Below are 87,102 nucleotides of genomic sequence, written 5' to 3' on the forward strand. Positions count from 1 at the left end.
CAGTCTTAGGATATGCTGATGTCTCCTCTCTGTAACGACCGGAAACTGTGTTGTTCTTAAAGTATCCGTTTTCGTCAAGAGGTGTATTAGCCTGAGCTACATGATAATTATCTTCTTCATCTGCTGTAAGGTATTCAACCTCGTCAGTTACTCTGGGATTTTCAGGATCTGACTGGTCTACTTTACGGTATGGAGCCTCAACGAAACCATAATCATTAACTCTTGCATAACTTGCGAGTGAGTTGATAAGACCGATGTTAGGTCCTTCAGGTGTCTCGATAGGGCACATACGTCCATAGTGTGTATAGTGTACGTCTCGAACCTCGAATCCGGCTCTGTCTCTTGAAAGACCACCGGGTCCCAAAGCTGAAAGACGTCTCTTATGTGTAAGCTCACCAAGAGGGTTGTTCTGGTCCATGAACTGTGAAAGCTGTGATGAACCAAAGAATTCCTTAACAGCTGCCTGTACAGGCTTAATGTTGATAAGGATCTGAGGAGAAACTTCCTCTGTATCATGAGTTGTCATTCTCTCACGAACAACTCTCTCAAGTCTTGAAAGACCGATACGATACTGATTCTGAAGAAGCTCACCTACGCAGCGGATACGTCTGTTGCCCAAGTGATCGATATCATCGTCATTACCGATACCGTATTCAAGGTTGATGTTATAGTTGATAGAAGCAATGATGTCTTCTCTTGTAATGTGCTTGGGAACAAGCTCATGCACACGCTTCTTGATTGTCTCAGCAAGGCCCTCGGGATCGTTCTTTGCTGTATACTCATCAAGAATTTCTTTAAGAACAGGATAATAAACATCCTCATTGATTCCGAGTTCAGCGGGGTCGCACTCAATGAAGTGTGTAATATCAACCATCATGTTTGAAAGAACCTTAACATTGCGCTCTTCCTCCTGAAGGTATACATAAGGAATAGCACAGTTCTGGATCTCTGTTGCAAGTGCGCGGTCAACCTTAGTACCTGCAGATGCGATCATCTCACCTGTAAGCTCGTCAACTACGTCCTGTGCAAGCACATGATCATTAATTCTGTTCTTGAAATGAAGTTTCTTATTAAACTTATATCTTCCTACCTTAGCAAGGTCATATCTTCTTGAATCGAAGAACATTGCATTGATAAGACTCTCTGCACTCTCTACTGAAAGAGGCTCGCCGGGACGGATTTTTCTGTACAGTTCAAGAAGGCCGCTCTGATAATCTGATGAAGCGTCCTTAGAAAAGCTTCCCTGAATCTTGGGCTCATCACCAAAGAGTTCGAGAATTTCTTCATTTGTACCTATTCCGAGAGCTCTGATAAGAACTGTTACGGGAACCTTTCTGGTTCTGTCAACTCTCGCGTAGAATACGTCGTTGGAGTCTGTTTCATACTCAAGCCATGCACCTCTGTTAGGAATAACAGTACATGCTATAAGTTCCTTTCCAACCTTATCGTATGTGATATCGTAGTAGATACCGGGGGAACGTACCAACTGACTGACTATAACTCGCTCGGCTCCGTTGATAACGAACGTGCCCGTCGCAGTCATAAGAGGAAGGTCGCCCATAAATATTTCATGTTCCGTAAATTCGTTCTTTTCCTTGTTGTGAAGGCGAACCTTTACCTTTAAAGGTGCAGCAAATGTTGCATCTCTCTCCTTGCACTTCTCAATCGTATTCTTATTTTTGTCAATCTCATCCTCACAAAGCTTGAAATCAACAAATTCCAGACTGAGTTTGCCACTGTAGTCCTCAATAGGAGAGATATCGTCAAAGACTTCTTTCAAGCCTTCGTCGAGAAACCACTGATAGGAATTCTTCTGAACTTCAATCAGGTTTGGCATCTCCAGGACTTCCTTCTGGCGCTGGAAGCTCATTCGGATGTTCTTACCAGAGCCGGTAGGATGTAATCTGTTTTTTTCCATTGACATTCACCCCGTTCTTTAAGTTTTTTTGATATTGATAAAGACTCTTACCTGCAAGACAGTATAAAAATGCACAGTAAGACACACTACACCATAATAGTGCATCATCCATTGTACTTCTATAGAAACTTCATGTCAAGCAAAATTTAATATTTGCTTTCAGAAATTTTAGAAAATTTAGATTTTATGAAGCCTAAAGATTATCAGCTTCAGTAACAGAACCCTGAAAGAGCTGATTTAAAGAAAGTAAAAGACGGACTGCTTATAGCAATCCGCCTTTGAATTTGCATAAAAATCAAATTACTTAAGAGTAACCTTAGCGCCTTCAGCCTCAACCTTAGCCTTGATCTCATCAGCCTCAGCCTTTGAAGCGTTCTCCTTGATTACCTTAGGAGCGCCCTCTACGAGATCCTTTGCTTCCTTAAGTCCAAGACCTGTGATCTCACGAACAACCTTGATAACCTTAACCTTGTTAGCACCAACCTCTGTAAGCTCAACGTTGAACTCAGTCTTCTCTTCAGCACCTGCTGCGCCAGCGCCTGCTGCTGCAACTACTACTCCAGCTGCTGCAGATACACCGAACTCTTCCTCGCAAGCCTTTACAAGATCATTTAATTCAAGAACTGTTAACTCTTTGATAGCATCAATAATTTCTGCTGTAGACAACTTTGCCATTTTTATACCTCCGTATAGTTTTATTCATAAATATTATATGTTTCGTTTTTTACGAAGCCTTGCACAGATTACTCTGCTGCAGGTGCTTCAGATGCAGCTTCCTCAGCTGCGGGTGCTTCAGCTGTTTCAGCCGGAGCAGCTTCCTCTGTTGCAGGAGCTTCCTCGCCACCCTTCTCTGCGATCTGCTTGATAACGCGAGCGAAGTTTGTGATAGGTGACTGCATAGAGCCAAGCAACTTTGAAAGAAGAACATCCTTTGAAGGGATCTCAGCGATTTCTGTCATTGCTGCTGCGTCATAGAATTTACCTTCTATAACACCACCCTTAATCTCAAGGGCCTTAGCCTGCTTAGCGAAATCATAAAGGACACGTGCAGGTGCTGCAGGATCTGTTGTAGATACAGCCATTGCACTAGGTCCGTTGAGGAGATCTCCAAGCTGCTCGAAATCTGTTCCCTTGAACGCGAAGTTCATCATTGTGTTCTTATAAACCTTGTAAGTTACGCCTTCTTCACGAAGTTTCTTACGAAGTTCTGTATCCTGCGCAACAGTAAGTCCGCGGTGATCTACAAGAACAACTGCCTGAGCATCTTTGATCTTCTCTGAAATCTCTTCAACTACAGGCTTTTTAAGTTCAACCTTTGCCATTTTTTTACCTCCTTTTAGAATAAATTCCGAAAAAAAACTCTCGAAGACATCGAGAGTTGAAAAGTCTGAAACTTTAACTTTTCCTCGGCAGGCGCTTGATAAACATTATGTTCTATAAATAGAACACCTGCTGTCTTCGGCTTAGTTCTGCGTTTCTACACAAAACCTCATATAATTTAACACAGATAAGCCGTATTGTCAACACTTATTTGGGACTTATATTACCTTTTGCATCCATATTTATTCCGGGCGACATCGAACACATCGAATCCATGATACGTCTCTTCTCCTCTCCGCTTGCCGCAAAGACCGTACACCCCTGCTGAATTCCGGGGATAAACTGAAGATTGACGTTTCCGTCATTATGAATTGTGGCCTTCACCATGCATGTATCCTGCGTTTTGGAAGTAAAAATGTAATTTCCCAAACTGTACACAACCGGAACACCGTTTACATAGTCGATCGGTTGAAGTATATGGGGGTGAGATCCGATTATAAGATTAGCTCCCGCATCTGCAATCTCTATTGCCTGATCTCTCTGAAGATAGTCTATTTCCGTTGTGCTCTCCGTTCCCCAATGTATAAACACGACAACAAATGCATTCTTCTCTCTTGCTTCTCTGATTCTTTCAAGTAAAAGAGAATCATCAAGACATCTGAAAACTCCGGGAGACTCCCCCGTTGCACCCTTCGTATCGGGATTAGAAAGTCTCTCGATCTGCGTTGCGCAGATAATTGCTATCTTCATTCCGTTCTCAGTCAGATAATATATGGGATGCGAAGCTTCATCAATATTTTTTCCCGCTCCGCCATAGATAACTCCCGCGTCATGAAGCGCTGTAAAAGAGTCCAAAAGAGCCTGCTCGCCATAATCATATGCATGATTATTTGCAAGTGATACCATATCAACGCCCATCTCATTCAAAACTTTTGTTGTCTCAGGCCTTGCCCTGAATGTATAAGTTTTTCCCTGAAGCGGCTCGCCGCCGTACGAATAAGGGAACTCATTATTGACGAGCATAAGATCAACATTTCTCATCTCGGAAAGAAGCTTTTTTCCAAAAACACCTCTCACAGAATCCCCATGTTTCTTGAAAGCTTCTCCGACTGCGTAATTGTCGTCAAAGAGAATATCTCCCGCAAAGCCGATAGTCACAGCATCCTTGTCTTTTGTCTTTATAGAATACGAGTATGCTTCATCGCCTTCGTATACTTCTGCAGCATTTCCTGCATTTTCATCTCCGGCAATTGCAGCATTTTTTGCCTGACCTGCTTCGGGTATAACATCCCATACCGAAAGAATACTCTCGGTATCACTCGACGATCCGTCGAATAAAGCAACTATTCCGATTACAAAAATCCCACTAAATACCACAATCAGGAATGTTGCCGCAAATGCGAACGATGCATTTCTTAAAGTTTTTGTGTTTTTAGCAAAATGTTGTTTCATAACAAAGAGTATACCACAATATATTGTTAGAGCAAAATATCGAAAAGTCTGGGATTCTCACTAAGCTCGCCATGGCTCGCTAAGTGCTCTGCTCAAAAAAAGAACGAGTCCTCAGACTCGTTCTTTAATGTATTCAGTATGTTTATCAATACTTGTTTGCTACAACCTTTACGCCGGGGCCCATTGTTGTTGCAAGAGTGATGCTCTTGAGGTACTGACCCTTTACGGATGAAGGCTTAGCCTTTGCGATTGCATCCATAAGTGCGTTGAAGTTCTGCTCAAGCTGTTCCTCTGAGAAAGAAGCCTTTCCAACAGGAACATGAATGATGTTAGCCTTATCAAGTCTGTACTCGATCTTACCGGCTTTGATATCATTAACAGCCTTAGTTACATCCATAGTAACTGTGCCTGCCTTAGGGTTAGGCATGAGACCCTTAGGTCCGAGAACCTTACCGAGACGTCCTACAACACCCATCATATCAGGTGTAGCAACTACAACGTCGAAATCAAGCCATCCTTCGTTCTGGATCTTAGGAATAAGTTCCTCTCCACCAACGAAATCTGCTCCGGCAGCCTGAGCCTCGTCAAGCTTTGTTCCCTTAGCAAATACAAGAACCTTAACAGTCTTACCTGTTCCGTTAGGAAGAACAACAGCGCCTCTGATCTGCTGATCAGCGTGACGGCTGTCACAACCTGTCTTGATATGAACTTCTACAGTTTCATCAAATTTAGCAGTTGCTGATTTCTTAACAAGAGCTATTGCATCAGCGGCTTCATACTGCTGTGTCTTATCAATAAGCTTAGCAGCTTCTAAGTATTTCTTTCCGTGTTTCATCTCTCATCCTCCATCAGTCTTCTACTACGATTCCCATACTACGTGCTGTTCCAGCGATCATGCTCATAGCAGCCTCGATATCAACAGCATTAAGGTCAGGCATCTTTGTCTCTGCAATCTTTCTAACTTCTTCCTTAGAAATAGTTGCAACCTTAGTCTTGTTAGGAACTCCTGAACCCTTCTGGATCTTAGCAGCTTTCTTAAGAAGAACTGCTGCAGGTGGAGTCTTTGTGATGAATGTGAAACTTCTGTCTGCATATACAGTGATAACTACAGGGATGATAACGTCACCCTTGTCTGCTGTACGTGCGTTAAACTGCTTTGTGAATTCACCGATGTTTACACCGTGCTGACCAAGTGCGGGTCCAACCGGTGGTGCTGGTGTTGCTTTACCAGCCTGGATCTGTAACTTAATGTATCCTTCGACTTTCTTTGCCATTTTGGCACCTCCTGAAAATATGTGGTCGGCGCATCATCTCCTGGAAACGATGCTCCCACTCCAGTGACATGCCCCAAACAGGGCTATATATCCAAGCGCTCTCGCACTTAAATATCAAAAAATAAATGATCTGCTATACAAATCAGCTGTCAATTCTTCTTACTTCAGCGAAACTGATTTCTACAGGTGTCTCACGTCCAAAGAGATCTACGTTAATGGTAGCTGTCTGCTTACCAAAATCCATTCTCTGAACAACACCCGCTGTATCCTTCCAAACTCCGGCTACAACTGCAATCTCATCACCAACACCGAAATCAACAGAAACTGTATCTGTCTTGATTCCGAGAGGCTTGATCTCAGCATCTGTAAGAGGAACCGGCTTGCTTCCGGGACCTACGAAACCGGTAACACCACGTGTGTTACGCACTACATACCATGTCTCATCGTTCATATCCATGTTCACAAGGACATAGCCGGGGAACATCTTTCTCTGAACGTTCTTGCGAACGCCATTCTTAACTTCAACTACATCCTGAAGAGGGATCCTTACTTCAAAGATCTGATTCTCAAGATGTCTGTTAATGATGGCACTCTCAAGGTTATCCTTAACCTTCTTCTCGTATCCGGAATATGTGTGCACAACATACCAATGAGCGTTTTCGTTCGTATCAGTACTCTGTGTTTCAGCCGCTGCCTCATTGTCTGCGGAAGCGGTTGAATCTGATAATACCTCATCAGATTCAAAAGACTTTTCCATCTCTTCTGACATATTATCTCCTTATTATTTAGAAACAGACATTAAAAGATTAATGCCTTCTTCAAACGCATAGTCCAATACAGCTATCAAGATACAGCAAACAATAGAAGCAACCACAACTGCGGTTGTCTGCTTAACAACATCATCTTTTGTAAGCCAGATAATCTTGCCAATTTCCGCTTTTACGCCTTCAAAAAATCCTCTAATCTTGTCAATGAATGACTTGCCGGATTTATTTGAAGTTTTGGACTTGTTCTCTACTACCTTGGTCTCTTCCATACCCGCAGTCTACCTCCTATACAAGGATGAAAATTACTTTGTCTCTTTATGTAAAGTATGAGCTTTGCAGAAAGGGCAATACTTCTTCATCTCAACACGATCAGGATGTGTCTTCTTATCCTTTGTTGTGTCATAGTTACGATTTTTGCACTCTGTGCAAGCCAATGTAATTCTTGTACGCATTATCTCACCTCCGGGCGTAATAGTCGTTTAATAAACAATACTTAAATAACTTATTTTTAAGCATAAAAAAAAGACATAAATCTTTTGTCGCCTACTCAATATATCATACAGGCATACCTTCGTCAACGAATTTTTTCATTTATAGACAAACTCTCTCTGCACATAGAAGCTGATAAGAAAAAGCATGCCATCGACAGCGATCTTTATGCACACTTCGGGGATCATAGGCATGATACTGTGTCCGAGTGTAACAAAAAATCCGCTAAGCAGCATGATTGCTACTGCCAGCGCAAAATAAGAAATCGCGGCTTTCGATTTTTCTTTTTCTCCCGAAAAAACAATTTCATAATTAATGAAGAAATTATATGTCGCCGAGATTATTCTCGCCAATATCGTAGAAAGCATGATATACCCCATCTTCACAGGCGCATTCACAAGCACCGTGCAGAAGAATCCAAAAAGCACCATGTCCAGAAGGCATGATGAAACGGACGAAAGCAGGAACTTAAAGAAAACCGCATAAATCCTGAGCGAATCAAGCAACGGATTAAAGTGGCTGGACTTATTCTCCTCAAGATATATTGTATCCACGGGAACTTCAATTATGCTGATATCCTTTTCTTTTGTGGCTATGAGCATATTTGTCTCAAACTCAAAGCGCTCCCCTTTTTCGGTCAAAAGATATTTCATAAAATCCACGCCGATTCCGCGAAGTCCGGTCTGCGTATCGCTTATCTTAAGTCCAAGAAGAAGATTCATGACACGGCTTGTTGTCTTATTTCCAAACACACTTCTTGCAGGAATTCCGGGCTTTCCGAAATCTCTCACACCGAGAATGAGCGACTTGATGTTATCCGCCAGTACTTCACCGCACTTGCAGATATCTTTTACAGAGTGCTGCCCGTCGGAATCCGCGGTAACAACACCGACAAGATTGTCATACTCATTGATGCAATGATTAAATGCCTCCTTGAGTGCCCTTCCCTTTCCCATATTAACGGCATTTCTCAAGGTCACAGCGCCGAGCTTTCTGACCTCATCAAAAGTGTGCCCGTATTTTGCGGGATCTGAGCCGTCATCAACCACGATCACAGGCTCTGTCGTTGTTTCGACAAGCTCTTTTACCAATCTGATAAGTTCTTCTCCCGGCTCATATGCCGGAATGACAATAGGAACAGCACCTTTACTCAAGAGTTACTCCCCTTCCACTGTTTATTATTTTGTATATTTTACAACTTTCGAACTTACTTCCTTCTTTTAAAAGAGGTAAGAAAAGATCTTTTGAGATTTCATCATCATCTTCAATGTATAAATATGAAGCATGACTCGCAAGCAGTTTATCACCAATCGACGCCGTATCATCGGATTCAGTCATAAAACCGTCATAGACAAGGGCGACAGGTGATGCCTCCTTGTTAATATATGCATTGTGGACCCAGTACGAAGAATGTCCGTCGCGCATAACCAGAATTCTCTTGCCCTGCAATTCCTTATCCGCCGTCACGTTATCCACAAGGAGTTTTCCTTTTTCACCGATCATGTCCTCTATATAAACCCTGTTTTCCTCCGCCACATCTCTGTAGCCGTTTATATAAAAGAGAAATCCCTTGTAGTCCGCTGTCACAAAGACAAACACAAGAAATGCAAGCGCAAATATCTTTGATTTTTTAAATTTACCCGCACCATTATACAATACCCCGGCCAAAAGATACACCCCGCCAAGCATAAAAGGACAGCCGTATCTGGCAATCGAAAGCGACATCGCATAGGCATCAAGGTACTGATCTTCAGTCTGAAAGATTGATATATGTGCCAAAAAGATGATCCCGTAAGCCAAAAGTGCCGTAGTCGCGGTAAAAATCGCAAGCTTCACAATATCTTTTTTATCCGCTGCTTTTTTATAAAAAAGAAATGTCAAAAACAATCCCATCAAAATCAGCATTGCGCCCGCCGAAACATCTATCGTAAGATTGCTGTCTCCATGCATCGGAAGAAGCCAGAAGCCCTTCATAAAAAAGCCTGCTTTGTCCATAGTATTCGCAGGAGCCACGTAATCGCCGGAAGTTGCAAGGCGTATTCCCGCTCCTGTCAACTTGGCAACTCTTCTGTTGATGAAACAAAATCCAAGCCAGGAGCCGTAGACTATAAAACTTGCGACTCCGGAAGCAATGTACTTTCGCATATTCTTTTGCCCAAAAACAATTCCGAACACGAATGCAAATGCCGCCCACTCTGCTCCGACCGATTTTGTCAAAAGAAGAACCGATGCGTACAAAAAAATCTTTATATAATAAAATTCTTCATTATTCAAATTCTCATTTCCGCGTCTGCCGCTCCAAAGTGTCAGAAGAAGCGCCCCGTAAATGATTCCCATCGTCACATCCGCAGGAGTTCCGTAGTAGATTATTCCGTTGAAGATTCCGGGAAAAAGAACCATCGCCGCAAAACAGAACACCGTAAGCACATTCTTTTTTGCCCCAGAGAACTTATCCGCCGCTTTCTTCACAACTCCGAAAAGAGGCATCATGAATATTGTATTGGTCACGAAATATCCGAGAAACTGCAGGTTTTCTCTGTACTTACCAAGTCCCATAAAAAGAAACAAGCACTTATACAATGAGCCCGCGGGCGGATAATCACCAAACTCAGGCGATACATTGCCATACTTTCCCGCAAATCCGTTCAGATAAAAAATCTGCTTGGCATCCTGCGACCAGAAATTAATGTCATCCCACCACGAAAAAGCAAGTCCCGACGTAAGAAAGCCCATTATCACAGAGGTCACGATAAGCCCGATAACTTCGGGAGATAAGATACTTTTCCCAAGTGCCTCAAGTCTTTTGCTCTCAGCATTTTTCTTTTTATCCATAAAAAAAGAAATAACGCTCAGCACTATATACAGAGAAGCCTCAACAAACACGCCGCGCAGCGCGCCAATGATGGCAAGAACATACATGGTAAGCCCCAGAGCCGCATATGCTACAGGAAGCGTACTTGCCATATTCTCCTTATATCTGTATGAAAAATTTGCAGCCATTAGAATTACTGCGGCCGCGCACAGAATGAATCCGATAAGATCGACAGTCCACATACTATGTTTCCTATTCCCAAATTAGTATTTTCAGATAAAAAGAAAAACAAAATTATTATAGTATTAATATTCCATTAAATCATCGCTTTTCACTATTTTTTCACTAAAAAACGATTGACATTTGCACAATAATATATAAAATGTAAGTAACTAAAGGTGGCTAAGTATGCCCTCGTGCGTCTGATGTCAATGGAATGACAGAATCATTATACCGCACGTATATCAAGGAAGAAAGGAGGGGCATCGAATGGCAGGAATATCTCTAAATGGTGTTTATAACCATTTCATACAGGACTACGTGTCAAAAGATGTTACACAGGCCGACGCACATCGTAAGGATGAGCTTAGGGATGTGTATAAGTCGATTGCAAAAATAAACAAAAACTCCCCTCTTTATTTACTTTCAAATGATGACGATGTGCGTATTGACGCAATAGATATAAAAGAGCGTGCAAGACAGCTTCAGAACAGTATCTTTAACCTTAGCGATCAGGAAGATAAATCTTCCCTGAATCACACTTCCGCTTTCTCGACAGATTCGGATACGGTAGTTGCTTCATACATCGGCAAAACTCCGAACGAAGATGTCGGAACGGCAGGTTTTGATATCGAAGTATCACAGCTCGCTTCGCAGCAGGTAAATACGGGACTTATGCTTTCAACGGATTCATCAAGCGTACTTCCTCCCGACAATTATTCATTTGATGTAAAAGTCGGCGAGCAGGAATTTGAATTCCAGTTCAGCATTTACGGTGCCGACAAGAATATAGATGTACTACAGAAACTTGAAAAGCTGATAAATAAGGCCGACATAGGTCTTTCAGCCGAAATATTAGAGGGAACCAATAACCGCTCTGCGCTTCAGATCTCATCCAAACACACCGGTCTCCACCCCGGAGAACTCAGCCAGTTTGAGATATATGAGACTGACGGAGAACTCAAAAGTGGTGCTGTTGCCGCTCTCGGACTTGATATGGTTTCCGCTCCCGCTTCCAATGCGCACTTTGCGTTAAACGGCGACGAGAAAACAGCCATTTCAAATCACTTCACAGTCGGCTCCAAGTTTGACATCCACTTAAACGGTGTCACAGAGCCCGGAGATTCGATACATGTCGGTGTCAAAAAAGATAACGAGGCGCTTGTAAACCATATAACCGCCCTCATCGACAACTACAACAGTTTTGTAAACGACGCTGCACAGGAACACGACGTCAAGTACAAAGGCGACAAGCTCAGGTCTGAAGCAATATCGATTGCGCGCCAGCACATAAAAGATACCGAAGCACTCGGAATCAAGCTCGAAGGAGACGGTGTAATATCGATAGATACGGACACACTCAAGGAAGCTGTCACAACAAGCAATAACACCGACGCACTTGAGCCCATCAAGAAATTCTCGGAATCACTTCTTTCGATGGCAAAAGAGATCTCGGTAAATCCTATGAAGTACGTTGACAGGCCTGTCGTTAATTATAAGAACCCCGACAACAAAGAAAACGTGGCTTCACCGTACATCACAAGTGAGTATTCAGGCATGATGTTCAACAATTATTGTTGAAGCCTGTTTAATATAGAGAAGCAGCTCGCCAAACGGCGGGCTGCTTCTGCTTTACGCATTATTTATGCATTCTCTGCACTAAGGTTAAGCGCTTCCCTTATTACCTGATCCATATTGTAATACTTATACTGGCCAAGCCTTCCTCCAAAGAGGATATTGGGAAACTCTTTTGAAAGCTCGGTATATTTCTTAAAGAGCTCATTATTCTTATCATCATTCATCGGATAGTAAGGCTCATCGCCGTGCTTCCATTCTGCCGGATACTCCCTTGTGATAACCGTTCCTTTTCCCGTTCCGTATTCAAAATGCTTGTGCTCGATTATTCTGGTAAAAGGAATCTCACGCTCAGTATAGTTTACAACAGCATTTCCCTGATAGTTATCAACATCGGGAAGTTCCTCTGTCTCAAATCTGAGCGACCTATACTCAAGAGTTCCAAGCTTGTATCCAAAGAATTCGTCTATCATTCCGGTAAAGAGGATCTTATCAAAGCTGTCGCCTGTTACTGAAGCGTAAGGCTCAGCAGGAACATTTCCGCTCATATTCACAAAATCATAGTAATCAACGGATGTCTTTACCGTTATGGTTCCGGAAACCTTCTCAGAATCTGCGCTGAGAAGAAGGAGTTTGGAAACAAGTTCCGTATATCCGCCGATAGGAATACCCTGATATCTGTCATTAAAATAATTATTGTCGTAAATAAATCTCATTGGAAGTCGTCTTATAATGAACGCAGGAAGTTCCTTACAGTCTCTTCCCCACTGCTTCTCGGTATAGCCCTTAACAAGTTTCTCATAGATATCTCTTCCCGCAAGGCTGAGCGCCTGCTCTTCGAGATTGTCGGCAGAAAAAGAATCTGTTCCCTTTTCCTTATTTATCCTTGCAATCTCTTCTTTTGCCTGCTTATCTATGATCTCTTTAGCTTCATCAGGAGTCTTTATCCCCCACATTTTGCTGAAAGTATTCATGTTAAAGGGAAGATTGTAGAGCTCATCTCCGTAAACAGCGACAGGACTGTTGATATAGTTATTGAACTCCGCAAATCTGTTCACATATTCCCAAACCTCTTTGTCCGATGTGTGGAAAATATGCGCTCCGTATTTATGCACATTTATTCCAAGTTTATTCTCTGTATAGATATTTCCACCGATATGCTCTCTTCTATCTATCACAAGCACATCTTTGCCCTTAGTCGCCATCTCATGTGCGAAAACCGCACCAAAAAGTCCGGCCCCAACTACCAAATAATCGTATTTCATATCCCCGATTGCATGATATTCACTTAGCTCATGCTTTTCCTTTCTCTGATATTCCCCTATTATACCCTCTATCGGCTTTTGGCACAAATAAAGAGTTGATCTTCAACTCTTTTCTTTGAAAATGAAAAACGAGACAAAGAAGATTTTGTCTTCTCTGTCCCGCTTATTAATTTTTTGTTTAAGTCCATATCAGTCAGCCTGATATTTGTCTAACTGTGAAAAATCACCCATCATATCAAGAATCTTCTTACGTCCCGCTTTGTTAAGCTTAACATACTGCTGCATTACACGGTTCTCAACGATCTTCTTTCCAAGATCTGCACCCTGCTCAAGTGTTGAAAAATCAACAGGGTTAAGATTCAAACGATCGCACATTTTGATAACTGTTCCGTAAGCCATTCCCTCAATTCCTCTATCAAGTGCTGTAACCAATGTGCTGTATGGTATAGACATATCTATAGCAAACTGTCTTACGCTCTTATACTGCAGAAGAATTTCCTTCTTCAAAATTTCAGCTTTTGTCATGTTGCATAACCTCCTAAATCTTTTCTCTTTTGCGTCTCTTTTCTTTTGCATCCCCTAGTCTATCACATAGACGTTATTTCGTCATTCCTTTTTAAGAAAATTACCTGCTAAAATTTTCTTAAGAATAACGACACTTTTTCGGCAATTTAACGAAATTGTAGGAGGAAACATTTTTTTGCGAAAGTGTTCACACATTTATCACATTTTATTGTTAAAATATGAGACTTTTTCCCGTTCACCCCCTCCAAAATCTTCCGATATTGCCTAGGATTTCTATATATTATTATACGAAAAAACAAATAGTACGCAAGTACTATTTGTCGTAAATTTTTTAATGTTTTTCTGTTGTATAAAATAGCCGGAACCCTATATTCCACGCACATCTTCAATTCTATTGTTTAAAAATGACATAACCTCGTTGTATATATCTTTCGGAATGCTGTATATTTTGTGAATATTTCCGTCACACAAAATATCAATCGTACCCATTTTCTTTTTCACCGAGACTATATTTTTAAAATCAATGACCTCCTTGGCCATATCATTATTCCCCTTGAATTCAAGGCGTTCCGAGTAGATACTGAGTATGCCTTCTTTAAAGCCTTCAGTAGCCTTTACCTCATATTCCGGGTCATCAACCCCAAGAACCGAATCAAAGCCGCGTGCGCCCGTCTCAGACTCCATAACAGGCGCCGTAAGATCGGCTTCTCTGATCCTTCTCTCGGATGTTTCCTCGTCATCGTCGTCAAATTTAACGACATTGGTCTCAATAAGCCCCGATACCGTATTGTAGGCCGCTTTTATCGCATATCCCGAGTTAACCAAAAGCGTGATATTCTTGCTCCTTATCTTTTGTCTGAACTTAAGCGCATGGAATCCCGCCTTAACCGCAAAACATATTGTTTCTCCCGCTTTCACCTCATACAGCTGTTTCTCGTCAAGAAAGACCATCATTACATTTCCGTCCGTGCTCCTGTGTCCAACGCACGCAATCTGTATCAGATAGTCCTTTCCGTCTTCAAAAAGCTTCTTTCCGCACATCGGGCAGAAATTTATTCTCAGGTTAATATTATCCGGCAAAACTCTTTTACAATTAGGGCAATTCATGCACACTCACCTCATAATCTTTTTTTATCATAAAAGCCTGAACATCACTCGCTGAGCAATTTATCCAGACGTTCTGAATCAAATCCCGCATCCGCATTGGACTTTATAATATCCATCATCTCGTCGTTCCCGTTATTTATCTTCTCACTGAGGAAAAGACCGTCAGCCTTAAGGTATCTCATGATCTGACCGATGCAAACATGCTTTCTCTCGGCTATTACTATGTCAAAGGACCTTTCTGCCCACGGAAGCCTCATGGTATTCACATCTCCGAACGCAACGTCATCGGCGATAAGTCCCGCTATTCCGGCCTCAAATGAGTTAGCGCACACACCGGCTATAAAAGTATCGGGACAGCTGCTCTTTATGTATGATGCATTTGCTCCAAAACCGCAGGTAAAATCAAGAATTCTAAGCCCCTCTTTTTGCTTTGAATAAAGATCTATAACACTATCTGCTGCCTCAAACCACGGAAGCGAATAGCCCCAGATATCAAATCCCCATTTATCTATAAACTTGTTCCTGCTCTCGGTCATGGCATTCTCATTCTGGGCAAAACCGGTTCCGCCATTGTGATAAATAAAAGCATTCTTGCAGACATACTGTATAAAACCTGCCCTGGCAAGTCTGATTCCAAGATCGTCGTCTTCGAAATATCCCGGAGAAAAACGCTCGTCAAAAACTTTATAGTCCTCCGCAACGCACCTTACAGCCTCTCTTGACAGCATCATCGCAAATCCCGTAAGCCTGAACCTCTTGATATATGCCCTCTTCACGGGATAAGAATGCGCAGCGGCATAGCTTTCAAATATCTTGACACTTCTGTCAACTCCAAGTTTCCTGTGCCAGAGCTCGCCAAGTTCCTCTCCCGCATATCCGGACAGTTCCTCAGGCGTTACTTCCTGAAGTGACGCACTGTTTGAAAGTGCACTGACAGCACCGACATTTCTGTTGTCATAAAGCCCCATTCTCATGAAAAGCACTGCATTCTGTGTAAGGATAGCATCGTTATTAAGATAGAAAATGTCATTGTTCCTGTCACAACACACACTACCTATGTTGCAGCCTTTTGGGAATCCCGCGTTCTCATCGTTGAGAATAAGCTTGAACCTGTAACTTACGCTCTTTGCCTTTTCTTTGAGATACTCCTTTACTCCGTCTTCCGTAGATGCGTTATCCACAACCACGATCTCATATGCCCCCTTAGGCACATATTTTTCAATCGAGTCAATACATCTTTTCAAAAGATCCAGGTCATTGTGCGACAATATCATAAAGCTGAGCTTCCTGACTCTGAGCGTACGGCTCTGCTCAAGCCCCCTCATTGCCTCCTTAATGACTTCACTGTCATTTTCATCATCGCAGTACATCAAAGCCGTTTCCAGAGTAAGGTACGACAGGTTGACATTGATGTCTGCATAATATAATCCGAGCATATAAAAAAGCTCGTAGTTGCCCCCGTCATAGGCAATTCCTCGAGCTATTGCATCATATTCAGCCGTTGAGTCTGCGAGCGCTTCCCATAAAGAAGCCTCCAAAAGACACAGCTTAGCTGCGTCCTTCGGCTCTTTTTCACCAATATGTAAATATTCTTCCTGAAATTCGTATAACGCTTCCTTATAGTCGCCTGTCGCTATAAGTTCCGTCAGCTTTTCATACATTTTATTCCCCACCCCTGCTACTTTTTGCGAACACCGCGGATCACCTTATACTTACATTTATGGTATCTTTTGCAAAAAATAATGTCAAGCGCGATGACGTTATAAAGTGTTTTGTCTATCGATAATATTTTATTGACTCTTCAAAGCTGACTTTAGGCTCCCAGCCCGTGTCTTTTTTTATCTTTTCACCTGAGACTTCAAGTGAAACAAAAGGATTGGCTCTGTTGCCGTAGCTAATTAGGCTTTCATCCGCTCCGACACACTTTGCGGCTCTTTTTACGAAATTCATTAATCTGTCACAGTCACCGTTTGCGATATTATAGACCTCTCCGGTCACTCCTTTTTCAAAAAGAGCTATTATCGCATCCGCGGCATCTCCCGCATCGAGATAATCCCAGTACTGCTCGCAGGAACTGAGACTTACTCCCTCTCCCGCCGCAAGTTTCCTTACAACATCGGGAAGCATTCTGCCTGAGGGCTCATATTTTCCTATAAGGCTGAATATTCTTCCCCAGATAAAGTCGATTCCAAGGATCCTTGCTTTTGACTCAGTCAGATAATAAGCTGCTGCCTTGCAACTTCCGTAGGCTGTAAACGGCTCAAGAGGAAGATCTTCCGTTATGGGTCCGCTCTTAACTCCGTACTCAGCCTGTGACCCTATGCCGATTACCCTTATCGAAACGTCCATATTTTTGCTTTTAAGGCATTTATCTTTAATATCGCGGACAGAATCAAGCAAAAGCAGAGATGCGTCTATATTCCGCCTCTGAGTATCAAAATCATCTCTTGCCCCTCCCCATGACAGATGGAAAAGAGCTATCGCTTCCGCACCGCTTATATCATCGTCATCGATATAACCGCATATTTTGTCGTAGTCTTCCATATCGATGAGCACTTTTTTCAAAGACTCGCACTCAGAAAACCTGTCATTGTGAGATGAGCCTTTTCTTCCTATCGCATAAACTTTATACCCATAATCTAACAGGTGCTCTGTCAGATTAGCTCCCGCAAATCCAAAGGCACCTGTCACTATGGCAATCTTACCATTATTTTTCATATTTATTACGCTTTCCCGCAAGCTTTCTTTATCACGTTTGCCATGAACTCGATCTTGCCATCGTTAAGCCCCGGATATACTCCGATCCAGAACGCATTGTTCATAACATAATCTGTCACGGACAGATCTCCAACAACTCTGTAATCACCGGCATCATCCACACTCTTCTTGCAAACGAACTCATCGAAGCAAGGATGCTTTGTGACATTTCCGCTAAAGAGAAGTCTTGTCTGAATGTTGTTATCCTCAAGAGCCTTGGTAATGGCATTTCTTGTAAGTTCGTTGCCGTTTCCGTCCTTAGCTCCCTCTTTTACGCCCATGATAAATCCAAACCATGAAGGATTGCTGTTCTCAGCGGGCTCGGGAAGAATAAGAACGTCTTTAAGACACTCAAGCTTCTCATAAAGGCTCTTCCAGTTCTTTCTTCTGGCATCGGCAAAACCGATGAGTTTATCAAGCTGCGCGCATCCGACTGCCGCCTGCATATCCGTAGCCTTAAGGTTATATCCGAGATGGCTGTAAACATACTTGTGATCGTATCCGACGGGAAGTTCACCAAACTTACCATCAAATCTGTGACCGCAGAAATTATCTTTTCCGGGAGGACAGATACAATCGCGCCCCCAATCCCTGTAACTTCTAACAAGTCTGTGAAGAAGAGCATTGTCCGTATATACACATCCGCCTTCACCCATCGTGATGTGGTGCGGAGGATAGAAACTTGATGTTCCTATATCGCCCCATGTTCCCGTAAATGCTGTCTTTCCGTCAATAGTATACTCAGAACCGAGCGCATCACAGTTATCCTCAACAAGCCAGAGTCCGTGCTTATCGCAGAACTCTCTTACTGCCTTGAGATCAAACGGATTACCAAGTGTATGTGCGATCATTACTGCTTTTGTCTTAGGACTGAGCGCCTCTTCAAGCATCGTAACGTCAATATTGTACTGAGGAACGGTAACATCAACAAATACAGGTACTGCGCCGTACTGCATGATAGGTGCGACCGTTGTGGGGAATCCACAGGCAACGGTAATCACTTCGTCGCCTCTCTTTATCTGTCTGTCACCGAGTTCAGGTGCCGTAAGTGCCATAAAAGCAATAAGATTGGCTGAAGATCCGCTGTTTACAAGGCTTGCAAATCTTACATTCAAAAGCTCCGCAAATCTCTTTTCAAATTCATCGGTGTATCTTCCTGCGGTAAGCCAAAAATCAAGTGAAGAATCCACAAGATTTATAACTTCCTTCTCATCAAAAACCCTTCCCGAATAAGGAATTCTGTCTCCCTCGGTGAAACTGTCGTTATCTTTTTTCAAAAAGCGGTTATAATAATCCGCAACAAGGTTCAAAATCTGCTCCCTTGCCTGCTGCTCGCTGTTACTCATCTTTTACTCTTTTCTCCTATACCTGTTTATAATACTCTTTTATCTGGTCTGTCATGCACTCTACGGCTTCGCCCTTAAAATAAGCGCATGTCCACTCTGCTGTCTTTGCCACTGCGTCGTCAATATTCCATTTTGGCGACCACTTAAGTCTACTCTTTATCTTGGAACAGTCAAGTTTTAAGAAACTTGCTTCGTGAGGACCGCCGTCAGGCCTTATCACGATCTTTATGCCATGTCCCTTAAACGCCTTATTACCCGCATTTTCAGAAACAAGTTTGTTCCAGGAATCCACAAAAGCTCCCGCAAGTCTGCCCGCAGTCACCGCATCGTCATCGTTTGGTCCGACATTGTAGTAGCCCGCATAGAACTTATCTTCATACTGCTTCTGTGCAAGAAGGATATACGCCGAAAGCGCCTCGAGCACATGCTGGAAAGGTCTTGTGGAGTCGGGATTTCTGAGCACTATATCATCACCCTTCTCCGCTGCTCTCACACAATCCGGAATAAGTCTGTCGTTGGCAAAATCACCTCCGCCTATGACATTTCCGGCTCTTGCGGTAGATACCGCTATTCCAAGCTCGTTAAAAAATGAATTTATATAAGAATGTGTTACCAGCTCAGAACACGACTTACTGTTCGAATACGGGTCGAATCCGTCGAGTTTCTCATCCTCTCTGTACCCCCATACCCACTCATTGTTCTCGTAAACCTTATCCGTGGTAACATTCAAAAAAGACTTAACGCTCGGGCAGTTCCTTACGCATTCACACACGTTTACGGTGCCCATCACGTTTGTTTCATATGTATATCGCGGATCCTTGTAGGAATCCCTTACAATCGGCTGAGCCGCAAGATGAAAAACAATCTCAGGCTTTGCTTTATCAAAATACTCTTTTAATTCATCAAAATTCCTAATATCGCCGATATGCGAGTCCATCTCATTCGCAATACCGGAAATCTCATACAGATTCTCTTTTCCCTCAGAAGGTGCAAGAGAATATCCGTATACATCGGCCCCGGCCATTATCATGATCTTGGAAAGCCAGCTTCCCTTAAATCCCGTGTGGCCCGTTATGAGCACTCTTTTCCCTTTGTAAAAATCTAACATCATTCACCTTTCTCTATCTCGGCAGCCTCTTTCTCATAATCAGCCGCCTGTTCTTCGTTGCCAAGCGCCTTGTAGCACTTTGCAAGCGCAAGCCTCGGAATTTCCTTGCCGGTCTTGATATCAATTATGCTCGCGCACTCATACGCCGCGTTGTAGAACCAGACTATAGCTTCGTCATAGTCCTCTTTTCCGTAATAATATTCTCCGAGTTCGCAGCACATTTCACTGCACATCTCGGTTGCGGCATCCTTAAGCGAATACTTAAGAAGCGCTTCGGCGTCTTTTTGAAGAACGGCCACATGCGCAAGTACGCAGCTCGCCTCCTTTATTTCATCAACGCTTCTCGTACTGTCTTTTACAGCTTCCACAAAAAAATCTTTTGCCAAAATAAAATCTTCATCTTTCCCCGCCATAAAAAGCTCTCTGGCGTACATTCCGTGAAGTCTTTTGGAGATGCGTCTTCCGCCGGCAACAGCCTTCCTGAACGAAGAAAGGTCGCGCTCCGCATGGTTTTCTTTTGGCCGATGTATTATCTCAACCTCGCTGTTACAGATAACGGGATCGATGACCACCTGCTCGTGGATTGGATCCTCCCACCTGAAATTCCGCACTCTCTTAAAGAGCTTCGGGCGAAGTTCCCTGTCATAATTGTAGACCGTCCGAAATGACAACTGATTGCAATAATACATCTGAACAATATCTATATCAAGTTCTTCAATATCTTTCTTTAGCCTGATGAACCTCTGCCTGTTGTCCTCATCGAGCTCCTCATCTGCATCCGCAGAATAAATGTAATCGCAAGTTGCAAGTGAAAAAGAATAATTTCTGGCCTCGCTAAAATCTCCCGTCCACTTAAAATCATAAACCTTTGCGCCGAACTCTTTGGCAATATCAACAGTCCTATCCTCGGAGCCTGTATCCACAACAATCATCTCGTCAACAATTCCCTGAAGGCTCTTAAGGCATTTCCCAAGATTCTCTTCTTCATTCTTAACTATCATGCAAAGACTGACTGTTATCATATTCTCCTCCGCTTTTTATCCCCTTTTAAAAAGATACCTCTTGCTCCACTTAATAATTTTACCTTAAAAACATATGTCTTTCTATATTTTATTGCCCGCAAAAGTGTATTAATGTACAATTTAAGTTAATGGCTGCATGCAGGTATGTTGACTTTAGATCAATTATTTCGCAGATAATTTATCCGACCGTCACCGTTCCGGCACAGCGGATTTGGTGGAAGGATCGATGATACAAAAAAGTTTTTGCAAAAAAATGATCTATATATTTATTCTGGTATTTGCAGTTATGCCGGCGTCTTTTGGCTGTTCAAAACCAACAGAATCCGCAGAGGTAAGCGCGCAAAAAGCATTGGAAAATCCTGTGCCCGCGCCTACTCCCTATAACAGCGAAAGTTTCATCGAAGAATCCTCTCTTACAAGTGACGGCGAAGATCCAATCGCCGCTGCATCAGAATATACTCCCGGAAAAAATTACGATTCAAAACTAAGCGTTCCGACATACGTAACGAACATCGATGGCACATGGTTTATTGTTGATTGTTACCACAACAGGGTGATCTATTCGGATTCGCTCGAAACACCTCTCAACGAGTGGAATATAATGACATCCGATGCCACAAGGCCTCATACGATCGCAAGTGACGGAAAAGTCTACATGATCGACGATACTGACAATAACAGAATTCTTATCTTTGAAAAAGTAGACGGTAAATTCATTCACACCCAGAGCTTCTACGACATAGGAATACGCCCGCACTACACAGTTTACGACGAAGCTACGGATACATTTTATGTGTGGAGTTCAATGACGGGTGAGCTCTTTTGCTTTAGGACCGACTCATCCACAGGCAGAGTTTATCTGACGGATAAAAGAAAGATTGATTCCCTTGACGGTATCTACATCCGCTCATTTTCTGTAATAGACGGCGATATCTACCTTGTATCGGGCGTCTCAGAAGAAGGAGCCGAGGCAACCATTCTTCAATGCGATCTTGCAACATTTGAGGTTAAGCAGATTTACGCCGTTCCCGACGAGCTTGCAGGAATGGTTCAGATAACCAAAATACAGGACTTCTACTACATCTCTGTTTCAACAGACAAGACCGGCAATCAGGATGTTGCGACTATCGTGCGCACCAAGTCTCTTGACGATCTTGCCACAGGTGAATATGAAGATATCTACTCAAAATATTTTATCGGAGGAGGCACTCCATACTATATTTCTTCAGTAGGTGATACATATTTTCTTACAGAACACCGCCTTAAAGATCATTCTGTCTGGTCTTTCAAAGTTGAAGACAACGAAATCGCAGATGTACAGCCGATTTTCTAATGTACCTTTAAAATGTCATCAATTTTTATAAAAATTTAATTTTTTTCTTTATCTCTGAACAATTTCCTAGTAAAATTGAATTAGGAGATATGAAAATGAGAATATTCGCAAACGTCAAAACGTCAATCAATCGATACAAAGACTATCGCACTATGACCAAAGACGATTTAGCGGACTTCTATCAGTCAAAGTGCGACTACTACCAGGAATATGTATGGGTATGCCTGGTAGTCGGAACTATTCTTTCAGTCTTTTACATAGTTCCGGATTATATGCTTAACGGCAGTATTATCCCCACGCTCATACCAAGACTCACGGTATTGGGTATTCTTTTGTTGTTTCTTATAGTCCTTCATTTCTCACACAGCAGGGCTGCCATAGTAACAGCGGACTATTTCCTTGTTCATTCCATAATTGTCACCACAATATGCGCAGCACACTTTCTGGGGCATAAGACTCTTGCAAGTGAATTTTTCCTGATAATGAATCTCATCTTTCTTATTGCCGGCTTTGTTGCAAGGATTAGGGAAATAACCGTTTCATATATCATTTTCTTCCTCGAGATCCTAATATCGCATTTCATCATCCGCTATGAGAATTTTCCAATCATTATGATACTTATAATCCCATGTGGTCTTGCAGTCATCTTCTCTCACGTTATCCTGACATTCTTATATCTTGACCATTACAGGCTAAGCCAAAAACTTGAACTTGCAATGATCACAGACCCTCTGACTCAGGTTTACAACAGACATCTTTTGGAAAAAATAGTTACCAAAAATGCTCTTATGAACATGGAAGAACCCATTGCGATCGCAATGCTCGACATAGACAATTTTAAAAAGATAAACGACGAACACGGTCACTACACAGGTGATCTGACTCTCCTTTACATAGGACAGAAACTTTCAAAAGAAACTCATTCGGACGACTACGTTATACGCTTCGGCGGCGAAGAGTTCATCGTAATTTTTAAAAAGTGTGATATAAACAATGCTTGCGCCCGCATGGAGCAGTTCAGACAAGACGTAGAAAAAGCGGAAGATTCACCGGTTCCGTTTACAATATCAGTCGGCGTCTCCAAATACACCGGCGACTTCTCCAAAACAATCCAGAACGTAAATCACGCACTTACCAAAGCCAAAGATTCAGGCCGCAACAGTGTGGTTGTGGTGTAGTGAAGATGTGACGTAACCAAACAGGCAGATGTATATAATCTTTTGCTCAGGTTGTGCTAAACACTCCAATGAGCCCAAAACAGTAATCGATTCGTGCAATGGCACTCACGATTACTTGGTCTCATTTCCGTAGCACAAATTCGCAAAAGATTATATACATCTGCCTGTTTGGTTACTGCATATTCTCACACTGTACTTAACTACATACCAGATCATTTATTCATTTCACAACACTTTAAAATATATTCTTGCATCACTTTACCACTAAATCCTTAGCTAATATGGTTTTCTATATTTCTTCCTATAATATTCCCAAAAAGTCTGCAGTAAATTCAGATTCCCACAGTATTATCTAACGGATACACTCCTTAAGCGTCATAGAGGATGTAATATTTCCCTCTTCTACAACGTAAAAAATCATAGTATATAAGAGTTGAATGGGCCTCTGAGCTCGTCGGTACTTATGCCACGTCTTTTGTGGCATTAGTACCGCTACGAAGCGAGGGGAGCGAAAGCGTCCCTGAAACTCTTATATACTATGATTTTGTATTCTATAGATGTGTAAATTCTTACTCCTCAGATGTATCCCCCACAGGCTTTCCGCCGGTTGCAAGCCACTTGAGGTATGCATTGATGAACGGATCGAGTTCTCCGTCAAGTACGCCGTCTGCGTTTGATGCCTTAAAGCCTGTACGTGTGTCATTTACCATTGTGTAAGGCTGAAGCACGTAAGAACGGATCTGGCTTCCCCAAGCATTGTCTTTTACCTCTCCACGGATTCCGTCAAGCTTAGCCTGATTCTCCTCCTGCTTCATGATAAAGAGCTTTGCTTTAAGCATCTGCATAGCCTTGTCCTTGTTTTGGAACTGTGAACGCTCATTCTGGCAGGCAACTACAACACCTGTAGGAATATGTGTGATACGAACAGCGGATGAAGTCTTGTTGATGTGCTGTCCGCCGGCACCACTTGAACGATATGTGTCAATCCTGAGGTCATCAGGGTTAATCTCGATATCAACATCTTCCTCAATATCAGGCATTACATCACATGATACGAAAGAAGTCTGTCTCTTAGCCTGTGCATTGAAAGGACTGATACGAACAAGTCTGTGAACACCGTGCTCAGACTTAAGAAGTCCATACGCATTTGTTCCCGAAATCTGGAATGTAACAGATTTGATACCTGCTTCGTCTCCGTCAAGAAGATCGAGAACTTCGGTTGTGAAGCCTTTTCTTTCTGCCCATCTTGTATACATACGATAGAGCATGCTTGCCCAGTCGCAAGCCTCTGTTCCGCCTGCACCGGCGTTAAGTCTGAGAATTACATCATATTTGTCATAAGGCTGGTTAAGAAGATTGCTGATTCTGATATTCTCGAGAGTATTCTCAAAATCATCAAGCTCAGATCTGATCTCTGCAGCCATATCATCATCGTCAACGCCCTCTGCGTTCTGCATATCGATGAGGTCGATTATATCTCCGTACTGCTTGTTGAGCTGATCGATCCCTGCAACAAGGTCCTGCATATTCTTAAGATCTTTTGTCTTCTTGTTTGCCTTCTCGGCATTATCCCAAAATCCGGGCTCCTCCATCTCACGGCTGAGCTCTTCTATTATCTTTTTCTTATTATCCAGATCAAGAGACGCTGTCACTTCTTCAAGAGTGCCTCTGAGATTCTGAATTTCAACTTTCATCTGATCAAGTATTACCATTATGTTCTCCTATGTCCTATTCGCGATACGTTAGATTATTCGGTATTTCTTTTGCCAAAACGTATCACTTATACCCTGCCGCAACAATTCTTGTATTTCTTGCCGCTTCCGCAAGGGCAGGGATCATTTGGATAAACTTTGGCTTCAACTCTCTTAACGGGAGCTTTCTGAGCTGTATCATCCTTATTTGTGCCTGTAACTTTGGCAACCTGCTCACGCTCTACCTTCTCTTCGATATGAACATGGAAAAGAAGTCTCACTGCATCTTCCTTAATTCCCTTTGTCATATCATCGAACATCTCATAACCGGCAAGCTTATACTCAAGCTTAGGATCTCTCTGTCCGTATGCCTGAAGACCGATTCCCTGACGAAGCTGATCCATATCGTCAATGTGATCCATCCACTTTCTGTCGATTACTTTCAAAAGAATTACTCGCTCAATCTCTCTTATTGTCTCGGGCTCAGGGAATTCTGCTTCCTTAGCCTCATAGAGTTTAACGGCCTCTTCCTTGAGCTGCTGGATAAGACCTGACTTTGTAAGATTATCAATACGTCCTCTGTTGATCTTCTTAAGAGGAATTGTAGGAAGCAGGATCTCATTGAGCTCGTTGAAATCCCAGTTATCCGAATCAGTCTCTTCACCTACAACAGTCTCAACAGACGATTCAACAATATCTGTGATCATCTTGTAGATGGCATCTCTCATTGATTCTCCGTTAAGAACTTTCTTACGCTCAGCATAAATAATCTCTCTCTGCTCATTGTTTACCTGATCGTACTCAAGAAGATTCTTTCGGATTCCGTAGTTGTTGGACTCAATCTTCTTCTGTGCGGTCTCAATGGCTTTAGAGAGTGATGAATGCTCGATTTCCTGACCATCGGGAATTTTGAGCGCATTAAACATAGCAATAAGTCTCTCTGAACCAAAGAGTCTCATGAGGTTATCTTCAAGTGAAAGATAGAACTTAGACTCACCGGGATCTCCCTGACGTCCTGAACGTCCGCGGAGCTGATTATCGATACGTCTGCTCTCATGTCTCTCTGTTCCGATTATCTTAAGTCCGCCTGCTGCCTTTGCTTCTTCATCAAGCTTAATATCGGTACCACGGCCGGCCATGTTTGTTGCGATTGTTACAGCGCCGTGCTTACCTGCCTCAGCGACAATCTCAGCTTCCATCTCATGGAACTTCGCATTAAGTACCTGATGCTGGATTCCTCTCTTTTTAAGGAGCTTGCTGAGTTCCTCAGATGCCTCGATCGTGATCGTACCTACAAGAACAGGCTGTCCTTTCTTGTGAGCCTCTTCTACAGCATCACAGATAGCCTTAAGCTTTTCTTTCTTGGTCTTGTACATTGCATCCTGAAGGTCCTTACGGATAACAGGCTCATTTGTAGGGATCTCTATAACGTCCATTCCGTAAATATCACGGAATTCTCTTTCTTCTGTGAGAGCAGTACCTGTCATACCACATTTCTTTTCAAACTTATTAAAGAAGTTCTGGAATGTGATTGTTGCAAGAGTCTTGGACTCTCTCTTAACTTTAACGTGCTCTTTTGCCTCTATTGCCTGGTGAAGTCCGTCTGAATAACGACGTCCCGGCATAACACGACCTGTGAATTCATCAACGATAAGAACTTCGTCATTCTGAACGATATAGTCGTGATCTCTCTGCATTAAGTTATTTGCTCTGAGAGCAAGGATAATGTTGTGCTGGATCTCAAGATTCTCGGGATCTGCAAGGTTTTCGATGTGGAAGAATTTCTCAACTTTGGCAACACCCTGCTCGGTAAGATTAACGATCTTATCCTTCTCATTTACGATGAAGTCACCGGTTTCTTCTCTCTCAATGCCCATGATGGCATCCATCTTGGAGAGTTCTTCCATGTCTTCACCTCTTGTCATCTGCTTTGCAAGGATATCGCATGCCTCGTAAAGCTTTGTAGACTTATCAGACTGACCTGAAATAATAAGAGGGGTTCTTGCTTCGTCGATAAGAATTGAGTCGATCTCATCGATAATCGCGTAATTAAGTCCGCGAAGAACGCACTGCTCTTTATAAATAGCCATGTTGTCACGAAGATAATCAAAACCGAGCTCATTGTTTGTAACATATGTGATATCACAAGCATAAGCAGCTCTTCTCTCCTCAGAATTCATGCTGTTAAGTACAACACCTACCGTAAGTCCGAGGAATTCATGTATCTTACCCATCCATTCAGCATCACGCTTTGCAAGGTAATCATTTACTGTAACAACGTTTACACCCTTTCCTTCAAGTGCATCCAGATAAGAAGGAAGTGTGGCAACAAGTGTCTTACCTTCACCTGTTCTCATCTCTGCAATACGACCCTGATGCAAGATAACACCACCAATGAGCTGTACTCTGAAGTGCTCCATTCCAAGCACTCGCTTACCGGCTTCACGAACTACCGCATATGCCTCAGGCATGATATCATCAAGTGTTGCGCCATCGGCAAGTCTCTTTTTGAATTCTTCAGTCTTTCCTCTAAGTTCCTCGTCTGACAAAGACTGCATTATAGGCCTCATAGCCTCTATAGAGTCAACCGTGCTACGGATTCTCTTAAGCTCCCTCTCACTATGTGTTCCTATTATTTTGTTAATAATACTCATCTCTTTATTTCTCCCTAAAAAAGGGTATACTGACCCCTTTTATTTAGCAAAAGTCCGTTGTACATTGTAACAGATTTGCATAAACTATTCAACTTTCTACATATAAAAAGCAGCTACAGGAGTTCTGTAGCTGCATATCAACTAATTATCACTTATCCGTGGAAATTTGAGTTACTGTACAAAATGCTTTTTACCTGACCGCCTTTTATTGTGAAGCTAAAGCTATAACCGTCGCATTTGTATGCATATATTTCTTCTTTTTTAAGCTTAGTCCTCTCATTAGGATTGCCATAAGCTGCCTCTACCTCTTCTGCCTTGCTTCCTATACCGATTCCTTTTGAAGTCTTAAATTCGCCGCCGTTAACAAGCATTGAACCAATAATTTCATTTCCTTCATCGGCAGATGTCGATATAGACAAGTTATAGTTTTCTCCGTTTTTATCGAAATCATAAGTTTTTCCGCTTGACTCTGTGCCATCTACTTCATCAGCCAATTCCGCAACAGACTTTATAGCCTCCACAACAGTCTGCGGATCATCCGTAAATGAAACGGTCTTTCCGTTATATTCAAAAGACGGATCTGCCTGCGTTATTTCTGTCGATATTGCTCCTGCTGAGCCGTTTCCGCATCCCATAAGTGCAAGCACCATTGCCGAAGCCATAATAATTGTTGTAATTCTTTTCTGTCTCATTTCTCTTTCCTCACTTAAAAATATATTTCGCCATAGGCGTTTTTTGAACTGTACTAATCATTCTAATACACTTATACACCCTCTTCTTATTTCTGTCAACAACCTGAATATTGTGGAGCGTTCTTTTTCCTGCGACGATGGATTTGCTTGTATGCTACTTCTAATGCCTATGGCTACGCTTATTTGCTTTTTTCAATGCTTCCGGATTCACCTATGACCTGTTAGCTGCTTTTTGCTCAAATGGGTCATACATACTCTTGGTTCTGCATTTAATTTTCCACGGGACAAAAGAAAAAAGATGCTGAACTATAGAAAACATGCAAAAAACGGCCCGAAAGCCGTTTTGTATTATCCGTATTTAATGGTATTACCCTTATTTTTTATAAATCAAGTAGTATGTTCAAGTTCATATTTGAAGTCAGCTTCCGCAATGGCTTCCTGCTCGTGGGAGCTTATGATAACGGTACTTCCCTGCGTGCTGAAACGCTTTAGGAGTTGAAGAACCGCCCTGACGTTTTTGCGGTCAAGATTTGCGGTTGGCTCATCCATGATTATGAGATCAGGCTTTGTAATAAGCGTTCTGGCGATCGCGGCGCGTTTTATCTCGCCGCTCGAAAGACTTGATGGATACTCGTTCCGGAGCTGACTTAACCCAAGGGCGTCAAGAAGCTCCGCCGAAAAGCTTGCCAGTTCTTCCGCGAGCGGCTCCTTGCCATTGCCATCACTACTGCTATTGTTATTGCTACTGCTATTCTTATTTTTTTCACTTTTGCCACTTATATCATATGCAAGTTTTAGATTTTCAATGAGAGTAAGATAAGGAATAAGCTCGCAGTTCTGCGTCATAACGCCCATAAAGTCGGTCCTTAACTCCGCAAGTTCTTCATCGCCAAGCGAAGTTATTTCTTTTTCTCCGTAATACACCTTGCCCTCCGTAGGTTTACTGAGACCTGCAACTATATTAAGGAGCGTGCTCTTCCCAACGCCGCTGTCTCCGCTTATAACCGTGAATTTACCCTGCGGCAATGTTACGTTGATATTATCGAGAACCGTAAATTCACGCTTATCTCTCTTATACTTTTTAATTATCGCATCCAATCTGATATCCATACTTATTTCTCCGAAACGATATTATTATCAGTGCACATCACAAATAGACATTCTCCGGGCACAGCTTCTTTATGCTAAACAACGCACTCAGCGGCCCAAGCACCGTGGTAAGCAAAAATGACACAGCCACAACCGCAACTTCTTCACCGATATACGGCGCGGTAAAAGGAATCTTCGTAGCCGCCTCAATAAGCTGCAGCATCACAACAAATGAAAGGAATCCAAACGCTGTACCTATAAGCGCGCTGGGAAATGCCGTCCACCATACTTCGCGCATAAGGAACTCAGCTATCTTCTTCCTGCTGATCCCGATCGTTCTAAGTATCTCAACTTCTTTTTTCCTGTCATTTAATGTGATGTAATGAATTATGAACAGTAAAAATATACTGATAATTACCATGAGCACGATCACAACCGCGTAGACAATGTATGTGTCCTTAAGGCCCGAAAAAAGCTTTGAAGACACGCTCTCCGCAGTGACAATATCCACATCATCTATCCTTGAAAGTCCCGCAACAACCCTTGAAACCTTATCTTTGTCCGCAACTTTCACACAGACCGCAGATACGTCTTTGGAATTGACTTCAGCGATAACGCCCTGCCCCGCATTTTGCGCATTTTCCATAATCTCGCCGATAAGATTTCTGCTCACAAAAACAGTCGCATCCATGGAAGATCCGCTCTCATCAAGCGTTGCCGCAACAGGGTACTCTTTTCCAAACATCTTAAATGTCCCGCTTGTCACATTCACCTTGCTTCCGGCAATAAGCGCACCTTCTTCAAGCGACCTTATATACTTCCTGTCGATCCACGGTGTCACGACAAAATCCGAATCCATATCGATTCCGATTATCTGAACAGGCTGATCGCAGCAAGATGACTCAAGTGTCATAAGAAATGTCTGCGGCGACGCCGTTTCTACGCCTTCAACCTCTCTGATGCCGTCAATGACAGAACTGTCCATATAGAAAAAACTCTTTTTCGTGGTCAAAAGAATCCCCTCCATATCATCGCCGTGTCCTTTGGGTGTCACGATTATATCCGCTCCCATGCGCTGTGCGGCATTCTGACTTCCGTGAGCCATACCGAACGCGGTAAGAGAAATAATCACCATTGCAAAGGACAGCACCAGCCCGATAAGAATCAGGCCGATGCTGCGATATAGTTTTGAGGATATGCTCTTGAAAACCAACTTATCTAATTTATCAAATCTTTGAAGGGTTCCCATTCTTTTTTCCCCTTATAATAAAATCAACAACCGCTACTCCGGCAAGTACAATGCCGACAATCACAAGAAAAGGTCTTGTGTAAACGTAGCAGTGCATGCTCTTCATATCGCACACAGGTGCTATAACTCCGGGAAGGAGTGCAATAAAGATTCCGCCCACAATCTGGATTACTGATATAACTTTTTCCACAAGCAGTTTCTTGGCAAAAATCTGTACCGCCGCCAGAATCGCAAGAACTATACTCGCCGCAATGGCGAGAGCTCTAGTCTTATGACACTTTGCTTCCATATCTCCCATATCACCGCAAACATGTGCAAACGTAAATAAACCAACTATCACAAATGCAAGAATAAGCACTCTTAAAATATTTACAATCACTTTTGATTTCATAGTAATCATCTCCCAGTCAATTTTTTTGAGTAAAACACTTAGCTGTTTTCAGTAAATTTCTTGCTTGAAGGGTCATAAGTAAATGACTCAGGAACTCCCTCAAGATCTGGGAAAACAGTCTTTGTAAATTCATCCGCATTGAGCGAAGCGTCAAGATCGCCCGTCTTCTGAAGATCGTCGAATGATGCCTTAAATGTCTCTCTTCCAAGCTTTACAGAAGGCTCATAGTTAAGGCTTGCAAGGATCTCGCCGTATCTTGCGATGTCCTCTTCGCTCTCTGAAGGCATATATCCGTTCTCAACCTGAAGTCTTGCCGCTTCCTCAGGAAGTGCCTGAACGAAAGCTGCTGCCTTCTGGATTGCTCTTGCATACGCAGTCGCACCCTTTGGATTCTTTGCTATAAGCTCCTGTGATACATAAGCCTGGCAGCAATATTCCTTTGAAAAGACCTCGTCCTCACCGATATCAAGTATCTTGATAAAGTCATAGTTCTTCTCTGCGTTGTATGCCACGGGATCGTGAATTCCGATCGCATCTACGGCACCGTTATCAAGCGCTGTCGGAAGGTCTGTCATCGCATATGTCACAAACTGGATATCAGCATCGCTTCCGTTTACCTTAAATCCAAGACTGAACAGCTTTCTCTTAAGCTGAATCGGCGCAGAATCCGACAATGACGCAACGCCTATTGTCTTGCCCTTAAGATTTTCAAGGGAATTTACTCCGGAGCCGTTCTTTGAATAGAACTTTGTACATCCTCTGTGAAGTCCTGTCACAAAAGAGATTGAAAGTCCGTTTGATATAGGCTGCATGAGCGTACCGGTAAGTCCGTAGCCTGCATTGATCTCACCACTTGTTATCTGCTCCGTGATCGTATCTATATTGGAAGTTACAACTTCATACTTCTGCCCGATTGCTTCGAATTCCTCGTCAAAATAGCCGTTTATGATAGCTATATGAACCGGTGCAAGACACAAGCTTTCTTTGTTATTAAGAATCTTTACGGTAAGTTCTTCTCCTCCTTCGCTCTTTTCTGATTTAGCACCGCAGCCTACAAGCAGTGCCGCTGTCATGGTCAAAGCCAAAACACTTGCAATTACCTTTTTCATTTCTTTTCTCCTTAAAAAATTACAAATAATACTCCGGCTCTTTGTTCTCTCCGGCATAGTTCAGAATTTCCAGAATCTTCGTTCTGTATTTGATAAAGTCCGTTCCTCCTCTCGCTCTTGGTCTTCCAAGTTCTATATCAAGCACCTGCTCGATCTTCGCAGGTCTTGGCGTCATTATGACAACTTTGTCAGACAGATAAACAGCCTCGTCAACATCGTGTGTCACCATGATCATCGTCATCTTCTGATCCTTCCATATCTTTAAGATCTCATCCTGCATATTCATTCTTGTGAATGCATCCAGCGCACCGAGCGGCTCATCAAGCAAAAGAACTTTCGGATGTCCCACAAGCGCTCTTGCAAGCGACGCTCTCTGGTTCATTCCACCCGACAGCTGGTGCGGATAGGAATTTTCAAAGCCCGTAAGCCCGACCATTTCTATATATTCTTTTACATCTTCTTTTTTCTCTTTATATATTCCTCTCGCCCTCAGGCCAAAAGCGATATTGTTTTCAATAGAAAGCCACGGATAAAGATTTGCCTGCTGAAAAGCAAATCCTCTCTCATGCCCCGGTGCCGTAACAGGCTCTCCGTCAAGAAATACCGTTCCTTCATCTGCAAGTCCAAGTCCCGCAATAGCTCGCAGGAGTGTTGTCTTTCCGCATCCCGACGGGCCTATAAGCGATATAAAAGATCCGGGTTCAATATCAAGGTTTACTCCGTTCAGAGCATTTACAACACTTCCGTCAGGATTTGTAAAACTCTTGGATACGTTTTCAATTTTTATCTCTCCTACCATTTAATTACTCCCTTCTGCCATCCAAGCAGTCTGTCCTTGATCCTGAATAAAAGAGTGATTATCAGGTTACACAATACCGCAAGAAGTATCAGTCCCGCGTAAACGTTGGCATACAGCATCATGCTCTTTTGCCAGTTAAGATACCAGCCGATTCCCGATTTACAACCGAACATCTCGGCTGTCACAAGTGTTACAAACGAGCCTGTCGTCGCATAAAAAAAGCCGAGGAACACGTTGGGAAGCGCCGCAGGAATTCCGACTTTGAAGATTTTATATAACTTATTTGCTCCCAAAGTATCCGCAACCTCAAAATAAGTCTGCTGAACATTCTGTATTCCGTTACTTGTCATGACAGTTATCGGAAACCACACCGACAGTGCTATCATGAATACCGCCGCCTGATAAGATGTGCTAAAAAGTGAAAGCACGAGCGGTGACCATGATGTTGCAGGAATAGGTCCGATTATCTTGGTCAAAGGATTGATCCAATAAGCAACATTCTTGTTGAATCCTATAAGTATTCCCGTTGTAAATCCAAGCGCCGCTCCGACCGCAAATCCTATTATCAACAGCTTTCCGGATGATACTATGCATTCAAGCATGAGCGCTCTGTCATTTACGAATACCGCAAACACCCTGTCCAGAGACGGGAAAAAGAGAACCGGAAGAAGCGCAAATTTACTGCATATAAGATTTATGAAGTTTAGCAGCTGTGCTCCTCCTGCGAGTAGCGGCCCGCTTTTTAAAAGATATTCGTCTGTCTTTTTATTAAAGAAGGAAGCTACATATAAACCTATGAATAATGCTCCTACTATATAAAGAAAGTATGTAAAGAACGGTCCTTTTGCATCAGGCTGTTTTGCCGAGTTCGGCACCGCCACCTGGATCAGCAACGTAAATATCACCGATATGATGGGGCTGATCTTCTTTAGTTGTTTTGTAACCAATTACTTTTTCCTCCTCAACTATTAATTGTTGTGCTCCCGTTATAGACAACGAAAGCCGGAGGCTTCATTTTATTGAAACCTCCGGCTTTCCGGTCAGCTCAGTGCTTTATGATGTTCAAATCTTATCATACAAAGCACAAGCTGCATAATTCATGAATGTTATCGTTTGCAATCAGTTATTGTTATCACTAAAGAAGTAATCCAATCCCCCGCTTGCATCGCCGCTTCCGATTATTCCGAACTCGGTGCTCTGTCCGGGATTTAAAACAGCATTCCAGGAGAGAGGCGTAAATACGTAGTATTCATCGTCTTCATCCACATTTGTACACCAGCTCTGAGCGACGTTTATATATTTCTTTTTAATCTTTAATGTCCATCCCGAAGACTGCTCTTCAGATATATTGGTAATCTTGAAATTTATCTGATAACCGCCGTCCCAGATATCTCTTGAATATTTAAGTTCAAGCTTGCAGTCGCCCTGAATATCCGGCTGTTCGGGTTCTTCGGGAATTTTAGGCTCCTCGGGTTGCTTCGGCTCTTCCGGATGTTCAGGCTTATCCGGTTCCTCAGGTAATTCAGGTTTGTCTGGGATCTCCGGCAACTCAGGCTGCTCTTTTCCTGGATCGTCATTTTCTTCTCCGCCCGATATAGGCTCATTGCCCGGAACCGGCATCATCTTACTCATGACTGTCCATTTATCGATCATACAACTTCCGACTTTGCAAACAAAATAAAGGTCATGTATTCCCTCTATATTAGGAGCTTTGGTTCTATAATGCAGATATTCACCGTCTGTATTCTCAACCTTTATAACGCCGAGAAGTTCTCCGTCAACGCTTCCTTCTCTTACCTCAACGGCTGCCGGCTTTTCACTCTTTGCAACAATAACAACCGATGTAAGGCCATATCTAAAGTTTACTTTTTGGGCTGAGATATATCCGTTTTCCTTGATTGATACAACCTTGTTCCAGTTATCTTCAACTATCTCGGCATTTTCTCTCGGGAAATCAATCTCTGCTTCGACATAGCCGTACGGACTAATCTTTTCACCGGGTGTCGGAAGCGGCCTGTCGGTGTTTCTCGGAGCCGCGCACCAATTATCAATGTTGCATTTTCCTTTTTTCCCAACAAAATAAATCTTCTGCATTCCTTCAATATTCGCCATTTCTCCCTCAAATGGCTTGTAGGAATCATCCGTGTCGCGAAATTCTATCGTGCCGATAAGTTCACCCGCAGGAGAATCTTTTCTAACCTCGATTATTCCGTCATCTTCAGCTCTTGCCTCAATCGTAATGCTCTTAAGTCCCTTTTCGAAGTTGACATCCTTCATAAGGAAAAAATCATTTTCAGAAAAATCGGCTAAAACAATACGTCTTTTATCCTTAACTACCCCTACTCCCGATGTGCCGAAGTTAACTTCCGCCTCATTATCCTTGTACGGATCGATCTGCGGAACATCGCCGCTTTCGTAGATCTTGCCCGGAAGTGCCTTCCATGTCGCAATATCTATTGGATTGTTCGCCTCAAAATATATATCATGAACTCCCGAAACGTTCACTTTCGGAATCCCGGTACTTTGATTAAACGAATAAGCTCTGATAAGTATCCTTGCGATAGGCTCGCTCTTCGGATCATCTATATATACATAAATTTCTGAACCGCCCCATCTTGTCCTTGCCGTCACTTCTATGCCGGTAAGCCCCTTTGAAAAATCCACATTCTCCGCTTTAAGTATCTTTGATCCGGAGATCGGCGAATATTGAATACCGTCCTCATAGAAACCGCCTCCGTTTTCCATTATCTCCGTCTGTACTAATTCATACGGGTTTAAAAGAGCTTTCTCATTATTGGGTTCTGCTGCCTTTATTGCCATGCCCTGCAAAATCAACATGACTGCTACCGCCAAAAAACTTATTGCTACTCTCACTTTCCTTTTCATATTTTTTACCCCCGATACACTTTAACGACTCTGCTACATAATTTGTAGTCCGAACAGCTAGATTACAGATAACTCATCTTGTTTTCTATTTTCTGATCTGTGTTTTCTCACCTATTTTTCCCACGATGCATCTCTAAATACAGATAACTCATCTTATTTTCTCTCTTCTTATCTGTGTTTTTCATCAATTTATACCTCTAAATCACAGATAATCGCTTCGTTTTCGCATTTCTTATCTGTGTTTTTATCAATTTTCTCCTTTTAAACCTCCGAAAATCACAGATAATCGCCTTATTTTCACTTTTTTTATCTGTATAAAGAAAACCCGGTGACCGTCAAAAGACAGCCACCGGATTTCTTACCTTCTTTTAAAGAAGGTCATTAACCGCCCCTTTCTCTCTTTTTATCTTTTTTTACTCAAATACATAATCAATCTGGCTCGGCTCTCCACTTCCGATAATTCCGAATGTGGTAGACTGTCCGTTTCCAAGCGTAGAATTCCATGACATAGGAGTAATTACATAGTAATCGCCCTGCTGCTGGATATTTACGCACCAGCTCTGAGTAATGTTGATACCGTTTCTCTTAATCTTGAGCTTCCACGTGTTCACTGTATTACCTGAGCTGTTGGTAACGGTGAAGTTTGTCTGATAACCACCCTGCCATTTGCTTGTATTTTGAGTAAGCTTCATGCCTGTCTCAACTACAGGAGGCTCTACAACTTCCTTATAAGGATTTACCTTCCAGGAATCAAGTGTTACAGCACTTCCACCACTCGGAACTACGAAGTAGATATCCTTCTTTCCTGTGATGTTCTTTGAAGCTGTGATCTTAAACTCACGTGCGCTTCCGCTTACAGTTGCATATCCGATAAGGTCTCCGCTTGCTGAGCCAACTCTTACCTCAAATCTTGTAGAATTGGTTGCTCCGGCATTTACGATAAATTCTGAAATACCATCAGAGAATACAACATTCTTTGCTACTGCATATCCGCCCGCACCAATGCTTACGCCCTGCTTATTAGGTGTAAGTCTTGCGTTGCTGAGATCTGTAGATGCCTCACCCTCAACAGTGTTGTAAGGATTGATATCTTCATAAACAGGAGGCTCAACTATCGTACCTGATGAAGGCATTGCCTGCCATGCATCAAATGTTGCGGCACCACCCTTTGCCTCAAAGTAAACATAATGCTTACCTGTGATATCTGTTGAAACTTTTACAAATGTTTCTTTTGTAATATCAGTACCAACGCTGATCGAGCCGATAGGTGTCTGCGAATCATCAATATAGATATTAAGCTTAACCTTAGGCTGTGATGCACTTGCAAGTACCTTGAATCCTGATATTCCCTTTGAGAAGTCAATGTTCTGCACAAGGATATATCCGCCATCACTGATGACTATCGACTGCTTGTTAGGTGAAAGCATTGCATTTGTAAGATCCTTGGATACTTCTGCTTCTACCTTGTTGTAAGGATTGATCGTATCGCCTACCGGAGGTTCTACGATTGTTCCGTCCGCAGGTGTTACCTTCCATGAATCAAACGTTATGCTTCCGTCCATTATTGCTACAAAGTAGATGTCATGTGTTCCTGTGATATTATTTGCAGCATTTACTGTTATATCTTTTGCATCTGTACTTACTCTAAAGTTTGCGATAAGGTCTCCGTCCGCCTTATCAAGTCTTGCTTCAAGTCTGTTTGCTCCGCTTGCTTTCGCATTAACTGTAAATTCCTTAATTCCCTTTGAGAAATCTACGTTCTTTGCTACTGCATATCCACCCTTCTGGATGCTTACAGCCTGCTTGTTAGGTGTAACCATTGCGCTCTTAAGCTCTGCAGATGCTTCTGCTTCTACTGTGCTGTAAGGATTTACTGTATCGCCTACAGGAGGTTCTACAATTGTTCCTGACTTAGCCATTGCATTCCAAGCATCGAATGTAACCGATCCGCCTGTTGCCTCGAAGTATACATCGTGTGTTCCTGTAAGGTCTGATGTAAGCTTAATGCCTGTTCCCGAAGCCATATTTGCGCCGACATTTGCTGTTCCAATCGCTGTCTTTGCATCATATCCGGACTTATCAATATAAACATTGAGTTTAACTCCGGGCTTTGATGACTGTGCATAAATCTGGAATCCGTTAAGTCCCTTTGCGAAATTAACATTCTTAACTACTATATATCCGCCATCATTAACTACTACAGATGTCTTGCTTGGAGCAATCATTGCGCTGCTAAGCTCATCTGCTTTTTCTGCCTCTACCTTCTCATAAGGATCTACTGTATCACCTACAGGAGGTTCTACGATTGTTCCGTCAGAAGGTGTTACCTTCCAGTAATCAAATGTTACAGTGCCATCCATCATAGCTACGAAATAAACGTCATGCGTTCCGGTAACACTTGCTGAAACATTTGCTGTTAATTCTTTAGCGTCTGTGCTGACCATATAGCTTGCAATGCGCTCTCCGGTAGGCTTATCAAGTCTGACTTCAAGTCTGTTTGCTCCGCTTGCTCCTGCCTTAACAAGAATTTCCTTAACTCCCTTAGAGAAGTCTACATTCTTTGCAACTGCAAATCCACCCTTCTGGATGCTTACAGCCTGCTTATTAGGTGTGATCATCGCATTGCTGAACTCTGCTGATGCTTCTGCCTCAACCTTCTCATAAGGATCTACCGTATCGCCTACAGGAGGCTCTACAACAGGAGGCTCTTCTGTTCCGTCTGAAGATGTTACCTTCCAGGAATCGAAGGTCAGACTGCCATCCATAGTTGCTACAAAGTAGATGTCATGTGTTCCTGTGATATTCTTTGCAGCACTTACTGTTATATCTTTTGCATCTGTGCTGACTCTGAAGTTTGCGATAAGATCTCCGTCTGCCTTATCAAGTCTTGCTTCAAGTCTGTTTGCTCCACTTGCTTTCGCATTAACTGTAAATTCCTTAATGCCCTTTGAGAAATCTACACTCTTTGCTACTGCATATCCACCCTTCTGGATGCTTACTGCCTGCTTATTAGGTGTAACCATTGCGCTCTTAAGCTCTGCAGATGCTTCTGCTTCAACCTTCTCATAAGGATTTACTGTATCGCCTACAGGAGGTTCTACTACAGGAGGCTCTTCCGTTCCGCCTGATGCTTCCACTGCACGCCATGCATCAAGTGTTATAGCGCCACCATCTGCCTGAATGTATACATCATGAGTTCCCTTGAGCTCTGATGTAACATCCACAGTTGACTCCTTGGCAATATCTGTACCGACATTGATCGAAGCCATGGGTGACTTTGCACCATCAATATAGATGTTGAGTTTAACCTTAGGAGCTGACGCTTTTGCAAGTACAGCAAATCCCGAAAGTCCCTTTGAGAAATCAACATTCTTGGTGATCACATAACCACCGTCTTTAACAACTACCGACTGCTTATTAGGTGATACCATAGCCTCAGCAAGCTCAGTTGCCGCCTCTGCTTCTACCTTACTATAAGGATTTACCGTATCGCCTACAGGTGGCTCAACTACAGGAGGTTCTTCCGTTCCGCCCTGTCCTTCCAGAGCCTGCCATGCATCAATCTGTACAGCTCCGCCATTTGCTTTAAAATATACATCATGTGAACCCTTGAGGTCCGATGATATCTTTACAAATGACTCACTTGACATATCAGTGCCAACGCTGATAGAACCTAACTGAGTATCGATTCCGTCAACATATACATCAAGTTTAACCTTTGGTGCTGAAGTCTTGGCAAGTACCTTGAATCCCGAAACACCTTTTGACAGGTCAACATTCTTGGCTACAATATATCCGCCATCATTTATAAGTACCGACTGCTTGTTCGGAACAAGCTTTGCATTTTCCAATGTAGCTGCTGTCTCGGCCTCAACCTTCTCATACGGATTTACAGCTGTCGGATTTTCCGGCTGATCGGGGTTCTCCGGCTGTTCCGGAACCTCAGGCTGATCAGGGTTTTCCGGCTGTTCCGGAACCTCAGGCTGATCGGGATTTTCCGGCTGCTCCGGAACCTCAGGCTGATCGGGATTCTCCGGTTGGTCCGGATTTTCAGGTTCATCAGGTGTTTCACCCGGTTCCGCTGTCCAACTGTCTACCAAACTTGTGCCCATCGTCTGCACAAATGCAATGGTATCCGCTCCATCCAAATCTTTTACGGAAGTTGAAAATTCCCTGTATTCTCCGTCGGTACCACTAAGTTTAATGCTACCTACTACATCTCCCTTTTCTCCATCTTTATGAATAACAATAAGACCTGCCGAATCCGCTTTGGCTTTTATAACTATCTTAGAAACTCCCTGCGAGAAGTTCACACTCTTCACAGTGAAGTAATTTCCAGATCCAAGGCTGACAACTGTCGCGCCGGCATCTTCATCTGTGAAAACATCTTTTATATTACGTTCAAAGTCAAGTTCCGCCTCAACCGTACCGTACGGGTTAATACTTGGTGCCGCCGCTACTGTCAAGCCTGGTGATAACAATCCTGTTGCTAAGAATACACTTAATGCTACTGATAACTTTCGTTTAATCATAATAAAACCGTTCACCTCCTAGCCTAATAAAATTGTTTTGATTTTTACGTAAACGTTTTAGCGCCCGAGCACTTCCATTTTAACAGCGCATTATTTTTGTGCACAATGTGTAATATTACTCAAATAACGCAAATTTTAATAGTCATAATGACTTAATCTCTTTGCGATTTTAAGTTAGTTTTAATGTGATTAAAAGAAAATTATTAACTTAAATGATTATAAAAAATCGCTAAAAAAAACATTATTTCCTCGCTCAGACTATTTTCTCCCATCTCAAATAAGAATGTATGACTTTTTATAAAAGAATCATCAAAAAAGGTCATATTTTTTATCTCTCGAAAAATTACCATATGACTTTTTTTGGAAAAAACCGCATTAAAAGTCATGTATTTTTTCCATATTTTTTTTGATAAAAAAACAAGTATATGACCCATATGTGCAAAAAGCCCTCAAAAGGTCATAAAATCTATGCTTGCGAAGTTTAAAAAGGCAAAAAAATATGACTTTTTCAGGCATTTTTTTCAGATAAGGTCATACATCTTTTTTTCAGCATACTCTACAAATAAAAAATGCATGACTTTTTAGAAGAAAAATCATCAAAAAAGTCATACATTTGCAAATCACACTTATATATCCCGTCACAAAACAAAAACCTGAATTTTTGTCATATCAGATTGATATTCTTCGCCCCTCGGCAAGACAACTAAAAAAGGCAAATTAAAAAGCAAGCTAACTCCATATACTGCGTTGGCAAGCCAACAACACTAGCAATTCCCCGTATAAACAATTTCAAGTTCTTCTCTTGCGACCTCGGCGAGACGATAAACCTTCTTCACATCGGTCGCGTCGCGGTCGGTCATCTTAAATCTTGGAAAAAATCTTGAAATATGAAGCGGTATGTTCTTCCCGTTTGCCAATTCAAGCTCATGTATCCACGCTGACATCTCGCGCATTTCTTCCTCTCCGTCATTCTCACCGGGAATTATCAGTGTTGTAAGCTCAACATGGCAATGCTTTACCGCTTCCTCAATAAACTCCATGACCTGCTTCCTGCTGCCTCCGAGAAGTCTATCATAATATTCATCCGTAAATCCCTTAAGATCGATATTCATCGCATCAATATACGGAGCTATCTCCGCAAGAACCGTAAGCTCCGCTGTTCCGTTAGATACAAGCACTGTTTTTAGGTCACGTTCTTTTGCAAGCTTCGCTGTATCAAGCACAAACTCATATCCGACAAGCGGCTCATTATAAGTAAAAGCAATTCCGATATTTCCCTGCGCCCTCATATCAAGCGCAACTTTCACAAGCTCCTGCGGCTTTACGGTCTCGGCATCTTCAGCATATCTCCTCGCTTCCTCTGACCACGAAATATCACTATTCTGGCAAAAAGGGCATCGCAGATTGCACCCGAAACTTCCTACCGACAGGATGTAACTTCCGGGAAAAAAATTGTTCAACGGCTTCTTCTCAATCGGATCAAGCGCAAGCCCCGACACTCTGCCATAGTTATATGCAATTACCTTCCCGTCCCTGACCGTTCTTGCGCCGCAAAATCCGATGTCACCTTCCGATAAGGAACAATGCCTGAAACACACTTGACATGCCGCCATAAAGCCTCCCGCTGCCATTATTCCACATTTCCTCAGAAATGCCTCACCACTTCAAACCTCTGCAATTTATACGGCTCATCCTCGAGTATTCCGCCCTTTTGCCTTGCTATATCGATCTGCTCCTCCACGGAATCTATACCGTCAAGATTTGGAAGCAGCAGCCCTCTCTTAACTCCGTGACTAACAATAACTCCATACTTCTTTACATCAAGCTTATCAGGTGAATCTATATCCTCAGTCTCCCCGAGTACATCAACACTTATATCAAGAAACTTAAGCTCATCCTCGGTTATCGGATCAAAGCGCGGATCGTGCGTACTTGCACTTATCGCATTCTGAATTATCTCTTTTGCAATATTGTCCTGAGTTGCGGAGGTTGTACCTATACAGCCGCGAAGCTGTCCCATCTTGTGAATTGATACAAAAGTACCTGCAGTTCTTGTAAGAAGACCATCTGAAAGACCGTCAGGAACCTGAATCTGCCTGTGTTCCTTTACCCACGACTCAACACTTGCCCTCGCAAGCCTCACATATTCATCATTCGCGTCAGCCTTTTCCTTGCATTCTTTTTCAAGCTTTTTTTCATATTCTTGTAAAAAATGTCTGCTCTCATCCGCTCCGTCCGGATAAAAAGTACAGATTCCGTAGCCCACTCCCGTTACATCCTCATGCGAAAGAGCCGTTGCCTTAACGCGAAGACCGTCAAAAACCCCAGCCATGATAACAAACGACCTGTGCCCGCACTCTGCGGCAAGTTTACACAAGCTCTCATCAAATTCAAACAGCCTGCCAAACTCTGCTTTTCCACACACCTCCATTATGTTTTCATCATATTCGGGGCCCTCTTTTGAAAAACCGTAAGGTCCGTATTCCTGCAACTTATGCGAAAGATCTCCGCTTGCGATCAAAACGACTTTTTTCCCCGATTTATCAATAGCTTTCGCAATTATCTGTCCAAGCCTGTAATGATATGTCAAAGGAAGCCCCGAAAGCCCTATACGAATAATCTTTCCGCCACTATATTTTTTGCGTATGAACCACAAAGGAACCATGGTTCCGTGATCGAGGGAAGACTCCCTTTCCCCCATAGTTCCCGCGGGAAAATTCTCTTTTTCTGCAAGAAGCGCAATCGCATCTGCAAGTTCTGTGTCATACTCTTCGGAAAATCTGACTCCGGATGCGCCAAAATCCGCAAAACTTCCCGTTGCTCTGTGCCCCGGCGATATATGAAAGTAATCCGCATACATCACGGAATGCGGACTCGTTATGATGATAGTGTCAGGCTTTAAAGCCGCCACTTCTTCCGCGACCTTCTCATAAGCATTTGTTGTTGCAAGAATCTGTTTCTCTCCGCCTCTTCCGACTTCCGGAATTATAAGCGGTGGATGTGGAACCATAAAAGCTGCCGATACAGTCATTTTAGCCTCCTATCTGAAATTGCGGATTTCTGTAATTTCATTAAAATTATCATGCATTAAAAAATCTATGATCAATTATAAATGTGCATCACACCTACATTTCGACACATATATCATATTACGACAAATCAGCACTTGTCCACCTTAACGTTTATTAATATTCGTTATTTCCGTTAGTATAAAACATATTCCCACACACCACCGCATATATCATAATTCCCACACAATGCACAATCCCGCATATAACATGTTTTTAGTAAAAAATGCATGTAACAGGCGTCTATTCCTATAAATGTTTATGTATATTTATGCTTGATATTCTTTTTCATTCACCCTATAATACAGACAAAATTAAAAAGAATGCAGAGTAGACTGTAAAGCGTCAAGTGCCGGGTGAACAGGGAGTTGTCATTCGGACGAAGGGTAATCCGCGGTTTTATGGTCGCATCCCGCTGCTACATAGTGAAGTGTATAACACCTCTCGTGTAGACAAAAGGAAGCTGCGAGGAGGTGTATTTTTTATGAAAAAATTACGTGACACAAACACACTTACTCTGGCCGCCATGTTAACGGCTCTGGGTATCGTACTGGGATTTCTCAAAATTCCCATCAACCAGATCATCGAGATCAGATTCGGCTCACTCCCGATCGGCATCGCAGGTATGTCGCTCGGCCCCGGTATTGCCGCTATCGTCGGAGCACTTACCGATATCGGAGGATATCTTGTAAAGCCTACCGGTCCTTTCTTTCCCGGATTTACTATAAGCGGAATCGTAAGCGGCCTGATCTTCGGCTTTATTCTTTACAACAAGAAACCTACGCTTGCCAGAATTATTGCGGCTGAAGCCGTTCACACACTTATCGTAGGCATCATCATGAATACCTACTGGCTCGACATGATGTATATCAAAAAAGGCTTCTTTGTGACACTTGTAGCAAGACTTCCCAAAGAACTTGTAATGCTCCCCATCAATATTTTAATGCTTTACATTGTTTTGGAAGCATTTGGCAGGATTAAGACTTATGCACGAGTATAATTATTCAGAGGCAATTTCTTTTTTTGAGAAATTGCCTCACTTTGAACCACCCAAAAATAATAATACCCCCGTAAAAGACATGTTTTCTCTGGACGCCGAGCTTGCTCTTCTCAGAAAACTGGGAAATCCCCAGATCGGGCAGCGCTATGTTCACGTCGCAGGCACAAACGGCAAAGGCTCGACTGTTGCCTATCTCACTTCGATCCTTATAGAATCGGAATTAAGAGTCGGCACCTTCGCCTCACCCTTTTTATACCACTACAATGAACTCTTTAAGATAAACAATACTGAAATTTCGGATGAGGATTTTGCAAGGCTCTTTTCGCAGATAAAGCCCGCATATGACGAGCTTGCCGCCGAGAACATATTTCCCAGCGAATATGAGATTCTTACCGTCATGTCTTTTATTTATTTCAGCGAAAAAAACTGTGACATCGTCGTCATGGAAGTCAGCATGGGAGGCCGCGTGGATACGACAAACGTAATTCCCGCGCCACTCGTTACTCTCATTACTCCGATAAGCTACGACCACATGTCAATCCTTGGTAACACACTGACTGAGATTGCAACCGAGAAAGCCGGAATAATCAAGCACGGTACATCTGTCATCACTCCATTTCAGGAACGAGAAGTCAGCAAAGTTCTTGAAGATTTTTGTGCAAAAAAAGCTGTTTCTTTGGCATACTTCACTGAGCCCGTCCCGATTGAACGAAGCTTGCATGGACAGCGTTTTGACGTAGACGGAACAACTTACAGCACAAAGCTTCTGGGAACCTACCAGATAGGCAACGCAGCCCAAGCAATCTACGCCGCAAGGAAACTTGCTCAGAAAGGATTTAGGATTTCCGAAACTGACATATCCCGAGGAATCGCAAATACCGAGTGGTTCGGACGTTTCACTGTTGTAAAAGAAAATCCGTATATCATAATAGACGGTGGCCACAACAGACAGGGCGCGGCAGTTCTTCGCTCATCACTTGAAGAATACTTCCCCGGCAAAAAGATCACATTCCTTCTCGGAATCCTCGCCGACAAAGAAGTTGATATCATCCTCGATGAACTGATGCCGATTGCAGATAAGTGCTACGTCACTGCTGTCCCAAATAAAAGGACTATGGATCCTGATGACCTTGCCAAGATGGTGGAAAGCCGCGGCGTTAAAGCAACTGTTTTGGAAAAAGATTATCCACTTGAAGACCTATGTAAAGACGAGACAGAAGTTCTCTGCATTGCAGGATCTCTCTATCTCATAAAAGATATTACATTGAAATTTTGAACAATCAGATACAGCGATTGACAACGCTCCCTTGTGGCATACAGATTATCATTGATACTCTATTCCGATCATTCATCGGAATAGAGTTTTATTGTTTTTGCTTGTCTTCTGTTTAAGAAAATAAAAAGTACAACGATAACTACGCACATTACCTGCGTAGCTGTTATGACATGATAAAGATGCGCATATCTGAGAAAATCTAAAGCAATCTTAGCTATAGCATATATGCTCGAAGCAACCAGCGGATTAAAACGCTTTTTGAAATATAAAACAATTGAAAATGCAAAAAGAAGCAGAAAAACTGCAGACTCTAACTTTTGAATCGGAAATAGATTTCCCTTGTCGGTATGGACACGCATAAATCCGTTATACGGAAGCCCTTCGCAACATCCCGCGAAAGCACATCCTATTTTTGCCACTCCGTACATCAACGGAAGGGCTACCACAAAGGATTCAAAAAATACTTCTTTATATTTGGGAGTTATCCTTGTAAATATATATGCTCCGTCTCCTTACGTTATTATGTCATCATTTTATTGCATATACACAATTCTTTCAAATTCCGATCGTGATATTGGCTATTTGTTATTCTTATGGCCAAACAAATACGCCCCAATGGCTGCAACGCATGGAACGGTCGAAATAATGCCAACGGAGCCTGCGATTGCTCTGATAAGCTCAACAGCCACAAAGTCTGTGTTTATTAACTGGATAAAAGACACTCCATAGGAATATATAAGGATCATCATATTAAGTGCGCCGCCGACATAGGCAAGAACCAGCGTGTTGGCCATTGTGCCCATGGCGTCTCTTCCGATCTTCATACCGGATTTAAAGAGTTCGCCGAAAGTAGCTTTTTCGTTTGCAAGTTTGATTTCTTCTATAGCGGATGAAATCGACATCGCTATATCCATAACCGCACCCATCGCAGCGATCAGTATCCCACTGATAAAAAGACCTGACATCTTAAGATTGCTTGTTGATTTCACAAGAAGAAGCGCTTCCGCCTCATCTGTCTGAAATGTTGTAACGCCGCCAAGTTTTGCGGATACAGCTCCGAGTATGGCAGCTATAAGCACTCCCGCAAGCGAGCCCAAGGCCGCTGACGCAGTCTTTTTACCGGTTCCGCCGATAAGAAGGAAGCATATCGCAGAGGTTACAAATATAACCGCGATTGTCACGGGGATTGCAGAAAATCCCTTGTAAACAAGCGGAAGTAGCACAAACAGGATAACAAGTACCGTGTAGGCAAGTCCTATAAATGCTTTTAATCCCTGCTTTCCTCCCATGAGAACAAGCACAGCAAAAAATACAGCTACAAGTCCGATTGTAAGCGGAATGCGATTGTAATTATAGATGCTTACGGTATATGTATGCTCTGCCGATGTATCAATCCTTACACTAACAGTATCGCCTTCTTTTACATCCACGTTATAAAGGGTGCTGAAATAATTTGTGACTTTGCAGATGTCACCTTTATAGCGGCCTGTAAGGATTTTGACCTTAAGTTCGCTGCTGCCCTTCTTTTGATTTTCAACACTCTCATCAATAACCGTATTGTCCTCTATTACAGAAAGAACTCTGGCAGTCTCATATTCAACTCCGGAGTTCTCTGTTACAGTGTATTTAGGCCTGTCCGCATTGGCATAGATAACTACGCCAATGCTTAAGGCTATGAATACAAGGACTGATACAGCTTTTATTATCAGCTCTTTTTTCATATTATTTTTTCCCAAATAAATGTCTTAATTTTGATAACAATCCCGCAAGTTTTCCACCTGATGCAGCGGCTGCACCTGCTGCGGCCGAAGCTCCTGCTGCAGCTCCCGCAGAAACGCCTGCTGCAATATGGCTTATCACAAAGATAACCAGCGCCACAACGCCAACCGCACCGGCTCCTATTGCCACAAACTTTTTAGGTATGTTGGGCAGCTCGGGTAGCTTAAACTCTTTTTTCTTGCCGTTATCTTCCTGTTTATCCTGCTCTGCACCGTTGTCGGTCTGAGAATCTGCAGTCTGTGCAGAATCCTTGTTATCCTCATTTTCGGTGCTGCTGTTGTCTGCATCTGTAGACTTTGCCTCTGTGCTGTTATCCGAAGAATCCTTCTTGTTTGAATCTGCAGCTTTATTATCGGATTGCTTCTTTTTAGCTCCGAGTACAGAATTGTCTTTCTTCGTATTGTCTGATTTCTTTTTGCCGTTTACGGACTCTGACTTTTTGTTATCTGTCTTTTTGTTATCCGTATTCTTATTGTCTTTTACGGAGTCAGACTTCTTGTTATCGACCTTCTTATTGTCGCTTCCTTTGTTGTCTTTCACCGCTTCAGACTTTTTGTTATCGGATTTCTTGTTATCTTTTACCGTGTCCGATTTCTTGTTGTCCTTTGCGGAATCCTTCTTTTTATTATCGCTTACCTTGTTGTCTTTTACGGATTCCGACTTCTTGTTATCGACCTTCTTATTGTCGCTTCCTTTGTTGTCTTTCACCGTTTCCGACTTTTTGTTATCGGATTTCTTGTTATCCTTCACTGCGTCAGACTTCTTATTATCGTCCTTCTTGTCGTCTGTTCCCTTATTGTCCTTTACAGAGTCAGACTTCTTATTATCAGTCTTTTTATCGCCGGCTTTATCACCCTTCTTTGTGTTATCTGCCTTATCTGCAAGTACAATATCGTCGCAATTGCGAACCCTGAGTACCGGTACTGATACATCCGATTTTCCTTCAGGATGCTTATAGAGCACACCTGCAGCGGTAACTTTGGCACCTTTCTTTACGAAATCTCCGACAGTGTTCTTACCTGTTGAGCCGGATCTTATATATCCGTCGATGAAGATAGCCGCCTCGGCTCCCGATGAATCTTTTAACCAGAACTCGGCAACCGTTCCGTCGGCGTTGTAATCAACTCTTGTCACATCACCTGTTGTCTTAAGGAGCTGACCTCCAAGCTTATCGTAATCCATTGCAGTCTTGGTATCAACTGCCTTAGGTTCCCATACTTTAGGATCTGCTTTGAGCTCTTTTGCAGAAAGAACTTTGAGCTCAAGGTCGCCCTGATACTGTGCAAGGAAACCTACAATACGCATCTTGGTACCAATCTTAAGTCCGGGTGTAGCATAAGGGAATATGTCCATTCCACCTGTCTCATCCTGAATGTAGATGGTATCAAAGAATGTTGTATCCTGATTTTCTGTTCCCGATGTCACATAGCCTTCAACTGCGAAGACTTCGTTCATCTTGCCCTGTCTTGCTTTTGCGATAGTTGTAGTCTCAAGCTCAACCGTAGCGCCGTCAATAATGTTATTTACGATCGTATGGTTTGCATACGGAAGTGAATCATTGTTGTCCATTTCAGCTTTTACTTCAAAGTCTGAGAGGAATACACCACCCGAAACTATGATCTGACCGCCTGCTTTTGTCTTCTGACGTGCAATGAAGGTTACCTTTCCGTCATTATCAAGCTTTGTGCCTTTAACTCCGTTAGGCAAAGCACCGCCATTAGAGTTTCCTGCTCCGTCTTTGCAATCAACTGAATATGTGGTTTCAAATCCGTTTACAAGCCACTCTGCCTCATCAACAAAGTTTGTAGCCTTTGCATTAGAAATATCCACAGAACATCCCGAATACTGGCTGTATTTCTGGCCTTCCTTTATTCCTGCAAGAAGAGCGGATTCTTTGTTGAATACGGTAGGATACATTCTGTAAACCTGTCCGCCGTTATTCTTATCATCGCACACTTCATCGGAGCCCATACGAATGGTTGCGCCGATTGCTTCAAGGATCTTGTTCTGCTCGGTTGCAGTCTGACAGTCTTTGGTATCGGAATAATCAGCAAGGCCGCATACGATCACAGATCCGCCGCCTGCCACATATTCTTTTACCATCTTGATAAAGTCATCACTGTAATGTGAAACCTTGCTAGGTTCTTTATTATTCTTTCCCGGAGCTGACAAAACAAGTAACTTGCAGTCTTTTAACATGTCACTTGTGATATTGTCCTTAACCACAGTTGCTCGTATATTTTTCTTAGCACAAAGATTTATGAACGCATTCACATTTCCTGTGTAATAGCCCGAAACGTAATCATTATAGTGAGTACCGTCAATGATCACATTTGAGACCATCTTGGGAACCGCATAATTTACGGCAAACTTATCTTTATAAATCTTCTCAATACCACCAAGCATAGCATGGACGGTAACCTCATATGTCACCTGTCCCGCCTCGTTGTATACATAGCTTGTTTTATATGATGCGGTGCCGTTTGAAGCAACCTCTGATACCTTAGCCTCTGCGCCGGATACTTTTGAAACAGGTACTTTTTTGCCATCCACATCGCTGAGTTCAATCTCGATATCCTTGATCTCAAGAGGTGTCTTTTCGTTGTTGAAAAGGTCAACGTTGATATCAAGAGACTCTCCCGCTACGGGAAGTACCGTCTCTGTATATGCATTGTTGATTCCGCAAGCCTCGACACTGCCTACCCATACAGGAGCTGTTACCGCAATGTCTTTATCCTGCTCGGAAATCTTGAGGTAGTAGTAAGAATATGCAGAGGGAACTGTAAATGTAACCGTTGCCTCGCTCTTGTCAACGTTCTGTGAAGCGATCACCTGACCGCCGTTTACGACTACTTCTACCTTACCGATCGCAGAGTCCGTAGGATCCTTGATGTCAGCCTTGATCTCGACCGTTTCACCTACCGTATCCTTATCAAGGATACTTCCCATAACGTTGTTATCAAGTGTGTAGTAGATTGAAAGGTCATTGTCCTCAGTTGCATATATACGATAATTTCTCATTGCATCGTATATTGCTTCTTCGCTGTTGGTATCTGCAAGCATTACAGTACGTGCAGTGTTGGCATCGCCCCAAAGTCCCTTGTGGTTATCCTGGTTGTTTGTGGGAGCCACGTGCCAGCCCTTATCAAGAGCTCTGGTGTAATACTCGTATGAAGGGAAGTAACCTGAAGATCCAATTGCACCTTCACCGTTACCAACCTCTATCATTGTAATGAGCGCATCATTTTCTTCCGAGTAATATGCAAAATCCTGGAAATCACCGAAGGTCGTTCCCGGGTGATTGAACTGGCTGATAGAATCAGGCGCAGTTCTAAGAGCTGCATAGTAGTTATTAAGCGCCGTTGAATATGTTGAATAATCTTTCTGTGTTCGGCTCTGGAATCCCTTTGTGTTAAAGGTATTCATATGTCCGAGTCCGTTTGACCAGGTCATCTCATAGCCGTAAGCGCAAGTGAAATCATCTGTTGAATACTTCTTTACAAGATTATGAGCATAAGTCCACTCATCATTTTCGCTTGTATCAACGTTTTCCGTGATCTTTGAATTTCCTTCATTATCAATCGAGTTGGAGTGATCGGTGATAATGATGAAATCGAGGTTATCAACCTTTGATGCATGAGAAAGCGCATCCTCCAATGATCCCGCACCGTCTGAAATGTTGGTATGTGCATGGACCTGACCGAAGTATATATTTTCTCTCTCATTTGTACGCTTTGTATATTTAAGCGTTGAAACCACGCTGTCTGAGTATCCCTCTTTTACAGCCTTTACCTGAATCTGCGCAGGGAGCTCTTTTGCCTCAAACGGCTGTGTATATTCTATCCAGTCATCATGGGCTTCTTCTTGTGCTGCGTCGGGCTCACTGCCTTCTTCCGCATTCTGCTGTTCTACAGATTCAACAACATTTTTCTCGATTTCTTCGTCTGTCATGTATCTGTAGAAAATCTTTGCGTTTTCTGTCTTTGTAGACAATGTGATCTTCTGATTTGCCGCTATTGCTCCGCCGTTTGGAGTAGCCTTAACTGTGGCAACCTGTGCCTGAGTATACTGATAAACGCAGGTTACGCTGTCTTTTAATCCCTCTTTAACCGCACGGGCACGAATTATAGCAGGAAGCTCCGATATTGTGATCTTATTGCCGGCATCATACTTAACTTCTTCCGCACCGTTTATCGAATAATAAATATCCGCACCTTCGGTTCCTGTCAAAAGAGCTATCTTAGCGCCTTTTTCAATTTCGCCGCTTGCAGGATCTGCGATAACATGGCCGCAGATCTTATCTGATACCACGGGATGTCCTGATACTATGACGGTATCAATTCTGTTTGTTCCGTCTTTTTTCGCATCACTTCCGCCTTTTGCAGAAAGAGTTGTCGCAGGAACTAGTCTTACGTATATCTTTTCTTTGTTATTGGCACCGTCGGGAATCTTAAAGCTAAATTCCACATAGTTGGTAGGCGCAAGAGAAGTCTTGGCAATACCGTCAGAAATCTGCTTACTGCCACTTACCTCTGAAGGTTTGTTGTCTCTGTATGTTGTATATTTATATGAATATGAACCTTCACTGAAATTCTTGAAGCTTCCATCCTCACCTGTTGCAGAATACTGAAGCTGATAAGCTCCCACTGCCGTATTTGATGAACGCATACGGAAACTGAGCTTCATGTCTGCATATCCAAGAGTGGGAAACTCCATCTGGATGTAATCTGTATTGTTCACTACACCTGTAGCACCCATGTAATAGCTTGTTGAGCCTGTTGTGCTTGACTTTGCAGCTGTGTAAGGCTTAACTTTTTCGCCGCCCACAACAACACTGTACTTGGCGTTCTCATCAAGCATGTCATTGGTAGAATAAAGATCGCCGTTTATGACTTTTTTGTCCGCGATTCCCGCTTCATCGTAGTTGGCATTTCCTGCCCACTGCGCGACTATAAGTTCCGTATCCTTATCGCTCTCTGTCTTTTCAACCTTTTCACCTTCTTCGAGTGCGTAGAAATTTACTTCAAAAGCTGATGTATCAGAGCCGATACCGTAGCTTGTAAATGCATTTTTATAATACTCAAGTGCAACCTTGTAAGATCCGCTCTTGGCCTTGTCATTTACAAGGATGAACTTGCCGTCTGCTGCATCACCGACGTTTTGCAATGTCCATGTGCTGTATTCTTCGGCTGAATCTGCAAGTTTAAGAGCGCAGTTTGTCTTTGTGCCATTTTTCTCAACCGTTGCAGTCAGATATTTTCCGTCTTCAGTCTTAAGTGTGCTCTTTCCGTTTTCATCAACGGAGACCTTGAGAACAAGCGCGTTCTTGTCCTTGATATCTATAGTTTTATTTTCTGAAGGAGTCGCATCTTCGCTGTCAAATTTGCCCGTTTTGACGCCAAGAAGTGTGGTCATCTCTTTGGCTGTCATAAGTTTCTTATCAGCCGGGTAGTATACGACAACGATGTCTCCGTCATAGAACTCTCTTGTAAGGAGCTTTGCCACTGTGTTTTCTGTGAACTTACTTCCTTTTTTCACCGTATATGCAAAAGATACTTTCTCACTGTCGGCATTGTCCTTGGTGGAATATGCGTAAATAGTGGTATCCTCTGTTATCTTGATGGGTTCCTTGTATTCAGAGAAATTCTCTGTTCCGTTTGTATTAAAATAGATCTTTGCTCCTGTTGTAGCGCATGAGAGTGTAATCTCAGTGCCGCTTTCAACAGCTTCGCCGCTCTTTACGGACGCTGTGGGAGCAAGAAGGCCTTCTGCTGCCGGCTTGTCGGTAAGCTTGTAGAATGCAAGTGTCTGACCTTTTATATTGTTATGAATCGCATTATTAGCCTTTTTATATGATCTAAAATCTGTGCTGTTATAAACTCCGAAATATCTTACATCGCCGTTTGAATCAGTAGCACAAAGATATCCGTCATCAATCTTCCATTTAGCACCGACATCATCCTTTGGCTTGGAATCGTTGATTCTGACACCGTTATTGTTTGCGGTGATATATAAGAATTTGTCACCTGCAGAAATTGTATAATACTCTTCTATTGCAGTCGTATTTTCCTTGATATCAGCATCGGAAGATTCTGTAGTCTTCTTTGGCTCTTCGCCAGTTTTTGCAATTGATGCGGACTCTTTATCTGTACTTGTTTTATCCGCATTTTCAGTCACTGATGAAACATTTTTGCCGTCACCGGAATTGTTGTCGATAGGTACCTGCTCTCCGCTTTTTACTTGCGCATCACCGTTTCCCTGTACAGTGCCGTTTCCCTGTGTATCACCGTTTACCTGTACATCGCTTGACGGCTCGGTGTTGTCACCACCGGGATTTGCATTCTGCTCTTCGGCACCATTTGATTTTGCGGTCCCATTCTCACCGTTTCCGCTATTTGCTGCTTTGCCGGCCTCAGCCGAACCGTTTTTATCAGAATTCGCCCCGGATGTCTCAATCGCAACACCTTCCGCTTTTTCCAGTTCCGGCTCAGCGTCACTCTTTTCAATATCCTTTGACTGTACTTCAACAGTGTTTTTGGTAATCTTCCAGGCATAGTCACTGTCATTACCATCAGTAATGCTCAGAGTATCGCCATCCACATTGGCAGCCGTTGCCAATGGACCTGTTTTTGTAGACTGTGCATTAGGAAGCACGTATGTCACACCACCGGAAGTCATTGTAATTGCTATGGAATCATCAGCCGAAATATCCTCTAATTTGACTTTAGTCCATAAATGATTGGTTGCTTCTGATTTTTCCGCTGCATAAGATGCAATAGAAAGATCGGACGCACCAACAGATAGTGCCATGTAGAAAGACAGCACTAAAGAAAGCGCTTTGCGACCCGCTTTTCTCATCTCTTTTTTCCTCCAACAAAAAATTCCCCCGGTTATTAATTCATCCCCTACTTATAAGCCAATCGCACAACGACAGACTATCATTTATGGCACTGCCCGTCAACGTGTTTATTTCCCGATAATTTCCGTATTTATTTTCATTTTCAGATAGCAAAAAAGCTCATTTTACCAGTATTTTTTTCGCCGACTCAGTTACAGCCAATCCTCCCTTTCCCGTCTCTTTGACATCTGCAGGCATCTCATTTCCGATTCGTCTCATGCTGTCTATGACATCATCAGGCGAAATAGCGCTCTTTATCCCTGCAAGAGCAAGCTGTGCAGACGTAGCCGCATTTACAGCTCCGTGAGAGTTTCTTTTTATACAGGGAACTTCCACAAGTCCTCCCACAGGATCACAGGTAAGCCCCAGCATATTCTTAAGAGAAAACGCGGCTGCATTTGCAATGGCTTCATTATCGCCGCCTTGCAGGTAAACAAGCGCCCCCGATGCCATCGCCGAAGCCGTTCCGATCTCAGCCTGACATCCACCGTAAGCTCCCGAAATACTCGCGTTTTCACCGATAACTTTACCGATTCCCGCCGCAACATAGAGAGCGTGAATCAGTTTGTCTTTTGGCACGTCAAAATAATCTTTATAGCTTAGAAGCACAGCCGGCACAACTCCGCACGATCCCGCTGTCGGAGCGGCAACTATACGTCTCATGCACGCATTGGATTCGCCCATCTTGATCGCGCGCTCCATGACTTTTCCAAGAAAATCTCCGCATATGTTTTTACCCGAAAGATTATATTCTTCCAGCAGCTTTCCATCACCGCCGCTCATTTTGCTCTGCGACCTCAGATTACCGTCGTACTTTGAATCGGCGTCCTCCATTGCTTCAAGCATCTGCTCCATTGTCCGCATGGATTCCTCCATACTTACGCACCTGCTCTCCATGTCTGTTTCAAGGACAATTTCCCAGAATTCTTTATCTTTCTCTTTTGCCTGACATAATATATCTTCAATAGATTTATACATAACAATCTCCTTACGCACCTTCAAAATACGTCACTTTCAGAACTCCCTCTATCTTGGTGAGCCACTTTAAGCCGTCATCGGGAATTTTCTGATCGCACTCAACGACCATAACAGCCTTCCCGCCTCTAAACGAGCGGTAAAGTTGCATAGTTGCTATATTCACAAGCTTATGCGACAGCATCGAAGTTACTTCAGACACATGCCCCGGCTGATCGAGGTTATGAACGATAAGCGTCGGATATTCACCCGAAAAGTTCGTATCTATGCCGTCTATCTGTGCAATGTTGATCTTACCGCCGCCTATTGACTGTGCAACGATGTCTATAGATGCGCCGTTCACACCGTGAAGCACAAGCTCTACAGAATTGGGATGCGCATCAACAAGCCTCGCTTCGCCAAATGTTATCTTTATATTTTTCTCTTTTGCAATATTAAAGCTCTCAGATATCCGGTAATCATCCGGCCTCATTCCAAGAAGTCCCGCAACAAGCGCCTTATCAGTACCATGGCCTTTTCCGGTGTCTTTGAACGAACCGTATAGCAATATCTCTGCCTCTTTGATTTCCTCGCCAAGAAGCTTCCCCGCAACATACCCTATTCGCACCGCGCCCGCTGTGTGCGAACTTGAAGGTCCGACCATAACGGGACCTATAATATCAAAAATCTCCATAAATGCACCTCATCCTAATGTTTCCAGCTCTTTTAACCACAAAGTCGCGCAAGCATCGCTCGGCATCCTAAGGTCTCCCCTCGGTGACACAGCGACTGAACCGACCTTCGGACCGTCAGGCAGACAGCTCCTCTTAAAGTGCTGGGCAAAAAATCTTTTGTAAAAAACCTTCTCCCATTTCAGGATTTCTTCGGAAGAATAGCTTCCCGCAAAGGCTATGCCTGCAAGGCGGTATATCTTTGCAGGGCTCTGCACAAGCCTTAACATGTGATACAAAAAGAAATCATGAAGCTCGTAAGGTCCCACAAGGTCTTCCGTTTTCTGCGAGATCTTGCCGTCCTCAGGCGGTAAAAGCTCGGGTGATACCGGCGTATCCAAAATATCACGCAACACTTCGCTCAATTTCTCATCACTGCATGTATCAGCATAATAATCCACAAGATGGCGGACCAAAGTCTTTGGAACCGATGCATTTACCGCATACATGGACATGTGATCACCGTTATATGTCGCCCAGCCAAGGGCAAGCTCAGACAGGTCTCCCGTTCCTATGACTATTCCGTTTACCTGATTTGCAATGTCCATAAGAATCTGCGTGCGCTCTCTCGCCTGGCTGTTTTCGTAGGTTACATCGTGGTTTTCGTGATCGTGAGCAATGTCTGCAAAATGTCTTTTGACCGCTTCACCGATATTGATCTCTCTAAGCGTCGCTCCCGTTTCCTTTATGAGGCTGAGCGCATTGTCATAAGTCCTGTCCGTCGTTCCAAATCCCGGCATGGTGACTGCAACGATTCCCCGCCTATCCAATTTGAGATAATCAAATGCTTTTACGATCACAAGAAGCGCCAGCGTCGAATCAAGACCTCCCGAGATGCCGATAACAACATTTTTGCATCCGATATGTTCAAGCCTCTTTTTAAGTCCCATCGCCTGGATTGTCAGGATTTCCTCGCAGCGCTCGTTTCTCTCTGTTTTTGCAGACGGAACAAATGGCTTTGGCGCGATGTATCTTGAAACGCTTGTCTCCTCACTTTTTATGTTAAAAGAAATCTTTTTATAAGCTTCCGTCTGTTTCGCACTGTACGTAGTCATGCGTCTTCTGTCCGCTTCGATAGTTTTCATGTCAAACTCTGAAATTATCATCCCTTCGGAAAAAAGCTCCGACTCCGCAATGATGCTTCCGTTCTCAGACATGATGTTGTGTCCCGAAAATACCACATCCTGCGTCGATTCGCCAGGGCCTGCCGAAGCATAGACATACGCGCAGCCAAGACTTGCAGCCCGGCTGCTGACAAGGTTTCTTCTGTATCTGCTCTTGCCAATTATTTCATTCGATGCCGACAGATTTACGATCATCGTCGCGCCGGCAAGACAGTGCTCTGTGCTTGGCGGATTCGGAACCCACAGGTCCTCACAGATTTCCGCAGCAATCCTGAGCGCAGGCATTTCATCGCACGTAAAAATAATCCTGCTGCCCACAGAAACTTCTTCACCTTCGATATTTATCGCCGTATTCAGCTCTTTTCCCGAATAAAAATGCCTTGCCTCATAGAATTCGTTGTAATTCGGAAGGTGTATCTTGGGCACAATTCCAAGAATCTTCCCCCTGTTTATTGCCGCCGCGACGTTATAGAGCTTTCCTTCTATCGCGAGCGGAAGTCCGACGAAGACCATCGCATCAATATCTTCTGTGTACTTTGTTATATCTATGAGCGCAGATTTTGCCCCTTCCAACAATTCGTCCTGTAAAAAGAGATCCTGACAGCTGTAGCCTGTTATGCACAGCTCCGGAAACACAATTATCTTTGCGCTTTCTTTTTCAGATTCTTTGATCCATTTCTTAATCTCACCAATGTTATATTGAACATCGGCCACTCTCAAATTCGGCGTGATCGCCGCCACTTTAATAAATCCATCTTTCATGTATTCACCTGTATTTCATTAGTTCCGGCTCCATAGCGGAGCAATTTTTATCTGATAGGATTTCGTATCATCAAATGAAAAAGCATTTCGCTCGCGAAATGCTAGCGCGCGAGCGGATTGCGTAAGCAATATATTCCTTACCGCGAGCTGCGCATCCTTGCGGAGCGTTTTTATTGAATAGGGAATTTCAAAGAAATTTCCTATTCAATAAAAAAAATGCAGGCAACAGTGTTTTGTCTGACACCATTGTCTGCATTTAATTATAATTATAATTAACTTCTTCTATGCGTCAATGAAAATCATGAATTCTTCCCTTCAAAAAATCTTAAGAAAATTCGACGGTAAATCTTAAGATTTGTCTGCTAACATAGAAAAAGTCGGCAGTCTTTCTATGACAATTCTAAGACGACGTCTTGGTGAATCGCCAAAATCTACACTTTTCCAAGAAAGGAGTGCTAAGTTGAAAAAACGAAAAAACCATTTATAGCAAATTTGTTATTGACTCTTATATCAAATTTGTTATAGCATTAAAGGAGACAATATGTTTGAAATCATTTTTTATGAAGACGAACACGGATATAGTGATGTAAAAGAATTCATCAATTATCTGCACAAAAATTCGGCAACAAGTAAAGATGCCCGTATTAATTTCAATAAATTAGTTGCATATCTTGATATCCTTGAAGAAATGGGAACACGAGTTGGAGCTCCTATTACCAAACATCTTGATGGCGATATCTGGGAATTGCGGCCTTTATCGAACCGAATATTATATGCATACTACAAAGACAACACGTTTCTACTTCTCCACCACTTCAAAAAGCAATCTCAAAAAACTCCTCCCCGAGAAATTGAGAAAGCAAAAAAAGAGCTGAAAGATTATATGCGGAGGTACAATGCAAATGAGTAACTGGAAAGAATTTAGACAAGAACTTAATATCACTCCCGAAGAAGAAAAAATAATTGAACTTGAAAAAGACCTGCTTCGAACAATGGTCACTATACGCGAAGAGCAAGGCTTATCTCAATCAGAGCTTGCAGACAAATGTAACGTAAAACAACCTGTCATCGCTCGAATGGAAAAAGCTGTACACTCCCCTCAAGTCGACAGTCTACTTAAAGTATTGGTCCCATTGGGATACAAGCTCGCAATTGTCCCAATAAAAAAATAATTTCCTATTTATAGCACGAACCCCCGATGCCAATAAGCATCGGGGGCTCTTATTATAATTGCCAAAGCAAATGTTTTGATCAATATTTCTTTGCTTCCTCTTCGCCGTTCATAACACGGATAGCGCCCTGTGCAAGTGCAAGAAGCTCATCCTCTCCGGGATATACGGTTACAGGTGCAATCCAATCAACACGTTCTTTGATCTTGTCTGTGATAACCTGACCATATGCGATACCGCCTGTAAGGATGATCTGATCAACCTTACCCTTAAGAACTGTAGCGCAAGCGCCGATGTTCTTGCAGATCTGATAGATGAATGCGTCACGGATAAGATTAGCCTTCTCATCGCCCTCTTCGCACATCTTGTTTACTTCTCTCATATCGTTGGTTCCAAGATATGCGTTAAGTCCGCCGCCACCAACGATTTTCTTTTTCATCTCATCATATGTGAACTTGCCTGAGAAACAAAGATCAACGAGTGCCTTAGCAGGGATGCCGTTAGCTCTCTCAGGTGAGAATGCACCGTCACCGTTAAGTGCTGCGAATACGTCAACCATCTTGCCGTTCTTGTGAACTCCTGTTGATGTACCGCCACCCATGTGAACTACGATAACGCTGATCTCATCATATTTTTTACCGATCTCTTTTGCATATCTTCTTGCAACAGCCTTCTGGTTAAGAGGATGATCGATTGAAACACGCTCAACTTCAGGAATACCTGAGATACGTGCAACAGGCTCCATCTCGTCAACAACAACGGGGTCAACTATATATGAAGGAACACCGATCTCATCACCGATCTCTCTTGCAAGAATACCGCCGAGGTTAGATGCGTGCTGTCCCTGAACACCAACCTTGAGGTCTGCAAGAAGCGCATCTGTACACTCGTATGTGCCGCCCGGAATAGGTCTTAAGAGTCCTCCTCTTCCTACGATTACGTTGAAAGATTTGATGTCGATGTTTTCTTTTTTAAGGAAATCAAGAATGATGTTCTTACGAAAATCCTTCTGATCGATGATTGTAGCATACTGATTGATTTCTTCAGTGCTGTGTCTTAATGTTTCCTCTTTTACAAGTGTCTCATCCTCGAAGATGCCGACTTTTGTAGAAGTTGAACCGGGATTTATAATTAAACTCTTTATCATGTTTTTTTCCTTTCACATATTTTTTTATAAGGAACTTCCGCTCTCGGGCTTTGCCCTCGCCGGAAGACGTTCGAACTAGATTCGAAAAAAACTCATCAAGTTCTCTCAGCTTATTTATTGGCAACAACTGCTGCAAGTGCGATTGAGTTAACCTTAACCTCAACTGAATCCGATCTTGATGTAAGGATTACAGGAGCCTTTGTTCCTGTAAGGATGTTACCGTTCTTAACCTTTGCAAGACGAACGATTGTCTTGTATGTAAGGTTTCCTGCGTGGATATCAGGGAAAAGAAGGATATCGGCATCACCGACGATCTTTCTGTCAAGAGCGCCTGCCTTGTGCTGAGCAGCCTCGGGATCGATAGCAAGATCCATTGAAAGAGGTCCGTCAACGATGCAGTTCTTGATCTCGCCTGCTTCGTTCATCTTTGTAAGCTCTGCTGCCTCAACTGTAACGGGCATTTTAGGGTTAACTACTTCTACTGCTGCAAGAGGAGCAACCTTAGGGCAATCAACACCGCAAGCTCTTGCTACATCTACTGTATATTCAATGATGACTTTTTTATCCTCAAGTGTGGGATATGGCATAAATGCAACGTCTGTAAGGAAAAGAAGACGATCGATTCCGGGAATCTCAAACACGCAAACGTGTGAAAGAGGACGACCTGTGCGAAGACCAACTTCTTTATCAAGAACGCTCTTAAGGAAATCTCTTGACTCCAATGCACCCTTCATGTAAATGTCAGCCTTTCCGTCGTGTACAAGAGAAACTGCTGTACGAGCTGCCTCGATGGTATCCTTAACATCGATGATCTCGTAGTCTGCAAGGTTCATTCCAACCTCTGCTGCCTTCTTCTCGATCTCATCCTTGTCACCAACGAGGATAGAATCAACGATTCCTCTCTCCTTAGCAACCTTTACAGCCTCGAGTACGTGTGTGTCCTGCGCTACGGCAACAGACATCTTCTTTTTCTCAGCTGTCTTAAGCTTTGCCAAAATGTCATCAAAATTCTTACTCATTTTAAAAACCTCCAAAAAAATTTATCTTAGATTAAAATATCCAAAAGCCATATGACAAAATTTTAACACTCAGTATTCATAAATGCAAGAATCGGAGCGAGCAAACTCATTAAAAGCCTTATCTTAAAAATGACTAATTCCGAATCAGAATCGGAATTAGTCATTTTGATTTATTCTTCAAATAATTCTCGTATGCTCTGTGGAAGAACTCCTATTATTGAATCTCGATTCTTTCCCTCAAGATAATATGGCTTAAGCCTGCTCTTATCATACTTTTTTATTTCACTATCCGAAGTTGCATCAACCAGTAATTGAGTAAAATATCTTTCCCAACTAAAAAAGTCTCTACTTTCAATATACCTTTCCGGTTCGGCAAGTATACTATCAATGTCCTTTATGTTAATAATTCCTGATTTGAGAATCACCCATTCGAATGATTCAGGAAAATACATTGTTACATCTTTTCTGCTCTTAGCTATAGCCATTACTTTAGCAATATATGCACCGAATGCAGCTCCATCAGCGATAACAACAACCTGCTTATCTTTATCTGCATTTTCAATTTTGCTGACAAAATTCGAATTTCCATCAACACTTATGCAGGCATCTTTTTTACATATCGAAGAAAAAAATTGATACCCCGATTTAGAGTCCTCAACCATGACAATCACATCTTTTGAACTCTTCTCGTCCGTGTCCTCATATATCCTATAAAACTCATTATAAATTTTCTCAGGATAATGATATTTTCCGGTTGTTCGGATTCCATATATTTCCTTTACGCTATATGGCAAGTTATATAATGGCTGTCTGGTAATCAGAACATAATAATTCGATGTATCCTGTATTACATCAGCAAACTCTTTAGAATAAATGAATGAATAGTCTTCATCAATAAAAACTATGCTGCCTTGATATGTTTCCATCGCAACTTTCCAAAGGCTTGTATCTCCGCCAAACACAACACACGGAACATCCGACTGAAGGCGTACTCCACTATCTTTCCCATACCTTGAATATGTCTCAAGAAGCTGAACAAGCGTTGTCTTTCCGGTTGCGCTGTCCCCTTGAATAACAGTAATATTTCTTCTTATATCAAATTCATATTTTAGTCGCTCTGTCTCGACAATAATATGATGTTTATTCTTCATACCCGGATTCCTCTATATCAAACATATTTCAGAGCTGTATGCACGTAATCCTCAATATTATCAATAGTTTTATCCTCATTGATAATTCTGGCCTTAAAATCTCCGCAATTATCAAAAGGCATATAATACCTTAGGTTCACAGAGACATCTATTCTTCTTCCAATCTCCAAAAGCCACTTGGCACAATTTTCTCCACAACTTGTAGCATTAAACATAAGATCAGGTCTTTTATAAATGCAAATAAGCGTCTGTAAACCGCCTGACAATCTTTCAGGCGGAATCGGGCCAAGTACATCACTCTCGATAAGTTGCCCTCCCTTATAATGCGATTTATCAATATCTTCCATCATCTCAGCAATAAGCGGATCTTCAAACCACTCTTCCCGAAAGTTAAACCTGAACCATGACGGCCCATGCATCGCTCCTTCAATTTCTCCAAAATAGATATTCAACATATAATTTGTCCTCAGTAAAAATATAATCCATGCAGCTGTTTTCCGACACGGGGGATACGAAGACATGATCAGAATCATTCCTTTTATCCACGACTTAAACCCTTCATACAAACTGTACATCAGACATCACTCCAGAGACACATCTGAAACAGTTTTGTATGCAATACCATAAAAAAAGATACCAGTAACTGTCACCTACTTACAGACCACTATTAAGGTTCCATTGTTCTCCAAGTATTGTATCAAACTCCTCCGGAACATGTTCAAAATATCCTCCGCCTGTTGTAAAAGTCATCTCCCCAAAATATATATTTCCCTCTATGTTATACAAATCAACCCTAACATGTGAGAAACCTTCAGATAATTTCTCAGCAATTTCCACCATATGATCATAATTAATAGGTTTATCCAGTTGCTTATCTATAGGACAAAAATCTTTTCTTCTATAGTCCATCAAGTTGAAATTTCTATCAAATATTCCAAGTTTGGATTTACTGTGATCAGGATAACCATCTGTCATAACATATATGCAAAACACCTTCCCATTAAAACAAAAAAACTTGTAATCAGCCAAATTTCCATGACTTACAGATAATAAATTCCTTTCTATATATATTTTGGGAACTATATCTTTATATTGAAGCTCAAACATATCATAAGCATAATTATGATTTATCCACTGTCTAATTTTCTTTTTTACTTCTACTACATCAAGCCTTGACTTATCCAACACAATAATATTGCATCCGCATCCATGATTGGTTTTTATCACAAATTCATTGGGAAGTTTTTCAAAATCAATATCCTCACTATCATTGTATATTCCACCAATAAGTGGAACTAGATATTTATTGCCTATCTTTTCTCTTACATAATCTCTAACAGCAATCTTATCCGTTAAATGCGTAAATATTGCATCTCTTCTACATAGTTTTGCCCATTGTATTTTTTCACAAAATGTCTTTGGATTATTAAAATCAAAAAAATATTTTTTTTTCTTGTAATATTGTAATTCTATCAGAAAAGGATAACAGCACTTGGGCATATTCTTTTTTATATAATATTTTATTCTTTTACTTCCGTTCATAATTTCCCTTAGAATCATATACAATTTTAATTAGCTAATTATATTGATAAGCGGTGATATTCATTTTTTAAAATACTTTCAAGTTTCGGATAATGCAAAAGCATTGCGCGAAAATCTTTCCAAAAAAGTTTCTCACCTCTATCATTAATTTCAGAAAGTGCAATGTTCTTTTGCGTTCCGGGAATCGAAAGCACCAATAAATGCTCTTCGTTACTGTTAGCAATTACTCGTGTTCCATTCAAAACTCCCATCAGCCAAAACCATATATCATCATTTGTTCTACATTCTTTCATAAAGATAGTTTCATCAAGTATATCTTTATACAATGAATTTACAGGATACAATACTCCTGCGCATCCGGTAAGTTTATTCAAAAAAGATGGTTCTCTCCACTTCTCATATCCTCCCGACTCTATAACAAATTCATCTGATTTATCCAATGAAAATTTTGTTACCCTGTTAGCGCATATACACTCAGGATACTCCTCATGAAGTTTGCATAAATCTGCCAAAGTATTTTTCCGATAAAAGACATCATCATCTACTGTAATAATCACATCCCCCGGAAACATCTTTAATGTTGGTATGAATTTTTTATACGATCCGATATCTTCACACCACATTAGCTCTAAACCATACTTTTTTAGTTTAGTCAATTTTGAAGGTAACTCCACCTCACGCTTAGGAAAATCAGTAACTGCCAACCACAATATCAATCTGTCAGGTTTCTTTGACTGCATAAGTAATGATTTAATAACAATGTGAACTTTATCAATTCTCTTGGGATATGATGTCAAAGAAACAACTAAAGATTCTGAACATTTATCTCCTACATTATTTTCTTCAAAACCTCTCAAAACATAAAAAGGCCATCTACACCATTGAAAAAAATATATTATCCTTCGTTGTATTCTTTTTAAAATATTTTTTTTCACACTATACATGCCTCTTAATATTCTTTATATATTGTCTGATTATCTCATTGATATACTTATAACTCTCAAATTTAAACACGATTGAAATAGCAAAATATAAAGCCACTATCAAAAATTGGAGAACCAGAATCATAACGAAACCGATATTAAGCTTACCAATCCACCACGAAACACTTCCCAAAATCAAAGCTGATAAGATACATGGCATAATATCAATTATTTGATTGAAATAGCTGTAACCGATCATCCTTTTATTCGGATAACTATTCACAAGTTGATCAAAAAAATTATTTGCAAGATATGCCCACATTATTGCCTTCATACCATATGGAATCACAAGCAAAAATGTACTGACTCCGACAATTTTTTTTATCACCTCAATCCTAAGTACATAATTACTTTTTCCCATAGCTTTTAACGCATTAATATTGGCAGTATGTATAGGTTGAAATATGTAGATTACACAAAACACCCTCATGTAAAACACACAATCCAACCATTTTTCTGTAAGCAGAAGCTTTATAATTCCTTCCGCAGCAACAAACATAAACATCAACAGCGGTGTAATTAAATAATTACTGACCACAATTGTTTTTCGCACAATTTCTTTTACGCGAATCGGATTATCTTGGTCTATCGAAATCACAGGAAATATAACATTATCTATTGACGCATTTATATTCTCAATAAATGCTTTAGGAAGGCTCCTTCCTCTGTTATAAAATGCTAAATCCGCGTCGGAATAATACCTTCCCATAAGTAGCTGTCTCATATTGCCATATAAAACATCTATAAAATTCGAAAACATAATTCGAATCCCATAACTCAATAATACTTTAAGTTTTTTTAATGAAAAAACAAATCTGGGTTTCCACTGAGATCTAAGCCACAAAATCACAGTATCAATAAGTGCATTACTGACCACTTGCACAATCAAAGACCATGTTCCCCATCCACGTAAAGCCATATTGATTCCAATAATTGCAGAAATAAAGGTTCCTATAATTGTCGCCCAAAAAAACTTTTTGAACTGCAAATATCTGGTTATAATAGCTTGTTGGACATTTTTCACTCCGGAAATGATAATTATCAATCCTGCTATTCTAATCATGGCAACAAGATCATTTTTTCTATAGAAACTTGCAATATATGAAGCTGCCATGTATAACCCGATATATATTACTGCACAAAAAAATATATTAAAAAAAAACACGCTTGCTATATCAACATCATCGATATCTTTTTTCTGTACAAGCGCACTGGCCAATCCTCCATCAACAAACACATTAAGTATCGCAATAATAGAAAGTATTATTGCAAGTGTACCATATGCTTTTGGTCCAATAATTCTTGCTACTATAAACGTTATGATCAATTCAGCAATTTGAACTCCGACTTTTTCCATCAAACGCCAAATTATATTGCTAATTGTTCGCATAATCACTCCATGATGCTAACTTACAATCCGTACCCAAATGAAATTTTAAATCTTTTATGAGCCTTTTCTATCGTGTTATTAATAAACTCTTTATTATATAACGGACATGCAATTCCAAATAAAAAAATATTTAAACTTAATGAATATAATGTATTTTCCATTATTCCATACAATGCATATACCCCATAAATAATGACTAGCATATAATTCTGTTTTTTATAGCAATAATACATAGCGTAAATATATAAAACTGAAAAAACAATATATATAATAATCCCATACCTCACCAATATAGCTGTATACGCCGTGTCTAAATAATATTTTGTATATCTGATTCCCATCCTTTTTGAATATAGCTCAACATTTGTGCCCATCAAATGAATTCCAAAACGTTTTATGACCCTATAGCAATTTGAAAATCGTAAAGATAACATTTTGTCCAACTTAGATAAAACCGGAATTTTTTTTACATTAAATAATGACATTGCAATGCTAAATGCATTAGCAAAAAAAGCCATATATATTATGCATTTACCAAATATTTTTCTTCCATCAACAAAATAATCTGATAGATAATATAGCATCAAAAGAAACATAAAAATCCCCAAACAAACATATGCCGTTTGAGAATTAGGAACTTTATAAGCAAAGAACATTCCAAAAATAATTAAAAGAACATCATACCACTTTATACTATTCCGTCTCACATAACAATGTGCCACTATCAACTCAAATACACGCATTCCGAGCCAATTAGGATGTGAAAACCCCCATGAATGCCTAATAATTCCTTTTCTATATGTCATTACCTCATTTATATTTCCGGAAAAAAATAGATATAATACAATGGATATAGTCAGAATAAGAATTATGTATGATAAAAGCGCTACTCTATCAAAATCTATATATTTTGCCAGCAAAATAAAAATCCAAGTAGAAAGCATTATATTATTTCCGGAAGTAAATGTGCAAATTATCATTGCTATTGAAATCAATGAAATAATGAACATCTCTCTAATACTGTACTTCTGAAATACTGATATTTGCACAAATGAAAGCAACAAAATAATAACTGCAACAGCATCATTAGCAACATCTCGTTTCCAAAACATAAAATACTCCATAGAGGTTCGGAATAATATTTCAGTACTAAACCACATAACAAATATAAAATATGCTAAATATTTTCCAAAAGTTTCCCTCTTACTAATGACAATCCCCTCCTAAATCTACTTACAAATTTTAGATCAACCACAATATCTTATCTTGCATAATAAATATGCCAATATGTACATTCTCTTACGAATAAAAAAATCAAAAATACTAAATTTAGAACTAAGCTTATAATAATTCCGCTTTTTAAATGTATCTGAGCATAATTCATTCTCGCATAATTTCCTTATCTGCTTAACTTTTTCAAAAAATGACATATCACATTCTTTTCTAACATACTTTAATTTGAAGACTTCCAAAATCAATATCAATACACGGTTGTTGTAAAGTGCATTTGAATCTTTAATCCACAAGTTTCTAGAAAAAAACTCCTTCAAATGTCCCATAACCTGTAAAGCAATTTGATTTTGATCATGATGATAGGTATTTACAGTAGATGCCTCCCTATATACGTAAAAATATAAAGGTTTATCAATATAATACAATTTAGCAACTTTTGAAAAACAATCAATTATAAAAATTTCATCCTGCCTTTTCTTTAATCCAGGAACAAAAAGAAATCCATTCTCGCGCAAAAAACTGCTTTTAAACAGCTTCATACACGGTCCTCCTGTAGTAGCTTTTCTATTTTTTGGCAGTTCTGTTCCCAGCGCTGTTTTTATTAGTAATTCACGATCTAATTCGTTGAATATTTTATTTCCCGCAAAAAAAGAATACTCGTTTACATTTTCTGAATCCACATAATAATATGCACACATTACTATTTGATAATCCCCACTATCGGCGGATATAATCATTTCTTGTAAATAATCCTCGTCTAAATAATCATCCCCGTCTAAAAAAGTAATCCACTCACCGGTAGCTTCCGCCATGCCAACGTTCCTTGCTACAGAAACTCCTGCATTTTTCTGATGTATCACTTTAACTCTATTATCATTACAAGTTAATCTGTCACAAATCTCTCCGGATTCATCTGTTGAACCATCATCAATGATTATTAACTCAAAATCCTTGTATGTCTGGTTCAAAACACTCAATATCGTTTTTTCTACATATTTCCCAACATTATAGACAGGAACAATTATACTTATCTTACTCAAATGATTCCCTCTTTTTTATTTTTTATCCGCAAAAGAAAATTTAAAAAAGCAGCCAACTTATACCTTATTGCAAACCATAACACTTTCTTTTTCAGATCAAAATACTCAAATTTCGGATTTTCAATAGTATCTCTAAATCCTGTTCTTAGATTCACCAGATACTTTACATCTTTTACACCTATTCGTCCCATTGTGCTCAATATCTTATACATCGAGTGTAAGCCAATAAAATCAATTAAAGCCCTCTGCGATGATTTATCTATATATTCACTAATAATTTCAAGACATTGATCATAAAACTTAATATATTTCTCTTTTCCCACTTGTTCTCTTGAAGCTGATTGACTACGCATTCTGTAATTATATAGTGCTCTTGGAGAAAAATATGCGTTATGTACATATCGCAAATAGTTAATATTAAAATCCAAATCTTCTCCAAATGACAACTTCTCAGGAAACAAAATATTGTTATCAATAATAATAGGCAGATTATACATTCTGCCCCATACTGTCCCAAAATATCTGCTACTTTCACCACAAAACTCAACGCCAAACAGTTTTAACATGAGCTTATCTTTTTTTTCTATTTTTCCATTGATCACATTTTCGAACCAATTAAACTTTTCTTTGTTATCTGCACTATCAACTTCGCAATGATTACAAATAGCCAAATTACAATCACTATTTTTTTTCATCAGTTCTACAAGTGTTTCAACATATCCGTTTTCCACATAGTCATCACCATCTACAAATATTATCCACTTACCGCTTGCTTTACTGATTCCCAGATTTCTGGCTGCAGAAACCCCTTTATTTTCAGTATGATATACTGCTATATTTTTATATTTCTTCTCATATTCATCTATAATCTGCTCTGTACCGTCACTGGAACCGTCATCAACAATAATTATCTCGATTTCAGAGTAGGTCTGATTTACAATGCTATCAATGCATTTATCTATATATTCCTTAATGTTATAAACAGGAACTACAACGCTTACAATTTCTCCCATCATAATTTACCCATATATGTTATTTTTCCTTATTCAACAAATTCCATAGGATGAGTTTCTTTTTTGGCAGGAGGAACTTCCCAATCCCCATACAATTGAGTCAGGTATATTTCAAAATCATTCACTCCATTGACGCTCATATCTTCAAACTTATACTGTTTAAGTGGAAAAAAAACATCTGCCTTAAATAGCTCTCTTTCTCCTTGCATGCCAATATAATTGATAAAATAATCTGCATTCTTGCTACTCAGACTTCTAAGTTCTGTATCAAGCTTATCTCTCCACTTGGAACCATCTATCGAAAACAAACCATATGTCCTCTTTAAAACCGAAAGAATCATTCTCTGATATAATGGTCTTCCGGGTCTGGAAAGATTGATTTTTTCAAAAAAGCCCAAATGATACATGAATCTGTAAAACTGAAGTTTGCAATACTCTGTTTTCTGCCTTATCTTACCCTTAGGAAATCCGTCGATGGGATAAATATCAATCCAGACATTTTCTACTCTTTTATCTATACTTCCAAGTCGACGTACAGAATATTCTTCATTTACAACATGCATAAAATAATAATGATGGGTTTTATTATTACGAAATGTATTTAATCTGAACGGGTGCTCAAGTTCTTTTTCAGCGATAGTTGCAAACTTATCATAGTCTGCCCTAAGCATTCCAATATCGATGTCATCATCCCAAGGAATAAAACCGTGATGGCGCACTGCACCAAGCATGGATCCACCTATCAGGAAGTAGCTGATATCATGCTGCTTACAGAGTTTATCTATCTCTTTTAATATGCCTAATTCAATTTTTTGAATCTCGCTTTTATCGTTCATTTTACTCACAATGCCCCAAAATCACATAAACACTCAAATAAATTATAATCTATATCTAGTACTTTGTCATAGGGAAAAGGCGTAGATTTTGTGTCTATCTACGCCAAAAACACACTTATTATTAAACAGCATATAAAACAGTTTCCACATTACTCTTGCTATGATGTCTTACATATAGCTTATATTCAGGAACCAACTCATGAACAAGCTCTATAAGACGTACCATATCCCGATCAGAATGGTACAAACATATAGCTAACTTAGGTTTGTTCCTAACTATTAGTTCCCTTGCGCCGCGCAATGCATCCCACTCCGAACCTTCTATATCCATTTTTATAAAGCTGACATCTTTACATTCTTCAAAACTATCCAGATTCATTACTTTGATCTTATCCGTTGCATTTTCTTCATCATCGACTATCCTTGCTGTCACTCCGCTGGCATTGAATAGAAGCACTTCATTTTTATCCGATAATCCTTGCTGTATCAATTTTATATTCGAACGTTTACCATAAAACTTGCTCAACAATGAATAATTGTTTTCTTCCGGCTCGAATGCATATATTTTTCTAATATTAACCTTTTGTTTCTTTGCTTCGTCAAGCAACTGTTGAATTGTATCTCCGGTATATGCACCGCCGTCCACAAATATTTCGCCATCTTTAAGATGTATCAATTCAGAAACAAAGTATTGGTCGTTTTCTGAAAACAATTCATTTGGAATAGGGGTTCGTTTTGTACGATAATCTATACAAGCCGATAATACTTTGCAAGATTTTTCATCAGCCAGATAACTCATAACATTTTCCAAGCGCCCTTTTACTTCCCTATCAGAAAAAAATTCTTGAGACTGTAACATCTGACTTGTCGGATTATTACGTTGATTAGCATCATTGCTATGAGAAATCAAAAAATTAATTCTTCGAGTTATTCCCTTCTCTTTTAACCATACCAATAATCTAAATGTAAGATAATGTCGTTGCATGCAATGGTATACTGATTTAACTATTTTTCCAATTGACATATTATTCTCCACATAATCATAGTTTAATTCTGTCAAAATACTCAAAAATAGCGTTCTAAACTCTCATTAATCCCAAATTTCATAATAATTATAATCTATATATAGTATTTTGTCATAGAAAAAGACGCAGATTTTGTACCCATTCTTACACCAATCTGCGCCCTTGATATTTCTTTTTTCATACTACAAAAAATCTTAAGATTTTTCGACGGTATTTCTTAAGATTTATCTGATATCATTGAAAAAGTCGGCAGTCTTTCAACGACAATTCCAAGCCGATTCATGGCAAATTGCCAATTCTATTTTTTCTATGAAAGGAAATATCTAAATGACCAAGTCAAAAGACGAATCTAATAAACTCACCTATGAAACTGCTACAGGCGAAATCGAATTCACTCTCATGAGCGATATGATGTTCCATTACGTCATGCAAAATTCTAAAACCGCATTAACAGGTCTTGTATGTGCCCTAAAAGGACTGTCTCCCGATGATGTACAAGATATCCTTGTCGAGAATCCAATCGACCTTAACAGCGCGGGAAAAGAAACAATCATGGATATAAAGCTAACTCTCAACAACAATGAGATTCTCAATATCGAGCTCCAGGTATATCCCGATAAGTATTGGATATCACGCTCAATACTCTATCTATGCAGAGTATATGACAATATTGGCAGCGGTGATAATTATTCTCTCATCAAACCTACAACGCTATTCTGCATCACGGATCAGACGCTCATCCCAAAAGCAGCAAAAGAATTCTATGCCAGATACCGTCTTACCAATATCAAAAACCACCACTTATATACTGATAAATTCGGTATAAATGTGCTACAATTAAACCACACAGACCTTGCTACACAAGAAGATATCAACCACAATCTTGTGTACTGGGCGAATCTTTTTAAAGCAACTACTTGGGAAGAATTTAAAAAACTTGCCAAGAATCATCCTGATATTGAGGAGGTAGGTAACATGATCTTCGAACTAAATTATGACAATCAGGCTAAAGAACTTCTTGAAGGCCAGCGCCGTTACAGAGAGCAGATGAATTCACAGTATACCGCCGGCTATACTGATGCGGAAGAAAAATACGAAAATGAGATCGTAAAATTACAAGCAGAACTTAAAACATTACAAGAAGAGCTTGAAAAATACAAAAGCACAAATAAATAAAATTCCGGGCTGAATTGTTCTTTACAATTCAGCCCTTTTCATAAAAATTCGCGTATTTCGATACCATTTATAGTCACATCAGATGTCTTGGAACCTTATCTCTTTTTATCATTCTATTCTCCAAAAATGTAGAATTCTACACTTTTTCTCATTAAAAAAGCCAAAACAGTAAAAACTAATAAGAAAAATTGTAGAATTCTACATTATTTCTTATTAAAAAAGCGCAGATTTTGTACCCATTCTTACACCAATCTGCGCCTTTCTCTTCTCTATTCTCTTATCAATCTTCCGTAAACTCGAACAACTCCTCAACGGTAACGCCAAAGACCTTGGCAATGTCCATCGCAAGCTTAAGCGACGGGTTATATTTGCCGTTTTCAAGGTGGACGATTGTTTCGCGTCTTGCGCCGACCATCTCGGCGAGCTCACTTTGCTTGTAACCTGCTTTTTCGCGATATTCTTTTACCTTAGTGATAAGTGCCATGGGCTTATTCTCCTTTTTTATCGATGGCAGAATACAGGATAACTCTCACGATTGAAACAACTACAAGTGAGATTACGAGGATCCAACCGATAACATCAGTTCCAAAAGCTTCAGTATGTCCTACTATTGCAGCCGTAAAAGCAAGTGCGACCATGATAACAGCCATAATCTTATAGCAAATAGCATTGCATTTGTTTAAGTTTCTCTCTGCAAGCTCGTCAAAGCATTCCTTCTTATACTTTCTTTCTCTTGAATAGAGCATGTAATAAAAAACTGCAAGAAAAACGCCGACAGAACTTTGAATCATAGAGTACGACTCCTTATAATCTGTTCTTGCCCACATCCAGAAATATACCGCAATGGCAATATTTCTAACCACCTTTGAAACCAAAATATCTCTCAATGTTACTTTCCTGTTCTTGTTCATTTCATGCCTCCATAATACAAAAGTGATATATTTATAACTCGATTTGATGTTATAAATATATCACTCACATTTTCTCAAGTCAATATAAAAGTGAAAAATATTTCACATTAGTTTTCCATCCACTATGCCGCGCACAAATCCAATCTATCAGAACCCTTCCATCCTGCGCTTCTTCCTGAGGATTATCCTCTTCTCTGCACCTTCCCACTCGGCACGCTCGTTCTCTGTTTTTATATTTATCCCGTAGGGAACCAGAACCGGAGTGTCATCATCATCTATGCACACCTCTGTCAGATACGCTCTGTTAAGGACGTGCCGCATACCGTTTCGCCTGTCCTCAACGTAAGTATCAACCCGTATTTCCATCGAAGTCCTGCCAACATATGTTATCTTTCCGATTATAACGAGTATATCATCGAGCTTCGCGCCCTGCTTGAACTGCATGTTGTCGACAGCCGCTGTGATAACGGGATTACCGGAATGCCGCAATGCAACTGTTCGCGCAACTTCATCTATCCACGACATAAGTTTGCCGCCAAAAAGCCTTTTTTCGCTGTTAATATCACTGTATTCAACTACTTTGGTCCACTCTGTGACCGAATCTTCTACATTCTTCTTATCTATCTGATGATCTACATGAAAAACTTTACCCATACGCCCTTTCCTCCTAGATTTTTTGTTACTATTAATTTTACCTCAAATACACTGACGTTTCTATCACATTTTGACACGCACACTCAGTCGCTGATAAGATAGTTTGTAGAATTTAATTCAATTCAGAAGGGAAAAGAAATGTCACAGCCCAATATCAGTGTAATCATCCCGGTTTATAACACCGCCAAATATATGGACGAATGCCTTGAAAGCGTACTCACACAGACTTTCAAGGAGTTTGAGGTAATCCTCGTTGACGACGGTTCCACAGACGGCGTAAGTCCTGCAAAGTGCGACGAATATGCCGCAAAAGACGATCGCGTCATCGCAGTCCACAAGGCTAACGGCGGTCTCATATCCGCCTGGACTGAAGGGGTTAAAAGAGCCCGCGCAGACTATCTTTGTTTCATCGACAGTGACGACTGGATTGACACCGATATGTTCGAGAAACTCTATGCCCTCACCGATCCTTCTTTTTCCGACAGCGAGATAATCTCAGGAAACTATATTGTTGAGAAAAATAATGAGAGAAGAAAAGAAACTCAGGGGCTTGCACCCGGCGTATACACAGGAGACTCCCTTGATAAGATAAAAGAGAACCTTCTTGGAAACGAAGTTCGTCCCATTACCATGTCAAGATGCATGAAGCTCACATCCAGAAAGCTTCTTCTTGATAACATCAAGTATTGCAACACCTCGATTGTAATGGCCGAAGACGTAAATATAATGCTTCCCACCATCTGCGATGCCAAAAGACTTGTTATAGCAAAAGACAGCTATTTTTACCACTATAGACTTATCAGCGATTCAATGGCACACGGCCACAGTCAAAAGCTCTTGTCAAACCTTGAGCTCAACGACAAGACTTTCAAGGAAATCCTTAGGGATAAAAAAATATCTACCGCGGAAATACAGGTAGACCGTGAATTTGTCATAATGCTCTTTGTTGCCATGAAGATTGAGCTTCGCCACAGAGCTCCGAATGTAACGGAAAGAGTACGCTCTATTTTCCTACGGGATGATATCCGCAAAAAAATAATGTCCACACATGTAGACATTTCTTCAAAAGCTAACAAGCTCTTATATTTTTGCATGAAGCACCCTGTTTTCCCTGTAGTATGGGCTACGCGCTTCATTCTTTTAACCTATGACAAAAGAACCAACTAAAACTCTTGGGATATGTACTAAATGCGACATAACCTCGCAAGTGCTCACTTACGAAAAGAAAAGCTGCCACTTTAGTATCAGATACTATAAATGACAGCTTTGATTTTTATTATTCTCTTTTGCCCGATAATCTCAATAAGCTCCGTCCTGTCCAAATACCGCGGGGAATGTTCTGATGATAAGCTCTATATCCTTCTTTATACTCATGTCCTGAATATATTTAAGATCAAGCTCTACCCATTGATCCCACTTAATCTTGGCTCTGCCGCACACCTGCCAATAACAGGTAAGACCGGGCTTAACGATGAGCCTCTGCTTCTCATAAGCGTTGCACTCTTCCATCTGTTCGTAAAGAATCGGCCTTGGGCCTACAACACTCATATCGCCCTTAATTATGTTAAACAGCTGAGGCAACTCATCGATCGAATATCTTCTTATGAATTTTCCAACGTGAGTTACTCTCGGATCGTCTTTGATCTTAAAAGCATGTCCCGTCTGCTCGTTCTGTTCCTGCATCTTCTCAAACAGATCTTCCGCATTCTTGTACATACTTCTAAATTTATAAATCGTAAAGCTCTTCATATCTTTACCCGCTCTTTGCTGGGTAAAGAAAATCGGACCTCCGTCTTCAACGAAAATAGCAATTGCAGTTAAAAGGAAAACCGGAGACAGTAAAATAAGCGCCACGCATGCAGCTACCACATCAAAAACTCTTTTGACCCACTTATAGATATTTGCTTTGTGATCGTAAATCTCCCAATAGTTTAGTTCAATAATCTTTCTGCCTTTGAAATTTACGACTCTGTCAGCCGTAACTACATTCGTTCTCGCCATATCGTCCCCTCTCGTGACTATGTTTATAAGGAACAATTACCATCAGTATATGTACCCAATTGATGTATCGGCATTTAGGCATAATTATTTTATAGAAAATTAGTATATTTTTTAAATAATTTTAGCGCAAAGATTGTTGTTACCTTTATCATCAACAACTTTATTATAAACTAAATAATGCACATTGTCACAAGAAAGCGCAGAAATATCTGCTATTTTATAAAAGTTTAATCATATTATTACAGTATTTCGCTGATATTTGAATTGATATACCGGCGAAACCCTACGCATTTATCAGATTTTTTTGCAGATATAAAGAAGATGCGTAGAACTTCCAAGAAGTTCCCTTTTCTCCGAAAATGCAAGATACCACTTTTTAAGCGACTCAAAGTCTTCATCCGAGATCTGGAATTCAGGATTCATCTCCATAGAAAGAATAAATCCGTCAACTCCGGTTGTCGTGATATATTCTGTTTCCTTTTCGGTAAAAAGATCTTCAAACTCCGTAACGTCATAGCCCGTAAACATCTGCTCTTTGAAATGCCTTACTTTATAATCCTCCGTGAAGTTTTCTTTTTCCCCGTTCTTCCAGTTTCCGTCCAGATGGTTCGCATACATAAATGCAAAGACCGAAATGAAGGCAAACATTATAGTTCCGCCGGGCTTAGTAACTCTTATCGCCTCATCTATAGCTTTATCCACATCCTCCCTGTCATACAGATGATACATAGGTCCGAGAATCATCGTCACATCAAAGCTATCATCTTCAAGATCTGTAAGTTTAGTCGCATCGCCAAGCATAGGATGAATGTTTGTGATTCCCTCGCTGTTTTTCTTTAATATCTCAATGTTCTTTTCAACAAGATCTACAGCTGTAACGTCAAAGCCTTCTTTTGCAAGTGCTATTGAATATCTTCCCGTTGCCGCGCCGACTTCAAGAATCTTCGACTTTTTATCTAAATCCGCAAATCTGTGAATATAGTGCATTGTTGTTGCATACTCAAGCTGTCCGTGCCTTGATTCATCAAGCCTGCCATCCTCATCTGTCTGGTTGTAATAGTCACTTACAATTTTTTCCCTACTGTCAGACTCGCTTATCGCATTTATCCTTGTATAATACTCCTTATCATCCTCATGGTGGATATAAGCGCCATTGTTAAGCTGAACCTGTAAGCTTGCGGGATTGTCTTTGTTTACAGAAAGATAAGCCTCATGAATTCCGATTTCTCTGGCCTTTCCAAGTGTCATTTTAAGTCCTTCGGTAGCATATCCATGTCCCCTATACTTCTTGGATATGCCATAGCCGATGTGCCCGGGACCGTTTCTTAGGAAGTCGTTCAGATAATGCCTTAAGTTAAAGACGCCGACATACTCCCCGTCAACCGAAAGCACAAAAGATGTATCAGGTACAAATCCCTCAGGAAGCTCTTTCCCAAGCGACCAGTTTCTTTTCATCTCGATCCATTCAAGAAATCTCTCATAATCATAGCCGTAAACGCTGTTGACAAAGCCGTTCTCATCTTCATCGAAAGTCATATACAGCTCATACGCCTTCCTGTAATCCGAATCCTGCACTCTTATTAGTTCCATAACAATTCTCCTCTCAATTTTTGGTATAGTAAAAGCCCCACCAAACTCTTATTGTTTGATGAGGCTCTTATTATCTCTGCATTTTCTTTTTTATTTCAGATATGACTTATCCGAAAAACCTCATCAAATATAACACTAATAGTCCCCTGATTTTTGGTCACGGGATTTGGGTTGGTATTAGTATTATTGTTGATGAGTATAAATTCTCTCATATCCATATCTTCTTTCTGAAAATTATTAGTACTGATTATAATTGTCGAATTTTTCTGTGTCAACAACAAATCTTCAATCCCGTAAAATTTCTAATTCGCTTTTTTTACAAAATAGACTGTAATATTCCCTCAAAGTCAGCATTTATCTAGGATTCACCATAGATTATATTTAATGCATAACAAATCAATCACGTACATTCGCTAAACAAAATCGTTTAAAACAAAGGATGTACCTGCGACTGAGCATTCTCAGTCAGAATGGAGGAGAACTATGACAGCTATTATTGGCGCTTCTGTTACAGCTTTGGTTGTAATACTTATTTTTGCGATGGGTTATGTGAAGGCTCCTCCGGATCAGGCATTTATCATTTCCGGTCTTCGCAAAGAACCCAGAATCCTTATAGGAAGAGCCGGGGTTAAGATTCCTTTTTTCGAAAGAGTCGATAAACTCTACCTCGGACAGATGACCGTAGATATAAAAACTGAACAATCCGTTCCTACAAACGACTTTATCAACGTTGATGTAGACGCTGTTGCAAAGGTTCGCATCGCAACAGACAGGATCATCAACATCGGTACTGAGGACTCACCTGTAAAGGTAAAAGGAATCCTTCTTGCTTCAAAGAACTTCCTTAACAAGGCTCCCGCGCAGATCGCACAGGAACTTAAAGATTCCCTTCAGGGTAACATGCGTGAGATCATCGGTACTCTCGATCTTCGCACGATCAACACCGACAGAGATTCATTCTCAGATCAGGTTATGCTCAAAGCTTCAAAGGACATGGATAAGCTCGGTATCGAGATCATATCCTGCAACATCCAGAACGTAACAGATGAGAACGGCCTTATCAGAGATCTCGGTGCCGACAACACAGCAAGGATCAAAAAAGATGCTGCTATCGCGAAGGCACAGGCCGACAGAGACGTAGCAATCGCTCAGGCTGAAGCCGACAGAGCATCCAACGATGCAAAAGTTGCCGCTCAGACCGAGATTGCACAGAAGAACAACGAACTTGACATAAAGAAAGCCGCTCTTAAGAAGCAGGCTGACACAGCACAGGCTGAAGCCGATGCTGCATATGAGATTCAGAATCAGGAACAGCAAAAGACAATCCAGGCAGCCACAGTTAATGCTGAGATTGCCAAGGTTGAACGCGAAGCTGAACTTAAGCAGAAAGAAGTTCTTGTAAAGCAGCAGGAACTTGCCGCTGAGATTGAGAAAAAAGCCGATGCCGACAAGTATCGTGCAGAGAAAGACGCTGAGGCAAAGCTCATCCAGAGACAGCGCGAAGCTGAGGCTCGTAAGTACGAACAGGAAAAAGAAGCTGAGGCTCAGAAAGCAAGAGCTGAAGCAATGAAGTATGCTGCCGAGCAGGAAGCTGCAGGTATCAAGGCTAAGTACGACGCAGAAGCCGCAGGTATCGCCGCAAAAGGTAGAGCCGAAGCTGAAAGCATCAAAGCTCAAGGTCTTGCCGAAGCCGAAGCAATGGAGAAAAAGGCTGAAGCCTACAAGAAGTACAACGGCGCTGCTATGGCTGAAATGATGATCAAGATCATGCCTCAGATGGCTGCTGAAATTGCTAAGCCTCTTTCACAGATCGACAAGATCAACATCTACGGAACAGGCGACGGATCAAACGGCGCAAGCCAGATTTCCGGCAACATGCCCGTAGTAATGAAACAGGTCTTTGACACAATGTCAGAAGCAACAGGCGTTGATTTCTCAGAGATCATGAAGGCCGGCACATATGATGCCAAAGTCAACAAGAACGTAAACATCACCGGACTTAACGATGTCGAAATTAAGGCAACACCTAAGAAAGACAGCGATAAGTAATATAAATCAAAGAGTTGCTCAGCATATTTCCTATGATATAAAGTGGGCAGGTTATGTCATCTACATAATCTGCCCACAAATCTATTTAGCTATATGTTTTATTCCTCTTCTTCCTCTTTCACAGTCATAGGAACTCCGTCATTTTCAGCCCTGTAATCTTCATAAAAAGTATTCCAGTCATTATATGAAGCATCTCCCGCATGACTTTTGAGGTCATAATTACTCATAAGGTACTCACCTATATAATGAGTCAGCTTGGTTGCCCCTTGTATGTTCGCATGGTCTGCATCCGACAGATCTGTTGCATAATCAACCACAGAGTCTTTCATCACGGTAAAATCAATTAAAGGAATATTGTACTTCTCAGCCGTAACAGATGCCGCATTTATCCTTGCCTGCTTTTCTTCGCTATTTACTTCAGGCGAATGAACAAATACGACCTGTATACCTTTTTCCTGAAGCTCCTCCACAGTTTTTTCCAGGTACATAACACCTTCCGTCTTCGGAGCTGCTTCATCTATACGGAACTCATATTCCGGTCTCTCAAAAGCTGTATACTCATGACTTGTGGCATATCCCATCGATTTAGAATAATCTTTTGAAAAATCTGCCGGCGTCAACTCTTTCCATCTGTCATGATAAAGAATCATATCAAATAGAAGTTCATATCTCGGATCCGAAGGACTAAGTACATCATAAACCGCTTTAATTTTTGTTAAAGAAATCGGAAATCTATCCCACGCAAGATGTACACTGTACATATCTTTATATTTTTCCTCTTGTCCATATTGGCTGATTTCAATGACAACCACTTTGGGACTTGTATATTCAAGCGCGTTCTTTATTGTCCAATACGTCACAGGTAATCTTTCGGAAGTATTTCCAAAATTGTACGAAGTAATACCGCACTCATTCCATAGCTGAAGCGGATTCACCATAAGCTGCATGTTACTGCTTCCAAAAAATAAAACATCAAAATCATTTTTCTCTCTGAAAAAAGCTTCATACTTTACATAAGCGTCTTTTCTCTCGAGAACCTTTGATGCATATAAGACCATCATCGCAAATAGCAGTACTCCCACCACTACTTGCACAAAAGTCCTTAACGATTTTGATTTCATATTTTTAAAAACCTCCATAAATGAAGTCAGCAGCATTATATGATGATCCATAAACTCCAAAGATCAAAGTTATCATTATAACACCTGCGGTGAGCAAATATCTGAAAAGCCAAGGCTGGGCAGCGATATGCTCACGTATCTGCATACCTTCTTCCTGCCTTACGCTGACTACATACCAAATGATCACGCCAATGCCAACCACAAAAAAGTCTTTGTAGGTAAGGCTGTACATCTCAATATCTGTGACGATCCTATACCAGTTAAAATTATGAAAAATCTGATAAACGAGCCTTAGGAATCCCGAGAATGAGCCGGTGATAGTAAACATCTCACCAATTGAGATTATTATCCAGGTACGAGCTCTTCCAAACAGCTTCATGGCATAGCTTTCTCTGTTCAAAGAAAAGCAACGATTCAAAAAGCTAAAAAACGGCTCAAAAATCTGCGCGCTCGCCATTACAAAACCATGCCAAAGTCCATATGCAATATAAGCAATACTGAATTCATGCCAAAGTCCGATCAACAAAAATGTAAATACGGAAACCATTCCCGCCGGAACTGTTTTTCCCAAATGCGTATTTCTTTTTGAAAGCTTTGAAGAAAAACTTGCATATCTTTTAGAAAGTGCTATCGGATAAAAAACATAATCTCTTATCCAGTTACTGAGAGATATATGCCATCTATGCCAATATTCACCAATTGTCGTAGCAAAAAAAGGTCTCTTAAAATTCTCTGCCAATGTTATTCCAAAGATTTCAGAGATACCGCGAACCATATCTATTCCACCCGAGAAATCGGCATATAATTCAATATTAAACAAAAATATCGCCGTAACCACGATGGAACCTGCCGGAGCATCGGTATGCTCAGTGACCATATTTACAAATAAAGCAAGCCTGTCCGCTATCACAAGTTTTTTAAAGAGTCCCCATAAAAAGAGCCACAGGCCCGATCTTATCTGTGCAAAATCAAAATCATGCCTCTCAAAAAACTGATGATGTAATTTATCAAATCTGTTAATGGGTCCCTGAATGATCTGCGGAAAATACGACACAAAAAGTGCGTAGTGCAAGAAGTTTCGCTCAGCTTTTACATCTCCCCTGTAGACATCGATCAGATAACCGATTGACTGGAATGTATAGAAAGACATACCAAGAGGAAGGATCAACCAACTGAAAGGAAGGAATTTTTTGCACTTAAACACCATCAGCATTCCAAAAGCAACGATGGCAATTAAGGTTAAAAGAAGTCTTTTCTTTTTTGAAACAGTTGCTTTAAAGGCCTTTTTCTCTTCCTTTGTCCATTTTTCTTTATTCTCTTTTATGCTATTCTTCTGAAAATCTGCAAGTTGTTCCAACTTTATTGCACCAAAAAAAGTCATAACGGTTGTAACAACCAGAAATACCGAAAAACGCAGGTCTGTATACAAATAAAAAGCCAGACTGCCTACCAGAAGTACAATCCACTGATGATTCCTAAATAAAAAATAGTATGCAAAAAAAAGCACGGTTACGAACAACAAAAAAGAAAAGGAATAAACCATTTTAAAAAATCTCCTGTTCCGCGAGTTTTTTTCTGTCAATCTTAGCATGCGCATTCAATGGAAGCTCATGCATATAAATGAACTTATTGGGAAGCATATAGGCAGGCAGGAACTTTCTGATCTGTTTGATTATGATATCATCGCATTCTGAATCGGCACTGTAAAAGAGACATATCATTTCCTTTTCCTCTTTGTATACAGCACACGCCATTTTAATCTCATCGATAGCATTAACCACTGTTTCTATCTCGCCCATTTCGATACGATGACCCATATGCTTGATCTGATGGTCTTTTCGACCGGCATAATAGAAATTACCGGATTCATCACAATATCCGATATCTCCCGTCCTGTACATCAAATCGCTGTATGCAGTCACTTCCTGGTCCTGTACAAAAGCTTTATCTGTTTGCTCAGGATTCCTATAATATCCCAGCGCAAGACAAGATCCCTTGACACATATCTCACCTTTTTCGCCTGCTTTGCGTATTCTTTGCATTGTATCGGGATCTATCAGGAACATCTCCGTATTGGCAAAGCTCTTTCCAATGGGAATACTGTCTGTATCTTCCAAACGGTCCTTTATTATATAGCTACTGCAGTTACAGGTAATCTCTGTTGGTCCGTACAAGTTTACAAAGGTTGCATCTTTCCAGTAATCCATCAGGTAATTGAGACATTTTACCGGCATAATCTCCCCTGAAAACATTACAAGAGAAATACTATCCGGCACGCATGCGTCGAACAGCTTAAAATTCTGAACAATCCTGAGTGCCGAAACCGCCCATATAAGAACATTAACCTTGTTCTCCTGTAAATAAGGGAACAAAGCCGCCGGCATAACAAAATAACTCTTAGGTACAATAACTACAGTACCGCCAAGATTCAGACTGTTATATATATCTTTTACAGAAACATCGAAATCAAACGGAGCCTGATTTGCCATAACCGGCTGATCAGGAAAAGGAAAACTTTCTGCAAATCTATGCACAAGATCAATGACACTTCTGTGACTTACAATAACACTTTTGGGAATTCCGGTCGTTCCGGATGTAAAGATTGCGTATACGGGATCTGTATCAATCGCAAATTCTCTGATTCTTTTAACTGATTCACAATAAGATTCGTCTATCTGCTCTGCCTGTTCAAGCAAAGAATCAAAAGATTCCGCCTCAATCGGAAGTTTTCTTTTTGTAGCAGATATGCAACATACAGGCTGAAGCGTATCCAACATAGCCTGCATTCTTTCAACAGGAAGTGTCGGATCGATAGGCACATAAAAATTTCCACTATATACAACTGAAAGAAAAAGCTGCAAACTCCTTATATTTCTGTCAATAAAAACAGCAACGGGTCTGTTCTTTTCAAACGGCTCCATATGCGCATTTTTGCGTATAACAAAGGAAATCTTTTGAGTTCTTGACAAAAGATCGTTATAATTTATTGCTTCATCTTTATCCTTAAAAGCAACGCGTTCAGGATATTTTTCAGCACTGCTTTCCAAAAAGCTTAATACATTATACTCATTCATACGTATTATTCCTGCATATTCTGAATCATATCCCACATTGCTTGTGCACTGTTAAAATTCTCGGGTTTTAACTGAGATACATTTACCTCAATGTCAAACGCTTCATTTATGGCATTTACAATATAAATGATATCGAATGAAACCAGTATTCCATCATCAATCAGAGCTTCTTCGTTTTCAAAATCCACATCAGGTCTTGCGCCTTTTAATATTTCCATTAATTCATCCATTTCAAATTTCTCCTCGTATTACTTTTTATATACTATTTATTCAGGCAATTCGTTTCATAAGTCGGATTACCGTTTCTGAGCATCTTGCATTGTCCGTCTTCTTCCTTAGCATACACCGCCGGAAGATCTCTGCTTAGGAAAAGATATATACCCTCTGTGACCGAATACGCACCTATATTCTTAAATACCAGTCTGTCTCCGATCTTTGGGCTCGGTATCATAACCGCTCTGGCGATCATATCGTTAAATGAACATAAAGATCCATAAAGGTCGCAAGGAACCTCGTCATTTTCACCCTTACGCTCTGACTCTATCAGAGGAGTTTTCATTACCATATTCTGTCCGTAATAGCTTATATGATTCCTACCGCCGTCAAGTATAAGAATCGGTGCATCAGGTGTACCTTTTACATCAGCAACGGATGTAATGTATTCACCGCAAGAAGCGGCAAAAAACCTTCCCATTTCAAGGTTCACACGATAGCTGTATTTTGCAGAAGCAATGTAGCTTACCATCTCTTCATACACAGAATAACAGTTATCAAAATCATCCCCGATAAAATAGGGCACTCCAAGTCCCGGTCCATACTCAAGCAATTCCGGCTCAAACCCATATTTGCTCTTTAATTCGGCAAAAAACTCTTCCAACAACTTAAGCTCAGACTCAATCTTACTGAACTTCTTTTTCTGTGTACCCGTAAAATAGTGGATGCCGATAATCTTAACACCCGCACGTATGGAACTATCGCTGATGATTTCCTCAATACAACTCTTATCCATTCCAAATTGTGCCCCATTGAATAACCTTGGAAGCAGTTGAATGTTGGTATTTGTCTCTTCGACCTGCTTCACAATCTCATTATATTGATTAACTGATTCAGCAGTAAAAAATCTTACTCCGTATTCAAGAGCATCTGCTATCATCCCCGGTTCTTTATTGACACCGGACAAAATAATTTTATCCGGATTAACGTCGTACTGCCTGCATATCTTCAGCTCGCCCCAAGAGCAAACTTCAAAATAATCTACATCTTTATCTATGTACGGAATAAGAAAGGAATTCGCTTTAATAGCATAACAAAAACGCAGATCATCACTCGAGTATTTCTCCCTTATTGCCTTCATCTCAGCAATGTGTCTGTGCAATATATTTGCATCAAAACAATAATATGGTGTTTTTAACTCGTTATTATGTGTCAATTTAACTCCTCAAAACCCTTTAAGTGTGTCGCAAATTCTACATCCTACTAAAAAAATCGCCAAGCATAGTCCCTATCCTTGGCGCTCAAAACATTATATCATTATCGTATATTTTTGTCATTATATCCGCTCCATTAAGCCGCCATGAAAGTAGCATTCGTATACTTTGGCTATATATTTTGCCCCGATGTACAATCTTGTACACCGGGGCAGCCATACATCATATGTGCATTATTCTTTTATTAGTATCTAAATGTGAAACTATATGTTTCATTCGGCTCAACAACAGAACCGTCTGACTCAGTTACAGTAATTGCTCCCTCTAACGCAAAACAACTTATTTCTCCCTTCACTTTTCCATCTTCACTTGTAAACATGATATTTTCCAAAGCATCCGGATTTTCAGAAATAGTTCCCGTTCCACAAATCTCCTTTGAGTCATCTATATGTACAACAATATCATAGGTCCCTGATTCCATTCCCTCTGTGATACAAAGATAGCCGTCCTTCGTATAATCTCCATAATAACCGCAGGGAGAAGAATCCGGAAATGAAAAATCCACCTCTCCTTTAAGATCTGCAAGGGTACTTGCATAACTATATGCCATTTCCTTATAACGCATAGCTTCGTTGTATGAATATATAGTAGGGTAAATTGAGCCATCCTTGTATTTAGAGCTCATTCTCTCAGCCATGGAAGGTACATATTTTTCCCATTCTTCATAACCGGCTACAAAATCGTCATAGTTCGCAGGATCTTTTTCCTTTAATTGATCCAAAAGCCTTAAAGTTTCATCTTTCCACACCAAAGTTCCCCACTGGCCTAAAAAATTCATCTCCAGCTGCGTCTTAGCATTCCTTCTTAGTTCATCGTATTTGTCGTAGATCTCGTTTGCTTTTACAAGCTCATCCGAAAGAGAATCTGCTGCAATTCCATCAATCTCTGCCTTAATCTGGTCAGTATAATCTTCAGTATTAGCTTCTTCAGCTACACTTTCTTCTTCCGATGCCTGCTCTTCACTAGATGCAATTACCTCTTCACCAATCTGCTCTTCCGTAGCCGCATCAGCGCCTTGGGTACATCCGCTCAAGATTACTGCAGTCATTACTATTGCCAAAACTAACTTATTTTTCAAACTTTTCTCCTCATTTCACAAAACATATCAAAATCATCTGTTACATACTCCCTTAATTGGAGCCTTCTATCATTATTATCCTTTCATTTTCCATGATATCGCAACATAGCAGAAAAAAGAAGCATCTCTGCTTCTCTCTAATGCCGGCGACCGGGATCGAACTTCCGTTCATCTCGTAAAGCCACAAAGAAAGGAGCTTCGCCGCCACGCCATTTTTAATGGAACTCTTTATGGAACTCTTTCTAATTGGTAGTGTTATGCA

General features: G+C 41.0%; 72 protein-coding genes, 1 riboswitch and 1 other annotated feature (1 of these 74 cut by a window edge). Of the genes, 10 read left to right on the forward strand and 62 right to left on the reverse strand.

From position 1 onward, the window contains the following. The 11 genes from G628_RS0115020 to G628_RS0115070 form a co-directional block, all read right to left on the reverse strand. A protein-coding gene (locus G628_RS0115020; protein ID WP_027209476.1) for a DNA-directed RNA polymerase subunit beta crosses the window boundary here: on the reverse strand, positions 1-1,918 show its 5' end (the start). 1,955 nt of this gene lie to the left of the window's left edge; the window shows 1,918 of its 3,873 coding nt (coding positions 1-1,918); its start codon is at positions 1,916-1,918; its stop codon lies beyond the left edge, outside the window. Positions 1,919-2,218: 300 nt separating this feature from the next. Continuing rightward, a complete protein-coding gene (rplL, locus tag G628_RS0115025) occupies positions 2,219-2,593 on the reverse strand; it encodes a 50S ribosomal protein L7/L12 (RefSeq protein ID WP_026655666.1) in 375 nt (124 codons plus the stop codon). Positions 2,594-2,661: 68 nt separating this feature from the next. Continuing rightward, positions 2,662-3,240, reverse strand: coding sequence for a 50S ribosomal protein L10 (gene rplJ, locus G628_RS0115030; RefSeq protein ID WP_027209477.1), 579 nt, complete (start codon positions 3,238-3,240; stop codon positions 2,662-2,664). A 22-nt stretch (positions 3,241-3,262) separates the two neighbouring features. Next, positions 3,263-3,398, reverse strand: a sequence feature (ribosomal protein L10 leader region). Positions 3,399-3,445: 47 nt separating this feature from the next. Continuing rightward, on the reverse strand, positions 3,446-4,690 hold the full coding sequence (locus G628_RS17660; protein ID WP_051199241.1) for a CapA family protein: 1,245 nt from the start codon (positions 4,688-4,690) through the stop codon (positions 3,446-3,448). Between the two features lie 145 nt (positions 4,691-4,835). Further along, on the reverse strand, positions 4,836-5,525 hold the full coding sequence (gene rplA, locus G628_RS0115040; protein WP_026515652.1) for a 50S ribosomal protein L1: 690 nt from the start codon (positions 5,523-5,525) through the stop codon (positions 4,836-4,838). Between the two features lie 13 nt (positions 5,526-5,538). Continuing rightward, the gene (gene rplK, locus G628_RS0115045; protein WP_026655669.1) at positions 5,539-5,964 is read right to left on the reverse strand and encodes a 50S ribosomal protein L11; all 426 of its coding nucleotides are present in this window, start codon (positions 5,962-5,964) and stop codon (positions 5,539-5,541) included. 142 nt (positions 5,965-6,106) lie between these two features. Then, on the reverse strand, positions 6,107-6,733 hold the full coding sequence (gene nusG / locus G628_RS0115050; protein WP_081670765.1) for a transcription termination/antitermination protein NusG: 627 nt from the start codon (positions 6,731-6,733) through the stop codon (positions 6,107-6,109). 12 nt (positions 6,734-6,745) lie between these two features. Beyond that, positions 6,746-7,000 (reverse strand): preprotein translocase subunit SecE, encoded by a 255-nt coding sequence (gene secE / locus G628_RS0115055; protein WP_081670766.1) that lies wholly within the window; start codon positions 6,998-7,000, stop codon positions 6,746-6,748. A gap of 33 nt (positions 7,001-7,033) precedes the next feature. Beyond that, positions 7,034-7,183, reverse strand: coding sequence for a 50S ribosomal protein L33 (gene rpmG / locus G628_RS0115060; RefSeq protein WP_026515656.1), 150 nt, complete (start codon positions 7,181-7,183; stop codon positions 7,034-7,036). A gap of 135 nt (positions 7,184-7,318) precedes the next feature. Next, complete coding sequence (locus G628_RS0115065) at positions 7,319-8,374, reverse strand: glycosyltransferase (protein ID WP_026667376.1); 1,056 nt, start codon at positions 8,372-8,374, stop codon at positions 7,319-7,321. After that, complete coding sequence (locus G628_RS0115070; RefSeq protein WP_027209478.1) at positions 8,367-10,274, reverse strand: hypothetical protein; 1,908 nt, start codon at positions 10,272-10,274, stop codon at positions 8,367-8,369. The genes G628_RS0115065 and G628_RS0115070 overlap by 8 nt, the downstream gene beginning before the upstream one ends. A 247-nt stretch (positions 10,275-10,521) precedes the next feature. On the opposite strand from G628_RS0115070, the gene fliD reads away from it, so the two are divergent. Further along, positions 10,522-11,832 carry a flagellar filament capping protein FliD gene (gene fliD, locus G628_RS0115075; protein WP_027209479.1) on the forward strand — a complete coding sequence of 437 codons (1,311 nt, stop codon included), beginning with the start codon at positions 10,522-10,524 and terminating at the stop codon, positions 11,830-11,832. Between the two features lie 62 nt (positions 11,833-11,894). On the opposite strand, the gene glf is transcribed toward fliD, so the two are convergent. The 8 genes from glf to G628_RS17665 all read right to left on the reverse strand — a co-directional run bounded on the left by glf (position 11,895) and on the right by G628_RS17665 (position 20,956). Beyond that, complete coding sequence (gene glf / locus G628_RS0115080) at positions 11,895-13,091, reverse strand: UDP-galactopyranose mutase (RefSeq protein WP_026667379.1); 1,197 nt, start codon at positions 13,089-13,091, stop codon at positions 11,895-11,897. A 189-nt stretch (positions 13,092-13,280) separates the two neighbouring features. After that, complete coding sequence (locus G628_RS0115085) at positions 13,281-13,616, reverse strand: hypothetical protein (protein ID WP_026515661.1); 336 nt, start codon at positions 13,614-13,616, stop codon at positions 13,281-13,283. A gap of 366 nt (positions 13,617-13,982) precedes the next feature. Continuing rightward, positions 13,983-14,723, reverse strand: coding sequence for a zinc ribbon domain-containing protein (locus tag G628_RS0115090; protein ID WP_026655674.1), 741 nt, complete (start codon positions 14,721-14,723; stop codon positions 13,983-13,985). A 44-nt stretch (positions 14,724-14,767) separates the two neighbouring features. Continuing rightward, a complete protein-coding gene (locus G628_RS0115095; protein WP_027209480.1) occupies positions 14,768-16,384 on the reverse strand; it encodes a glycosyltransferase in 1,617 nt (538 codons plus the stop codon). 115 nt (positions 16,385-16,499) lie between these two features. Next, the gene (locus G628_RS0115100) at positions 16,500-17,441 is read right to left on the reverse strand and encodes an NAD-dependent epimerase/dehydratase family protein (RefSeq protein WP_027209481.1); all 942 of its coding nucleotides are present in this window, start codon (positions 17,439-17,441) and stop codon (positions 16,500-16,502) included. Between the two features lie 5 nt (positions 17,442-17,446). Continuing rightward, entirely contained in the window at positions 17,447-18,826 is a 1,380-nt protein-coding gene (gene rfbH / locus G628_RS0115105; protein ID WP_026667382.1) for a lipopolysaccharide biosynthesis protein RfbH, read from the reverse strand. Between the two features lie 16 nt (positions 18,827-18,842). Continuing rightward, a complete protein-coding gene (gene rfbG, locus G628_RS0115110) occupies positions 18,843-19,934 on the reverse strand; it encodes a CDP-glucose 4,6-dehydratase (RefSeq protein WP_027209482.1) in 1,092 nt (363 codons plus the stop codon). Beyond that, on the reverse strand, positions 19,934-20,956 hold the full coding sequence (locus G628_RS17665; protein ID WP_034501055.1) for a glycosyltransferase: 1,023 nt from the start codon (positions 20,954-20,956) through the stop codon (positions 19,934-19,936). Before G628_RS17665 ends, rfbG begins: the two co-directional genes overlap by 1 nt. A gap of 253 nt (positions 20,957-21,209) precedes the next feature. On the opposite strand from G628_RS17665, the gene G628_RS17670 reads away from it, so the two are divergent. Both G628_RS17670 and G628_RS0115125 read left to right on the forward strand, forming a co-directional pair. After that, on the forward strand, positions 21,210-22,289 hold the full coding sequence (locus G628_RS17670; protein ID WP_196803778.1) for a hypothetical protein: 1,080 nt from the start codon (positions 21,210-21,212) through the stop codon (positions 22,287-22,289). A gap of 152 nt (positions 22,290-22,441) precedes the next feature. Next, positions 22,442-23,467, forward strand: coding sequence for a GGDEF domain-containing protein (locus G628_RS0115125; protein WP_196803779.1), 1,026 nt, complete (start codon positions 22,442-22,444; stop codon positions 23,465-23,467). 569 nt (positions 23,468-24,036) lie between these two features. On the opposite strand, the gene prfB is transcribed toward G628_RS0115125, so the two are convergent. The 13 genes from prfB to amrA form a co-directional block, all read right to left on the reverse strand. Next, a complete protein-coding gene (gene prfB, locus G628_RS0115130; protein WP_026667385.1) occupies positions 24,037-25,179 on the reverse strand; it encodes a peptide chain release factor 2 in 1,143 nt (380 codons plus the stop codon). A gap of 68 nt (positions 25,180-25,247) precedes the next feature. Continuing rightward, the gene (secA, locus tag G628_RS0115135) at positions 25,248-27,812 is read right to left on the reverse strand and encodes a preprotein translocase subunit SecA (protein WP_026655681.1); all 2,565 of its coding nucleotides are present in this window, start codon (positions 27,810-27,812) and stop codon (positions 25,248-25,250) included. Positions 27,813-27,964: 152 nt separating this feature from the next. Beyond that, positions 27,965-28,504: a hypothetical protein gene (locus tag G628_RS0115140; RefSeq protein WP_026655682.1), complete on the reverse strand. Its 540-nt coding sequence runs from the start codon at positions 28,502-28,504 to the stop codon at positions 27,965-27,967. Positions 28,505-28,891: 387 nt separating this feature from the next. Beyond that, positions 28,892-29,614 carry an ABC transporter ATP-binding protein gene (locus G628_RS0115145; RefSeq protein ID WP_027209484.1) on the reverse strand — a complete coding sequence of 241 codons (723 nt, stop codon included), beginning with the start codon at positions 29,612-29,614 and terminating at the stop codon, positions 28,892-28,894. Between the two features lie 37 nt (positions 29,615-29,651). Beyond that, on the reverse strand, positions 29,652-30,842 hold the full coding sequence (locus G628_RS0115150) for an ABC transporter permease (protein ID WP_027209485.1): 1,191 nt from the start codon (positions 30,840-30,842) through the stop codon (positions 29,652-29,654). After that, complete coding sequence (locus G628_RS0115155; protein ID WP_027209486.1) at positions 30,820-31,233, reverse strand: DUF4418 family protein; 414 nt, start codon at positions 31,231-31,233, stop codon at positions 30,820-30,822. The genes G628_RS0115150 and G628_RS0115155 overlap by 23 nt, the downstream gene beginning before the upstream one ends. Positions 31,234-31,271: 38 nt before the next feature. After that, positions 31,272-32,342: an ABC transporter substrate-binding protein gene (locus G628_RS0115160; protein ID WP_027209487.1), complete on the reverse strand. Its 1,071-nt coding sequence runs from the start codon at positions 32,340-32,342 to the stop codon at positions 31,272-31,274. A 19-nt stretch (positions 32,343-32,361) separates the two neighbouring features. Continuing rightward, on the reverse strand, positions 32,362-33,141 hold the full coding sequence (locus G628_RS0115165; protein WP_026655688.1) for an ABC transporter ATP-binding protein: 780 nt from the start codon (positions 33,139-33,141) through the stop codon (positions 32,362-32,364). Next, positions 33,135-34,088, reverse strand: a complete 954-nt coding sequence (locus G628_RS0115170) for an ABC transporter permease (protein ID WP_027209488.1) — start codon at positions 34,086-34,088, stop codon at positions 33,135-33,137. Before G628_RS0115170 ends, G628_RS0115165 begins: the two co-directional genes overlap by 7 nt. A gap of 172 nt (positions 34,089-34,260) precedes the next feature. Continuing rightward, positions 34,261-36,027, reverse strand: coding sequence for a carbohydrate-binding protein (locus tag G628_RS18335; protein ID WP_051199243.1), 1,767 nt, complete (start codon positions 36,025-36,027; stop codon positions 34,261-34,263). A gap of 413 nt (positions 36,028-36,440) precedes the next feature. After that, positions 36,441-40,559: a carbohydrate-binding protein gene (locus G628_RS19025; protein WP_027209489.1), complete on the reverse strand. Its 4,119-nt coding sequence runs from the start codon at positions 40,557-40,559 to the stop codon at positions 36,441-36,443. A 764-nt stretch (positions 40,560-41,323) separates the two neighbouring features. Next, positions 41,324-42,172 (reverse strand): AmmeMemoRadiSam system radical SAM enzyme, encoded by an 849-nt coding sequence (gene amrS, locus G628_RS0115190; RefSeq protein ID WP_027209491.1) that lies wholly within the window; start codon positions 42,170-42,172, stop codon positions 41,324-41,326. A 32-nt stretch (positions 42,173-42,204) separates the two neighbouring features. Next, positions 42,205-43,590: an AmmeMemoRadiSam system protein A gene (gene amrA / locus G628_RS0115195; protein WP_027209492.1), complete on the reverse strand. Its 1,386-nt coding sequence runs from the start codon at positions 43,588-43,590 to the stop codon at positions 42,205-42,207. A 361-nt stretch (positions 43,591-43,951) separates the two neighbouring features. Further along, a riboswitch (THF riboswitch) is annotated at positions 43,952-44,047 on the forward strand. 64 nt (positions 44,048-44,111) lie between these two features. Here amrA and G628_RS17680 point away from each other — a divergent pair. Continuing rightward, positions 44,112-44,627, forward strand: coding sequence for a folate family ECF transporter S component (locus tag G628_RS17680; protein WP_034462053.1), 516 nt, complete (start codon positions 44,112-44,114; stop codon positions 44,625-44,627). Beyond that, a complete protein-coding gene (locus tag G628_RS17685) occupies positions 44,614-45,903 on the forward strand; it encodes a bifunctional folylpolyglutamate synthase/dihydrofolate synthase (RefSeq protein ID WP_051199244.1) in 1,290 nt (429 codons plus the stop codon). The genes G628_RS17680 and G628_RS17685 overlap by 14 nt, the downstream gene beginning before the upstream one ends. Before the next feature lie 68 nt (positions 45,904-45,971). On the opposite strand, the gene G628_RS0115210 is transcribed toward G628_RS17685, so the two are convergent. The 6 genes from G628_RS0115210 to G628_RS0115235 form a co-directional block, all read right to left on the reverse strand. Beyond that, complete coding sequence (locus G628_RS0115210) at positions 45,972-46,400, reverse strand: prolipoprotein diacylglyceryl transferase family protein (RefSeq protein WP_330365525.1); 429 nt, start codon at positions 46,398-46,400, stop codon at positions 45,972-45,974. 81 nt (positions 46,401-46,481) lie between these two features. Continuing rightward, on the reverse strand, positions 46,482-47,639 hold the full coding sequence (locus G628_RS0115215) for a YibE/F family protein (RefSeq protein WP_242827245.1): 1,158 nt from the start codon (positions 47,637-47,639) through the stop codon (positions 46,482-46,484). After that, entirely contained in the window at positions 47,626-54,540 is a 6,915-nt protein-coding gene (locus G628_RS17690; protein WP_051199245.1) for a CehA/McbA family metallohydrolase, read from the reverse strand. Before G628_RS17690 ends, G628_RS0115215 begins: the two co-directional genes overlap by 14 nt. Positions 54,541-54,700: 160 nt before the next feature. Beyond that, on the reverse strand, positions 54,701-55,558 hold the full coding sequence (gene sdaAA, locus G628_RS0115225) for an L-serine ammonia-lyase, iron-sulfur-dependent, subunit alpha (RefSeq protein ID WP_027209495.1): 858 nt from the start codon (positions 55,556-55,558) through the stop codon (positions 54,701-54,703). Between the two features lie 10 nt (positions 55,559-55,568). Next, positions 55,569-56,228 (reverse strand): L-serine ammonia-lyase, iron-sulfur-dependent subunit beta, encoded by a 660-nt coding sequence (sdaAB, locus tag G628_RS0115230; protein WP_026655700.1) that lies wholly within the window; start codon positions 56,226-56,228, stop codon positions 55,569-55,571. A 9-nt stretch (positions 56,229-56,237) separates the two neighbouring features. Beyond that, positions 56,238-58,151 (reverse strand): NAD(+) synthase, encoded by a 1,914-nt coding sequence (locus G628_RS0115235; RefSeq protein ID WP_027209496.1) that lies wholly within the window; start codon positions 58,149-58,151, stop codon positions 56,238-56,240. Between the two features lie 541 nt (positions 58,152-58,692). On the opposite strand from G628_RS0115235, the gene G628_RS0115240 reads away from it, so the two are divergent. Together G628_RS0115240 and G628_RS0115245 are read left to right on the forward strand one after the other, a co-directional pair. Next, entirely contained in the window at positions 58,693-59,061 is a 369-nt protein-coding gene (locus G628_RS0115240; protein ID WP_026667400.1) for a type II toxin-antitoxin system RelE/ParE family toxin, read from the forward strand. Next, a complete protein-coding gene (locus G628_RS0115245) occupies positions 59,054-59,323 on the forward strand; it encodes a helix-turn-helix domain-containing protein (protein WP_051199250.1) in 270 nt (89 codons plus the stop codon). Before G628_RS0115240 ends, G628_RS0115245 begins: the two co-directional genes overlap by 8 nt. Before the next feature lie 79 nt (positions 59,324-59,402). Here the strand turns inward: G628_RS0115245 and buk are convergent, their stop codons facing one another. The 12 genes from buk to G628_RS0115305 all read right to left on the reverse strand — a co-directional run bounded on the left by buk (position 59,403) and on the right by G628_RS0115305 (position 71,698). Continuing rightward, a complete protein-coding gene (gene buk / locus G628_RS0115250; protein ID WP_026655703.1) occupies positions 59,403-60,467 on the reverse strand; it encodes a butyrate kinase in 1,065 nt (354 codons plus the stop codon). Between the two features lie 110 nt (positions 60,468-60,577). Next, positions 60,578-61,486, reverse strand: coding sequence for a phosphate butyryltransferase (gene ptb, locus G628_RS0115255; protein WP_026655704.1), 909 nt, complete (start codon positions 61,484-61,486; stop codon positions 60,578-60,580). 170 nt (positions 61,487-61,656) lie between these two features. Next, entirely contained in the window at positions 61,657-62,637 is a 981-nt protein-coding gene (locus G628_RS0115260) for a hypothetical protein (protein WP_027209497.1), read from the reverse strand. A gap of 17 nt (positions 62,638-62,654) precedes the next feature. After that, a complete protein-coding gene (locus G628_RS0115265; RefSeq protein ID WP_027209498.1) occupies positions 62,655-63,092 on the reverse strand; it encodes a DUF4869 domain-containing protein in 438 nt (145 codons plus the stop codon). A gap of 199 nt (positions 63,093-63,291) precedes the next feature. Continuing rightward, the gene (locus G628_RS17695) at positions 63,292-64,179 is read right to left on the reverse strand and encodes an ATP-grasp fold amidoligase family protein (RefSeq protein ID WP_051199246.1); all 888 of its coding nucleotides are present in this window, start codon (positions 64,177-64,179) and stop codon (positions 63,292-63,294) included. Between the two features lie 38 nt (positions 64,180-64,217). Continuing rightward, entirely contained in the window at positions 64,218-65,114 is an 897-nt protein-coding gene (locus tag G628_RS17700) for a hypothetical protein (protein ID WP_051132223.1), read from the reverse strand. 1 nt (position 65,115) lies between these two features. After that, positions 65,116-66,552 carry a lipopolysaccharide biosynthesis protein gene (locus G628_RS0115280; RefSeq protein ID WP_027209499.1) on the reverse strand — a complete coding sequence of 479 codons (1,437 nt, stop codon included), beginning with the start codon at positions 66,550-66,552 and terminating at the stop codon, positions 65,116-65,118. Positions 66,553-66,572: 20 nt separating this feature from the next. Beyond that, positions 66,573-67,664 (reverse strand): hypothetical protein, encoded by a 1,092-nt coding sequence (locus G628_RS0115285; RefSeq protein ID WP_027209500.1) that lies wholly within the window; start codon positions 67,662-67,664, stop codon positions 66,573-66,575. Positions 67,665-67,799: 135 nt separating this feature from the next. After that, complete coding sequence (locus G628_RS18340; protein ID WP_051199247.1) at positions 67,800-68,825, reverse strand: glycosyltransferase family 2 protein; 1,026 nt, start codon at positions 68,823-68,825, stop codon at positions 67,800-67,802. Beyond that, entirely contained in the window at positions 68,822-69,841 is a 1,020-nt protein-coding gene (locus tag G628_RS0115295) for a glycosyltransferase family 2 protein (protein ID WP_081670775.1), read from the reverse strand. Before G628_RS0115295 ends, G628_RS18340 begins: the two co-directional genes overlap by 4 nt. Before the next feature lie 26 nt (positions 69,842-69,867). Further along, positions 69,868-70,674, reverse strand: coding sequence for a LicD family protein (locus G628_RS0115300; RefSeq protein ID WP_027209502.1), 807 nt, complete (start codon positions 70,672-70,674; stop codon positions 69,868-69,870). Between the two features lie 121 nt (positions 70,675-70,795). Next, a complete protein-coding gene (locus G628_RS0115305; RefSeq protein ID WP_027209503.1) occupies positions 70,796-71,698 on the reverse strand; it encodes an FkbM family methyltransferase in 903 nt (300 codons plus the stop codon). A 328-nt stretch (positions 71,699-72,026) separates the two neighbouring features. Here G628_RS0115305 and G628_RS0115310 point away from each other — a divergent pair, with 328 nt between their 5' ends. Next, complete coding sequence (locus tag G628_RS0115310; protein WP_027209504.1) at positions 72,027-72,875, forward strand: Rpn family recombination-promoting nuclease/putative transposase; 849 nt, start codon at positions 72,027-72,029, stop codon at positions 72,873-72,875. A gap of 280 nt (positions 72,876-73,155) precedes the next feature. Here the strand turns inward: G628_RS0115310 and G628_RS0115315 are convergent, their stop codons facing one another. The 3 genes from G628_RS0115315 to G628_RS0115325 all read right to left on the reverse strand — a co-directional run bounded on the left by G628_RS0115315 (position 73,156) and on the right by G628_RS0115325 (position 74,440). Next, complete coding sequence (locus G628_RS0115315; RefSeq protein WP_026655720.1) at positions 73,156-73,359, reverse strand: helix-turn-helix transcriptional regulator; 204 nt, start codon at positions 73,357-73,359, stop codon at positions 73,156-73,158. A gap of 4 nt (positions 73,360-73,363) precedes the next feature. Then, a complete protein-coding gene (locus tag G628_RS0115320) occupies positions 73,364-73,786 on the reverse strand; it encodes a hypothetical protein (protein WP_027209505.1) in 423 nt (140 codons plus the stop codon). 147 nt (positions 73,787-73,933) lie between these two features. After that, positions 73,934-74,440: an acyl-CoA thioesterase gene (locus G628_RS0115325; RefSeq protein ID WP_034501062.1), complete on the reverse strand. Its 507-nt coding sequence runs from the start codon at positions 74,438-74,440 to the stop codon at positions 73,934-73,936. A 138-nt stretch (positions 74,441-74,578) separates the two neighbouring features. On the opposite strand from G628_RS0115325, the gene G628_RS18345 reads away from it, so the two are divergent. Beyond that, positions 74,579-75,607: a glycosyltransferase family 2 protein gene (locus G628_RS18345; RefSeq protein ID WP_027209507.1), complete on the forward strand. Its 1,029-nt coding sequence runs from the start codon at positions 74,579-74,581 to the stop codon at positions 75,605-75,607. 132 nt (positions 75,608-75,739) lie between these two features. Here G628_RS18345 and G628_RS0115335 read toward each other — a convergent pair whose 3' ends face one another. Next, on the reverse strand, positions 75,740-76,441 hold the full coding sequence (locus G628_RS0115335) for a sugar transferase (protein ID WP_027209508.1): 702 nt from the start codon (positions 76,439-76,441) through the stop codon (positions 75,740-75,742). 294 nt (positions 76,442-76,735) lie between these two features. Continuing rightward, entirely contained in the window at positions 76,736-78,031 is a 1,296-nt protein-coding gene (locus tag G628_RS0115340; protein ID WP_027209509.1) for a GNAT family N-acetyltransferase, read from the reverse strand. Between the two features lie 483 nt (positions 78,032-78,514). Between G628_RS0115340 and G628_RS0115345 the strand changes: the two genes are divergently transcribed. Beyond that, entirely contained in the window at positions 78,515-80,080 is a 1,566-nt protein-coding gene (locus tag G628_RS0115345; RefSeq protein WP_027209510.1) for a flotillin family protein, read from the forward strand. A gap of 98 nt (positions 80,081-80,178) precedes the next feature. Here the strand turns inward: G628_RS0115345 and G628_RS0115350 are convergent, their stop codons facing one another. The 7 genes from G628_RS0115350 to G628_RS19030 all read right to left on the reverse strand — a co-directional run. After that, on the reverse strand, positions 80,179-81,201 hold the full coding sequence (locus G628_RS0115350; protein WP_034501065.1) for a hypothetical protein: 1,023 nt from the start codon (positions 81,199-81,201) through the stop codon (positions 80,179-80,181). Positions 81,202-81,205: 4 nt separating this feature from the next. Continuing rightward, positions 81,206-82,744: an MBOAT family O-acyltransferase gene (locus G628_RS0115355; protein WP_027209512.1), complete on the reverse strand. Its 1,539-nt coding sequence runs from the start codon at positions 82,742-82,744 to the stop codon at positions 81,206-81,208. 1 nt (position 82,745) lies between these two features. Next, positions 82,746-84,275 carry an amino acid adenylation domain-containing protein gene (locus G628_RS0115360; protein WP_081670778.1) on the reverse strand — a complete coding sequence of 510 codons (1,530 nt, stop codon included), beginning with the start codon at positions 84,273-84,275 and terminating at the stop codon, positions 82,746-82,748. A gap of 5 nt (positions 84,276-84,280) precedes the next feature. After that, a complete protein-coding gene (locus G628_RS0115365) occupies positions 84,281-84,505 on the reverse strand; it encodes a hypothetical protein (protein ID WP_026655730.1) in 225 nt (74 codons plus the stop codon). A gap of 32 nt (positions 84,506-84,537) precedes the next feature. After that, positions 84,538-85,629, reverse strand: coding sequence for a diaminopimelate decarboxylase family protein (locus G628_RS0115370; protein ID WP_207637992.1), 1,092 nt, complete (start codon positions 85,627-85,629; stop codon positions 84,538-84,540). A 317-nt stretch (positions 85,630-85,946) separates the two neighbouring features. Next, the gene (locus G628_RS0115375) at positions 85,947-86,840 is read right to left on the reverse strand and encodes a hypothetical protein (protein ID WP_027209515.1); all 894 of its coding nucleotides are present in this window, start codon (positions 86,838-86,840) and stop codon (positions 85,947-85,949) included. 52 nt (positions 86,841-86,892) lie between these two features. Further along, positions 86,893-87,102, reverse strand: a 210-nt coding sequence (locus tag G628_RS19030; protein WP_207637993.1) for a hypothetical protein, incomplete at its 5' end; no start/stop codon positions are given.

The organism is Butyrivibrio hungatei NK4A153, assembly GCF_000424465.1.
In the GTDB taxonomy this organism is placed as follows: Bacteria; Bacillota; Clostridia; order Lachnospirales; family Lachnospiraceae; genus Butyrivibrio; species Butyrivibrio hungatei_A.

Coding starts and splice junctions, on each gene's coding strand:
- rplL (WP_026655666.1), bottom strand. CDS start 2,593: ATGGCAAAGTTGTCTACAGCAGAAATTATTGATGCTATCAAAGAGTTA.
- rplJ (WP_027209477.1), bottom strand. CDS start 3,240: ATGGCAAAGGTTGAACTTAAAAAGCCTGTAGTTGAAGAGATTTCAGAG.
- G628_RS17660 (WP_051199241.1), bottom strand. CDS start 4,690: ATGAAACAACATTTTGCTAAAAACACAAAAACTTTAAGAAATGCATCG.
- rplA (WP_026515652.1), bottom strand. CDS start 5,525: ATGAAACACGGAAAGAAATACTTAGAAGCTGCTAAGCTTATTGATAAG.
- rplK (WP_026655669.1), bottom strand. CDS start 5,964: ATGGCAAAGAAAGTCGAAGGATACATTAAGTTACAGATCCAGGCTGGT.
- nusG (WP_081670765.1), bottom strand. CDS start 6,733: ATGTCAGAAGAGATGGAAAAGTCTTTTGAATCTGATGAGGTATTATCA.
- secE (WP_081670766.1), bottom strand. CDS start 7,000: ATGGAAGAGACCAAGGTAGTAGAGAACAAGTCCAAAACTTCAAATAAA.
- rpmG (WP_026515656.1), bottom strand. CDS start 7,183: ATGCGTACAAGAATTACATTGGCTTGCACAGAGTGCAAAAATCGTAAC.
- G628_RS0115070 (WP_027209478.1), bottom strand. CDS start 10,274: ATGTGGACTGTCGATCTTATCGGATTCATTCTGTGCGCGGCCGCAGTA.
- fliD (WP_027209479.1), top strand. CDS start 10,522: ATGGCAGGAATATCTCTAAATGGTGTTTATAACCATTTCATACAGGAC.
- glf (WP_026667379.1), bottom strand. CDS start 13,091: ATGAAATACGATTATTTGGTAGTTGGGGCCGGACTTTTTGGTGCGGTT.
- G628_RS0115085 (WP_026515661.1), bottom strand. CDS start 13,616: ATGACAAAAGCTGAAATTTTGAAGAAGGAAATTCTTCTGCAGTATAAG.
- G628_RS0115090 (WP_026655674.1), bottom strand. CDS start 14,723: ATGAATTGCCCTAATTGTAAAAGAGTTTTGCCGGATAATATTAACCTG.
- G628_RS0115095 (WP_027209480.1), bottom strand. CDS start 16,384: ATGTATGAAAAGCTGACGGAACTTATAGCGACAGGCGACTATAAGGAA.
- G628_RS0115100 (WP_027209481.1), bottom strand. CDS start 17,441: ATGAAAAATAATGGTAAGATTGCCATAGTGACAGGTGCCTTTGGATTT.
- rfbH (WP_026667382.1), bottom strand. CDS start 18,826: ATGAGTAACAGCGAGCAGCAGGCAAGGGAGCAGATTTTGAACCTTGTT.
- rfbG (WP_027209482.1), bottom strand. CDS start 19,934: ATGTTAGATTTTTACAAAGGGAAAAGAGTGCTCATAACGGGCCACACG.
- G628_RS17665 (WP_034501055.1), bottom strand. CDS start 20,956: ATGATAACAGTCAGTCTTTGCATGATAGTTAAGAATGAAGAAGAGAAT.
- G628_RS17670 (WP_196803778.1), top strand. CDS start 21,210: ATGATCTATATATTTATTCTGGTATTTGCAGTTATGCCGGCGTCTTTT.
- G628_RS0115125 (WP_196803779.1), top strand. CDS start 22,442: ATGACCAAAGACGATTTAGCGGACTTCTATCAGTCAAAGTGCGACTAC.
- prfB (WP_026667385.1), bottom strand. CDS start 25,179: ATGGTAATACTTGATCAGATGAAAGTTGAAATTCAGAATCTCAGAGGC.
- secA (WP_026655681.1), bottom strand. CDS start 27,812: ATGAGTATTATTAACAAAATAATAGGAACACATAGTGAGAGGGAGCTT.
- G628_RS0115140 (WP_026655682.1), bottom strand. CDS start 28,504: ATGAGACAGAAAAGAATTACAACAATTATTATGGCTTCGGCAATGGTG.
- G628_RS0115145 (WP_027209484.1), bottom strand. CDS start 29,614: ATGGATATCAGATTGGATGCGATAATTAAAAAGTATAAGAGAGATAAG.
- G628_RS0115150 (WP_027209485.1), bottom strand. CDS start 30,842: ATGGGAACCCTTCAAAGATTTGATAAATTAGATAAGTTGGTTTTCAAG.
- G628_RS0115155 (WP_027209486.1), bottom strand. CDS start 31,233: ATGAAATCAAAAGTGATTGTAAATATTTTAAGAGTGCTTATTCTTGCA.
- G628_RS0115160 (WP_027209487.1), bottom strand. CDS start 32,342: ATGAAAAAGGTAATTGCAAGTGTTTTGGCTTTGACCATGACAGCGGCA.
- G628_RS0115165 (WP_026655688.1), bottom strand. CDS start 33,141: ATGGTAGGAGAGATAAAAATTGAAAACGTATCCAAGAGTTTTACAAAT.
- G628_RS18335 (WP_051199243.1), bottom strand. CDS start 36,027: ATGAAAAGGAAAGTGAGAGTAGCAATAAGTTTTTTGGCGGTAGCAGTC.
- G628_RS19025 (WP_027209489.1), bottom strand. CDS start 40,559: ATGATTAAACGAAAGTTATCAGTAGCATTAAGTGTATTCTTAGCAACA.
- amrS (WP_027209491.1), bottom strand. CDS start 42,172: ATGGCGGCATGTCAAGTGTGTTTCAGGCATTGTTCCTTATCGGAAGGT.
- amrA (WP_027209492.1), bottom strand. CDS start 43,590: ATGACTGTATCGGCAGCTTTTATGGTTCCACATCCACCGCTTATAATT.
- G628_RS17680 (WP_034462053.1), top strand. CDS start 44,112: ATGAAAAAATTACGTGACACAAACACACTTACTCTGGCCGCCATGTTA.
- G628_RS17685 (WP_051199244.1), top strand. CDS start 44,614: ATGCACGAGTATAATTATTCAGAGGCAATTTCTTTTTTTGAGAAATTG.
- G628_RS17690 (WP_051199245.1), bottom strand. CDS start 54,540: ATGAGAAAAGCGGGTCGCAAAGCGCTTTCTTTAGTGCTGTCTTTCTAC.
- sdaAA (WP_027209495.1), bottom strand. CDS start 55,558: ATGTATAAATCTATTGAAGATATATTATGTCAGGCAAAAGAGAAAGAT.
- sdaAB (WP_026655700.1), bottom strand. CDS start 56,228: ATGGAGATTTTTGATATTATAGGTCCCGTTATGGTCGGACCTTCAAGT.
- G628_RS0115235 (WP_027209496.1), bottom strand. CDS start 58,151: ATGAAAGATGGATTTATTAAAGTGGCGGCGATCACGCCGAATTTGAGA.
- G628_RS0115240 (WP_026667400.1), top strand. CDS start 58,693: ATGTTTGAAATCATTTTTTATGAAGACGAACACGGATATAGTGATGTA.
- G628_RS0115245 (WP_051199250.1), top strand. CDS start 59,054: ATGAGTAACTGGAAAGAATTTAGACAAGAACTTAATATCACTCCCGAA.
- buk (WP_026655703.1), bottom strand. CDS start 60,467: ATGATAAAGAGTTTAATTATAAATCCCGGTTCAACTTCTACAAAAGTC.
- ptb (WP_026655704.1), bottom strand. CDS start 61,486: ATGAGTAAGAATTTTGATGACATTTTGGCAAAGCTTAAGACAGCTGAG.
- G628_RS0115260 (WP_027209497.1), bottom strand. CDS start 62,637: ATGAAGAATAAACATCATATTATTGTCGAGACAGAGCGACTAAAATAT.
- G628_RS0115265 (WP_027209498.1), bottom strand. CDS start 63,092: ATGTTGAATATCTATTTTGGAGAAATTGAAGGAGCGATGCATGGGCCG.
- G628_RS17695 (WP_051199246.1), bottom strand. CDS start 64,179: ATGAACGGAAGTAAAAGAATAAAATATTATATAAAAAAGAATATGCCC.
- G628_RS0115280 (WP_027209499.1), bottom strand. CDS start 66,552: ATGCGAACAATTAGCAATATAATTTGGCGTTTGATGGAAAAAGTCGGA.
- G628_RS0115285 (WP_027209500.1), bottom strand. CDS start 67,664: ATGTTTTGGAAACGAGATGTTGCTAATGATGCTGTTGCAGTTATTATT.
- G628_RS0115295 (WP_081670775.1), bottom strand. CDS start 69,841: ATGATGGGAGAAATTGTAAGCGTTGTAGTTCCTGTTTATAACATTAAG.
- G628_RS0115300 (WP_027209502.1), bottom strand. CDS start 70,674: ATGAACGATAAAAGCGAGATTCAAAAAATTGAATTAGGCATATTAAAA.
- G628_RS0115305 (WP_027209503.1), bottom strand. CDS start 71,698: ATGTCAATTGGAAAAATAGTTAAATCAGTATACCATTGCATGCAACGA.
- G628_RS0115310 (WP_027209504.1), top strand. CDS start 72,027: ATGACCAAGTCAAAAGACGAATCTAATAAACTCACCTATGAAACTGCT.
- G628_RS0115315 (WP_026655720.1), bottom strand. CDS start 73,359: ATGGCACTTATCACTAAGGTAAAAGAATATCGCGAAAAAGCAGGTTAC.
- G628_RS0115320 (WP_027209505.1), bottom strand. CDS start 73,786: ATGAACAAGAACAGGAAAGTAACATTGAGAGATATTTTGGTTTCAAAG.
- G628_RS0115325 (WP_034501062.1), bottom strand. CDS start 74,440: ATGGGTAAAGTTTTTCATGTAGATCATCAGATAGATAAGAAGAATGTA.
- G628_RS18345 (WP_027209507.1), top strand. CDS start 74,579: ATGTCACAGCCCAATATCAGTGTAATCATCCCGGTTTATAACACCGCC.
- G628_RS0115335 (WP_027209508.1), bottom strand. CDS start 76,441: ATGGCGAGAACGAATGTAGTTACGGCTGACAGAGTCGTAAATTTCAAA.
- G628_RS0115340 (WP_027209509.1), bottom strand. CDS start 78,031: ATGGAACTAATAAGAGTGCAGGATTCGGATTACAGGAAGGCGTATGAG.
- G628_RS0115345 (WP_027209510.1), top strand. CDS start 78,515: ATGACAGCTATTATTGGCGCTTCTGTTACAGCTTTGGTTGTAATACTT.
- G628_RS0115350 (WP_034501065.1), bottom strand. CDS start 81,201: ATGAAATCAAAATCGTTAAGGACTTTTGTGCAAGTAGTGGTGGGAGTA.
- G628_RS0115355 (WP_027209512.1), bottom strand. CDS start 82,744: ATGGTTTATTCCTTTTCTTTTTTGTTGTTCGTAACCGTGCTTTTTTTT.
- G628_RS0115360 (WP_081670778.1), bottom strand. CDS start 84,275: ATGAATGAGTATAATGTATTAAGCTTTTTGGAAAGCAGTGCTGAAAAA.
- G628_RS0115365 (WP_026655730.1), bottom strand. CDS start 84,505: ATGGATGAATTAATGGAAATATTAAAAGGCGCAAGACCTGATGTGGAT.
- G628_RS0115370 (WP_207637992.1), bottom strand. CDS start 85,629: ATGAAGGCAATAAGGGAGAAATACTCGAGTGATGATCTGCGTTTTTGT.